This window comes from Pseudomonas baetica (assembly GCF_019733355.1).
GTDB lineage: Bacteria > Pseudomonadota > Gammaproteobacteria > Pseudomonadales > Pseudomonadaceae > Aquipseudomonas > Aquipseudomonas baetica_A.
In genome coordinates this window covers 1-105,558 of the sequence record NZ_JAIHLQ010000025.1, presented here as the reverse complement: position 1 = coordinate 105,558, position 105,558 = coordinate 1, and the positions used below count along the sequence as shown (strand labels likewise).

Sequence of the window (105,558 nt, the reverse complement as noted above, 5' to 3'; positions counted from 1 at the left end):
CCTGACCGACCACGCCAACCCGACGTGGAACGACCTGTGGCTGCTCACTGAAATCCTCCACGAAGGCAAGCAGCCGCAAGTGCTGGAAGAGTCGGTGACCAGCGACACCACGGACAACAAGGACGATTTCCACCAAGGCTATCGCAACCGCTTCAGCGCCATCCCGTGGGACGTACCCTACCGTCCGCCGCTCGATCACCCGAAACCGAAAGTCCTCGGCACCCAGAGCGCCGTGGTCTGCGGCCCGGAAGGCGAAGAGATCTACTGCGACCAGTACGGCCGGGTGAAGGTGCAGTTCTTCTGGGACCGCGAAGGCAAGCACGACGACATGACCAGTTGCTGGATGCGCGTCGCGTCGAGTTGGGCAGCGGAAACCTTTGGTTCGATCAACATTCCACGCGTTGGCATGGAAGTGCTGATCACCTTCCTCGAAGGCGATCCCGACCAGCCGCTGATCACCGGTTGCCTGTACCACGGCGCGAATCTGCCGCCGTATAAACTGCCGGATTTCAAGACCCTTGCCACGGTCAAGAGCAAGGAATACAAGGGCAGCCGCGCCAACGAACTGAGGATCGATGACACCACTAGCGAGATCAGCATCGCGTTGCGCAGTGATCACGGCGCGAGTGCGATCAACCTCGGCTACCTGACGCATCCGCGCCCAAGCGGTGGTCAGCCGCGCGGCGAAGGATTCGAATTGCGCACCGACCGCCACGGCGCCGTGCGTGCCGGGGCCGGTCTGCTGATCACCACCGAGCCACGTCCGAACGAATCGAAACACCACAAGGATCTGCCGGAAACCGCCGAACGCCTCGCCACCGCCAGCGATCAGCAAGACGGTTTTGCGGTGCAGGCCAAAGAGCTGCAAGCACAGGAAGCGGGCGATCAGGACGACGTGGCCAAAGCCTTGCACGCCCAGCATCAAGGCGTGCTCGGCAGTGGCCCGGCGAACATGACCGCCAATGAGTTCCCGGAATTCACTGAACCGCATCTGGTACTGGCCAGTCCCGCCGGCATTGCGTTAACCACGCCGCGCTCCAGCCACATCGCCACTGGCGAACACCTGGCATTGAGCAGCACCGGCCACACCAGTCTCTCCATCGGCAAACGCCTGCTGGCCAGTGCCAGTCGCGGCATGCGCCTGTTCGTGCAAAGCATGGGTTGGCGTCTGGTGGCCGCGTCCGGTGACATTGACGTGCGTGCGCTCAAGGACAGCATCAATTTGTTGGCCAAACTCAACATCACCGCCAATGCCGACCGCATCACCATCACCGCCAAGACCGAACTGGTGATCCAGGGCGGTGGCAGCGCCACGACCTACAACGCCGGCGGCATCACCCACGCCACCAGCGGGCCGTACACCGCGCACGCGGCGAACTTCGCCTACACCGGCGCGAAAAGTCTGGCCGGGGTGTTCCCGGAACCACCAAAACCCGGCAAGGGCAACCTCGAACTGTTCAACCAATACGCCGGGCGCCAAGGCATCAAGGAAGGTGATTACGAAGTCATTGATGCGCTGGGCAAAAGCATCAAGGGCAAGCTCGATGGCAAAGGTTTTGCCAGTGTCGCCGGCGCTGCGCCGGGACCGGCGCGCGTGCTGTTCGGTAAGGATCCGGCAGACACCTGGAGCGATGGCAGCTACATCGGCAAGCCGGAATGGCCGTTGAATCCGCCGGGCGCGGAAGACGTGCCGAGTCAGGTGCAAGCAATGGTCGCTCAAGTGTTGCCGAGCAAGAACTGGGACATGCTGGAGAAGGGTAAGGACATGGCACAAACAGGGATGAGTGCGATGCAGACCGCGCAGGGCGCAATGCAAACGGCGCAGCAGGTCAAAGGCGCCGTGCAGGGCGGAGTGGCCGGATTGCCGAAACTGGCGAGTGCCGCCATGCCGAGTGCGTCGAGCATCCTCGGCGCCGCGAGCAAGGGCGGACAGCTACCGACGCTTCCCGCGCCAACGCTTCCAAAACCTTCCTTGAAAACCCCAGGCCTGTTGGCGGGTGAGATGCTGTCATGACCACTGAAAATGCTGTTGTAAAACGTGAATCCGTAGCCACTGTTGTCCCGCTTAATGAGATTCAAGTCGCAGATGTCGGACGCGACGCCGCCAAATTTGATGCCTGGTTGCAGGAGGTCAGTGGTGGCTACGTAACCCTCGACCGAATCAAGAATGTCGCCGGGGCCTTACCGGTGGTTGGCAACATCATGGCATTGGTGGATGTCCTGAACGACATCGCCGTCCTATCAAAGAGCGAGACGCGTGATCCGCTCGACTGGGTGAGCCTGGGCATCGACCTGATTGGCGTGATTCCTTATCCGCCGAATATGGCTGCTGCTCGCATGAGTTTGCGTCCGACTCTCTATCTGGTACGGCAGGAAATGAAGGTCGCCGGCAAGACGTTGCTGGGCGATGCCTTGATCAACGTGATTGTCGGGCACCTGAATGCGACCATCGTGGGCGACATTGACGATTTTGTGAAAACGGCAAAAGCCACACTGCCCGATATTCTTGAAAAATCAGCACAAAAGGGCGAAGAGATTCTTAACGACATCGCCATGGGTTTGAACGCGGTGGTCGATGCTGATCTCAATGCGACGGAGAGTCTCAATCAGGCCGAGAAAAAAATAAGTGGACTCGGAGGGCAGTTGCTGCATGACCCGACGAAGGGGGTCAGCAATATCTATGGCGCCCTGTGTGATGTCTACAAGGCGGCCGGCAAGGGCGTGATCAACAGCGCCGCGAAATATTTGCTGCCTGAAGAAGCCAAGAAACTGGTTCATGAGCAGACAAGCAAACTGGTTGCAATGGGGCCGGAGCTGCGCACTCAACTGAAAAAACTAAGTGATCCCAGAGTACCCTTTTCCATCGGCGCCTTGTTGGCTGTATTGACCAAGGCAGTCGAGGCGTGGAATCTGCGCAACGGTCGTGGGATTGCCGGCCACGTCAAGTTTGGTGGAACCAGCCAGGCCAAGCATCGATTGGGGGAGGGCAGGACGGAAGTCAGAAAGACCGAAGAGCCTGCGAAAAAGAAACCTAATGCAGAAAAGAATGGTACCTGCCCAGGTACTTGCGACAGTATCAGCTTTGCAATGGGATCGGAGAGTGTCGCGCACACCGATTTCAGTCTGGCTGGCTCATTTCCAATTGAGTGGATTCGTACCTACAGTTCCGATATGAAGGCCTATGATCACGATGTGCTGGGCGCACGCTGGATCACTGCTTTCACTACTCGATTCGACCTCGTCGAAGACGCTTTGCTTTTCCACGACGCAGATGGTCGCAGCCATGACTATCCGTTGCCCAAAGTCGATCTGTTTCATTACGACGCCATTGAAAATCTCACTGTGGTACGGGTGAGTGACGACAAATTACTGCTCTGTCGTGGTTTTGAACGCAAGGAAACCTATGTACGTCGTGGCCAGCAGTTTTTGCTGGCCGGTGTGGAGTTGCGAAGCGGCGCTGGCATAATGCTGCATTACGAACACCGCCACGGTAATCAGTCGGTTCTGTCCGACCTGATTACCTATGAGGGGGATCTGAGCAAAGTACATCTGCATCTCGGGACAATGATTGATGAACAAGGACGTTTGACCGGTCTCTGGGAAATTCGTGACGGGGAGCCTCTGCGTCAGCTGTGTTCCTATGTCTACGATTCGGCGGGCGATCTGGTACAGGCACAAGATGAAAATGGCGCTGCTTGGAGTTATCAGTATCAACATCACCTGATCACCCGTTACACCGACCGCACTGGCCGAGGTATGAATTTGCAATGGCAAGGTTACGGTGCCGACGCCAAGGCTGTTCGCGAGTGGGCTGACGACGGCAGTTTCGATACGCGTCTGGAATGGGATGAAAACATTCGCTTGGTGTATGTCACTGACGCGCTCGGTCACGAAACTTGGCACTATTTTGACAGCCTTGGTTATACCTACCGCATCCGGCACGCAGATGATCGCTCCGATTGGCTCTTCCGTGATGACGCCAAGAACGTGATCCGTCACGTTCGGGCCGATGGTCGCTCGGATCGCTACAGCTATGACGAACGAAGCAACCTTCTCGAGCATATCCGTACCGATGACACGGTAGTGCACTTTGCCTACGACGATCACGATCAACTGATCAAGATCAGCGATGCCGAGGGGGGACAGTGGACAAGAGCCTATGACGACTCAGGCAATCTTGTTGAGAGCGTCGATCCACTGGGTAACAAGACTGAATACGCTTACAACCCGGCCGGGATGCCAACCGCAGTCAAAGATGCCAACGGCAATGAAAAGAAACTTTCCTATAACACTTCCGGGCAACTGGTGGAGTACGTCGACTGTTCAGGCAAGACCAGTGCCTGGGAGTACAACGATCGCGGGCAAATGGTTTGCTTCACAGATGCCGCCGGTCAGAGCACCGAGTACGAGTACAAAGCCGGGCAACTGATACTGATCAAGCATCCGGACAAGACCGAAGAGCGTTTTGAGCGCGATGCGGAAGGCCGTTTGCTGGCTCATGTCGATGGTCTAGATCGTTGCACGACATGGAAGTACAACGTGGCAGGATTGATTGCCGAACGGGTCGATGCTCTGGAGCATGCCGTTCGTTATCGCTGGGACAAACTCGGTCGTCTGGTTACGTTGGAAAACGAGAATGAGCGACGCGCCCACTTCAACTATGATCCGGTCGGCCGCTTGCTGGAAGAAACAGCCTTTGATGGGCGCTCAACGCGTTACTTGTATGAACCCGAAACCGGTCGACTTGCGAAAATCTACAACGGAGAGCATTGCGTCGAGGTTCGCTTTGACTCAATGAATCGTTTGGTTGAACGTCGAGCCATTTTGGGTGAACAGCAGCAGAGCGAAACTTTCAATTACGACGGCAATAGCAAGCTGATCATGGCTTGCAATGCCGACAGCCGCTTGCAGTGGTTTCATGATCCGGCGGGCAACATACTGCGCGAACACCAACATTATCTGGGCCTGGAAAGCCCGATGGTCGCCGTATGGCAGCACGAGTACGATGCACTCAATCAAAGGGTTGCCACTGTTCGCCCCGATGGACATCGTGTCAGCTGGCTGACTTACGGTAGCGGACACTTACTGGGCTTGCGTCTGGACGATCATGAGTTGGCCGGTTTCGAGCGCGATGACTTACATCGTGAAGTCGCCCGTCACCAGGGTAACCGCCTGCTGCAAACTCAGAAATGGGATCCCGCCGGACGACTGCAAGAGCAGATGCTGGTACATAGCGATGACAAGTCCGTGCTGCTCAAGCGCGACTACAAATACGATGCAGCCGGTCAACTGACGGATATCAATGATAGTCGTCGAGGCCCACTGTCCTATCGCTATGATCCTGTAGGTCGTTTAATCAGTGCTGTCACGCGGCTTGGAGTCGAAACCTTTGCTTTCGATCCAGCCGGCAACCTTCTGGACGCAAAAGCCTTTGATATCCGCAGGCCCCTGGATCAGGAGCCCGTGCGCAGCAAACTTCTCGATAACTTGTTACGTGAGTACGCAGGCACGCACTATGAGTACGACGAGCGCGGAAATCAGGTCAAGCGTTTGAGTAATGGCAGTGTGTGCGAGATGCGATGGGATCTGTTCGATCGCCTGGTGCATTTCGAAGATGACCGTCTGGCAGTTGATTATGCCTACGACCCACTAGGTCGTCGCCTGCACAAAAACTCCCGAGCGCACTATAAGCATCGTCCAGAGGCCGGATCTCTGTGGAATCGCAATGAACATGCACGCAAACAACGTGAGTATGGTTGCGGCTTCACGATGTTCGGTTGGGACGGTGACAATCTGGCGTGGGAGAGCAGTCCCGCTCAGCTGGATGGTGATACCGGACGCACTGTTCATTACGTTTTTGAGCCCGGTACATTCAATCCAGTGGTACAGGCGCTAAGTCACCAGCCTATTCGTTTAGTGCCTCAACCCATTTACGGTGATGTTTATACACCGGACGAGGATCCGCTGTGGAGTCACGCGCCTGTTCCTCAGCCGTTTGATGCGATTGCGTGGTATCAGTGCGATCACCTCGGCACGCCACAAGAACTTACCGACCAGCAGGGTGAAATGGTATGGAGCGCGCAATACAGGGTGTGGGGACAAGCAATTGAACAACGCTCATCCTCGGCCCAGCGACAAGGGTTGAATAACCCGATCCGCTTCCAAGGCCAGTATCACGATCATGAGACTGGGCTGCATTACAACCGCCATCGGTACTACGACCCTGGCGTCGGTCGCTTCGTGTCTCGCGATCCAATCGGATACGCTGGCGGTATCAACTTCTATCAGTATGCGATCAGCCCGACCCAGTGGGTCGATCCGAGTGGACTGTGCAGTAGCACGCTCAATCGGGCATTGGGCGGCACAGCCCATGACAAAATGCAGGCGCATCACCTCATCCCCGAGGAAGTATGGGGGCGGCAAGCCAGCTTCTTCTCGGATATCGGGATGGGCGGAGAACGGGATAAAAAGGAAAACGGCCTGTTGATGCCTGACAGTGCGGATCAGGCTAAGAAAACCAAGCGTGTTTTTTACCATTGCGGATCGCATGGTAAGGTCTATAGCCCGATGGTTAATAACATGGTGACGACCGTCAGGAGCAAATATGAGGCTGGTGTCATCGACGAAGCGCAGGCGCGAGTTCAGATCTCCGCGATACAGACAAGATTAAGAACAAGCCTTTCGGTGCCCGGCACAACCCAACGCCGACTTAGATAAGGATGGATAGTTTTTTATGGAATATTACGTGCTTTCTCAAAAGGAAGAACGGGGCTGCCCGGCTGGCTTCTTGCAGGCAGATCTTTACGATAAATTTTACTCAGACACCAAAAATGTCGAGTATGGATTTTTCTCATGGTATGCGGAGAAAATCCATTACAAAACGCACACTCCCTATCCAGAAGGTATGGTGTTAATTTCTAAAGATGATTTTTATGATTTTGATATAAGAAGCATCGCTCGATTCTACATAGTCAGTGATGATTTCATGTCTGTTTGCAGGGGGCTGAACGTAAACATTACTGATGCTGTGCCAATCCAGGTAGTTTCCAAAGGAGGGGAAAAAATTTCATCGAAAAGCTACAATGCCGTACTTTTTGAAGAACTGGATGCGCGCTCGGAGACCGATCCGGCTTCTACTTTCATAGAAGAGGATGGGTTGATTTTCAGGTTCAAGAAATTGGTTTTACCTCCCGACTTCAAGCGCGATCTGTTCAAATTCAAGGGTTTGATTTCAGGAAGTAATACGCTTATCTGCTCTCATGAATTCAAAGAGTTTGCAAAAGAAATTAAAGGAGTAAATTTCACGCCTTTGGAGAACGTGCTTTGGTCGGCCGTCAAGCCAATTTGAGTGTGAAGGCTCGGCTTTTTTTCAATCACCAGTGGATCCCAGTTGGTTTGCTTGCGATTGCGAGCCTACTGTGATTACGAAGCACTTCAACACTATTTCGGGATTTCTACTGCAGTGTTCATTCACAGCGGTGAATGTCTACTAGCACTGATTTTTAACAGCCGATTCAGGTTCATCCTCTGGGTGAAATGCTGCCGCCCTTATCAAGCATCTATGGCTGCCAACAAGCGCGAAGTTCATTATCGAGATCCAAGGGTGCGACTAAGAATGGATTGTCGAATAACTCGGTCAAAGGAGTGACAACATGAAGGACGCAATCCGCCTCGGCGACTCCACCACACACGGTGGCAAGGTGCTCGAAGCCTTCTCCCAGACCGACCTCAACGGCAAACCGATCGCTGGGGTTGGTCACAAGGTCAGTTGCCCGTTGTGCAAGGGGGTATTCCCGATTGCCGAGGGCAGTAGCACCTACACCGTCGATGGCGTGCCCATCGCGCTCGACGGCATGAAAACCGCTTGTGGTGCTGCGCTGATTGCCAGTGGCCCAAAAGGGGCGGTTGTCAGCTGAGTCCACATTTTGTGCATTGATTGCCTATCTCCATGGCGCGGGCTCCCGTCGTCCGTTCCATGGCTGAAGCGCGAATGAAGTCGTTCTTTCGGCATTGTCTGAATGTAGATGCTTACTACCCAATCATGAGCTTTATATGCTGAATTCGAATTATGTTTTTAAGCGCCTGTGGATTGCATGTGTCGCAGGTGTTTGCTTCTGTAGCACGAACGTAGCCCACGCGCAGCCAGTTGAGGCCTATCAGAAATTGGATACTGCTGTGCTTCAATACGCGTATTCAAAAGAACAGAAAGACCTGGATAGCGTAAACAAACTGCTTGCAAACGGCGCGAAGCCTGACGCGCTTATTCTATGGCATGCAGCTTATTACAGGAGCCCAGTGCTGGTAGATCGGCTTCTCGAGTTTCCTATCGATGTCAATCAACCAATCAGCGATAACGGTGAAACAATATTGTTATCCGTATTGGGGCATATGGGTGATCCAGAAGACATGAAGGACTCAATGCCCATTGTGCAGAGCCTGATCAAAGCGGGTGCCGACATCAATGTGATTGCTCAAGGCGGAACTAATACCCCGCTTATTGCGGCCGTGGGCATAGAAAATTCGTCGTCGGTCGAAGTGACTAGGTTACTTCTGCAGGCAGGTGCCGACGCCCGGATGCTGACGCCTCAGGGGTTTTCCCCATTGATCGGCAAAGGTGCGAACAATCTGGAATTGATCAAGCTATTGATCGCTGCCGGTACCGATCCCTATGGGGTCAGCAAGGTGGGTTCTACACCTTTGCATTACGTTTGCGTGCGAGCCTATGCTTTGAACGATCAACCTGATCCGCAAGCTGCACAGCGGATTGCCCTGCTGCACAAGGCTGGCACTTCCGTTGATGCCTTTGCACCTCAACAGCAGGCATGGCCTGTTGGCACTCCATTGCTGGAAAGTGCAATTCGTAGCAACCCGGATTGCACAAATGCTTTGCTGGCTGCCGGCGCCGATAAAGATGCACCGGCTTTCCCCCCGGAATATGTGGCACAAGACCCAAAGGTGAAAGGTCAGACTGTCCGTCAAAACATACTCAAATCAGTAAAAAAAGTACCGGATTTGTATTCCGAATCCATTATCAAGTTGTTCCAGTAAAAAAAATCAAGTCAAACAGAGCTCAATGCTCTCTGAAATTTAAAGGAATAAATATGAAGATCGCTTCTTTGATTCTCGCCATGGCAGCAGCTTTCGGCACCTGCAATATCGCTCACGCCGACGGAAAAGATGCTGCCACTCTGAAAGGGATATACGACACTAGCCGCAATATGTCAGGCCTGGTCAAAAATTGTGTCGACAAAGGGTTCCTGAAAGCAGACAGCGTTGAGAGCGCCAACAAGATGGTTGTCTTTGTTGACAATATGCCTGGTGATTTCGACAAACATGACGGCGACAAGAACGAACAGTCTGGTCGTAAGGGCGAAGTGTTGGCTAACGGGGAATACAAGAACCTGGAAAGCAACCTGCCGCCGAATCTGACTCTGAAGCAGTGGTGCGAGCAGGCGGATCAAGGCATGCGCCAAGGATTGAAGCGTGTCGGTCTGTAATCCCGGCTGAAATGATGCTAGGGACTCGAAGGACGCTCGCAGATCGCGAGCGTTTTTCATGTCATCGACCGTGCAGAGTGTCCCTGAAACTGCCTACGCGCATCACGCTAACAGCTCGGCAATCCATTGAGCCTGCTGCGTAACCTCTTGCACCTTCGCTTCGGGCAAAGCCTGCTGCGCACGTGCGAAGTGAGTCAGCGTCTTTTGCTTCTGACGCAGCTTGCGTTGCCACTTGATCAGGAACGCTGGGCTGCGTGCCTGCATCTGTAGAGGGCCGAAGTACAGCTCCTGATCGGTGTACGCCACTGTCTCGGCGCGTTCGGCAACGATGATTTCGTAGTCGAAGCGGTTCTCCTGCAGCACTTCCTCGCTCAGGATGCGGTAGCCATTGTTCATCAGCCACTGGCGCAGTGGCTGCTCGCCGCCGTTGGGTTGCAGGATCAGGCGTTCCGCGCCGCTTAAGCGTGACTTGCCGCTCTCGAGAATGTCGCGGATGGTTTCGCCACCCATGCCGCAGACAGTGATGGCGGTGATCGCGTCTTCCAGTTCGATCGCCGCCAGTCCATTGGCCAGGCGCACGGTGATGCGAGGGTGCAGGTCGTTTTCACGCACGGTACGTTCGGCCGATTGAAAAGGCGTCAACGCCACTTCGCCAGCGACCGCTTTTTCAATGATGCCTCGGCGCATCAGCGCCACCGGGAGATAGCCGTGATCCGAGCCAATATCGGCCAGCCTTGCGCCGGTTGGCACATGCGCGGCCACGCGCTCAGGCGCGCGGACAATGTCTGTTCGTTCAACGGTAACCCCTGTTCAGCACAAACCTGCGGTGTCTATGGCCGCAAAAGGGGTGCGACTCTGGCGAGCAATGCGTTACGTGTCAAATTCCGGCGACAAGGGTCACGCCGTGACCGCTCTGCGTTAGGCCGCACTGGCAATGGATCAGGCGCCTAGATCGGCGCATCCGGCGTCGGAAAGTTACAGGTGCCGATCATGCCGTCGCGGTAGTGCATCGCTGTGCAATGCTTGCCTGATTCATTGAGCCTTTGTGACGTTTGGCGGACAGACGCTTGCGGTGTTTACGGGTAATCTGCCGGTTCGCTGACTAAAACAAGATAAAAGCAGGAGTCATTGATGCAACCGATCCGTCTCGGCCTGGTGGGCTACGGCAAAATTGCGCAGGATCAACACGTTCCAGCGATCAACGCCCATCCTGGATTCCAGTTGGTGGCAGTCGCCACACAAGGCAAGCCTTGCCCCGGTGTAGAGAATTTTCAGTCCTTGAGCGAGTTGCTCGAAAACGGCCCGCCGGTTGATGCGATTGCGTTCTGTACGCCGCCGCAAGGGCGTTTTGCTCTAGTGCAACACGCATTGACTGCCGGCAAACATGTGCTGGTAGAGAAACCGCCCTGCGCCACGTTGGGTGAAGCGTTGGCGTTGGTGACTCTGGCCGAGCAGCAAGGCGTCAGCGCGTTGTTCGCCTGGCATTCGCGCTACGCGCCCGGCATTGCCGCGGCCCGCGACTGGCTCGCGACGCGCACCCTGCAAAGCGTGCAGATCGACTGGAAGGAAGACGTGCGCAAGTGGCACCCCGGTCAGACCTGGATCTGGCAGCCGGGCGGCCTGGGCGTCTTCGATCCGGGCATCAATGCCTTGTCGATCGTGACTCACCTGCTGGCTCTGCCGTTGTTTGTCGAATCCGCCGAACTGCGCGTGCCGAGCAACTGCCAGTCGCCGATTGCCGCGTCCATCAAAATGTCTGATGCGTGCCACCTCGATGTGCGCGCCGAGTTCGATTTCGACCATGGTCATGATGAGCTCTGGAGCATCGAAGTTCGCTGCGCCGAAGGTGTGCTGCGCCTGGATAACGGTGGCGCGCTGTTGAGCATTGACGGCGTGCGCCAAGCCGTGTCGGAGGAGGGTGAGTACGCAGCGGTGTATCGGCATTTTCAGCAGTTGATTGGCGACAAGGTCAGTGATCTGGATCTGCAGCCGTTGCGGTTGGTGGCGGACAGCTTTTTTGTCGGCAGTCGTGTGGCGGTTGCGCCATTCTTCGACGAGGGAGCGCCCCCGCACCCCTAGACGACATCGCCTCTGTCGCTGACGAAGGCTGCGATCTATTGATCTGCAAAGTCAAAAGATCGCAGCCTCGTCTCAGTCGACAGCCCGCATCAGAATCGCGACTGACTCTGCCGTTTCATGCTTGGCCCTCAGCCCGAGCGGCCTGCAAACCATCGACCGAAGCCTGCACCAACGCCCGCGCTGATTCGAGCATCTGCTTGCTTGCCCAGTGCAGCGAGGCGCTGTGTTCCGGGCGTGTGGCGGTGGGGGCTTGATGGGCGAGCGCTTCGGCGCAGTTGAGGTAAACCGTAGCGTGCTCGAGAGCGTCGAGCAGTGGGATGTCGGATTGGACGGCGAAGAGGTGGTGATCGACGTGGTCACAGCGGGAGAAGGGGGTGGATTTTGTAGTGGGATCGGTCATCGGTGTAGCCTCTTGGAAGTCAGAGAACTGCCACTTCATCGCCGTCAAACGAATAGGTGGCAACTGTGTGCAGGTTGACGGACCGGTCCAAGACACCCGGCGCACCCGAAGATGCCCCGCACACAGTCACCATTGAACTGTGCGTCGGGCACACGAGTGCACGCACACATTGGAGAGCAATGTGCGTCTTGGACTTTTCGAGCCGTCAAACCCGGTCACGAATGAGTCGTGACAGGCGCGAGGATAGGCAGTGAGGGCAGGGCCGTCAACCGCCATAAACCGGGCAGAACAGAGCCAAACCCCTGTGGGCGCTAGCCTGCTAGCGATAGGCGAAACCGATCGATATCACAGACTCGGGCCAAATCATCCAGGTCTGTGTTCATCGTTCGCGAAGACCCAACCACCGCCCGATTACGCATGCTCTACATCGACGCCCGTGCGCAGGGCCTGGGCATCGGCGGTCGTAGAGGCAACGTCTTGAACGTAAGCTCATCCATTAAGGATCCAGCAGTTCGCGATACCGCGATTTACTTTTACCGCCCGCATAATCTGTTGCTGCAGCGAGCTAACGCTGCTTGTATCCTTGCCAGCGCGAGGACAAACGGCGGCAGGCATCGCCATGGCCGATAGTGGCTGGAACGCAAAAAATGGACTTTCCATAAGGTAGTGACGTGAAGCGTGATACCCACCTGGTGGTGCTTTTACTGTTGGTGATTGGCTGTTCTCTGGCGTCGCTGACGGTCTGGAAAGTATTAGCTTCTCGAGAGCGTGCACTGGCAGAAGTGGACGTACATGGGTTGAACCTCACCCAGGCGCTCGCCACCTATTCCGAAGGCATTGTCCGGCAAAGCTCGTTGCTCTTGCTCGGGCTCGTCGAGCGCCTGGAAACGGAAGGCAGCGGCCCGGCACAGATCGAACGGCTCAGTGCCTTGATCAGCCGGCAGGAGCCCCTGATGCCACAGCTCAGTGGCATCACGGTCTACGATAATCAGGGCCGCTGGTTGATGTCCTCCAATGGGCCGATTCCCTTCGGGGCGAACAGCCGTGATCGGGCCTATTTCATTCATCACCGCGACGATCCATCCCCAGAAACCTTCATCGGCCCGCCCATCCAGAGCCGCTCTAATCAAGAGTGGGTGATCACCGTCAGCCGGCGCTTCAATGATGCGCATGGAGCGTTTGCCGGCGTGGTGGCGGTCACCTTGGGCATTGAAAACTTCCTTCGGTTGTTTGGAACGATCGATGTGGGGCAGGACGGTGCCATCGGCTTGTCCTATACCGATGGTACGTTGCTGGTTCGTTATCCCTTTCGCGAGCAGGACATGGGGCGCAACTTTTCCAAGTCGCCCATCTATGCCAAGTATCTCGTCGATCGTTCAGTCGGCACTGCCTCGTTTACTTCCAGTCTGGACGGTGTGGAGCGGCTCTACGCCTTCCGCAAAAGTGACCGGCTGCCCCTGATCACGACTATTGCGCTCGGTAAACACGAAGCCCTCGCCGCCTGGCGAACGGAGGCGTTGCTGTCAGGGGTGGTGGTGACGGGGCTGCTGGGACTTACCGGTCTGATCGGTTGGTTTTTGATCGTGGATATCCGCCGGCGAACCAAGGCCGAAGACCAGTTGCGCGAGACTCAACAGCAGTTGCTCTCATCGAATCGGCAACTTGAGTTGCTCGCAATGAAGGACGCCCTGACCGGGTTGGCAAATCGGCGCTGCTTTGATCAAAGCCTTGCCATGGAAGCACGGCGCGCTCGGCGTGAGCGCACGACGTTGGCATTGCTGATGATTGATATCGACTACTTCAAACTGTTCAACGATTCGTTCGGCCATGTCGCCGGCGATGTGTGCCTGCAGAGCGTCGGCAGAATTATCGAGGAGTGCGTAAGACGACCCTCGGATCTCGCTGCACGTTATGGTGGGGAGGAGGTGGGCGTCATTATGCCGACCACCGATGTAGAGGGCGCTGCGGTGGTCGCGCAACTCATTCTCGACCGCTTGACGCAGGAGAACATCCCGCACAGCGCCAGCCCGTTTGGACGCGTGAGTGTGAGCATCGGGATCGCCATGGCTAATGGCCCGGAACTGGATCACTTGCAGGGTTTGATCGAAGTGGCAGATAAGGCGCTGTATGACGCCAAGGCGCTGGGGCGTAATCAGTGGGTGGTCGGCGTTTAAAATCGGTCTTGCTGTTGATAGAGGCTCGAGGCATTTTTGTCCCGATGGGCTACCGGACACGAACGACTGATATCAAACAAATACCGATGTTTACACCTGTGTACGTAACCAAGAGCGATTCAGGCTCAAGAAACTCCGAATGACCATCCTCTTTAATAAAGCGGCCAGTAGCCACTAGACAGCTGATGCATAGCCTCGTACCTTCAGTCCAACGCCCCACGAAGCCTTTTTACGCCTCATTTGCTGTTCTGAGGCAGTCAACCTGAAAACCGGATTTATACCCGGACATTGAGGTAGCCGGTTCGATGCAAGGGACACACTCGCAAAACCCACCCAGGCACGACGCTCGGCCAGAATTTTGGCAGCTTTCCATGCGTTGCTGCCAGTTGGCAGGCAGCGTAGATGTTGCCTTTTTTTTCATTTTTCTGATTCTTGGCTCTCCCATTTTGGCCTGGATAAACGTGGTCAGCGTGGCCATGTATGTCTACGCCTATCGCGCGTTCAAGCAGCGACGAAATCGCTTGGCTGTTCTGCTCATACGCATTGAAGTGCTCGTGCACGCCGGGCTGGGGACGGTTCTAGTTGGCTGGGGAAGTGGTTTTCACTATTTCTTGCTGATGTTTATTCCGGCCCTGTTCGTTAGCATGCGGGCCCGTAGCGCCTGGATATACGCCGGTTGGTTGTGGGTTTACTACGTAAGCCTGGATGTACTGATGTGGTTCGTAAGCCCTCTGCAACCGATCTCCTCCAATGCCCTGTTGGGTGTGCATATTTTCAACCTGACAGTCGTGTTCTGCATGTTCAGTTATCTTGCGCTGTTCTATGTGGTCACGGTCACCCGTGCGCACAAGAGTCTTGGGCGTATGGCAACGACGGACTCATTAACCGGCCTGTTCAACCGTCGTCACATGATTGCGCTAACCGAGAAAATTTTGGCACGGCATCATAGACGACCTAGCAATCTCACCTTGATGTTGATGGATATAGATCACTTCAAGCAGGTCAATGATCTATACGGTCACGATACCGGTGATCGTGTACTCGAAGCAGTGAGCCAATTGTTCAAATGTTCAATGCGTGAGCAAGATTTTATCGGCCGCTGGGGAGGCGAAGAGTTTCTTTTCATATTGCCGGACACGGATTTTAGCCATGCAACTGATAGCGCGGAGCGCATACGCAAGGCGGTCCAGGCATTGGAGATTTACAGTAATGGCCAAAAGGTCAGCATTACTCTGTCCATCGGCATCACTCAATACCGCGCTGAGGAGGCGCTCAGCGACGCCATTGCACGGGCCGATTGCGCGCTCTATGAAGGCAAGTCAGCTGGACGCAACAGGGTAGAGGTTGCAGAGGCTTAGCTAACACACTCGAACACTGTTTTGAGTGAGCGACGAACGATAGAACCCGCTGTCCAGGTGCACAAACCGGCGGTTCCTGGCGTAGTCGGAGGTTACGGCGCTAGGTTTTGTAGCCTTGATGGCGTACGGGGAGAGTCTTTTTTAGCATCGGCGCCGTTAGTGTTAAACGGGGGCTTTCAGGGTGGGTTCTGCTGGACAGTTCACTAGCGGTAGCGTCACTACAAACTTGCTCCCCTTTCCATCCCCTTTGCTAAAGGCCGTTACGGTGCCACCGTGAACTTCGACTAACTCCCGTACCACCGTCAAGCCGATACCGAGACCGGCCCCGTTGAACCCGATGGCGTGAACGTCCTGAACAAAGGGTTCGAAGATAAAAGGCAGTGACTTGGCGCAAATGCCGATCCCTGTATCGCAGATACAAAGTCGCATTAGATTATCTTCGGCCGTGACTGAGAGTGTGACGTTGCCACCGGCTGGTGTGTACTTGGCAGCATTGCCTAGCAGGTTGCCGAGAATCTGAGAAAGCCGCGCCGGATCGCCATCGACCATCAACGCGTATTCAGGTAACTGCGCGCTGAAATGCAACTCGTTAGCGAGCATGACCGGGCGACAGATTTCAATGGCCTCATGGATGGTCTGAATCATATCGACACTGCAGCGATCAAGACGAAACTTCCCGGTACTAGCGCGTGAGACGTCGAGCAAGTCTTCTACCAATCGAGACATATGCTGCACCTGACCTTCGATCAGCGCCTGCATCCGCGGCAACTCCTCACTCGGCACCCTCACCAATCGACCGGCGATCATACTGATGGGGGTGAGCGGATTACGCAGTTCATGCGCCACCAGCGTGAGGGTGTTGCGTTGCTGGGCCAAGCTTTGTTCGGCCGAGGCTTGCAGGTGTTGCGCGCTGAGGACGGCGAGCACCAACTGTTCGTTGGCTTCGCGCATTTCCAGATAGCGCTGTTGTTCTTCGGCGGTGTGCTGGGGTTTTTCCGCATCCGACTGTGCCGTAAGAATGGCCAGAACCAATTGTTGATTGGCCTCGATCAGTTGCTCGATTTGCCGACTATCGGCACGCTGGGTATTGGCTTCGCTCAATTCTTTGTTCAGCGCCGCCAGCACTGCTCGTGCTTCGACGGTTTTCTGGCCGAGCAGGAACAGTTCGCGAGCCGCCGTGCCCAACGCTTGTTCGTTCTTGCCGTTGGCCTCGTACATGATAGTTCGCTCATCCCTCGTCTTTGCCAAGACGCTGACGGGTTGGCCGGCCTCCAAGCAGGCCTTCCTGATCTGGCAGCTTGGCGCCGATGTGCAAGCCGTTATCGTCGATCTGATACTGGCGCAGTTCATCGGAGTGTGCACTGGCCCTGACCTTGACCACGGCCATGATGCGCAGCAAGCGACTCTCAACTTCAATGTAGCGCTGGACGATGATCGCGTCGGTGAGAAATGCCGTGCCGTAAGGGCTGAAACGCAGGTCGGTGTAGCGGTCTTCCAGTTCTGAAGTCAGCAACACGCTGACCCCGACGCTGGTCAGCGCAGTGACCATGCGCGAGAGCGACTCGCGAAAGTCCTCGCGGAAGGTCGGTGCGAGTGCCAGTTCGAAACCCGACAGCGAGTCGATGACCACGCGGGACGCCTTCAGTCGACTGATCTCACTCAACAACAAGTGCACGATTTCGTCGATGGACAGGTCCGGGGCGCGGCTGTCCACCAGGCCGACTTTTCCATTGCGGATCAGGTCCACAAGAGTGGCGTTCTGGGAGTGGTTGGGCCGTTGTTCGAACACTGCGATCACGCCGGTTTCGCCATTACGCGCGCCTTCAGCGAGGAAAGTCCCGGCCAGAATGCTTTTGCCCGAGCCCGATGGCCCGGCGACCAGCAACGAGTAGCCACGGGGCAGGCCGCCACCTAACATCTCGTCGAGCGCCGGAACGCCCATTTTCAGGCGCTTGATCGGAAACTCCAGTGGCGCCTCAACCGGGTTGAGTGCCGCAGGTGCGAAGACCTTGATCCCCGACGTTGCGATGCGAAACGTGTGCAACCCGGGCAATGTCGGTTGGCCGCGCATCTTCATGATTTCCATCTTGCGCACCATGGAGTTGCGCTGAACGCTTTGGCGCAGCCAGATCAGCCCATCGGCTACGGTAAAAATCGGGTTGGTATCGGTTTCGGTGAAGTATTCGCCGATCAGGAAGGTCGTCGCCTGCCAGGTGGTCATCAACATGCCCAATTGCTGAACGAACTGCGGCAAGTTGTTGTTCGGGTTGTCCTGAGTCTGGCTGGCCAGCACCACGGAGCGAAACGAGTCGACGAACACCAGCGCCGGGGAGTGGGTTTGCACCTCGCTGACGATGCGCCGCAGCACTTCATCCAGATTGCCGGCCAGGGTGTCATCGGCCAGGTTGACGTAACGAATCGAGTGGTTAATCGCTTCGTTGTCAAAAAAATCGAATTGCTGCTGATAACGCAGCATTTTCAGCGGCGGTTCGCCGAGCACCGTAAAGAACAGCGCCGGGCGTTCGGGGGTCGCCAAGGCAAACATCATCTGGTGCGCCAGCGTGGTCTTGCCGCATCCCGGCGGGCCGGCGATCAGGTTGAACGAAAACTCCGGCAAACCTCCGCCCAGCACCTCGTCCAGTCCTGGCACACCGGTGGCCAGGCGGTTGATAGTCACTTTGGTGCTCATGGAGAATTTTCCTGCGAAGGGATGTCGCTCAAAGAAGGTTCCCACACGCCACGAAGCAATCGTGCGGTGAGCGAAGGCCCGATCAACGTGGTCAGCAGCGCGTGAAAGGTCGTCAGCAACACTTCACCAAAAAACAGTGCATCGGCTTGCGTTTGCTCGACAAGTACGGCCTTGAGGGCTGTCAGGTCCATGGTCTGCACACTGTCGTAGGTGCCGGCCAGACACGAATGGGTGGAGATACTCAGATGGAGGCTGCGGCGATAAAGCGCAATTACCCCTTGCTGGCCGATGATGGGCGTGAGGGCCGCGTCCATATCCCGCAAGGTCAATGTGATCGTATGGGCGATCTGTGCAATGTCAGCGTTGGGACCAACGCGGTGCGTCAGAGAAGCTACGATCTGACGGCTCTCTTCGCTAAGCGTGGACATGGATAACTGATATCTGATGAATAGATTCTGATAGTACACCCTAAAGCAGACAGCCGACGCTCTATCGAAACGGCATTCCAAACTGGCGCGAAGGTACGAAGGCTCTAGGAGGGTGTTTGCAAGCCATCCGGCTGTCCGCTTCCTGCCAATGAGAGAACCGCCAGCAGTGGCAAGCTGTAAACCCACAGGTCGGCGGCACCCCATTTGACGCCAGTGCCACCGGCTACCAGCCTGCATGCAGGATTTGTAAGCCATGAGTGAAGCGCTCGATATTGAACGGCTGCGAATTTTTCACGCGATTGTGCAATTTTCAACCGTTAAACGTCTCGCGCAGTGCATTGGAAACCAGCGCAAATGCCGGGGAGGGCCGGCGTCGGCTGGGGTAATACAAATAGTAGCCCGCGAAAGGGGTGCACCAGTCTTCCAGGACGCGCATGAGTCGGCCTTCCTGAAGATGGGGCTCAAATTCCTCCTCGGGCAGGTAGGCAATGCCAAGTCCCGCCAATGCTGCCTCTACGATGTGGACCGACGTATTGAACGTGAGCTGTCCGTTTACGCGCAGGTTCTCCGGTAGCTGCACCCAATCTGCATTCCCGACAGGAATGCAGCACATAAAATTAACGAATTTTTCTTAGTCGGGTTCAAGGCGTACCTTGCCCCAAAGACAAGGAGAATCGTCCGTTGAACCCATCAGCTCCCACCCCCACCGAGAAATTCGACACCTCTCGCGCCAACGAATACGCCAAGCAAAGTCGAATCGCGCTGGCCGGCTACGACGCCTGCCACGATTTGGCGGCATGCATGTTGGCAGCGAGTCTTGGTCATTCACACGCGGCAAACGTATTGGTCGTAGGCGCTGGCGGTACGGCGCAGGAAATCATTGCGATGGCTGCGCTGGAGCCGCACTGGCGTTTCATGGCGGTTGATCCTTCCGAACCAATGCTCGAAGCCGCGATGCAGCATTTGCAGGCCAACGATTTGCTGCACAGAACGCAAGTGCATCTCGGGCATGTCGATGACTTGCCGGCCGATCAGTTGTTCGACGCGGCGACGTTGATTGGCGTGCTTCATCATCTGAAGGGCGATGAGCCAAAGAGAGCAATCCTGCGATCAATTGAAGCTCGCTTGAAACCGGGCGCGCCACTGATCGTGGCGGGCAACTATTACGCCTACGCCAGCCAACCTCTATTACTGGCGGCATGGGAGCAGCGTTGGCGGCAGCAGGGTGCCAGCGCGGAGGAGGTGAGGGCCAAGCTTGGCAAGATTCTTCAGGGGGCAGACCCGCCGCATTCCGAGGCGGCGGTTCAGGCACTGCTGCATGAGACCGGGTTTGGCGAGGCTACGCGGTTTTTCAGCAGTCTGTTCTGGGGAGCGTGGTTGACGGGTAAAGCTGGCTGAACACAGGGTATCGATGGGTCGCTAAACGCTGTGATGATGGCGCCCATCTATTGAGGTGCCATCTCTCGTCGGGCAAACTCCGCTTGCCTCATTGGCCGATAAAAGGAGTTTACGGATGCCATTTCCACTGACGGAACATAATGCCTTGCTGGCCCTTAAGGGCGTGGGGCCGACCGTTATTGCTCGCCTTGAGCAGATGGGCATTGACTCGCTGGCGGCGCTCAGCAAAGCCAATGTTTGTGACATCGTCGCTCAGGCATCGGCAGCAACGGGATCGACTTGCTGGAAGAACAGCCCTCAAGCCCGGGCCGCCATCAAGGCAGCTATTGAGCTTGCGCAGGGTACTCAGTCGAGCACACCTGATGCGTAAAGCTGATCGCTTGTTTCAATGGGTCAATCTGATTCGTGTCCCTAGGTGCTTTGGACCTGGAGCCTGGGTCAACCCTCAGAGGAAATCAACGAGTCAGAACCCGCTTCAGTCTCCAGCTTCGCCCGGTCAGCCTTACTGATGTATTTCGGCTTTTTCGGGGCTAATTTGGCGCTGGCCTTTTTGGCCTTTTCCTTGAACAACTGCTTCAGTTTTTTCTGACGATTCATGTTTTTACTCGGGTTGTTAGTTCTGCAAGACAGTCGTCTGCCTACGATTCAGGTGTTTGCGTTCCATGACACATATGACATCGGCCCAGCGGATGCCCGCCGGGCCGATCGGTTTAGCTAGTCGCCGACGCAGTCGGGTAGGGTGACGGTTTGGATCATCCCAATGTCAGCGGTGCCATCAAGTATGCTCAACGCTTTTGCCGACCAGCAAGCCGAGGACGATCATTATGAGTCGGGCTTGCCTGCTCATACCAGCCGCATCCCCATCTCGACGGCGCGTTGCTCGAATCCGAACTCGGCGTACATACGCGCAGCGCGCTCATTGAACGGCCAAACCGTCAGTCGCAAATCCTGAGCGTCATGCTCAACGGCCCAGTCCTTGACGAGTTGCATCAGCGCACGACCAATCCCTTTGCCCGAAAACGGCTCGGCTACGCACACCGAGCCGATACGGACTACATTCTGTCGCTGCATCAGCGGCCCGGAGCTGGCCGACAGATTGGCCGTAATGAACGCCGCGGCCTGATCACCCACATGGGCGATGAAGGCTGCATGATCCGGTTTCTCGAAAACCCCTGACCAGTGCGGCAGGTCGCGGGAAAAATCGTCGGTGGCCGCCGCATATATGTCGGGGCGCCCAGCGTGGTGCACGGCGTTAAGCAATTGGCCCAACTCGCACAGGGTCAACGCATCGTCGGCAGTTGCGGTTCGATAGGTGATGGTTTCATCCATGATGGGTGAGGCTCCTGATCAAAATCGTTAGACAAATATCACTGGTCGGTCTTCAAACGCTGTGCCCACGCCTCAATTCTCAACTGAGGAGGTGGATTGATGCACCGACCAATGCGCCATCTCTTCGGCAATGAAGTGATTCACCAGATCGCTGTACATTTTCTCGATGGCGTCCGGATTCAGACCTTCGGTCTGCGCCCACTCTCGGCGCGTTGCGAGCATGGCTTTGAAGCGATCCGGCGCACGCACGGATGTTGCTGAAGTCTTGAATTTCGAGGCTGCCAGCACGTACTGGAAACGCTTGCCCAACAGCTTGATTACGGCGTGGTCCAGACTGTCGATCTCGCGTCGAATGTCCAGCATGTCGGCACATTCGATGGGTTGTAATTGATTGATGACTTCCATGTGGATGACTCCGTGTACTCAGCAATGGCTTCTTAGCAATAAGCGACCATGTTACTCGCGGCCACATCTCTTTTGCAGCTCACCCTCAACGCTCTCATACAGGTCTCATGGCACGACAAATGCGACGTGTTTGTATTGAAAACGTCAACGCGAAGAACTTTACGGGTTTATGCCGGCCGACCGGCCATCCACCGCATCAACTCGGTCTGGCCGATTAAAACTATAAAAGGTAAGTGCGATGAGCTGTCTTGTGTGTGCAGGCGCCGCCGAGCGGATTCACTGTCACGGCCCATGGGAAGAAAGAGATTGCCCCGAATGCGGGCGATATCGAGTGGCCGACGAGCTCTTGTTGGCGTTGATTGAACAGGGGCAGATTTTTGATGTGGTTAGAACCAGAGGCTGGCTCGATAGCCAGCGTGTACAGATAGCTGTCCCCGTCATCAATGTCCATGAAGCCTTGCTGGTGAGCTGAGTGGGTAATTGCACGGACTTGCCCAGCCATTTGCATTCGACCTGAGCAGCCACTCACAACCTTGGGCGCTTGTTGCGCCAGATTGTGAGGCAGAAGGTTGCGCTGCTTTTGCGTTCAGATGTTTGCGAGGTTTTTCCGAACCCAATGCTCGGCAGTCGTTACCTCAATCGACTGCTGCTCGTTGAAAGTGCCCGCTTTCGGCCAAGCCACACCTCTGCCTTGGGCAAACACAGCGCGGTACTTCTTGATGTGGTGAGTCGGATCTTTCTCCAATTCCCGGATCAGGTACGGAACAGTCCACACGTTACGTTTGAACGGGCGCCCCAGTACACGTTCAAGGAGGCTCGCAACCTCTGCGTACGTCACCGTGTCTCCCGATAGATACACGATCTGGTTGCGCAAGTGAGGTTCGAAGAAAACGATTGCCGCTGTCAGCGCACCAATGTCGTATGGCGTCGTGAGCGTCACGCTGTTCTCAAGACTGCCTAGCGCGTTCACGGTATCGTTTTCGAAGTCAACCACTTCGAATACAGGCTCAAAAAGGAAGCTGGTGAACATGCCTGTCGAGATGATTACCCATTCAGTTTTGTCCTGGGCGCGAAGCAATTCGCGTACATCAAGCTGAGCATCGAACAGATCCTGAGGACTGCCCCTACCGATTACCTCGAAGTCGACACCAAACTGCCATGGGAAGTAGCGTTTTACACCGGACTTGAGCGCTGCTGTAGCCAGCTTCATCGGGGTTTCCCGGCCCGCAACCATGCCTGCGCACCCTATGACGGTATCGAAGCGTGCGAACACTTCAGCCAGCTGATCGATCGAATCGTTCACCAAGTCTGCGGCCACCATCTGGATGCCGAGTCCCCGAAGTCCATCGATTTCGCCCTTTTTCTCGGGCGCCTGAGTGTTGATGGTCGAGCCCCTAAGCAGGACGCTAATTGTGGAACCGGGCGCGCGCTTTGCTACTCGCGCAAGATTGCGCAAAACCGGAAGCCCGAGCTCTCCGGCGCCTAGAACGAGAATGGATTGGGGGGGAAGACGAGTCATTTCGGTCATGATTTCTCCAGAAACCTGTTGCCTGTAAGATCGGCAAATGCTTGCACGATTCGGCAGCGCTCGTAAGAAGGCACACCTGTGATACCAGACAAAGAAATGACCGATCAGGAAGCTCTCAGCCAGGCAGAAGCAATCTGCCGAACGCTCAGAGAAGACGATGATGGGGTGAGGCGAGAAGTGCTTGCTCATGCAGGCAGCCGCTGGTCGTTGGGTATTCTTCATGCCCTGGGGGTATACGGCACGATGCGCCATGCCGAGATAAAAAGGCAGATGACTGGTGTAACTCAGCGGATGTTGACGAAGACGCTACGCTCCATGGAGCGCGATGGACTACTGGTTCGGCGGGAGTTCGGTGAAATTCCCCCACGCGTCGAGTACGAGCTGACGCCACTGGGGATGGGACTGCTGATCCGTATGTCCCCCATCTGGACGTGGGTCGTCGAGAACGTTGAGGACTTCCGCAAGGCGCGACGTATTTTCGACAGTCAGGACGGCAGAAAACCTTCATGGCAAATCCCGACGGCCATTCCAGTCGATTCAGAAGAGCCTCAATAATCGTCTGCAAGGATGATGCTAAAGGCTACATCACGTCATAGATGGACTTCAGAGCCAGGTTTAGCCGACGTTTCCGATCTCCTGATCGTGGAGGCCGCTTCTGACTGTTCTCTGCCGACCATGGTTTCAACGCGTGTTGGTCGAACCCGGTGCAATTGCTGGTCAGAGCGAATACAAACGGGTGGTCAAGTGGAGCGCATTTTCGCAGCTGAGCGTTAACGCTACTGACCCGCACAGTACCGATTGCCAGGCGCCCGAGAAACGCCTGGCGGAATTTGACGGTATCGGCCTGAAGACCGCGAAGTTTTTAAACGCGAAGCCGGCACAGTGCTTTTTAGCGACCGGGATGTGACGCGGTGTCCTGGCTGATATGTTTGGGGCCTGCGATCGCCCAGGCAATCAGCCCGAACAGCGGCACAAATACGATCAGCACAATCCATACCCCCTTGTTATTCGACTTCCCCTCGCTTTTGCGTACCCGGTTGATGGCCCAAAGCTCGATGAGCAGAAGAACTGCCGCCAGTACGATCCATACGATTTCATTTTGCATTGGCTACCTCCTGATGGTCTTTGTTAGGGGGCGTGTGGCGTGGGGGGTTCATTTAATTTGCGACCTCACCGCAGAGATCTGCTTGCTGACGGGCCAGCGCCCTGGATTTGTTGATTGGCCTGCTGACGCTCGGCGCTATATTCTTCCCGCCGTTAGATGAGCCTCCGTCAGTGGCTCAATACAACCTGTCAGTTAGGGAAGAATTGAATGCCGTTCAGGGTGATGGTGGTGGGGGGCTACGGCAACTTCGGTAGCATCGTTTGCAAGCATCTGGCGCTGATGCAGGGCGTCGAGCTGGTGCTTTCGGGGCGTGATCAGCACAAGTTGCAGCGCAAGGTCGATGAGTTGAACCGCCAGTCGGATAATGTCTGCGAAGGCTGGTGCGGCGATGCCATGGGCAGCGCGTTCAGTGCGGCGTTGCGCTCGATGAACATCCAGTTGGTCGTCCACACAGGAGGCCCGTTTCAAGGGCAACCCTATGCGGTCGCCGAGAGCTGTATTGCGGCTGGGGTGAGTTACTGCGACCTTGCGGACTGTCGGACTTTCGTCAATGGCGTGGGCGTCCTTGATGCGCGGGCGAAAGCGGCGGGCGTGGCTGTTCTTAGCGGCTGCAGTTCGGTGCCGACGTTGTCGTCGGCGATCATTGATCAGCAGCGCCATCACTTCTCACGCATCGACTCGATTGAACATGGCATCTCGTCGTCGGCGAAGATGCCGGGGCTGTCGACGATCGAAGGTGTGCTGGCCTACGCCGGCAAACCCATCAAGCAACTCAAGAACGGCAAGGTGCATGAGGTGCCGGGCTGGCAGGATCTGACCCTGCGTAAAATGCCGCCACTGGGCACTCGCTTACTGGCCAATGTCGATGTGCCGGACATGGATATTTTCGCCAGCCGCTATGGCGCGCACACCCTGAGTTTCAAGGCCGGCGCGGGGTTGAAGCTCGGCGGTATCGCCAACGGTCTGCTGGCGCAGGCGCTGAAGATCGGGCTGGTTCGCGACCACGTTCGCTGGGCTGCGCGCTTGCACCGTCTGGGCGTGCGATTCGAACGTTTCGGCGACGGCAAAAGCGCGATGTACATCGACGTTCACGGGCTCGATGTTGATGGCTTGCCGCTGGCGATGACCGCGCAACTGACTGCCCTGAATGACAAAGGCCCGCAAATCCCCAGCTGCGCAGCGGTGGCACTGGCCGTGAAAATGGCCCAAGGCTATGTACCGCGACCTGGTGCCCGGCCTTGCGTCGGCGAAATCAGCGTCGACGAATACATGGCGGCCATCAACGATCCGGGTAATCTGAGCCTGGCCGTGAACTTCTCCAAAGGGCCGCACTGAGCATGCTCTATCTGGGCCTGAAGTACCTGCACGTCATCGCGGCGATTTTCCTGTTCGGGTTCGGCATGGGTTCCTACCTGTATTTGATCGCTGCCAGCCGTACGGCCAACCCGTTGGTGATCGCACACGTCGCCCGCATGGTGGTGCGCTTCGACACCTGGATCACCACGCCGGCCGGTTTGGTGCAAATCATCACAGGCTTTTTTCTGATGAAACTCTCGGGCCTGCCCATGACCACGGAGTGGGTGGCGACTTCGTTGATCATCTTCTTTTGCGTCGGGGCGCTTTGGTTGCCGGTTTTGCTCTTGCAGAAAAGGCTTTGCGCGATGGCGTCGAGCGCGGGGGAGGCCGGGAAGGGGCTCGATGAAAACTACCGAGCCGTTTACAGAAAGTGGTTCTGGATGGGCGTTGCCGGTTTTGCCGGGATGTTCGTGATTGTGCTGATGATGGTGACGAAGCTGACACCGGTTCAACTGATCAGTTTTCTGGTTTAGCCGCAGGCGGCGTCGTCATTTTCACAAAACGTGCTTCGTGATCCGGGTTCGGCACAAGGCATGTATCGTATTTGCCAAACAACCGATAACGATTCAATGCAATGCGGTCGTAAACCCAGTCCCGCAGCCCGCGTGGGAAGACGTGCAGCAGTTTTAGCGGTTGCCAACGGGCGGGCAATTGGCCAATGACTTCGAAAAACGCATCGGAGCGCTCCCAGTAATGTCGGTCACGAATCACCGCCATGCTGTCGAACTGGTCCACCGGCAAACCTGCCCACGCGAGCAGCGCCTGCCCTTCGGGCGACTGCACGGCCGCCAGGCGCACACGGCGTTGATGATCATGCCGAATCAAGAACCGCGCCCAGCCATTGCACAACTTGCACACTCCGTCGAACAGCACCACCGTTTCGTCGGGTTTGAGCAGTGGTGCGGGGGAAGGGCGGGTTTGCGAGGTTGGCATAAACGTAGTTCCATCGGGGGTGGGAGGGGGCGCTACCGGGCGATTCGCATGCTGCGCCTCACCCAACGCCTCAAGAAATATCGATCTGGTACCTGAAGCCTTCCGCCGCCGCCCGGGAAATTCGGTATTCGAGTGGGCTGCGGTCATACCCCAATGCGGTGCGTTCGATGGTGACGACCGGGGAGCCTTCCTTGATCGAGAGGATTGTGGCCATGGCCGGGTCGGCTTCCCCCACCGTCAGCGTCTCGCTCGCCGAGGCGATGCATTGGCCGCACTGGGTTTCATACAAAGGGTAGAGCAGCTCGCCGAAACTTTCGGAATCCATGCTCAGCAATGCGCCAAAACGTGTGGCGGGTAGCCAGATGTCCTCGTGAAACAGTGTGCGGCCTTCGACCATCCGAAGGCGTTCCATGCTCACGACGTGCTCGCCGTCTTGCAGCTTTAGCGCATTGGCCACGGCTAGCGATGGTTTTTGCAGCGTTTTGGCAAGGATGCGACTGGTGGGTATTTCGCGTCCGCCGCTGGCATTCACCTGCCGAAAGAAGCGCGCCAGCGAGGCGTCGAAATTAGGTCGGCGCACGAAGGTGCCGCGGCCCTGGCTACGCAGGAGCAGGCCTTCATTGACCAGCGTTTCCACAGCCTTGCGCACCGTGCCGATCGCGACACCGTAGTGTTTGGTCAACTCTGCTTCGGTGGGAATGGGCGCCCCTGGCGTCCATTCGCCAGAGGCGATCTTGGCGAGCATTTCTTCTCGCAGGCGCTGATAAAGCGGCAAGCGCTCGTCGTATCCGAGTGTCGAGGCGTTCATTTTTGGGGCAGTCCATTCCGGCAGGCGCCGCTACTTTATCACCAACAAGTCGTTTGACAGATATCTAGCGCTGAATATATGGTGGTGTGGTCATATATATGAATAGATGTATTTATATGAATCTGCCGCCAACCGTCGCTTGGGCCTCATCGCCCGATCTCACGAACGCTGCAGATCGTTAGCCATAACAACAATCGCTCAGGGTTATCTGTTTATGACCAGTCTTCATACGCCTGCCCTCAGTGGTGTGGACACCCACGCCCACATCTTCCGCCAAGACCTGGCGATGGTTGCCAGCCGTCGCTACAGCCCGCATTACGATGCTTTGGTTGAGCAGTATCTGGACCATCTTGATCGCAATGGCTTGTCACACGGCGTGTTGATTCAGCCCAGCTTTTTGGGCACCGACAATCACTTCATGCTTGACGCGTTACGCCGCTATCCAAAACGCCTGCGTGCGGTGGCGGTCGTCGACGCTGATGTCAGCGAAAGTCGATTGGATGAATTGGCCGAGGCCGGTGTGGTGGGCATCCGTTTGAACCTGATTGGCAAGACACTGGCCGACTACAGCAGTCCCGCTTGGGTTGCGCTGTTCGTGCGTTTGGCACGGCGCGGCTGGCAGGTGGAGGTTCAGCGGGGCATCGATGATCTGGCACTGATCGTGCCCGTCATCAGGGCGTGCGGCGTGACGGTTGTGATTGACCACTTTGGCCTGCCGACAGGTGGCATCGATCTTGAGAATCCCGCTCATACGGCTTTTCTCGCACTGCTGGCAGACACGCACGTATGGCTCAAGTTGTCCGCTCCCTACCGTAGCCAATCCGATCTGGCCCAGGCAACGCAAGTGCTGGCACTGCTGCGCGAGGCGAGCGGTGGCATCCAGCGACTCCTCTGGGGCAGCGACTGGCCCAACACCCAGTTCGAAGATCAAACGAGCTATGACCAGCAGGTGGCCTTCATCGAAAGGTTGCTGCCGGATGCGGGCGAGCGCGCCCAAGTGTTGAAGGAAAATCCGGCAACGCTGTTCGGATTCAACGTTTCCCGCTAAACAATCAATAACAACAATAGGACTTCCATCATGATGAGCCTGCTCGTCGTCGCGGCAATCGTTGTCGCCGTCGCCCTTGGTTACAAAACCAAGATCAATATCGGTCTGTTCGCCATCGCGTTTGCCTACCTGATCGGCTGTTACGGCATGGGCCTCAGCCCGTCGGAAGTCATCGGCATGTGGCCGCTGAAGATTTTCTTCATTATCTTCTCGGTTTGCCTGTTCTACAGCTTCGCCACGGTCAACGGCACCCTTGAAAAACTCGCTGAGCATCTGATTTATCGCAGCCGGTCGATGCCGCAACTGTTGCCGTTTGCGGTCTTCTTCACCGCGACCGTCATTTCAGGGATGGGCGCGGGTTATTACACGGTGCTGGCATTCATGGCGCCGATCACGTTGCTGCTCTGCGAACGCACGGGCATGAGCCTGATCATTGGCGGCATGGCGGTAAACTACGGCGCGTTGAGCGGGGCCAATTTCGTCTCTAGCCAGAGCGGCATCATCTTCCGTGGATTGATGGTCAACGCGGGGATTCCGGAAAATGACGCTTTCATCAACTCAGCAGCGATTTTCGCCAGCACGTTGGTGATACCTCTTCTGGTGATTTCAGCTTTGGTGTTCCTCACGGGCCACGGCAAGGCGATGAAAGCCAGCGCTTATGTGGTGACCGAGCCTACGCCGTTGAATCGCGATCAGAAAACCACGCTTTGGCTGACGCTGGCGATGATGGCGATCGTACTGGCCGCGCCCATCGCGCATATCGTCTTCCCGGCCAACGCTACGGTGAGCTTTATCAATTCGAAGATGGACATCGGGCTGATCGCCAGTCTGTTCTCGGTGATTGCGCTGCTGCTCAAACTGGGCGACGAGCGCAAAGTCATGGCGACCGTACCTTGGGGTACGTTGATCATGATTTGCGGCGTGGGCATGCTGATTTCGGTTGCGATCAAGGCCGGGACCATCGACGTGCTGGCCTCGTGGATGGGCAGTAGCATCCCGCCGATCATGGTGCCGATCGTCTTCGGCATCGTGGCGGCTTTCATGTCGCTGTTCTCCAGCACGCTGGGGGTCGTGACGCCTGCGCTGTTCCCGATGGTGCCGCCGATTGCTTCGACGTTGGGGCTCGATCCGATGATCCTGTTTGTTGCCATTGTCGTGGGCGCCCAAGCCACCTCTATCTCACCGTTCTCCTCGGGTGGCAGCCTGATCCTCGGCTCGTGCCCTACGGAGCAGAGCCGCGCCTCGCTGTTTCAGCAACTCCTGTTTCGCGCGGCACCTCTGGGCTTTGTCGCGGCTTTGGTGTTCAACGCACTGATGACGTTTGTCTTTTAAAAACGCCACTGGCCCGACGCAAAGGCGTCGGGCCTCATTTGAGTCGATTGCGAACAACGATGACAGCGTGAGACTGGACCTCAGGCGCGCTTGGGCAGTTTCCAGTTCGGACGAATGAAGTGGCAGGTGTAGCCATTCGGGATGCGCTCCAGATAATCCTGGTGCTCCGGTTCCGCTTCCCAGAACGGTCCCGCCGGTTCGATTTCGGTCACCACTCGGCCAGGCCATAGCTGTGAGGCGTCGACGTCGGCAGCGGTGTCCTCGGCGATGTCGCGTTGCTCTTCGCTGAGGTAATAGATCGCTGAACGATAGCTGGGGCCGCGATCGTTGCCTTGACGGTTGGGCGTGCTGGGGTCGTGTATCTGAAAGAAAAACTCAAGGATCTGCCGGTAGCTGATCATCGCGGGATCGAAAACGATTTCGATGGCTTCGGCGTGATTGCCATGATTGCGATAAGTGGCGTTCGGCACATCGCCGCCGGTGTAGCCAACCCGCGTTTGCAACACACCCGGATAGCGCCGCAGCAAATCTTGCATGCCCCAGAAGCAGCCGCCGGCGAGGATGGCGGTTTCGGTTTGACTGGTCATGGTCTGTCCTTCCCTTTGGGGATGTTGGGTATAGCGACTGTTATGAGGGCGCGTTGGCCGATTCCAAGGTTGAACGGCGCGAATAACGCAGACGGTATTCGGCAATCAAGAAGGCGAGGTAAGCACAGTGCACGCATTAACTTGTCCCGTGATCCACCCACGGCTGTACGCCAGCACGCTGTTGGCAATCGCGGTCGGAAAGTGAATAAAACCATGGGGTGAAGAGGGCAGTTGGTACACCTCGACAGGTGCTGACGTCCTCCAGCGCTCGGCGATTTCGAGGGTATCGTCGCGCAGCGGGTCCAGTTCGCCGGCAAACATCAGCGCCGGCGGGAAGCCGCTGAAGTCGCCATACAACGGTGACAACGGCGGTTGCCGGCGTTGCTCATCATTCAGATCCGGCGTGAGCATGCGCAGCGCCGCCACCATGCCGGGGCCGTCCAGCACCAGCGTGTCCGGTGGTGCTGCGCGCACGCTCGGGGTGCCGGTCAGATCGTAGACGCCGTAATACAACAGCACGCCGCTGATCTTTGGCAGTAAACCCGGCGACTGTTTCAGCGCCAACAAGGTTGCCACCGCCAGATGAGCCCCGGCCGATTCGCCAACGACAATCACCGGCAGGCCGGCAAACTCGCGTTCACCCAATAACCAGCGAGTCGCGGCAACGCAGTCTTCCATGATGCCCTCAATCGGCGTCGAGACCGCCAGCCGATAGTCCACCGAGACCACTGTCACGTCGCACGCCTTGACGATGGCGATGTTGAAATTGTCATTCATCTGCGCGTTGCCGATCACCCAGCCGCCGCCATGAAAATCCAGTACGACGCCTTTGGCTCGGCCGCGTGGCCTGATGATCCGCACGGCCACCGGCACGCCGTCCGTCTCGATCACTTTTCTTTCAGCCTTGAGGCCGTGCTTGAGCACCTGGCTCGCGCCACCGATCTGACTGGCGCGCAGCAGTGCTTGAATCATCCGTGGCAGGACGCGATTGCGAATCTTAAAGCGCGGTAACCAGGCGAGCTTCTTGTTGAAGTCACGCACTTGCGCCAATTCCCGCTCGCTCTGTGGCCAAGGCGTCTTGCTGCGTGGGTTAGTCATCCGCGATTCTTGATCAAGATGGAAAAATTCAACGCAGCGGCGACACACAACCAAGCCAGATAGGGAAACAGGATCAGGCCGGTGACCAGATCAAGCTGCAACGCCATCACCACCATGGCCGCGACGACCAGCCAGAGCAGCGTCAGGATCACCATGGCGGCGAAAACGTTGTGGGCGCCAAAGAAGACCGGCGTCCACAGGGTATTGAGCGCGATCTGCGCCGCCCATAACGCCATCACCGTTTGGCTGCCGGGGATCAGGCTCAGTCGGTATCCGGCCCAGGCCAGCAACAGATAGATCACCGTCCAGGCCACCGGAAACGCCCAGTTGGGCGGTGTGAAGCCAGGTTTGGTCAGCGATGCATACCAGGGGCCCGGTTTGAAAATGACGCCTGTGCTCGCGGCAGCCGCGCAGGCCAGAAGAAAAATGAAGAAGGTCATCGCCAGTCCTTAGCTGTGCTCAGCTTTTGGGGGAGTGTAAGGAAAGGACGCCCGGCGCGGCGAAAAGTTTGGATTGAGCGCCAAGATTTATCTGTTTACCGCCAGTAAGTCGCAGTCGCCATGCCGTTGAACTAATAACTGACCGGTGCGTCAGGATAATCAGTGGCTTCTTCCTTCAAACGCGGGTGACACCATGCACAACTACCTTTTGCAATACCGTTTCAACGACGAGCCTCGTACTCATCTGTTCCAACTCAAACCGCCACAACTGGCCGAACACGAGGCTGCGATGCATCTGCTGGAACTGCATCTGGGCGATGCGGAAAATGGCCTGGTCATGCCCACGGCGGACTCGACACCCCAAGAGATAATTGCGCAGGCTGAACGGGTGGGGATTACGCGGATTGAGATCATCACGCCAATCGACAATTAACCACGGCTCACCTGTTGGAGCGGGCTTGCTCGCGAAAGCGGTGTGTCAACTGAGGTGATAGTGGCTGATACGACCCCTTCGCGAACATGCTGCTCAGGCTTTACGAAAGCCTGGGCTCAACGACGGTGGGACAACCGCCAAGCGTGCTGTGCAGCCAGTCCTTGGCCAGCCGGTGTCCGGGCACTCGATCTCGGCGTGCGCACGTTTCACCGTGATATCGGGCTGATACATCATTCTCGCCGAAGCTTTACCGAACCTGTGCGGATGCTGGCTGAACTGGTCAGTGATCAATTCAACAGTGGCTTGAGCTAACGGCGAGCGTCGATTTTTTTCACAGCCTGGGTCAAAAGGAGATATCCGACTGCGAGTACTTGTATATTCCCGAAAAGGAAAACCGCGACGACTGCGCAGAAACTGGAAAATACTGGCATGGACCGGAAAAAAGGCCAACCGAGCACCTCTGACTGGGTTATTCGCAGCACTCAACCCGGTAGCATCGAGCGTATCGAAGCCTGGTTCGGCAGCCACGGCTACGACCCACACCGTCACGACACCTACTCGATAGGTCGCACGCTGGCGGGCGTGCAAAGTTTTCACTACAAGGGTTCGCTACGCCACGGGGTGCAGGGCAACACGCTCGTGCTTCACCCCGATGAACTTCATGACGGCATGGCCGGCACGCAAGCAGGTTTTCATTACCGTATGGCTTACGTTGATCCAGCATTGATCCAGACAATCTTGGGGGGCGAACCTTTGCCCTTTATCGCCGGTGGGCTTTCGAACGATCCGCGCCTTTACCATGCCAGCGAAGCATTTGTGCAAGCGATGGATAACCCTATGGAGACGCTGGAGGAACAGGACGCCCTGTATGACCTGGCAATGGCGTTGCGTGCCGTCGCGGGTAAGTCGCGTGGCCGTAAGCGTCTGGATTATCTCTCTGCCGAACGCGCCAGAGCATTCATCCTGGAAAATATGCACTTGGGCATTACGTTGGAAATGCTCGAGCAGGCTAGCGGGAGAGAGCGCTGGAGCCTGTCACGCGACTTCAGAACGCTCTATGGCACCAGCCCCTACCGCTTTGTCACACTACGACGTCTTGACCGCTTTCGCCGTCTTGTCCTCGACCGTTTCACATTGGTGGACGCCGCCCTCGCCGCAGGCTTTCACGATCAGAGTCACATGACCCGACATTTCACACGCTGCTATGGCGTCCCACCCATGCGTTGGCTGGAACGCTTGCGGCCCGCACGCTGACTTGCAGGATCGTACAAGCGCGATGCATTCATTGTTCGATAGGCTGACGACCTCAACTACAGAGGATCTGTCATGCCTGAGTCCCATCACCCACAAACATCGCTCCCCATAAACCTGGCGCAAAAGGTTTCGCTGATCGATCAGCAATGGAGCCCTCGGGTCGTCGCTGAAATGAACGACTACCAGTTCAAGGTTGTGCGAATCGAAGGCGAATTCATCTGGCACTCACACCCTGAGACCGACGAAGCATTTATTGTGCTCGAAGGCACCTTGCGCATCGACCTGCCAGAGGGATGCGTCCATGTGAATCCTGGGGAGTTATATGTGGTGCCGCGCGGGGTAGTGCACAGGACGGCGGCGCAAAGTGAAGCGAAACTGATGATGATCGAACCACGAGGTATTTTGAACACGGGCCATGAACAGGGTGAGCGAACTGCCTTGAGTGACGTCTGGATATAGGTTCAGCGTCCAAACGGCCAAGCATGCGTAATTACAGTTCACTTGACCACCGGCTTGCCTTGCCACTGACCAGTCAATTGCATCCGAGCTGACTCTTACTGCCCGTCGCGAGAGGCAGAAAGCGATCCAAAGCAGCCTTTGGTTGAGGGCAGCTGTCGGCCAATTGCTGCCGTTCGCGACCGTCGGCTTTCGGCCAAAAGCGGTCATCCACGGGAGGCAGCTATCGACCCATAGCTGCCGGTCAGCACCGGCAGTAAACGGCCAGAAGCAGACAAAACCGTGGCAAATGGATGGCATGGGCCGCTATGCTGAGTCCTCGCAAAGTACTGAGCTTGCCGTCACCAATAAGAATGTCAGTAATCAGGATAGTCACATGCATCACATCATCGGTTTATACACCTCGAAAAAAACAGAGCAATTGTGGCGGCTAGAGTCTCAAGACCAAATTGTTTTCAGATCTGATTGCTTTCATTCCCTTGGTTATTTTTACCTGATAGCTCCTGCTTTTGAACAATATGCTCAAAGAGATGCAAGGGTAAGCATTACGTCAATGAACGTAAAATTTTGCCTCAGAAGTGACGATCTAAATAACGCGGTGGAAATTTTGAATAATTTCGAAATGGCGCTATATCAGCGACCCACAAGCTGGCGGGAATATCTAGGTGAAATTCAGTACCCCAGGCAACCACGGCGGCCAATTCAACCGCTGTTATTCAGGGAGCGACTATCTCGACTCGTCCACAAGCTGCGAGCGTTAGTGTTTAAAGCTCAAGCCTTGGATGCGGGCCTTGTGTATGGGAACGGGGTCTGTTACCGCTCTCTGCGCGGTATAAAATTGCCGCCCGGTACTGTTGTGTATTCTTAGATCCTGGTTAACGGTACAAACCTTTCTTTTTGCTCGGGACATGATAGAGCTCGCCCTTCAATCAAACCAGAATATTTACTACGAAAAATTGTATGAAAAAGCTAAGTAACGATTTCAGTGGGGCACTCCGAACATTTGCATACTTCATGGCAAGTGGAACCCACTACATGCTAAAAAACGTGGAGTACTTAGACGTTTATGGCTCAGAACCAAGTGCAATTGAGATGGTGTTCGCAATATTTGCGAACGTGATAGAAATGGACAGTGAAGGGAATGTGCTCAATTTCACCCACGCCCAAAAGAGAGCGACTGACTACCTAAGGTCCTACTGCGACTCATCTTTCAAAGTGACGCCACCTCTTGAAGACTGGGAAACCGAACTTTATGGGCCGCCCCCACTCGGACGCTAAGAGCGGGCTTTAATCTGTTGCGAAAAAAACACATATTGGAAATTTCTCCCTCTTTACTGAACGACCGCTTCTGGCCGATGTCTGCCCGTCGCGAAGGGCAGACATCGACCCAGGCTGTGTGAAAACGCATGCACCGTTGTGAAGTCTGCGTTGCTACGTAAAATCTGCCAACGTTTGGTTGGTCAGCAGACCTGAAATTTGTGTAGGAACGCGATTTTCGTTGCGGTTCTGACGTTCAAACTAGCTCTAAAACGTTTTCACACAGCCTGGACCCATAGCGGACGCTGACCAACGAGTAAACTAAGGGGGGGGCGGCGCGCCGTCCCAGCGAATGAAATGAGCGATTTCAGCGCCTTGTTAGGCATAGCTGATATACGGCTCACCGAATACATCCTTGAATCTGAAAATATCTTTACCCACTATAAATATCCGAAATCTTGGGTCGTTTTGTGCTTGGTATGCAGGTATGTCATTGCGCACAAATCGGATTCCAAGGTTAGAAAGCTTAGATTCCATGGCTTCTACCAAGTTGTTGTCCTTGTAAAAGCCTACGAGGTGCCAATGCTCCATTTTCATAACGTGGTCATAGAAAAATTTACAAGCTTCTTCTTCGGATATCGAGCTGAATATTGGAGGGTGATCTATCCCGCGCTCCGTATAAAAAACTGACCAAAAACCATTTGTATTGCATAGGCAATACACGTCACTTCCAATGCTGTTGATTGCGAAGTTTTGAGTGCTGCAGCCTTCGGCAATTAACTTTTCATTCGTTTCGAAGGTATTCATGGCTATGCCTGACTATAAGTAGACGACACAAGTGGCATAATATTTTCCGCTGTTTGCGTCTGATAACGTTCCTTGTCCATGTGTAACCCTTGTTCGGCTTGAGTGTCGCGCCAGAAACGCAACAGATGTGAGGTAACGCGACATGATTTGGGCACACATTACTGGCGCATTAGCAGCGTGTCCATGGTCTGCTTTTGGCCGACCTCTGCCGGTCAAGGCCACGAATCGTGCAGGTCAAATACGACGCAAGCAACAGATCAAGTCGAGTGCAAAAGTGTGGTCAAATCCATGCAATGACACAGAGCACTCTGTCGGCATTGAGCCGCTTTCGACCCAACGAGTCCAATGGACAAGAGCTTCACAGAGAGATAGCGTCGTCCCATTCGACTCAGGGGCTGCGCCATGGATGTTATTGCCAACTACTCAAACGAACACCATCGCCTCTGCGTCATGGCGCTATGGGAAGCCGTTTTCGGCTACGAAACCGCGCATAACACCCCCAGCCTTGCCATAGACAAAAAACTGGCCGTTACGGATGGGCTCTTTTTTGTGGCGTTGGCAGGGGATGAGGTTGTCGGTACCGTTCTTGCGGGGTACGACGGCCATCGTGGGTGGTTGTATGCGGTTGCGGTGCATCCGGTCCATCGTAGAAAAGGCTTGGGCGCAAAACTTGTACATCATGCTGAGAACGCCTTGATCCTGCGTGGCTGTATGAAAATCAATCTACAGATCGTCAGCACAAATGAACGCGTCAAAAGCTTCTACGAGTCTCTGGGCTACTCGACCGAACCGCGCATCAGTATGGGGAAGAAGATCGAGTCGAATATCACGATACCCAGGGAGTAAATTACGCTCTGCCAAAGCCGAAGAGCGAGGAACAGTGCGTAAAGACGGGACGCTTTAGTGTCTTTGGCGGTTCTCGGAAAGCAATGATCGCTGTGATCTGCATAATATATTGCTAGATGTTGCTGAGGCGGCTGATTGTTGTTAGATTGCGCGCCTTAAAAATTAACAGGGACACGTTATGTTTCTTATCTGGCAAGGCTGGGGCATCCTTTCTATTCTTTTTCCTTTGGTGGGCTTGATATCTTTCGCCGGGCTTCCCAATGGTCTTGGTGTCGGTATCGGTTTACTGGTTGCGGCCGCCGCCAATGCTTATATTGGCCACAAGCTGAATAATGCACCCGGCAAAACCTATATTGATCCAGCCACCGGTGGCGAAGTGGTTTTTCGCAAAAAGCACACGTTGTTTTTTGTGCCCATGCAGTACCTCTCGGTACTCATGGTAATCGTCGGACTGTTTGCATTGCTTAATCTGCACTAAACAAGGAGGCGCGTGGTTTCTCATGACTCGCACGCGCTCTTTTTTATCAAGGCCCGCTTAAGTTTTCCTGATTGCTTAATCACTTTGATTTTGCTTGAAAACTTATTTTTACAACGGCTGGTTGGGCAGTTTTTATTTCGAGCAAAGTGTGTATTACATTCTATGGATACCAAGCCTGAATGCGCTAAGGCTTACGGGATCTGAAATACGCTGCCAATTACCTTTAGCGCCTGTTTGCCGTCAGTATTGTAAAGCCGGTGCAAAAGCGTCTGATCGGTAATTCGATGCAAGCGGAAGTGGTTATAGAAAGCCTGGCCAAAACGCTGGCCCTCGCACTCGCCGAGATCCCAAAGACGGAGGAAGTTGTCATAGGCGGCGCGCTCGATGTCCAGTTTTGATTGGCGCTCCATCCGCACCTCACTCATCAGTCCGCTGATTGGCTTCAGAGCAAACTCCACGAAACCCCGACATAAACCCCCATCCCTTCACCCGGCGTCGACCGCGCAGCATCCAGCCCTTTGTCGTCAAACCCCGGCGTGACCGTCGCCGCATAGCGCTTGTTGGTCAGATTGCGCATATCCACCCAAGTCTGCCAGTCACCCTTCGGCGCGTTGTAACCCACAGTCGCGCCAAACAGCGCATACGGATCGGCGTAGTAGCTGTTGGCGTAATCCACCGCTACTTTTGACACCAGTTGCGTATTCACAGCAGCGAAGAACCCCTGCGGCCAGTCGTAACGCAACGCCCCTTGGTAGTAGTGCATCGGCAGCCCCGGCAAGCGGTTGTCGCCAAAACGATCATCATCGCGATAGTGGAAGTCGCTGAAGGTGTACGCCTGACGCAGGCTCAACTGTCGGCCATCGGCGGCTGACCAGAGTTTGCTGTCAAGGCTGGCTTCGACGCCTTGGTGGATGGTCGGGCTGGCATTGAGTTCGTAAGGCGTTACCGCGTTGGCGTCCGGCAGCACCGACAGCAATTCGTGGCGCACTTGCGCGTAGTACCAAGCCAGGCTCCATTCGCCGAGGACGCTGTCGCCGCGTCCGCCGAGTTCCAGGGTGGTGGCGGTCTGGTTTTGCAGTTTGATCGGGTCTTTCTGGGTGCCGGTGGCGGCGCCGTTACCCGCCGGGAAGCGCACGTTGGAGCTGTAGATCAGCGACCACGGGTGCGGCGCCTCGACTGAGCGACTGAGGTTGCCGAACACTTGCACCTCAGGCGTGATCTGGTAACGCAGCCCGAGGCGCGGGGCGTAGTCCCAGTCGTTCATGCTGGTTTTGCCACCCCCTTCGGGGTAGGTGACGGCACTTTCGCGACGGGTGTAGATGGCGGCGAGGCCGGTGGTCAGCCACAGGTCGTCGGCGATTTCCAGGTCGTTGCCAACATGCAGAACGGTGTCCGAACCCTGATAAGTGAAGTTGCGCATGCGCGTGCCGGGCACGTAGTGGGCCGTATTACCGGTGGGGATTCGTACAAATTCACTGGCGCCGTCGTTGGGCAGGTGTTTGGTCACGCGCAGGCCAACGTTGCTGCGGCTTTCCATGCCAAACAGGGTGTCGCGGCGCTTGTAGTCGAAGGTGCCGCTGACGTCGGTGTAGGCGACCTTCAGGCGGTTGGGGCCTTCGCGCAGGTCCATTGGGTAATCGTGGTAGACGAGACCGGTCTGGATGCTCGAATCGTCGTCGATGTAGAACGTGGTTTTGTTGCCGATGAAGGTGCTGCCCGGCTGCTTGCGGCTGTCGTCGCGGGACACGTAAGCCGGGTTGGCCGAGCGTGGATCGTGTTCGATGGCGTGCTTGGTCACGCGCCCGGCGAGGTCGTTGTCGGTCTCGCGGTAGCGGATGTAGAACCGCGTTTCCAGGTTCGGGTTGAAGCGATAACCGACGTTGGCGATCACGCCTTTGCTCTCGCTGGCGGTGTGATCCTGATAGCCGTCGGCGTTTGAGTCGGTCAGCGACAGGTAGTAATCGAAGTCGCCCAGCACTTGTCCGGAACTGACCTGACGCTGCTGATAGCCATGGCTACCGGTGGCGTAACGCACTTGCAGTGTCGGCGCGTCGTAGCCGGTGTGGCTGACGTAATCGATGGCACCGCCCAGCGCCAGCGAACCACGATCAAAACCGTTGGCCCCGCGCAGCACTTGCACATGGTCGACCCACAACGGTTCGAGCAATTCGTACGGTGTGCCGCCGGGGCCGGTGAGTGGCAGGCCGTCGAGCATCGTGTACAGCCCCGACGCATGGGCGCCCGGTGCGCGGTTAATGCCCGAGCCACGGATGGAAATTTTCACGCCTTCATTGCCCGCCGACTGCGCGTAAACCCCCGGCTGATAAGCCAGCACATCCTGATTGCTCGCCACACGACCTTGCAACGGTTGACGCATGTCGACCACGTTGGTGCCGCCGGGCACCTGCTCCAAGCGGGCCTTGGCGTCTTCAACAGAAGCGTGCGTAGCGCTGCGATCCTCTGCCGAAATCAGTACCTGTCCCAACTCGATGCCTTGAGTCTCGGCCATGGCCGGGCAGGCGAGGGCCAGGCTCAGCAGGGCAGTGGGCAGGGATTTAGGCGAGGGCATCGAGAGGACTCCAGCAAAGAGAAACGGGCAATGAACAGTGCGACGCAAGAAAGAACGAAGGAAACACATGGCGATTCGGTTTTTGCCCAGGCCGCCGCCCGTCGACTGCGCTGAACCGGCGGATGTCCCTTGTTTCTATCTAGGAAGTCCCAAACGAGATCACCCAATGTTCGAGCAGCGAAAGAAAGAATTACTGTCAGCATGGCGCGAACTGGCGACTCAGGCGAACTCGCAGATGGACCCGGAGCAGCAGTACGACGAGCTGCTCAAGGCCGCCGATAAGATGGAGGCACAAGGACTGATCAGCAGCACCGAGTGGCGGCAGTTGGTTCGGGATGCGGGCAGCGTATTCACCAAGGGCATAGGCCGGGCACAAGGCCAATAGACTGGGTGGCACCACCCAGCGGCCACTCCCGAAAGCACAAGACTTCCCGCTCAAAAACCGGATAATGGCCGCCATTCGTTTAGCCGTATTCTGGTAATCCCGCATGGAAATCAAGGTCAACTTTCTCGACAACCTTCGACTTGAAGCCAAGTTCGACGACTTCACGGTGATCGCCGATCAGCCCATTCGCTACAAGGGCGATGGCTCGGCACCGGGGCCGTTTGACTACTTCCTCGCGTCGTCGGCCCTGTGCGCGGCTTACTTTGTGAAGTTGTACTGCGACACCCGCAACATTCCTACCGATAACATTCGCCTGTCGCAGAACAACATCGTCGACCCCGAAAACCGCTACAACCAGATCTTCAAGATCCAGGTTGAATTGCCGGCGGACATCTCCGACAAGGATCGCCAGGGCATCCTGCGCTCGATCGACCGTTGCACGGTGAAGAAAGTCGTACAGACCGGTCCCGAGTTCATCATCGAAGAGGTCGAAAGCCTCGATGCCGATGCTCAGGCATTGCTGATGCCGATGTCGGATTCGCAGGCAGGCACTTACATTGCCGGCAAGGACCTGCCGCTGGAGCAGACCATCGCCAACATGTCGGGGATCCTCGCCGACCTGGGCATGAAGATTGAAATCGCTTCGTGGCGCAACATCGTTCCCAACGTCTGGTCGCTGCACATTCGCGATGCACAGTCACCGATGTGTTTCACCAATGGCAAGGGCGCGACCAAAGAAGGCGCACTGGCCTCGGCACTGGGCGAGTTCATCGAACGCCTGAACTGCAACTTCTTCTACAACGATCAGTTCTGGGGCGAAGAAATCGCCAATGCGCCATTTGTGCATTACCCGGACGAACGCTGGTTCAAGCCTGGCCCGAAAGACGAACTGCCGAGTGAAATCCTCGACCCCTACTGCCTCGAGATCTACAACCGCGATGGCGAGTTGCGTGGTTCGAACCTGATCGACACAAACTCCGGCAACACTCAGCGCGGCATATGCTCGCTGCCGTTTGTACGCCAGTCGGACAATGAAGTGGTGTACTTCCCGTCCAACCTGATTGAAAACCTGTTCCTCAGCAACGGCATGAGCGCCGGCAACACCTTGGCTGAAGCGCAAGTGCAGTGCCTGTCGGAAATCTTTGAGCGCGCCGTCAAGCGCGAAATCCTCGAAGGCGAAATGGCGCTGCCGGATGTACCGCAGGACGTGCTGGAGAAATACCCAAGCATTCTGGCCGGTATCAAGGCACTGGAAGAGCAGGGTTTCCCGGTGCTGGTCAAGGATGCGTCGCTGGGCGGTGAATTCCCGGTGATGTGCGTCACCCTGATGAACCCGCGCACCGGCGGCGTGTTCGCTTCGTTTGGCGCGCACCCGAGCCTTGAAATCGCGCTGGAGCGCAGCCTGACCGAATTGCTGCAAGGGCGCAGCTTCGAAGGCCTGAACGACCTGCCGCAGCCGACCTTCTCGGGTCAGGCCGTGACGGAGCCGAACAACTTCGTCGAGCATTTCATTGACTCAAGCGGTGTGGTGTCGTGGCGGTTTTTCAGCGCCAAACCGGACTTCGAATTCGTCGAGTGGGACTTCTGCGGCCAAGGTGAAGACTCCAATGGCGAAGAAGCCGCCACACTGTTCGGCATCCTCCAAGACATGGGCAAAGAAGCCTACATGGCGGTCTACGAGCACATTGGCGCCAAGGCCTGCCGCATCCTGGTGCCGGGCTACTCGGAAATCTATCCGGTCGAAGACCTGATCTGGGATAACACCAACAAAGCGCTGCAATTTCGCGCCGATATCCTCAACTTGCACAACCTGAGCAAAGTCGGTCTGCGAAACCTGGCGACGGGCCTGGAAAAAAGCGAGCTGGACGACTACACCGATATCACCACGCTGATCGGCATCGAGTTCGACGACAACACGCCGTGGGGCAAGCTGACGATTCTTGAACTGCGCCTGCTGATCTACCTCGCCTTGCAGAAGTTTGATCAGGCCAAAGATCTGGTCGAAGCCTTCCTGCAATACAACGACAACACCGTTGAGCGCGGCCTGTTTTATCAAGCCGTGAACGTGGTGCTGGAAATGGAACTCGACGAAGACCTGGAACTGGCCGATTACGAAGCCAACTTCCGCCGTATGTTCGGTAACGAGCGGATGGACGCGGCGATCGGTTCGGTAAACGGCAGCGTGCGCTTTTATGGTCTGACGCCAACCAGTATGAAACTGGAAGGCCTGGATCGGCATTTGCGCCTGATCGAGAGCTACAGGAAGCTGCATTCGGCGCGGGCAAATGTGAAGGGTTGATCCTGTAAATCGTGGCCGTGATGACCTGTGGCGAGGGAGCAAGCTTCCTTGCCACAGGTTGACGGTCTGATCAGGTCACTTTAATTCAAGGTCGCCACCGCCGATTGCGCGCAGGAAAAGGTTCACTTGCGCTTTCATACGCATCGGCACTTCTTTCAGCCGCCAATACTTAGCGACCATGTGCTGCGTCGGCCAGTTGCCCCGTATCAACCCGCACAAACACCGAGTCACCCACCGCTGTCAGCACCTCCCCCGCAAACACCTCGCAGATCACCCGGGTCTTGCGCCCGACTTCGCCTTCGACTTTTGCCCGTAAGGTCAGCGCGATGCCCATCGGCGTCGGTTTGATGAACTTGATGCCGAGATTGCCGGTCACGCAGTCAATGCGGGGCAGGGTGCCGGGCTCGCGGTTTTCCGCACGGTAGTGATAGGCCATTGCCGTCCAGTTGGAATGGCAGTCGACCAGCATCGCGATCAAACCGCCGTAGACCAGGTCCGGCCAACCACAGTATTTGGCGTCCGGTACATGCTCGGCGAGGACATGCACGCCGTCTTCATGCCAGTGGCTTTTGATGTGCAACCCGTGCGGATTGCGGCCGCCGCAGCCGTAGCAAACGCCTTCAGGCGCGGCGCTGTCTTGCAGGGAGGTGTCGAGGCTGGACATGGGGTTGGTCATCCTGGCGTGGTGAGTCCGGTCAGACGCAGGCATTTCTTGCAAGGCCTGTCAGATGGGCGATTGTAAGCGTTAGGGCCGTTTTCGCCGAACGCGTATTGATGTGCAGCGCATCGGCACCGGAGGTCATTGCTCGGGAGCGAGCCACGTATCGACAATCCGTCGATCCAGTTCTTCCCAATCCGCCATGCCCAATACCCGTGTGGTGTTCAGGCCGCGCAGGTAACCGCGCAACTGATGGGCGGTATCGCGGATGTACTGCTGATCGGAGATGGTTCTATCCAGCAATACGGTTTCGTACTGGACCAGGTATTCGGCCACTCGCTCGCGAAAGTCGTGTAGAACGGCGTCGCGGATCAGGTCAAACGTTCTCAAGGAGGACTCCTCATTCATGTTTTTCTATTTGTATTGAGTGTGTATCAGTCTGCAAGGTGCGCAACTATTGCTAGAAGTAATAGTGACCATCAAGAAACGCAAGTTCTGCTTTGTCGGCAATGCGCGGAAAATCGCCTCCATCGAACACGCAGCTCAAGGAATTTGCGCGATGAACACGTTGACCCGACTGGTACTGGCCGCCCTGCTGCTGAGCGCTGCCGCTGCACCGACCTACGCAGACGATGCCCGGTCGTGTCACTTTCAATCGATTACCGGCAGCAGTGCCACGTTGCAGCGCTCGCAAACCGTCGGTGTGCTGTACAGCGAAAACACTCGGGACAACCTGCAATACCTTGAGCGTTACCACGCCATGGCGGTCAACGGCGCGAAAGATGCGCTCGATTCGCGGATTCGCGAAGCTTTCGTCGAAAGCTCTGATCCGGAACTGGCCATCGACTGGTTGATGAGCTCGTTGCAACAACAGTTTCTGTCGGTAACCGTTTACGACAGCCTCGATGCCTTGGTACAGGCCCGTCCGGATGTCGTGGTCAAACTCGACACGTTCAACCGCTTGTTGACCCAACGCAACAGTCTGGTCGAAGCGCGTTTCACTGCACGTTTCTACGATGCCGACCTGCAATACATCGGCAAAGCTGAAGGCGCTGTGGAAAAACAGCTGCCCTCAGCCTGGGTACACAACCAGGCGCCGCCGCAAATTGCCGCGCAGATCGAGAAACAACGTGACTTGCAACTCAGCGCGTTGAAGCAGTTCGACAACTCGCTCAAGGCCTTGGTGTCCGCGAGCTGAGCACCTAAAACATCATTGGCAACGGCGACGCCGTCAAGCGGGACCGTTGCCGGTTGAACCGAACTTTTATTTTCAGGATGACACCGATGCGTTCTTTATTCGTGCCAGCCATGGCCTTCGCCTCCTTGCTGCTCGGTGGTTGCGTCAGCGCGCCGAACGACCCGACCCTGACCTTGCAGACCAGCAAGACGCCCGCACAGTACGCCGATTGCGTCGTACCGAAACTGAAGGGCAGTGCGTTGAACCCGACCGTCTCGCAGACCCAGCGCAGCTACCGGATCGTGGTGCCGAGCAAGGTGGCGGCCGATAACGTACTGGAAGCCTACAAGGCCGGCAGTGGCGGCAAGGTGTTTCTTTATGAGCGCCACTTGCTGGCCTCGAACTTCATGCCATCGACTTTTGAACGGGCCGCTCAGGACTGCATCTGATTTCGCCCGGTAGCCGTATGTAAAAGAGCTCCTTTGGTTGGCCGCAACCAACCAATTCTTTGCCCCGCACCTTCATTCGGTCGCGGGGCTTTTTTTGTTTGCGTTTTGTGCTGTCGATCAGGCGCCCGCTGAGGATGAATACAAACCGCAAGGTTTGAAGCGTTCGCGGGTGTCCATCCGGACGGCTCGCAGGCTCAAGGTTTGCAGATGCGACGCATACAACGACTCCGAACGGAAGCTGATCAGAACGCTACGCCGGCGTGCCCCGCTGAGGTTCAGGCTGCCTGCGTGCACCAGATCCGCATCAAACACCAGAATGTCACCGGCGTAGCCTGAAAGTTGCACAGAGCGCGATTCATCATTGAAGTCGAAGGGCGACGGCTCCGACTCAGGTCGGTGGCTGCCGGGGACGATACGCGTCGCGCCATTTTCGGGGCCGTAGTCGTCGAAAAAAGCCAGGGCGTTGACCATGTCGCCCGGCCGTTGCGCCGACAAGTCGCGATGCAAGGGTTGATACCCGCTACCCCCAAGCGGTTCGCGACCTTCCACTTGCGCGAGGAAAAATCGTTCTGCGATCAGCTCGCCTGCCACGGCCAGCAACGGCGGCAAGCGACACACAGCCTGAATCGTTGCATCAAGGTCTAAAAGTGAATGGCGCCACTGAGCGCCTCGCGGGGTTGGCCACTGATCTGAGGGCATCACGTTCGCATCGAACACGCTGCGAAGCTCATTCAGCCATTCGGTGGGGATGGCTTGTCGGAGCAGGGCATAGCCATCGCGATGGAGTTGTTCGCAGTCAGTCATGGTTTCCTCGGCAGGACGTAGCAGCACAGAAGGTATAGCCATTGACTGATTCGAGCGCCAGATCGCTCGGCGGCGGCGCTGTTGCCGCTGTTTATCGATCAGGGGGCTGCGATCCTGACGATGCGCCGGCAGACGACGTAAGCGCCTGGCGCCTGGTCAAGCCCATTTGAACTGAGCCGGGAATCTCGCCACAAAACGTGTTCCCGATTCAAGATCCGAGGTAACGCTCAAGGTGCCGTTGTGCGCCGACGCAATCTGCGATGCGATATAGAGCCCTAGACCCAAACCTTCGTAGCGCTGCCCGGCTTCGGATCGTGAAAAGGGCTCGAACAACAGCGGCATCAACTCATCGGGAATCGGCGTGCCCTGATTGGTCAGCGCAATGACAATGTCGTTGTTCTCTGAATAGGCGTTGAGGATGATCGGTGCAGTGGTTGAGCCATGAGTGACTGCATTGCCGAGCAGATTGGAGAGCAATTGACTGACGCGCAACGCGTCGCAATAAACCCCTGTCGGCACGTCCAGCGCATGAATGAGCGTTGCGTGCGGATGGGACGCCTGGACCTCTTCTAGCGTCAGCAGCAGTGTCTGCTGCAAGTCATCTACCACTTTTCGCTGGACGGGAATCCCGCCACCCAACCGCCCCCGGGCGAAATCGAGGATGTTTTCGATCAGTACGCCCATGCGAAGAGAGCTTTTGCGGATCGCCGAAAGCAATTTCAGTGAGCGCTTGTCTTCGGTTTTGGTTTCCAGCAGATCGGCGCTCATTCGAATGGCGCTCAGCGGTGTTCGCAGGTCGTGCCCCAATACGGCGATGAACTGCTCACGCAACCTGCCCAGCTCATTGGCAGTGTCCAAGGCGGTTTTGGTGGCTTGAAGGTGACGTTGGCTGTCGAGGTTCATGGCAATCAACTGGGCGAACAGCGTGAGCGTCTGGGCAATGGCCGGTTCCTCGACATTGGCCGCAAGTGAGTCGATGGCACACAGCGTCCCGAAAAAATCGCCATTGCTCTTAACGATCGGAATGGAAATGTAGCTCTCCAGTCCATAGGTTTTCGGTGTGTGATGCAGCGAAAACACCGGGTGCTCACTGGCCTTGCCGAAGATGACCGGCTGCTTGTGTTGTCGGATTTCATGGCAGATGGTCGATTCGAGTACCAGTTCGCCGCCAGGCTGCAGACCGAAATCAATCGAATCGTCGACAGCGCACGCCACCCAATGACTTTCAGTCACGCGAGCAACTGCCGCGAAGCGCATGCCGGTCAGGTGTTTGACCATGCGGAGGATCACGGGCACCGCGTCAATGCTGCGGATGGCTTCAATGTCGGGTGAAAACTCGGGATTGGTCATGGGGTGACGCTTCAAGGATGTGGGCCAAAGACTATCTTTTATTGCTGCTCATGGCGAATGGGCGCGTTGGCCGACTGAGTGTGAGGTTTTTGCAATTCAGCTCAGTGCCTTCGCTTCATATGGCGGTGGATGGGCCTGTTTGCCATGGCCCAAGGCTGGAGCGAACTTCATCGGTCGGTGCATGGAATCACGCGTTTGACCAGTTTGCCTATGGACATGCCCTGGACCAGGATCGAAAACACCACGACCGAATAGGTCAGCGATACCACGACATCACGAGCCTCTCCCGGCGGCAGTGTCAAAGCCAACGCCACCGAAATGCCGCCGCGCAGGCCGCCCCACGTCATCACGCTCCATGAGCCCTTTGGTAGCCGAAAACGTTCGCCCAGAACTGCAATCGGAACCCCAACCGTCATTAGCCGCGATAATAAAGTCAGCACGATCACCATCAGTCCCGTGGCAATCAGAGGATTGGAGAACTGGATCAGAACGACTTCCAGACCAATGAGTACAAACAGCACCGCGTTCAGAATTTCATCAATCAGCTCCCAGAACATATCCACGTTTTTTTCGGTTTTTTCAGACATCGCGTAGGTGCGTCCCTGGTTCCCCACAATCAATCCCATCACCACCATCGCCAATGGCCCCGAAACATGCAAAGACGTGGCGAGGGCATAGCCGCCGAGCACAGCAGCCAGCGTGATGAGAACCTCTTCCTGATAGCTGTCGATACTCTTGAGCATCCGGTATGTGACGTACCCGACCGTCGCCCCTAAAAGCGCGCCGCCGCCCGCTTCCCTCAGCAAAACCAGCGATGCACCGCTGACAGAGGGCGTTTCACCGCTCGCAATCATTGCCAGTATCAGCGAAAACAGCACAACGCTGACGCCATCGTTAAATAGCGACTCACCCGAAATCACCACCTCAACACTGCGGGGGGCACCTGCTGATTCCAGGATGCCCATGACCGCAATCGGGTCGGTTGGCGAAATCAGCGCGCCGAACACCAGGCAGTATGCAAGGGGTAACTCAAGGTTGGTCAGGGACAGCAGTTCCCAGAGCCCAAAACCGATGATCAGCGTCGATAGGGTTGTACCAACGACGGCCAGGCATGCAATTTGCCATTTGTAGGAGCGCAGCTCCGACAAGTTGACATGCAATGCACCTGCAAATAACAGCAAGGACAACATGCCTTGCATCAGCAACTCGGAAAAGTCGATGGACTCGATCAATGATTGTTCGATGGTGTGCAACGTGTGAAAGCCCAGCGCATCAGAGGCCATGTTCAATAGCGAGAGGCCCAAAGCAATGCCCATCACGCCGATAGCCGGGGGCAGCCCCACATAACGACGATTGAGGTAGGCGAGGGTCGCGGTGATGCAGAGAAATATTGCGATGATGTCCAGCATGGGTTTGATGTCTCCCAGGCGCACCGGTTGGGGGTTGGACACTCGCACCTTCTGCGTTCAGCGTGATGCCATATAGGCACCCGCAAATGCCACTCATGAAAGATGCGAATAAATGTTTGCTTGGGCGGCCGATCAAATGAGTTTTTGATCGGCCGCCATTAACGAGAGCAGTGTTACGCCGGTGGCTTAATTCAAATCGCCAGCCTGATGCCGCTCGGGCACCTGGCTCGCTTCATCGCCCCACGTCCGATTGACGCGCTGCCCACGAATGACCGCTGGCCGCTTGGCGATATCCTCTGCCCAGCGCTGCAAATGAGTGTATTCGTGAGCGGCCAGAAATTCCGCCGCCGAGTAGACATTGTTGCGCACCAGTTGCCCGTACCACGGCCAGACCGCGATGTCGGCGATGGTGTAGCTGTCGCCGGCCAGGTAAGGGCTTTGCGCAAGACGCCGATCCAGTACATCCAGTTGCCGCTTGGCTTCCATGGTAAAGCGGTTGATCGGGTACTCCATTTTCTCCGGCGCATAGGCGTAGAAATGCCCGAATCCGCCACCCAGATAAGGCGCTGCGCCCATCTGCCAGAACAGCCAGTTGAGCGTCTCGGTGCGTCCTGCCGGGTCTTTGGGCAGGAAGGCGCCGAATTTTTCTGCGAGGTAGAGCAGGATCGCGCCCGACTCGAACACCCTAATCGGCGGCTCGACACTGCGATCCAGCAGGGCAGGAATTTTCGAGTTCGGATTGATCTCGACAAAACCGCTGGAGAACTGATCGCCTTCGCCAATGCGGATCAGCCACGCATCGTATTCGGCAGCGGTATGCCCTAGCGCCAGTAACTCCTCTAGCAGAATCGTTACCTTCACGCCGTTGGGCGTGGCAAGCGAGTAGAGCTGCAACGGATGTTTGCCCACGGGCAACGTCTTCTCATGCGTCGGCCCGGCAATCGGGCGGTTGATGCTGGCGAACTGGCCGCCGGATGGCGCTTCGTTTTTCCAGACCTGGGGCGGAACGTAGGGCGTTTTACTCATGACATTGGCCTCGTCGATTGTTGGCTGAGAACAGAGGGACACCGTAGCGTGTTTGTCGCTTACGCCACAAAAAAATTCCGCATTTCTTGAGCTGATGCCTGCGTGAAAGAACGCTTCTGCCGGGCATCTGAACTCAATACCGCTATGACACTGATGCTTTGCGGCTGTATCGGGGGTATCAGTTTCAACACTGGAGTCGGGCTCGCGGGCCCAACAATAAGCGGACAGTGTCGAGACCTCGCGCGAATGTGGCGGTGTAACGCTTTGGGCCATAGTGGTGCCGAGCTGCTTTTCTCGAAATGTTCAACGGGTGTCCGTTCCCGAATGGCGGGCCAGTATGTTTCTGATGAGAGTTTCTTCACTAAATGAAATATTGGCGATTTCACACGCGTCAGGGACTTGTTGCCATTCGCTTGAGGCGTATCCGATCTGGCGCACAAGCCATTGCTGCGGGCCAGTCCAGGACAGCTCGAGGTAAGGGCCGGCCAGTTCTTTATTGGCGATCAGCAAGCCGACTTCATCCGCCGGTCCCGGGCACATGCCGCCGACCGCAAAAGGTACCCGCTCGAGGATGAGGGCGTTGAGTATGGCCAGCAACTCTGCATGCGAAGCGAAGGAAACGTGGCGCTGGCCGGCAACAGCGCCGGCAAAAACCAGGTCGCCGGTTTGTGAGTCTGCAGCGTTGATCGATGCCAGGTGCGCTGGCGCTTGGCCAGAGCCTTTGGCATAGCGTGGTTTAATCACGGTAATCACTCAACTCAACAGGTCGAAGACCCGCGATGCAGAAGGGCGAGCATGAGCGCACAGATCCCTGCGCTCATGCTCGGAGAGAGGCCAGGATGGTGAGGTAGATCCACCTGATACGGCGAAAAAATCAATTCCCGTCCGCTACCTTGCGTTCAATCTCATCGGTTTTGCGCTTTAACGCCTCCGCGTCCTGCTCTTTGACCCGGGTCGAGGTCGGTGTGATCACCTCATCCACGGCCCTGGTGTCACCGTCCTTGTCTTCAAGATCACGTTCGACCACATTCACCGGTTTCCCGGAAGCGTCGGTGGGCTGGGCATTCATGGTTTTGTCGTCATTGCTGTTCATATCGCAGACCTCCATGGGTGTAATCGTTGGAGGGGCGGTTTGAGGCTAGCGTTCGATATTTCTTTGATTGGCTGAACGAACGGTGGGGGAAGCCTGCGGTTGCCTAACGACTTAATCTGATAAAACCGGGTGATGACTACCAGCAGGACAGTCGCTGTGCAGCCGCAATCCCCTGTTACTGCGACCATGACTAGTGCCACCGTCGGCGGGAAACCGCCTAGCCAACCGTTGCCGATGTGATAGGGCAGCGACATCGAGAACACCGTGCCGAGCGAAAAGACGAAGATGACCTTGTGCTACTCCTCAGTGATGCATCGGTGTTTACGCCTTCACCCAGCGCTGGCGGCTCCACGCACTCAACCAGTCCACCGCAAACACCAGCACCAGCATCGCCAGAATCACCGTGCTGGCCTGCGCTTCCTGAAACAGGCTCAGGCTTACATACAGCATCTGCCCGAGCCCGCCAGCGCCGACAAAACCCAGCACGCTGGCCATGCGGATGTTGTTCTCCCAGCGATACAGGCAGTAGGCGAGCAGTTGCGGCGCGAGGTTAGGCAAGGTGCCGTAGCAGAAGGCGAGGATTGGGTTGCCGCCCTGCAAACGGATCGCTTCGGCGGGTTGCGGCGGGGTGTTTTCCAGGGCTTCGGCGAACAATCGGCCGAGCACGCCAGTGGTGTGCAGGGCAAGGGCGAGGGTGCCAGCGTTTGGGCCCAGGCCGGCGGCGAGCACCATCAGCGCGGCCCAGACCAGCTCGGGAATCGCCCGCAGGCCGTTGAGCAACAGGCGCGAAACGCTTTGCAGCGGCCAGCCGAAACGCCCGGCAGCGGGCAGGGCGAGGAGGATGCCGAACAACGCCGCGAGCAGGGTTCCAATAGCTGACATGGCCAACGTTTCCATCGAGCCTTTGAAAATGGCTTTCAGGTAATCCGCACTCAGATCCGGGCTGAAAAAGCGCTGCACATACGCCGCCATTTGTTTCAGGCTGGTGGCGCTGCCCAGTTCGCTGATGTCGAGGCTCAGGTAAGTGAAAGAAGCGATGACGGCCACACCGATACCCGCGATCAGCAACAGATTGATCAGGCGATTCATGCCAGTCTCCAGCGCAGCAAGCGGCTAAGTTGATCGGCCGCGAGCACCAGCAGCAGGAAGGTCAGCAGAATACTGGCGACCTCACCGCCAGCGAACATGCGGATCGACAGGTCGATTTGCTGGCCGAGCCCTCCGGCACCGACAAAGCCCATCACCACCGAAGCGCGGATCGCGCACTCCCATCGATACACCGTGTACGACAATAATTCCGCCGCCACATTGGGCAGAATACCGTAGGCAAAAGCAGCCAGTCGGCCACTGCCAGCCTGCAACAACGCGTGTGCCGGCCGCTGACTGGTGGACTCGAAAATCTCCGCGTAAACCTTGCCGAGCATGCCGCTGTAGGTGATGGCGATTGCCAGCACACCCGCCGCCGGTCCTAACCCGACGGCGCGCACGAACAGCAGCGCCCAGACGATTTCTGGCACGCTGCGCAAAAAGATCAGCAAGCCGCGAATCGGCCAGCGCAGCAAACGCCCCAGCCGACTTGGAACACCGCCCCTCGAGGCCGCGGACAGCGATAGGGCGCGACTGGCGATCAGGCTGGCCGGTATCGCCAATACCAGCGCCAGCGCCATGCCGGCTGTGGCGATGGCCAGAGTTTGTAAGGTGGCTTTGAGCAGTAACTGCACAAACGCTTCGTCGTGCGCCGGTGGCCAGAATTGCGCGACAAACCGGCCCATTTCATTCTGGCTGTCGGGTAGCAGCACGCCCAGATTCAGTTCACTGAGCTGGATCCCCGGCCACAACAAGGCAATCGCCAACACGGTCAACAGCAGCCGTGGCCATGCCGCGGGATCCCGTGAATCAGCGCTCAGCATCGTGGAATCTGCACAGTCAAAGGCGCCACCGCAGCCGTTGGCGATTGCATTTTTTCGTTGGCGTACAGTGCTTCGAGCATCTCGGGGCTGACTTGATCGCAAGGACTGTCGAACAGAATCTGCCCTTCTCGCAAACCGATGACGCGTGGAAAGTGCGAGAGCGCCAGATCCACCGCGTGCAGGCTCGCCACCAGCGTAACGTTGTGCTCGCGGGCATGCCGAGACAGGATCGACAGCGTGTGCCCGGCCATGACCGGGTCCATCGCCGAAACCGGCTCGTCGGCCAACAAAATCTCCGGCGCCTGATACAGCACCCGAGCGATGCCGACGCGCTGCAATTGGCCCCCCGACAATTGCTGGCAATGGGCGAACAGCTTATCGCCCAGATCCAGACGCGCCAACGCCGCGCGGGCGCCGGGCACGTCCAGCGGATGGAGTAGATTCAACAAACTTTTGCCCAGACTCCACTGCCCGAGTTTGCCGGCCAGCACCGCCGTGACCACCCGTTGACGCGGCGGCAGGGGCGGTGCCTGGTGCACCAGACCGATACGCGCGCGCAGGCGCTGCCGTTGGTGCGCAGACAAATGCCAGGCGCGCTCGCCTAGCACTTGGATCTCACCGCTGCTGGGCCGCAGAGCGGTGGCCAGCAGGTTGAGCAAACTCGATTTACCAGCGCCGGACGGGCCGATGATGGCGACCTGTTCGCCGACGCCAATCTGCAAGTCGATGCTGCGAAGCGCGTCGACTCCATTGGCGTGACGCAGGCTACCTTGGGTGAGGCGTAAGGTCATTTCAGCAGATCGGCAGCGCGGGCGGCTTCCTCGATGCCCTTGTAGTTCTCAGGCTTGGTATCGATGAAGCGGCTGGCCGCCTGCAGATCAAGAATCTTCTTCTGCTCAGGGTTGGCCGGGTCCAGATCAAGGAAAGCTTTTTTGATCTTCGCCGCCAGTGCCGGGTCGAGCGTGCCGCGCACGGTCCAGTTGTAATCGAAGTAGGGCGGGGTGGTGGCGAAGACTTTCACTTTTGTGGTGTCGACCTTGCCGGCATCCACCAGTTTCTGCCAGACACTGGCGTTCAACACACCCGCGTCGACCTTGCCGGCCTGCACCCAGGCCACGGTGGCGTCGTGGGCGCCGGAGTAGGCGACGCGGCTGAAATACGCTTCCGGCTTGATGCCGTCATTTTTCAGCATGAAGTAACGCGGCATCAGGCTGCCGGAAGTGGACGACACGGAACCGAAGGCGAAGGTCTTGCCTTTCAGGTCGGCCAGGCTCTTGACGTTCGGGTCAGCCGTGATGAATTTGCTGGTGAACTGCGCGTCCTGTTCGCGCTGCACCAATGGAATCACCGGAGTGGTGGCGTCGGTCTTCAAGCGCGCCTGAACAAAGGTGAAGCCGCCCAGCCAGGCCATGTCGAGACGGTCGGTGGCGAGTGCTTCTACTACCGCCGGGTAATCGGCCACCGGCACGAACTGCACCTTCATGCCCAGTTGTTGTTCCAGATAAGCGCCCAGTGGCTCGAATTTGCGCAGCAGCTCGGTCGGGGCCTCATCGGGAATGGCGCTGACCTTCAGCACATCGGCGGCGTGCGCCACCAGAGCGGAAAAGGACAGGGCCAGACCGGCCGTCAATGCCAGGGTTCGCTTGAGCATGGGAATCTCCGTTTCGTAAGCGTCAATGTCGGTGCGCCTGCAACTGGGCGCAAAGTCAGGTTAGACGAAACGGCGAGGTTATACGCATTCGACGATCCAAAGGCCAGTGCTGGCAGTTCGTTGTATCGCCGCAGGGGTGATTGACTCTGGCGCGGATCAGGCCAACTATCGGCGGATAACAACATCACCGATGGACCCGACCTTGATCGAACGACGCCAATTCAGCGGGGGAATGAAGGGGAAAAACCTCCGCTATCTTAATGAGCAATCTGCTGAAACTCGCATCACGCGCACCGGTTTTCTGCTGCTCGAACACTTTTCGCTGCCGGCCTTCACTCAGGCGTTGGACACGATCATCACCGCCAATCTGTTGCGTGCGGAGCTGTTTGCTTCTCGTACGTTTGGCTTGGGTGAAGGTGAGGTGATCAGTGACTTGGGCCTGGTCATTCGCCCGGATGCGCGGATTGATCTGGCGGCTCTTCAAGAGCTTGATCTGCTGGTGGTGTGCGGTGGTTATCGCACCGAGCTGAAGGCGGCCGATGAGTTGATCAGTCTGTTGCGTGCAGCAGCGGAGCGGGGTATCAGTCTGGCCGGGTTGTGGAATGGCGCGTGGTTTCTTGGCCGCGCCGGATTGCTCGACAGTTACCGCTGCGCGATCCACCCGGAGCATCGTCCGGCACTCACCGAAATTGCCAAGTCCACCCAAGTCAGCAGCGAGCCCTACGTGATCGATCGTGACCGGCTCACAGCGTCGAGCCCGTCCGGGGCTTTTCATATGGCGCTGGACTGGATCAAGGGTTTGCACGGTAAGGCGTTGGTCGAGGGCATCGAGGATATTCTGGCGTTCGAGGAGTCGCGTTATCGGCGGATCAAACCGGACGAGAATATCTGCGTCAGCGCGCCGTTGCGCGAAGTGGTGAAGCTGATGGATGCCAACCTCGAAGAGCCGCTGGAGCTGGAGCAACTGGCGGTTTACGCCGGTCGATCCCGTCGTCAGTTAGAGCGTCTGTTCAAAGAACAACTCGGCACCACACCGCAGCGCTATTACCTGGAGCTGCGCATCACCGAAGCGCGGCGCTTGCTGCAACACACTGAACTGTCGCAGGTAGAAGTGCTGGTGGCCTGTGGCTTCGTCTCGCCGAGCCATTTCAGCAAGTGCTACAGCGCGTATTTCGGTTATCGCCCGTCGAAGGAAAAGCGGCTGGTCAAATAGCGCTTGGTGGTGCGTCCACAGTCTGATAATTGACCGCCAAATGGACGTGACAGGGCCACGATTGTGGCCAAAATAATAAGTCGCTGTTTTAAAACAAAAAATAATTCATTTCGTACTTCACAAACGAAAGGAATGTTGGTAAATTGCGCCCCGTTCTCGCAGTGATCCTCACGGAGCCGCTGACAAGAGCTGTAGGGGCGTCGCCAAGCGGTAAGGCAGCAGGTTTTGATCCTGCCATGCGTTGGTTCGAATCCAGCCGCCCCTGCCATCTATTGAAAAACGCCAACTTCGCAAGAAGTTGGCGTTTTTTTATGCCTGCGATTTGGCCCGGCGGAGCGGGGCAGGCGTGCGCGGCGCCGAAGCACCGCGCACTCAGCCACTCAGTGCGGTGCGCGCGGGATGGTTTTCATCAGGTCTTCGGGGCTGATGTGGCCGACCACACTGCCCGGTTGTGGCAGGTTGAGGATGTGGCCCTTCATCTTGCCGATGATGTGCATCTCGCACGGTTTGCAATCGAACTTCAGCGTCAACACTTCATCGCCGTGGATCAACTGCATCGGTGCGACCTTGGTGCGCACGCCGGTCACGCCTTTGGCCTGTTTCGGGCACAGGTTGAAGGAGAAACGCAGGCAGTGCTTGGTGATCATCACCGGCACTTCGCCTGGCTCTTCGTGAGCCTCGTACGCGGCGTCAATCAGCTTCACGCCGTGACGGTGGTAGAAGTCACGCGCTTTCTGGTTGTAGACGTTGGCGAGGAACGTCAGGTGCGAGTCCGGGTACACCGGCGGCGGGCTGGTTTCGGCCTTGCGGCTGCCACGCGGGTGCGCGGCGACACGGGCGGCGGTCAGCGCTTCGATCACTTCACGACGCAGGGACTTGAGCTGCGAGTTCGGGATGAAGAACGCCTGTGGCGCATCCAGCTTGATGTCGGTGGCGTGGTACTGCGTGGTGCCGAGCTGGCCGAGCAGATCGCGCAATTGCTCCAGCGCTTGCTCAGGCTTGTTGGCAGCGCCGAACGGGCCGTTAAGCGTGACGCTGGCGCTGATGCCCTCTTCGCTGGTGGCGGTGATGTCAAGCTGCTCTTCACGCAGGCGTGCGAGCCAGCTCAGGGCCACGCGACGCTCCGAAGAAGTCTTCTGCAGCGCCTGTTGCCAGTTGTGATCGAGGTTGCGATTCAACGGGTGGTTCGGGCGCAGCTTGAACAGCCCTTCGGGCATTTCGTTCGGCTCGACGCGGTAGCGGTAGCGCTTCTCGCCGTCTTCTTCGAACTCGCCTTTGGCTTCGGCGATGTTGGCGCGGAAACCGACTACTTCGCGCTTCACCAGTACGTTCAAGCCATCACCGTTGGACAGCGGCTCGTGAGTCACGACCTGCATGTCACGCTTGGCAACTTTTTCGACGATGCCCACCGGCAGACCGGTGAAGGTCGGCGAGTCGAAAGCGCCGATGTCGATCTTGCGATCGGTGACGAAGTAGTCGGTGCTGCCACGGTGGAAGGTTTTTTCCGGGTCAGGCAGGAAAAAGTGCGCGGTGCGGCCGCTGGAGGCACGGGCCAGGTCCGGGCGATCTTCGAGTACGTCGTCGAGGCGCTGGCGGTAATAGGCGGTGATGTTCTTCACATAGCCCATGTCTTTGTAGCGACCTTCGATCTTGAACGAACGCACACCGGCCTCGACCAACGCGCGGATGTTGGCGCTCTGGTTGTTGTCTTTCATCGACAGCAGGTGTTTTTCGTAGGCAATCACGCCACCCTTTTCATCTTTGAGGGTGTACGGCAAGCGGCAGGCCTGGGAGCAGTCACCACGGTTGGCGCTGCGGCCTGTCTGCGCGTGGGAAATGTTGCATTGGCCGGAGAACGCCACGCACAGCGCACCATGAATGAAGAACTCGATCGCAGCGTCGGTTTCGTCGGCGATTGCGCGGATTTCTTGCAGGTTCAGTTCGCGGGCCAGTACCAGTTGCGAGAAGCCGGCCTGATCGAGGAACTTTGCCCGTTCCAGCGTGCGGATGTCGGTTTGGGTCGAGGCGTGCAGTTCGATCGGCGGAATGTCCAGCTCCATCACGCCCAGATCCTGAACGATCAGCGCATCGACGCCGGCGTCGTATAGCTGATGGATCAGCTTGCGTGCTGGTTCCAGTTCATTGTCGTGCAAGATCGTGTTGATGGTGGTGAAGATGCGCGCGTGATATTTGCGGGCGAATTCCACCAGTTCGGCGATCTCGCTGACTTCGTTGCAGGCGTTGTGGCGCGCGCCGAAGCTCGGGCCGCCGATGTACACGGCGTCGGCGCCGTGCAGGATCGCCTCACGAGCGATGGCCACATCGCGGGCAGGGCTGAGCAATTCCAGATGATGCTTTGGCAAGGACATAGTTTTTTTAGTCAGGCTGTCACGGTTAGGCGCGCATTCTACCCGTGAAACGACATGTCGGCACCTATGTACCGATGGTCTGCAAATCGCGCTAGCCACGTTTCGCGGATTCGCGCAACTGTCAGAGTTGTCAGTTGTTGTGCAGAAGGAAGTTCGAAATAGTAATGAAGTCATTCGCCAAACATTCATTACGAAAAGGACATGTTGTCATGAGCGATAAAGATTATTTTCGTTATTTAGGCATCAACAAAAATAATTTGAACCGAAAGACCCGCGCGCCAGAAACCTACTACAAAGCAGTGATTGTTCCCGTCCATCCGCAACTTGACGGGCCGATATTTCAGGCGACCGAAGAAGGCAGAGCTTTGTACTTCGGTTCCGCCGAGACCTTTAGTCTGATCGCGCACCATCGAAAAGAAGAAAGCAATATTTTCGAAATAATGTCGTTCGTTATTGATAACGAGTTGCCGGATGGAGAACACGACATAGGGGGGCGGGGTAGTAGTGTTCAAGGGCTTATCACGATCACCCCGCATATCATCTATGCCAAGGCAGGAAAAATTAACTTTCAGAGAAATGACGCGAACAGTTCGATAACCGCCAGTTTCCACTTCGACTTTGAGCTTGAGGTCGACGGCCAAGTAAAAAAATACAGCGTGAAGGAAGGAAAGTTATCGCTTGTCGCAACAGGACCACTCGAAGCCCGGAAACGATCCTGAAAAAGACGCGAGCCAGCCTTCAGAGGCTTGGCTCGGATTTTAAGCTTCTATGAGTCGGCGGCTGATGACCTGAAAGGAGCGGAGCTCAAGCCTGGGCCGCCATGGCAGTCACTTCTACGCGCATGCCCTCAACCGCCAGCGAGGCGACACCGACTGCGGCACGCACTGGCCACGGCTTGGCGAAAAAGCGCTGGTAAACCTCGTTGAACGCAGCGCGATCAGCCATGTCGGTGAGGTAGATGGTCAGGTGCATGACCCGATCCATTGAACTGCCGGCACGTTCCAGGGCAACTTTCAGCGCTTGCAGTGTGCATTCGCTTTGCTCGGTAATGCCACCCAGTTCCAGGCTGCCATCGGCGCGGGTCGGAATTTGGGTGGAGACCATGATCCCACCGAACGTCGCGACGTCGGAGGAAATGGAGTCGGCGTCCGGATCGGGAGTGAAGGTGATGTTTTGGTTGGCCATGGGGGTCCTTGTCTGAGCGAGTGAATATCGCGGCAGTTTACAGATTCCCTCCGGACATGGCCCCTTCAGAGAAAACGAACTGACAATCCGGATCACACAGGCAGCGTCGCCGCCTCTGCCGCGATGGCTGACAGGACACTGGGTCGTGCAGCGACACGGCGACTATAACTGGCGAGGGCCGGCCAGTTTTCTATGTCGATATTGAAGGTTGGTAGCCATGTGAGCACGGTGAACAGATAGGCATCGGCAACCGTGAACGTGCCCATCAGATAGTCCTGTTCCGAAAGGCTGCCGCTCAGGTAATCCAGACGTTTGACGAGCTTTTGCTTGAAAACGGTTTTGATCGCTTCCGGGAACTCAGCACTGAACAGCGGGGCGCTGCCACCATGGATTTCGGCGCTGATGAAGTTCAGATGTTCCTGCAACCGCGAGCGCTCCCAGGTGCCGTTGGCCGCAGCCATTGCGTGGTCCGGCGCCTGATCCGCCAGATATTGAAGAATTGCCGGCCCCTCCGTTAGTACCTCGCCGTTATCCAGTTCCAGCGCTGCAACGTACCCCTTGGGGTTGATCTTGCGAAAGTCGCGCCCGTCGGCGGTGCATTTGCTCTGGTTATTGACGCGAATCAGTTCGAACGGCAAGCCCAATTCCCGCAGCACAATGTGCGGGGAGAGAGAGCAGGTCATGGGCGCGAAATACAGTTTCATGGCGCTTCCTGGCTGAAAGAAGGCGTCAGGATCACTCCTCGTCTCAGGCTTCGCAAAGGTCATTTCGAGTGTTAGCGTATGACAAAATCTCATGGTCATTGAGCTTCATATGTTTGCCAGGCTTCCCTCTCTCAACGGCTTGAAAACCTTCGAATCCGCCGCTAGACACATGAGTTTCACTAAGGCAGCCGAAGAGCTTAACGTCACGCAAACCGCCATCAGTCATCAGATTCGCCGGCTCGAGGAGGCGTTGGGTGTGTCTTTGTTTCTGCGCCTCAAAGACGGTTTGGCACTCACTGAGCATGGCCAGGCTTATTTGCCCGGTATCCGCTCGGCATTCCAAGGGCTGCGCTATTCGACCGAACAATTACTGGCATCGCGCAACAACAGTGTGTTGACCATCAGTACCTTGGTATCGGTGGCGTCGAAGTGGTTATTGCCACGTCTGCCGTCGTTTCAGCAGGCGTATCCCCATATTGATGTGCGGGTCAGTGCCTCCACCGATCTGGTAGATTTTCGCAAGGGCGGCATTGACGCAGCGATTCGTTATGGTCGGGGCGACTGGAAGGGTTTGCGCGCCGACTTCTTGATGTCTGATGAAATATTCCCGGTATGCAGTCCCGCATTGCCTGGCGGGGCGAAGGCCTTGAGCACACCCGCCGATCTTGCGAACCACACGATGCTGCAAGTCAGTGGCATGACCGCCGGAGACTGGAACACCTGGCTCAGTGCCGCCGGTCAGCCAGCGCAACTGGCAGAAGGGCCAAGGTTGACGTTTGATCTGGCGATGATGGCGGTGCAGGCCGCTGTGGACGGGCAAGGCGTATGCATGGGGCGTTCGACCTATGTCGCCGATGATCTGCGAGCAGGGCGACTGGTGTCGCCATTTGCTCTGCGCTTGAAAGATGATCTGGGGTTCTATCTGGTGGCGCCTCATGAAACGGCTGATTCGGAGAAAATAGTGGCCCTCAGGACATGGCTACTGGCGTCGCTGGACAATAGCGTGAGCGGTTCAATGGAGTGTGACCACCCTGCGACTTTCTCCAATCCTGATTCTGTCGAGTGCCCTGTTTAGCGCATCAAGCGCGTCGAGAAGGGCTTTGGCCTCCGCTTCTCGACTGTCCCCCCAGAGGCGTTCCGCCATTTTGTTCAACGCCTGGATGGCGCGCTCGATGTCTGCGGCTGTTGCGGCCTCTTGAACGACCGGCTGTTTCTTCGGCATTGCGGCATCCTCGGCAAGTGCGTGCTATGGAAGCGAGATAAAAGGGTTCGATTGCTAAAGGGTATAACGTGTCGAGCACGAAGGCGTACGCTGATCATGTCATTGCTGCGCCAGGTGTTATGGGTGATGGCACCACAATCAATCCAGTAAAGCGCGAGTGCCTTGGCTGGCTCCTGCTCAAAGGGGTCGACATGCTGTCAAACCTTGAACTGCGCCACATCATCGAATCGGCTTTTTTGCCGCTTTCATGCAAATGTCAGATTGAGCCGCAGGGTTATCTTCAGGCGCAGATCTATGACCCTCTATCGGGGCGGATAGAGTTGATGGTCACAGGCATTTCCATCACGTGTCTGACAGGAAACCAGGCAATAACTGCACTCATCGATGAAGTTCGCGCAGAGCTCAGCCTTGCTCATGAAATGAGAGCGTGGCCGCGTGAAAGGGCGGCGAATTGAATGCTGTGGCTTCAGACTGACCAGTGCTCTAAACGAACCTAAACAGTTGACCCGACCATCAGGCGCGTCAATGCGTGGCGCTTCGCTGCCGATTCTTGCGCTGCAACAGGGGGTTCTCAAGCTGTTGCTGAGCCGTTTGGGAGGTGCGCACATCAAACGCGACGCCATGCAAGATAATTTCGGCATGGTCTCTCAAGCCTCGAGAGTCCATGGCAGGCATTGGCGTGTCGACTGAACGGGCAAATTCCTCCCACTCGGACGCCTGAACAGAGCTACAGCAAGGCGAAGGGCGTTACGTTGCAAGTGCAAGCAAGCGAGGAGGGCGCCAATCTGCTCGAGTCGCCGCGCGTACCGGCCGGCGTCTTCATCTCAGGCGTAAAACGGATAGTCGATGTAGCCGCGCTGATCGCCACCAAAAAAGCTGCTCGGGTCCGGGGTGTTGAGCGGTAAGCCCTCGTGAATCCGTCGCGGCAGGTCAGGGTTGGCCAGAAAAGGTCTACCGAACGCGATGATGTCGGCGCGACCTGAGATCAGTGCTCGCTCGGCGGACTCGGCGTCATACCCGCCGGCCAGAATCAGAACGCCTTTCCAGGCTTGGCGAAGCTGGGCGATGATCGCGTCCCAGCGCGGGTCGAAGTTTTCGTCCTTGACCGTCCCGACCATCGCAGGCTCCACCAGATGCAGGTAGGCCAGATTCCATTGGTTGAGCATCTCGACGAGATGACCGAACGTAGTCTCGGGTGTGTCATCGCCCATGCCCATGAATCGTCCCATCGGCGTCAGACGCACACCGACCCGTTCAGCACCTACTTCTTCAGCGACCGCCGCTACCACCTCCAGCAGAAAGCGTGCGCGATTCTCAACGCTGCCGCCGTAATCGTCTTCGCGCTGGTTACTGTTGCTGTTAAGGAATTGATCGAGCAGATAACCATTTCCGGCATGGATTTCCACGCCGTCCATGCCGGCATCCAGCGCGTTGCGCGCCGCCCGGCGATAGTCGGTGATGATGCCGGCGATTTCCGAGGTTTCCAGGGCGCGCGGCAGAGGCACGTCGCTCCAGATACCGTTACCCTTTTGATCGACGATAAAAGTTTTGCCGGGCACTGGTAAGGCGCTGGGCGCGACCGGCAGACCGGCGTCGGGTTGGAAGCTTGGGTGCGAAACCCGCCCGACGTGCCACAGTTGCATGAAGATCAAGCCGCTGGCGTCATGCACCGCCGTGCTGACTTCGCGCCAGGCCCGGACTTGATCATGGGTGTAGATGCCCGGTGTCCAGGCATAACCCTGACCTTGCCGCGAGATCTGCGTGGCTTCAGTGATGATGAGCGCGGCGCTCGCGCGTTGACGGTAATACTCGGCATTCATGGCGGTCGGGGCATCGCCCGGCTGGCCGGCGCGCGAACGCGTCAACGGTGCCATCGCTACACGATGCGCAAGCGTATAGGGGCCCAGTGCGACGGGTTGGAACAAGTGGCGGGCCATGGGAGGCTCCAGCTTCATTCATTGGATATAAGTGCGGCAGACGCGAGGTTCCGCACGCAGTGGAGCTAACTTAACCGGGCACGCCGGGGGTGATAATCCGTGTCGGGCGATACGCTGTTTTGCGTGCAACGCAACAGCCCCCGCGTCAATCGTGGATGCCCGCTGGAGAGACTCATGAAGGTTGTGCCGAACGGCTCAGCGGCAGATTCAGCCAGCGCCGGCCGGTTGCGCTTGCGACGGCATCGCTCATGCGCCGGTAATGCACGTAAGGGAACGCCGGATACAGAAAGTGACCATCGCGGGCAATGCCCTCACGCATCGCCCGTTCGAATGCCGGCAATGGCCATTGACCGATGCCTGTCTGCGCATCCGGGGTGATGTTGGTGCTGAACAAGGTACCGAATGGCGTCACCAACGGCAGCCCACCGGCCAGGTATTCACCGTACGGGCGGGTATGGCAGATCGCATAGTCGCCGGCCTCGACGACTCGCGCACCGCGCTGCAACTGCGCGGCATCGAACGTTTTGGGGCGTTCAATCGGGGCAATCGCCGGGCGCCACATCAGCATGTTGCGCCAAGAGCAACACCCGCGCCGTTGCGCACGACGCATCACTGCGTTGCCCGCAAGGCGGATTCTCAGAGTGTCAGCGTGACCGTAGCCTTGGCTCAACTTTCCCCAACTCAACGAGGTGTCATCATGCTCACGGGCAATCCCGCCGCAGCCGCCAAGGCCGAGCAGCCAGCTTCACTTTCCGGCCTGATGGTCGCGTTCCTGGCGTTCTGCTGTGGCGCGGTCGTGGCCAACCTTTATTACGCGCAGCCCATCGTCGAATTGATCGCGCCGCAAATCGGCCTGTCCAACGCCAATGCCAGTCTGATCGTTTCGCTTACGCAATTTGGTTATGCCTTGGGCCTGTTGTTGTTGGTGCCGCTGGCCGACTTGATGGAAAACCGGCGTCTGGTGGTGGGCTTCACACTGGCGGCGAGTGTCACGTTGTTGTGCGCCGGGCTGACCCATTCGCCCTCGATGTTCTTGGTGTTTTCCTTGCTGATCGGTCTCACCTCGGTCGCCGTGCAAATCCTCGTGCCACTGGCGGCGCACCTGGCGCCTGAGGCCACGCGGGGCCGTGTGGTCGGCAACATCATGAGCGGCCTGCTGCTGGGGATTCTGTTGTCGCGACCACTGTCGAGCCTGTTGGTTGAAGTGTGTGGCTGGCGTGGGGTGTTTTACAGCGCGGCGACACTGATGGCGATCATCGCCCTTATTACCGCCGTTGCCTTGCCACGTCGCGTACCCACCCACAAAGCGACTTATGTCGCGTTGATCGGTTCGGTGTTCGCGCTGGCTCGGCGTCATCCGGTGCTGCGTCAACGCTCGTTGTATCAAGGCTTGCTGTTCGCCAGTTTTAGCCTGTTCTGGACGCTGGCGCCGATTGAGTTGATGCGTCATCACGGCTTCACGCAAGTGCATGTGGCGATTTTTGCTCTGGTCGGGGCGGTCGGGGCAGTGGCGGCGCCAATTGCCGGACGCCTGGCCGATGCCGGACATGGCCGTCGCGCAACATTGGTGGCGCTGCTGCTGGCACCGGTTTCGCTGCTGATCGCCGCGCTGCCTAGTAGTGGATATGTCTGGTTGGTCGTGTGTGCGGTGCTACTGGATTTTGCCGTGCAACTGAACATGGTGTTGGGTCAGCGCGAAGTCTATGCCATCGATCCGCACAGTCGCGCACGCCTGAATGCGGTGTACATGACCAGCATTTTTGTCGGCGGGGCTTTGGGATCACTGGTTGCCAGCCCACTCTATGAGCATTTCGGCTGGAACCTGTCGGCCGTCGCAATGGCGATTCTTCCGGCATTGGCGCTGGCGCTGTTCCTGGGTCGAAAGGGCAATGGCTGAACAGGCGACGGGTGCCCAGAAGCACGGTGATACAAGACGATTGGCGAACGGTGATGCACAATCATCGCCGTTCCTTCTCGACCGGACCCCGCTTATGGACAAGTTGCTGGCACTGAAGATGTTTGTTGAAACGGTGCGCTGTGGAGGCTACTCCTCGGCAGCACGCAAACTCGGAGTGTCGACGTCTTCAGTGACACGGCAGGTGGCGGGGCTGGAAAACGAGCTAGGCGCAAGCCTGCTCAATCGCACCACGCGCAACACCAGCGTGACCATCGCCGGCCAAACCTATTTCGAAAAAGCCGTGGCGATTCTCGATGCTATCGAAGAGGCCGACGCGGTGGTCGCTGACCGTGGCAGCGAAGTGCAAGGACGACTGCGAATCAGCGTGCCGGTGGAGTTCGGCCGACGCCTCATCGCGCCGCACCTGAACCGCTTGCTCGAGCGGCATCCGGGGCTGGAAATCAGTCTGTCGCTGAGTGACAAAGTCAGCGATCTGCTGAGCGAGCAGATTGACGTGTCGGTGCGCTTGGGCTCATCGGTGGTCAGTGACGACATTGTCAGCAAGCGCGTGGGGCAGTTTCAGCGTTGGGTGGTGGCCAGTCCGGATTACCTGAGGCGTAGCGCAGCGCTGAGTCATCCGCGCGATTTGCTCGTGCACCAATGCCTGCGATTTGATTACGGCGGTACGCATCATCACTGGACGTTTCTGGGGGATGACGAAGCCATTCAACTCAGCGTCCACGGGCGTCTGCAGAGCAACAACGCCGACATCCTGCGCGAAGCCGCCATTGGCGCAGGCGGGGTGACGCTGCTGGCTGACTGGCTGGTGCGCGACGACGTGGCCGCCGGTCGGCTGACACGATTGCTGGAGCATTACGAGGTCAATCCAGGCAGTGCCAGCAGTTGCATCAACGCGTTGTATTTGCCCAATCATCGTGGATCGAGCCGCATCAATGTGTTTATCGACTTTCTCGTGGAAATCCTCAATCCTGACGCCCCGTCCATAACCAACGCTTGACCGGCTCTATGCGCGAGTGATTATTTTGTCTGGAGCTATTTTATTTGAGCGGGACGAGGTGGTGTTGGAGTGCAGGGCTGCGGAAATGACTGAATAGGTGCTCAAACGGTTCAGAAAGACCGGCTTGACAGTTGCGAATCCCAGAAACGGCAAAACCCTGAATAATCGGGGCTTTGTCGTATAAAGATGGCGGAGGCGAAGGGGTTCGAACGCATGGAACTGTTACCGTCGACGGTTTTCAAGTTCGAATATTAATAGATTAGAAGATATTTGTTTCTGTTTTGCGGTATTCGGTGATGTTCTGGAGGACCTCAGGAATCAACGGGCGGGCGTTCATTTGCGGAAGCGAATTTGGCCGATTTTTTTGGTGTTCTGGTGGGCTCTTGATGAACTAAATTTTATAGCTGCAACCGAGAGACTGCGCTTGATGGAACGCGACTTTCATCTGAAGTGGGATTTTTGGAGCCGAGCCGGTCGGTCGTGACAGGCAGAAAACGGCCAAAAGCGGACTGCCGTTAAGAGTAGCCACTTCTACGTAGACGACGTGATGGCTTTTCGCTTACCTTCGTGCCCATTCGCGTTCGATCAACAAGGACAAACGGACATGCTGTTGACATCTGTAAAGGTTGGCCCTTTCCGCTCAATCAATGAGCAGCAGACAACTGAGATCGACCCCCAGGTCACTGTCTTGGTGGGGATGAATGAAGCCGGAAAGACGGTCTTTCTCAGAGCTTTACATAAAGCCAAGGATGCGCTGGACAAAGAGAAATTCGACATCACCGAAGACTATCCACGCAAAGACCTGCTGACATATAAGCGACGCCACGAGGAGTCGCCTGAAGACCCCGTCATTCTAACCTACGTAATCGACGACGCTGAGGCATCTGAAATCAACGCCAAAATCGGTTGTGACATAAAGGCCGGATTCAGATTCACAGTGTCACGTAACTACAAAAATGCTAGTTCAATTGGGTTGAGCATTCCCGAAGCGCCAATACTAAAAAACTTGGCAACTACCGTAGGGCTGAGCGAAGGTGCAGTAGCCGTCCTCAGCAAAGCCACTTCGCTGAGAGAAGCACTATTAGGCCTGAAAGGCATCAGCCTGACGAACGAGGCTGACACAGAATTCGTCCAAGGGCTCGAAACCCGTGTGAGCGGTGCCCGTGCGGACTGGTCGTCAGTATGTACCTACGAAGCTTGGCAGTTGCTATCACCCCAGATTCCTAGCTTTCTTTATTTCAGCGACTACGACCTTCTGCCTGGAAAACTCAATCTTAAAGATCTTGCGAATCGCTTAGCCGCCGTAAGCAAAGATCCGGCTAATGCCCACAAGCAGATCGAGCCAAAGCATCAAGCAGTGATCGCCCTACTACGCATGGCGGGAGTTGAACTGGACGACTTCTCGAATGGCACCTCCTATGAAGAACTGAAGGCACAGATCGAATCGGTATCGATCAACCTAACTGATCAGATTCTGGAATTCTGGAAGCAGAACGAAGACCTCGAAGTCGAGATCGATATTCGGCCTGATGCGTCAGATGCCGCCCCATTTAACGACGGGCCTAACCTCTACCTGCGGATCAAAAACAAAAGACATCGTGGAGTTACCACCCCATTCGATCAGCGCAGCCGAGGCTTCATCTGGTTCTTTAGCTTTTTAGTGTGGTTTGACAGCGTCCAGCAGCAACTCAGCGTGGTCGGCAGTACAACCAGTAAAAATCTTGTGCTGCTTCTGGACGAGCCGGCCCTGGCTCTGCATGCCCTCGCTCAGTCTGATTTTTTGCGTTACATCGACGATCTTGCTGAGACCCACCAGGTCATCTACACGACTCACTCACCGTTCATGGTGAATTCAGATCGCCTGTACCAAGTGAGGGTAGTGGAAGACAAGCCACGCCAAGGGACAGTGATTTCTTCTAACCTTTGCGGGTCGGATTCCAAGACAATTTTCCCACTGCAGGCCGCCCTAGGTTGGAATATTGCTCAAAACCTATTCATCGCCGAGCGAAACTTGCTGGTCGAGGGCATTTCGGAACTCACTGTACTCCAAGCGATGTCTAGAGTCGTCGAAGAGACTGGAGGAGTAGGACTTGATCCCCAAATCACGATCGTCCCCGTGGGGGGCTTGAGCAACGTAGCGACCTTCGTTTCACTCCTGGGAGGTAATGGGTTAGCATTTGCTGTTCTGCATGACTACAGCGGCAAGAGTGATCAGAAGCTCGACGCCATGGTGCAGCAAAAATTGCTAAATCAAAAACAAGTCTTTAATTTCTCACAATTCAAAAACCTAGGAGCGGACGAAGCGGTCGCTGTTGCCACCGACCTCGAGGATCTCCTAGACCCCAAAGCGTATCTCGAACATTTCAACGAGGTCTATTCCAAAGCTCTTGCTGGAACAGTCTTAAAACTGGAGGATCTGCCGCAAGCAGATCGGATCGTACAAAGGATTGAGAAGCAGCTGATAAGCAGTCAGGTCAGCGTTCGACCAACTCCTGGATACAATCATTTTGCAGTGGCTGCTGCTTATGTGGCGGTACCGCCTAAGAAGATCAGTAAAGACGTAATTCAGCGATTCTCGAAGCTTTTCGAGACGATCAACCAAGCATTGCGCTGATTTTTTTGGTCGCCAACCTAAAGCATAAACCTTGCTGTTCCGGCCTCATGCCATGTGAGCTATCAGGCCATGGTCACTTGCAGTAGGTTGCCCAAAGCTCATTAACTCCGGTAGCGAAGCTTTGGCTCATCATAGTGATAAACGAGGGAAATCAGATGTCCGCTTTGGGTCGTTTTCTGCCGTCTCGCGAGGGGCAGTAATCGGCCAAAAACGGCCTGTCGATAACGCTTGATCAGAACGCCGTCTTCACAACCCTACGCTTTTAGACGGCGAGCAAGTGTACCGCCTTCAGTTTGTCATTGATGCTGCGTTTCACGTACAAACTCGATGAGCGCCTGTAGCGCCGGCGGTACGTGATGCCGGTTGGAATACTGGATAAAAAACCTGCTTGGCAGGGCTTTCCAGTCTTCAAGAATTTCCACCCGTTGCCCCTGCGCTATGAACTCCCTTGCCAACTCGTCATACACGTACGCGATCCCGGTACCGTCCTTCGCGGCCTGGATCATCATGGTGTCATCTTCCAGTATCAACGGCCCCGTCACGGCCAGGCGCATGGGCAGGCCTTCGGCAAGACATTCCCATTTGTACAGTTTGCCGCTGGGAAAGCGTCTGCCAATGCAAGCGTGTTCAAGCAGCCTCTGTGGCGTTTCCGGTGTCCCGCGCCCCACGAGATAACCGGAGGCAGCAACTGTGACAAATCACCTGGGGTGAGCCCACCGGAACAGCGACCATGTCACCAGCGAGGATTTCGCCGAAGTGCACGCCTGCATCGAACCCTTTGTCGATGATGTCGCTCAACCCATCGTCAGTCACCAGTTCCACATTGATGCGTGGGTATCGCCTCCCTTCAACCGCCGTATTCAGCCTTGATGCGCGATATCGAGGATCAAATCCTGCCTTATTGTGCAACGGCGCAGGTTGGAGTGATTGCCTACTCGACTTTACAATCTGGCCTACTGACCGCAAGCCTGACCCGTGAGCGGATTGCACAGTTGTCCGACGACGACTGGCGAAAATCGCGTAGCGCCGACTTCCAGGAACCACCTGGCAGCAACAAACAGTCGAGCCACGAAGATAGCCAGTTGATTCAATAGCTCGCGTCTAGCGGTCTGTAGTTGTTCACACATGACGCTTAAATCTACGTTGGGTACTTCTTCAAAAACCACAAGTACATCCTGAAGGTTGGCATCAATTAGACCTGTGGTCACCGGCTCAAAATACTCGCGAATTCAGAGTGGGCCGCAACTCCTGCGCGAGTTCAATTAACGCGCGCAGTCGCGCCGGCACGAAGCGATGGCCCGAGTAGTAGAGCCTCAACCCACCAAACGACGGGCACCATGGGATCAATACCGGCACCAGGGCGCCGCTTGCCAGTTCATCCTGGATGAACCACTCGGAAATGAAACCAATGCCAAGGCTCAATAACACGGCCTGTTTGATTGCCAGCATTTCGTTGGAGGCGAAGCACACTGGCAGATCCATCTGTACTTTCTGGCCATCGCGCTCCAATTCCCACTGGTAGAGGCCACCATGGGCCATGCGCATACCGATACTCCGGTGGGTGAGTAGATCTCGCGGGTGCTCGGGCACGCCGTGGCGTTCGAGGTACTCGGGCGTTGCTACCACGAGCATCCGGACGTCACCCGACAGTGCCACGGCAATCATGTCTTGCGGCACAGACTCTGCCAGGCGAATCCCGGCGTCGAAGCCACCGGCGATGATGTCGACCATGCTTGATTCGCTGACGATGTCGATGCGTACTTCGGGATAGCGCTGCGCGTACTGCTTCAATAACGGCTCCAGCAACAAGTAGGCCGCGCCATGCGGTGCATTGATGCGCAATGTGCCGCTGGGTTCATCGGGGCCGACGCTGGCCTCTTCGCCGGCACTTTTGATCTGTGCCAACGCAGGTGCGATGCGTGCCACATAGCGTTGGCCGATGTCCGTGAGGGCAACACTGCGCGTCGAGCGATTGAACAGACGTACCTTCAGGCGTGCTTCCAGACCAGCCACCGCGCTGCTCACGGCGGTAGTGGACATGCCCAATTCCTGTGCAGCGCCGCGAAAACTGCTGCGGCGCGAAACGGCCAGTACGACTTCCAGTTCGGTCATTCCTGATCTGTGCATGGATTGTCCTGAATATAAGGATGGTTCATATGCCAAAGGATGGCTTATCGGATTAATGAACCCTTCATAGACTTCATCACAATGGCTCGATTCAGGCGAGTCATTTTGAGCGAGGAGTCATCATGCAGCGCATTGAACACATCTACATCAACGGCGAGTTCGTCACGCCACACGGCCAGGAATGGTTCGACCTTCATAACCCGAGCACCGAGGAAGTCATTGGTCAGGTTCGGTTGGGCGATGCATTGGACGCACAGCGTGCCATCGCAGCAGCCAAGGCGGCGTTCCCGGCGTGGGCTCGTACAAGCCGGGAAGAACGCATTTCGGTATTGCAACGCATGCACCAGGCCGTGGCGGCAAAGGAGGAAGAACTGCTGGAAGCCATCCTCGTGGAATACGGCGCACCTGCGAATCGCGCGCGCTCGATGGCGACTTACCCGGCCGATGTGATCGCGCAAGCAATCGATGCACTGGAGGCGTTCGATTTTGAGGAGCAGGTCGGTATGGCCAGGGTCATTCTGACGCCCGTGGGCGTTGCCGGTCTGATCACGCCCTGGAACAGCAATGCGGGTTTCATCTGCAACAAGCTGGCCACCGCGCTGGCAGCAGGCTGCACGGCCGTCATCAAGCCAAGCGAGATGAGCGCGTTACAGACGCAGGTCGTGGTCAGTGCGTTGCACGAAGCGGGGCTGCCACCGGGTGTATTCAATATCGTCAACGGGCGAGGCGATGTAGTAGGTGAGGAAATCGCCTGTAATCCCGATGTTGCCAAGATCTCGTTCACGGGGTCGTCCGCTATCGGGCGACATCTGGTAAAAACCGGTGCTGACACCATGAAGCGTGTGACGCTCGAACTTGGCGGCAAGTCGCCCACCGTGGTGCTTGACGATGCGGATTTCCACGCAGTGATGCCGTTAGTAATGCAGGCCGGATTTCTCAACAGCGGCCAGGCTTGTATCGCGGGCACTCGCATCCTCGTGCCACGCAGCCGGTTGGCAGAGTTCGAGCGGATTGCGAAGGAGGGTGTCTCACAGATTCAATCGGCTGATCCGCGAAACGCCAACACCGACATAGGCCCGATGGTGAGCCTGAAACAATGGGAGCGGGTGCAGCGCTACATCCGCACTGGCCAGGAAGAAGGCGCGAGGTTGTTGGCAGGTGGCGAAGGTCGCCCGGAAGGCTTGCATGCCGGATGGTTCGTGAAGCCCACGATCTTCACTGATGCCAACAATCGGATGTGCATCGCACGTGAGGAAATCTTCGGCCCCGTGCTGACGATCATTCCCTACGAGGATGACGCTGATGCGATCAGCATCGCCAACGATTCGAACTATGGGCTGAGCGCCCTGGTGCTGGGAAAAAGCTCCGAACGTTGTATGAACGTCGCCCGTCAGATCGATTCGGGACGCGTGCTCATCAACACCCTGGCCCACGAACCGCGTGCCCCCTTCGGTGGATTCAAGCAATCAGGGCTTGGGCGCGAAATGGGCAGGTGGGGGATGAGCGCGTATCTGGAGCCCAAGACATTACTCAGGTACGACCCGTTGGAATGACTGGGCCAGCGGGGGCCGAAAGGCAGGGGTGCGCAAATGGCAGAAAAGATGCGGAAACGATCCGTGTAGGTCGAAGCAGAAGTCTCAAACCCCAGAAACGACAAAGCCCTGAATAATCAGGGCTTTGTCGTACTTAAGATGGCGGAGGCGATGGGATTCGAACTCATGGACCTGTTACAGTCGACGGTTTTCAAGACCGTTGCCTTAAACCACTCGGCCACACCTCCGTTGCGTTGCGGGCGCCATAATACCTGAATGAAACACACTGTCAAACTCTCTGCATGGCTTGTTACAGAGCGTCTGTTATGATCTTTGCGACTGAACGTTTCAAACCAACAGGAGTGTCGCCATGCGCGAACAGGATTACGCAGTTAATAACAGCGTGCAGGCTGAGCAGCTAGAGGTTAGCCGCGTCCTGCGCAACACTTATGGCCTACTGGCTCTCACCCTCGCATTCAGCGGTGTGATGGCTTTCGTTGCCCAGCAGATGCGCGTTGGCTACCCGAACATTTTCGTGGTGCTGATCGGCTTCTACGGGCTGTTCTTCCTCACCAACAAACTCCGTGATTCCGCTTGGGGCCTGGTGTCCGCGTTTGCGCTCACCGGTTTCATGGGTTTCCTGCTCGGCCCGATCCTCAACCGTTACTTGGGTATGCAGGGCGGCGCTGAAGTGGTCAGCTCGGCGTTCGCGATGACTGCACTGGTGTTCGGTGGTCTGTCGGCTTACGTGCTGATCACCCGCAAGGACATGAGCTTCCTCGGTGGTTTCATCACCGCTGGGTTCTTCGTGTTGCTGGGCGCAACGCTGGCCAGTTTTTTCTTCCAGATCAGCGGCCTGCAACTGGCGATCAGCGCAGGTTTCGTACTGTTCTCGTCTGTCTGCATCCTGTTCCAGACCAGCGCCATCATTCACGGCGGCGAGCGTAACTACATCATGGCAACCATCAGCCTGTATGTATCGATCTACAACCTGTTCATCAGCTTGTTGCAGATCTTCGGCATCATGAGCCGCGATGACTGATCGCAGCCCGCTTCAACAGAAAACCCGCTTCGGCGGGTTTTTTGTTGCCTGAGAAAAAGGATTGTGGCTATTGACTCTCGAAATGCCGGAAAAAGGCTGGCGTCTTCTGAAATGACCTACAGCTGTGAGCATGGAAGAACGGCTGCCAATACTCAGGCTCGCTTTCTGAAGCTCTGACACAAGCTGCGCCAGTGATACTAGAGGCTGTGGCAGCATTGCGGTTCGTTAGCGGCCAGACCTACGCCGTAGGTATCTACAGCGACATCGGCGCTTGCACCATCGGCCAAGTCTGGAAAGATCCCAGCAATTGCTCCCCATGCCTGCAACAACTGCTCGAATAAACCGCTAAAGCCTCCGGATGTCTTGGCGTCCGGAGGTTTCAATCAGTTGACCACGATGCTGCCGTCGGCCTGTTGTTTGTAAATCGTATAGGGCAACAGCAAAGTGTCGAGGATCCCCGAGGCGGCCGCATCGACTAACAGGCCGAACGAGGCGTTGTCGTAGTTGAACGCATCGACGTCTTCCGGCTTTTCTGCGTGCAGCATGCAGAAGTCGTAGGTCACGCCGCTGTAGATTCGGGGAACGGCGCCGCAGTAGGTTTTCTTGGTTTTGAGCTGCTCGGTAGAACTCTTATCGCTCAAAACAACGGTCTGTACCGTGCCACACCCGGTCAGCAACATCGCTGCCAGCATCAAGGCCTGAATTTTCATACCGCCAATCCTTGCCGGAAAAACCTCAATCTACCCCGATCTTGCGCCCAATGCACTCAAGCCATCGGTGGTAAACGACGCTTGACCGGGGTCTTCTTGACGATTGCCGTATTGGTTTCGGCCAGGGTATTGAGGCGATCGAGCAGGGTGTCGAGTTGCTCCATCGAGCGCACATGCAGGCGGGCGATAAAGCAGTCCTCGCCCGTCACCTTGTCGCACTCGGTGAATTCTGGAATCGACATGATCTGCCGCTCGACCTCTTGAAGCTGCCCCGGCAGCGGACGGACACGCACGATGGCCTGTAATTGATAACCGAAGCACTTCGGATCGATCTCCACGGTATAGCCCTTGAGCACGCCGCGCTCTTCCAGACGCCGCAAGCGCTCGGCCACGCTGGGCGAGGACAGGCCACTGATCTGCGCCAGCGCCTTGAGCGAGCGCCGCGAATCTTCCATCAGTGCGCTGATGAGTATCCGGTCGATATCGTCGGTCATGAATTCAACTCCAGTATTAGGCTGTTTGCGTAAATAACCCGCGATAAGAAAGGCAGAAATCGAGTTTAGCCTGTTTATTACGCTGGAGCGGCCGCGTGCCTGCTTGGCATACTTTTGCCACGCTTTCGTCCAACGCAAAGGAGATTTGATGATGGGCAACACACTTCGTCGCGGCTCAATCGAGATGACCGCTGCCATGCTGATATCCGGGACAATCGGCTGGTTCGTGCTGATGTCCGGGCAACCGGTGCTCGACGTGGTGTTCTGGCGCTGCCTGTTCGGTGCCGTCACCTTGCTGTTGATTTGCGCTGTGTTCGGCTTTCTGCGCCCAAGCATTCTGACCCGCACCACGTTCTTGCTGGCGGTACTCAGCGGCGTGGCGATTGTCGGTAACTGGGTGCTGTTGTTCGCCTCGTATTCTCGGGCTTCGATTGCCATCGCCACGGCGGTTTACAACGTGCAGCCGTTTATGTTGGTCGGATTGGCAGCATTGTTTCTCGGCGAGAAAATCACCTTGCAGAAGCTGTTCTGGCTGGGGATTTCATTTGTAGGGATGTTGGCGATTGTCAGTGCCCACGGTCAGCAAGGCGAGGGCGGTGATGACTATCTGATGGGCATTGCCTTGGCTTTGGGCGCGGCGTTTCTCTATGCCATCGCTGCGTTGGTCATCAAACGCCTGACTGGCACGCCGCCGCACCTGATCGCACTGATTCAGGTGTGCACCGGGGTACTGCTGCTCGCGCCGTTCGCGCATTTTTCCGCACTGGCGCAAGCGCCGGTTGCGTGGGCCAGTCTGTTGGCGCTGGGCATCGTCCACACCGGTCTGATGTACGTGCTGTTGTACGGCGCGATTCAGAAGTTGCCAACCGCACTGACCGGCGCACTGTCCTTCATCTACCCGATTGCCGCGATTTTCGTCGACTGGTTCGCCTTCGGCCATCGTCTGGAAATTCTCCAGTGGCTCGGTGTGGCGGCGATTCTGCTGGCGGCCGCCGGTATGCAGCGGGGCTGGGGTTTCAAGAGCGGGCAGTTGGCGACGCGGTAGTCTTCAGATGTTCCAGCGCAGTGCGGTTTTCGCCAAGCGCTGGCGCATCTCTGCGACGTTCGCGGCGAGTTGCCGGGTCAACAATCGATAGCCATCCAACGCACTATAGACCGGCGCGTCCAGGCTGGCATACGGCAACTCCAACGACCGATCCAGTCGCTGCGTTGCGCCGGTTTTCAGGGCGCGGGCCATGCCGATCAATTGCACGCGAATCTGCCGGTGCTCGGCCTGCAACGCTGATTGCAGATGCGCCATGGCGTCCGGGTCGTTGGCGTCCGGACGGGTGTTGCCGAGGATCTCCAGCGTGCTGATGCACATGCGCAGGTTGCGCTGAATCGCATCGAGCTCTGTCATCGAGACTTTCACTTCCTTGGACACCGACGGCATCAGTGAGCGCAGTTGCACCATTACACCGTTCAAGCGGCCCATCAGTTTCAAATGCTCATCAGCGCTGACCGCTTGGCCGCTGATGATCCGCCCATACACCGTGGCGCAGTCGCGCAAGGCGTCGGCCAGTGTGTAGCGCCAGGAATACACCGCGTACAGCGGCAGGGCGAAGGAGAACGCCAGGGCCAGCGCAATGCCGATCAGAATATCGACCCCACGCCACAACCCGTCAGTGATCGGATTGTCGCCGTGCCCGGCGACAATGAAAACGGTAATCGCCGAAAGCAGAGCGGTGTAGCCGCCCTTGCCGATGGCGTGATAGGAGAAGAACCCGCAGACCACCGCCATGGCGAAGTACGTCAGCCACGGCATCCCGAGCCACGCTTGTTGAGCCACCAGCAGCAAGCCCACGCCGGCACCGATCAAGGTGCCGGTGGCGCGTTCGGCGGCTTTCTTGCCGATGTTGCCGTGGTGCTGCAAACCGCCGATCACCACCAGCATGGTCACGGACGCCCACTCGCCGTGGGGCAGGTTGATGCCGGTGGTTAGCACAATGGTCGCCAACAACCCCAGTGCCACCCGCACCGCGTGGATCAGTCGGGCGTGTCGGTAGCGCCGATACGGGTCCAGTAACGGACGCAGGATTCGGCGCAACAGCGGTGGCAGTCGGTGGTTGCTGAACGTACTCAGTGCATGGCCCTCGTCAGAAGATGTAATCGGTGGTCAGGAAACTCGAATCGCGTCCGCGAATGATTTCGCTGATCAGATCCTTGTTGCTGTCCTGGTACTTGGTCGCCACCAGTGTGCGGATCGAAAACACCCGCAGTGCATCGTGTACCGACAACGTACCTTCGGCGGAGTTCTTGCGACCGTTGAACGGATAGGTGTCCGGGCCGCGCTGGCATTGGGCGTTGAGGTTAATCCGTCCGACCTGATTGGCGAAGGTGTCGACCAGTCGCCCGACCGCTACGGGGTTGGTGCCAAAGATACTCAGTTGCTGGCCGAAATCCGATTCCAGCACGTAATCGATCACGGTATCGAGATGGCGGTACGGCACGATCGGCACCACCGGGCCGAACTGCTCCTCCTGATAGATGCGCATCTGCGGATTCACCGGGTACAGCACCGCCGGGTAGAAGAACGACTCGCGGGATTCACCGCCATTGGGGTTGACCACCTCGGCGCCCTTGCTGCGCGCATCCGCCACCAGAGCATGCAGATAATCGACCTTGCCCGACTCTGGCAGTGGCGTCAGCGACACGCCGCTGTCCCACGGCATGCCGGGTTTGAGCGTAGCCAGTTTGGCGTTGAATTTCTCGATGAAGCTATCCACGACATCCTCATGGACAAACAGGATCTTCAGCGCCGTGCAGCGTTGGCCGTTGAACGACAGCGAGCCGGTGACGGCTTCGCTGACCGCGTTGTCCAGATCGACTTCCGGCAGGACGATACCGGGGTTCTTCGCATCCAGCCCCAACGCGGCACGCAAACGGTGAGGTTTGGGGTGCAGTTTTTTCAGATCGCTGGCGGCTTTGTTGGTGCCGATGAACGCGAAAATATCGATTTTGCCACTGGCCATCAGCGCACTGACGGTTTCACGGCCGCTGCCGTAGATCACGTTGATCACGCCCGTGGGGAAGCTGTCGCGAAACGCCTCGAGCAACGGACGAATCAGCAGGACGCCGAGCTTGGCCGGTTTGAACACCACGGTGTTGCCCATGATCAGTGCCGGGATCAGCGTGGTGAAGGTCTCGTTCAGCGGATAGTTGTAAGGCCCCATGCACAGGGCCACGCCAAGCGGCACGCGACGGATCTGGCCGAGTGTGTCCTGCTCCAGCTCGAAACGGCTGGAGCGGCGGTCGAGTTCTTTCAGGGCATTGATGGTGTCGACGATGTAGTCGCAGGTGCGGTCGAACTCTTTTTCCGAATCCTTGAGGTTCTTGCCGATCTCCCACATCAGCAGTTTGACCACGGCATCACGCTGCTGACGCATCCGGCCGAGGAAGGCTTCGACGTGCTGGATACGTTCGGCCACACGCAGGGTCGGCCACAAGCCCTGGCCCCGGTCATAAGCGCGAACGGCGGCGTCGAGGGCGGTGAGGGCGGTGTCGGCGTCGAGCAGTGGCGTGCTGCCGAGGATCACTTGTTCGTCGCCGTTCTCGCCGTGATTCAAGTACACCGGGCTGCGCACGGTGGCGAGTGGGCCATCCCAGCGACGCAGTTCGCCGTCGACCAGGTATTCGCGTTGCTCGACCTGACCGTCGAGGCGGTATTTTTCCGGGATGTCGCTGACAGAAGGGAACAGGTTGCCAAGGATATTTGCTGTGGTCATGTCGCTACCCCGTGTTGGATGTCCGTGTGCAATTGGAAAAGTCTGTACAGGTTATACGCCTGAATGCGCCGAAATTTAAACCTGCAAATGTCACCTGAATGTCACGCAGAGGCGCGGAACAGAGCTTTAAGGCTGATATGTGCTGGTGCTGTCGATGGCACCGAACGTTTGCGGCAATACCTCGCACTGGCGAAGGAATTGGGCACGCGGATGCGCATCAACATCGAACTCGACGTCGGCTTGCATCGAGGCCCCTCCCTGATTAAAAGTTTCCTCTGCTGTCTTCCCACCCAATCTCAACATTTGAAATGAAGCTTTTATGACAAAAGTTCGGTAGCACATCGCCAGTCCGGTCATGCCTATGTAACGCGCTTGAGGGGCCTTTCGGGGCGCATTTCACAAGCCGAGGCGGGACGCCGGGAGTGAGGCAATGGGGACTATGGAACGCTACTCGAAAGTGGGCATGCAGGAGCTCGATCAGCGCTTGTCGAAGATCGTCGAAGCCGCGCGCAAGAAGCCGGTTTCGGTGTATCGCTACGGCGCGCCGTGGGTCTGGATCGTCTCGCAGGATGACTGGCAGGGCGCCTTGAAAGAGGTGTCCAGTTACATTCCGCCGGGCCATTCGCTGGTCTTGCTGCGCCCACAGATCGATGACTTGCTCGACGCCCACCGCAACATCCTCCATGACCTCGACGCCGAACCCGGCATGTTGATCCCCGCGCAAACGGTCATGCACATCCTGCTGCTGCAGTTGCTGTACTCGGTACCCAGCGAGCAGCAACTCTATGAGCAGCTCAATTACAACCTGTTGTTCCGCTGGTTCGTCGGCCTGGGCCTGAACCAGAAAGTCTGGAGCTTCAACATCCTCAGTCGCGACATCGCCACGCTGCTCAACAACTCGCGTGCGGTGCAGCTCATTCAAAAAATCATCGGCGAAGTGTTCTGCGGTGCCTTGCTGCAAATGCCTGAGTTCTCCTTGAACTTCGCGCTTCTGCACACCTGGCTCGGCAAGCACGCCTGCGCCTCAACAGCCAGCAATTGACGCAACACAGAGGGCGCTGAGGCGCCAACAGGTCATCGCGAATTCAGGGGGTAGTGTGGAACAGATTTTCACGTCACGGCTGGCGCTGTGGGGCTCGCTGTTAGTGGCGGTTGGCGCGCAGTCGGCACTGGCCGAAGAAACCACCAAAAGTGCAGCGGCGCAGCGTCTGGTCGACGTCAACGAATACTTCGTGCGCGGTAACACGGTGCTTGATGCGCGGGCCATCGAAGAGGCGGTGTACCCGTTCCTCGGTCCGCAAAAAGCGCTGAGCGACATCGAAGGTGCGCGCGACGCGTTGCAGAAGGTCTATCAGGAACGCGGCTATCAATCGGTGTTCGTCGAATTGCCGGAGCAAGCGGTGGCGGACGGCATCGTTTATCTGCAAGTCAGCGAAACCAAGGTCGGCCGGGTGCGCGTGGTCGGCGCCAAGCACTATTCGCCGCTGGACATCCGTGACGAAGTGCCAGCGCTCAAGGAGGGTGAGGTACCGGACTTCGCCAAGGTTCAGGGTGAACTGGCGCAACTGAACAAGACGCCCGGCCGGCAGGTCATGCCGCTGGTTCGCGAGGGCCAGCGCCCCGGCACCATGGACGTCGATTTACAGGTTGAAGATCAGAACCCGTGGACGGCCAGCGTCGGTCTGAACAACGACTACAGCGCCGACACCGAAAAGCTGCGCACTGTCGCCAGCCTTGGCTACAACAACCTCTGGCAGCTCGGCCACAGCATTTCCCTGACCTACTTCACCGCGCCGCAAGACACCGACAACGCCAAGGTCTGGTCGGGCGCTTATACCGCCCCGCTGACCGATCGCTGGAGCGTGCAGTTGTCCGGTTACCAGTCCGACAGCAACGTCGCCACCATTGGCGGCAGCAACGTGCTGGGCAAGGGCCATTCCTACGGGGTGTCGGCGATCTACACGCTGCCATCCAGCGGCAGTTGGTCGAACTCGTTGTCGGCGGGCGTCGACTTCAAGGACTTCGAAGAACGCCTGACCCTCTCCGGCGAGAGCGACAAGGTGCCACTGAAATACGCACCGTTCACCTTCGCCTACAACGGCTATCGCTACACCGAAAAGAGTCAGCTCGGCCTCGGTTTGAGTCTGGTCGCGGCCACCCGCAGCCTTTTTGGCTATGGCAGTTCCGACGAAGACTTCGACTACAAACGCTACCGCGCCAAGCCGAGTTTCGCCGTGCTCAAGGGCGACACCAGTTACACCTGGACCTTCGACAGCGACTGGCAAAGCGCGAGCAAAGCCGCGTTTCAACTAGCTTCGGGGCCACTGGTTTCCAACGAACAATTTTCTGCCGGTGGCGCGACGTCGGTGCGCGGCTATCTGGCCGCCGAGCGCACGGGCGATGACGGTTATCTGCTGAGCCAGGAACTGCGCACGCCCTCGCTGGCCAAGTTCGCCGGCACCTGGATGCAGGACTGGCGTTTCTATGCCTTCGCCGAAGGCGCGCAACTGTACCTGCGCGACGAACTGCCTGATCAGGACGCCAATTACGCCCTGGCCAGTGTCGGCCTCGGCACCCGCGCCAGCCTGAGCAAATGGCTGTCGGGCAGCCTCGACTGGGGTTATCCGCTACTCGAAGGGCCGAACACCTCGAAACAGGAATCGCGCCTGCACTTCAACCTTCAAGCCACTTTCTAAAGGAGCACGTTCATGCAGCGCCTCTTTCTTTCGTTGTTGATCTGCCTGGGCTTCGTGCTCCCGGCCACGGCTCAGGCCTGGTGGCAGGACGACTGGCATTACCGCAAACAAATTGCCGTCGACACCACGCCGCAAGGGGCGGCGATCAATCAACCGCTCGGCCGCACCGCGCTACTGGTGCGCCTGCACACCGGCAACTTCACCTTCGACGGTGTGAAGGAGGACGGCTCGGACCTGCGCTTCGTCGCCGCCGATGACAAAACCGTACTCAACCATCAGATCGAAAGCTTCGACGCGCTGATGGGCATGGCGTTGATCTGGGTCGATGTGCCGAATGTCGAGGGCGGTCAGCGTCAGGACATCTGGATGTACTACGGCAATCAAAAGGCCCCGGCCACCGGCAACGGCCAACTGACCTTCGATCCGAATTACACCGCGCTGTATCACTTCGACGGCGCCACCGGCACCCCGGCCAAAGACACCACGGCCTACGGCAACACCGCGCAAAGTGCGACCGGCGCGGCGATTGACGGCGTCGTCGGGCGGGCCTTGCAGTTCAGCGGTCAGCCGTTGTTAATGCCGGCCAGCCCTTCGTTGCAGCACAACGCTGGCAGTGCGTTCACCTTCAGCGCTTGGCTGCGACTGGATCAGGCCGATGGCGAGCAACTGATTCTGGCCCGCCGAGAAGGTGCCAACAGTTTGCTGGTGGGGGTGAATCAGGGCGTGCCGTTCGTGGAAATCGACGGCCAGCGCGCCGTTGCCACGCAGCCGCTCAACCCCGGCCAATGGCAACACGTCGCGCTGACGGCCGAAGGTGCCAAAGTCACCCTGTACATCAACGGTCGTGAAGGTGCTGCACTGGCCCTGGCCATGCCAGCGTTCAATTCGGTCATGGCCATCGGCGCTGATCTGCAAGAAGGCCCTTATCTGCCGTTCGTAGGCGCCATCGACGAACTGCGCCTGTCGAAAGTCGCCCGCCCGGCGCCGTTGCTGCTCGCCGATGCCACCTCGCAGGGCGCCGAGTCGAAACTGGTCGCCTACGGGGTTGATGAAGAACAGTCGGGCTTCGGGTTCGGCAGCCTCGGTTTCCTGCTCAACGCAGTACCGGTGGACGCCTGGGTGATCATCGCCGTGCTGGTGCTGATGATGTTCCAGTCGTGGATCATCATGCTGCGCAAGAACCGCACGCTCGGCCGCGTGACGTCAGCCAACGAAGATTTCCGCGTGCAGTTCGCCAAGGTCGGCACGCGCCTGGAGATGTTTGCCGACGACACGCAACTTGCCCAGCGCCTGGAACATTCGTCGCTGTGGCGCCTGTATCTGGTGGCCGTGAAAGAAATTCGTACCCGCCGTGAGCAGGGCGCCGACACCTCCTCGGTTTCGGCGGCGACCATCGAAGCCATTCGTTGCTCGATGGACGGTGTGCGCACCCGCGAAAACCAACAGCTGAGTTCGAAGCTTTCGACCCTGTCCAACGCCATCGCCGGTGGCCCGTATATCGGCCTGCTCGGCACCGTGCTGGGGATCATGGTGGTGTTCCTCGGTACCGCCATGGCCGGCGACGTCAACATCAACGCCATCGCGCCCGGCATGGCCGCTGCCTTGCTGGCGACGGCGATGGGTCTGTTCGTCGCGATCCCGGCGCTGTTCGGCTACAACCGCCTGATCACGCGCAACAAGGAAGTCAGTGCCGACATGCGCGTGTTCGTCGACGAGTTCATCACACGTTTGGCGGAGATGCATGGCGAAAGCCAGTTCAGTGAGGCGTCGCACTCGCGCGGCCATCACGCCAACCACTCCGTACCGGCCTGAGGAGCACTGACATGGCGTCCGTAAATGCCTCCCACGACGATGACGAAGATTCAGCCGTCGACAGCATCAACATCACGCCGCTGGTGGACGTGCTGATGGTGGTGCTGGTGATGTTCATCCTCACCGCCACTGCGCAGGTGTCGGGAATCCAGATCAACCTGCCCAAGGCCAGCGCTTCGGTGTCGCTGTCCGAAGCCAAGACCAAGGCCATTTCGGTTAACGACGGCGGCCAGGTGTTCCTTGATGCCTACCCGGTGACCCTGGCCGAACTGGAAGAACGCCTGCGCATCGAGAAAGCGCAGAGCCCGGACTTCCCGGTGATCGTGCGCGGTGACGCGACGGTGCAATACCAGAAAGTCATTGAAGTGCTGGATCTGTTGCGCCGGCTCGAACTGTCCCAAGTCGGTCTCGTGACCGGCAAACCGACGCAGGGTTGAGTCATGACCGCACAACTCCCGATCGAGCCACTGCCGGTAAAGCAGTCGCCACTGCGCTTTGTGAAGTGGGGCGCCGGGCTGTTGGTCGGCGCACTGGCAGCGTGGTTTCTGTGGCAGTGGGCCAACGACATGAGCGGCATCCGCCGCGAAGCGCCAAAGGTGCCGACGATCATTCCACTGCCGCCACCACCACCTGCGCCGCCTGAAAAACCGCCGGAACCGGAGACATCAGTGGAAGAAAAAATCGTCGAGCCCGAGCCAACGCCAGAGCCGCAAGAGGTCAAGCCCGAAGAAGAGGCGCCGCCATCACCGGCGGACGATCTGGCCAACCCGATGCAAATGGATGGCGATGCGCAGTCCGGCAACGACGCCTTCAACATCGGCGCGGGCAAGGGCGGCGGGATGGCGGGCGCCGGAGGCGGGCAGTTGGGTAACGGCACTTACAGCCAGTTCCTCGCGTTCACGTTCCAGAAGCTGCTGCGCGAGAACCCTGAACTGCGCAACCTCGCGTTCACCTTGCAGGCCGATGTGTGGCTGAGCAGCGTCGGCGAGATCACCCGGGTCGAGCTGATCAAGTCCAGCGGCAACCCTGAAATCGATAAGCAGGTTTTGGCGGCGCTGCGCAATGCGCCGCACTTAAGCGAACGGCCACCGGCCTCCATGACTTTGCCCGTGCGCCTGTCCCTGCAAGGGCGGCGTCCGGGTTAACCGAATTCTTACAGTTTTGCCAAAAGGAGTTGTGTGCAGATGATTTCCAACGTGAATCGATTGTCCCTGGCGGTCGGCATGGTCATCGCGACCCTGGTCGGTCAGGCCGCAGCAGCGCCTGCGCCTTCGGAAAACGCCACGATCAATCTGATCCGCTTGCTGGTCGAGCAGGGCATTTTGAAGCAGGACAAGGCCGACGCGCTGATCGCTCAGGCGCAGAACGAGGCCGTCCAAGCCAAGCAGGCTGCTGCCTCCACCGCCGTGGTGGCAGGCCCCGTCGCCGCGCCTGGCGATGTGCGTGTGCAGTACGTGCCGGCGGCGGTGCGTGATCAGATCCGCGATCAGGTCAAAGCCGAAGTCATGGCCACCGCCAAGCAGGAAAACTGGGCCGCGCCCAACACTTTCCCGGACTGGGCATCGCGCATCAGCTTCGACGGCGACATTCGTTTGCGTGACGAATCGCGCTACTACTCGGACAGCAACAGCAACGAAATCGTCGACTTCGCCAAGCTCAACAACAACGGCCCGTATGACGTGAACCCCAACAGCAGCACCAGTCTGCCGCCGCTGCTCAATACCCGCGAAGATCGCACCAACCAGTTCCGCATTCGCGCACGTCTGGGCATGAAAGCGGTGATCTCGCCAGAGTGGACCGCCGGCATCCGCATCGGCACCGGCTCGGACAACAATCCGGTATCGACCACGCAAAGCCTCGGCGGTGGCTTCGCCAAAAAAGACATCTGGCTCGACCAGGGTTATCTGACCTGGAAACCGTCGGATGAGCTGACGCTCACCGGTGGCCGTTTTGCCAACCCGTTCATGTCCACCGACATGCTCTATTCCAACGACCTCAACTTCGACGGTGTGGCGGCGATTTTCGACCACAAACTCAATCGTGATTGGGGCGTGTTCGGTACCGTCGGCGCGTTCCCGGTGGACTACACAAACGACACCACCAGCAGCAACGGTTTCGACAAGGAAGAGAGCGACAACAAATGGCTGTACGGCGCGCAAATCGGCGCCAAATGGGCGGTCAACAGCAACAACCGCTTGAAGGGTGCGCTGGCTTATTACCGCTTCGACGACATCGAAGGCCAGCGCTCCAGCCCTTGCGAACCGTGGGCCGGCGCACCGGGTTGCGACAGCGACGGCAGCCGCGCAGCGTTCATGCAGAAGGGCAACAGCGTGTTCCTGCTGCGTGACATCACGCCGAACCCGCTCAACCCGACGACCACGCCGCAACCGCAATACGTCGGCCTCGCGTCCGAGTTCAACCTGCTCGATCTGAACCTGGTGTGGGACGCTGATCTGCCGCAAGACTTCAAGCTGCGCAGCCAGGGCAACTACATCCATAACCTCAGCTACGACGAAGGCGACATGCGCAAGCGTTCGGCCGGGCAAATCGTCAACAACCTCGACAGCAATGGCGATATCGAAAGCGGTGCCAATGCGTGGATGGTGCAATTCACCCTCGGCAACGCCCTGGACCTGAAGAAGCAGGGCGACTGGAATATGTTCGCCGGCTACAAGTACATCCAGCCGGACGCCTTGCCGGACGGCTTTAACGACTCGTCTTTCCACCTCGGTGGCACCAACGCCAAGGGTTATTTCATCGGCGGCAACTACGGTCTGGCGAAGAACGTTTTTGCGACCGGCCGCTGGTTGAGCACAGAAGCGGTATACGGCGCGCCGTTCGATATCGATGTCTTGCAGCTTGAGATCAACACGCGCTTCTAAGGCGCCGGGAGACGGTTATGAACACGCGATTGTTGTTGCTGGGCCTTGGAATGTTGGTTGCCACCGGCGCCAGTGCCGAGGGCATGGAGGAGCGCTTGCGTACGCAATTGCGTAGCACCACCCAGCAGTTGCAAGCCTTGCAAAGTCAGCAGGCTCAGGCCAGCGCTGCGCAACTGGCAGCGCAAAACGAGGCTAAGGCTGCGCAGGCGCAAATCAAGCAATTGACCGCTGAACTGGCCAAGGTCAAAGGCGTCGCCGAGCAACTGGCGGGGCAGCAACAGAGCCTGCACAGCCAGGCGCAGGCGCAAGTGGCGGCCAGCGTTGAGCAGACCGGCAAGTACAAGAAGGCCTATGACGAGTTATTGGTCATGGCCCGCGCCAAAGAAACCGAGCGTTCCAGGCTTCAAGCGCAATTGACTGAACGTGACACACAAGTGCAGCAATGTTCAGTCAAGAATCAGCAGATGTACGGCGTCGCCAAGCAGATCCTCAGCGCCTACGAAAACATCGATGTGGCCGAAGTGATGAAGATCCGCCAGCCCTTCGCGGGCAGCGCCCGGGTCAAGTTCGATGAACTGGCCCAGGGGTTCGGCGACGAGCTCTACAAGACTCAATTCGACGCGCCGCAAGCTGCGCTCTTGCACTGATTAAAAAGCCTGATAAACAAGGAAGAAGCAATGACTCAATTGATCAGCCACGTTTCCCCGCAATCGTTGACCGACGTCCTGCAAGCCGCCGGTTATCGCGTCAACCAGACCGAACAGAACGGCATCGTCCAATTGCTCAGTGCCAGTCAGGGCATTGGCTACGCCGTGCGTTTCGGCAACCCGGCGGTGGAGCAGGGCCGCTACGTCGACTTCACGTTCAGTTGTGCGCTTCGCGTGCAGGGTGAGTTGCCCCAGGGTGTGGCCGAGCAGTGGAACGCTTCGCGACGTTTTGCACGCTTGTCGTTGCAGGGCGAGTTCCTGGTGATGGAAATGGACGTGGTGCTCGCCGCCGGCGTCAGCAGCGATCACCTGCGCGGCAATCTGGAGCTGTGGGATCGCTTGCTGCAGGAATTCATTGTTTATCTGCGTGACTTCAGCCAGACAACTCAAGCCTCGACGGCAAAAGTTGCCGTTGCCGAGCAAGAGGAAGTCGCGCTGTGAAAAAGCCTGCCATGGTGATCGGCGCTGGAGCCGTGGTGCTGTTGGTGGTGGCCGTGGCGCTGGTGGTGCGGCCGGGCAGTGACCCGGTCGCCGCCCAGCAGTCGGCACCAGTGTCGACGGCGGTAACGGGGCCGGCGGTCGCGCGGTTGGGTAATCAGCAGGTTTCGCCTGATGAATTGCAGGCGCTGCTGGCGACAGTCCCGCCAGAGACCCGCGAACAACTGCGCGGTAATCGTGAAGCGCTGGAGCGCTGGATTCGCACGCGACTGGCCGAGAAAGCCGTGTTGGAGCAGGCCGAGGCGCAGGGTTGGGCGCAGCGCCCGGACGTCGCGCGACAGACTCGGGCAGCGACTGAGCAGATCGTCTTTCGCGATTACCTGCGTTCGGTCAGTGAGGTGCCGGCGGATTACCCGAGTGAGGCCGAGTTGCACAAAGCCTATGACGCCGGCAAGGCGAACTGGCAGACCCCGCCGTTGTACCGGGTCAGCCAGATTTTTCTTGAGGTGAATGAGCCGCAGACTCTTGAAACCGTGCGCAAGCAGGCGCTCGATCTGAGCAAAAAAGCGCAGGCGACCCCGGCGGAGTTTGCCGCGCTGGCGACTCAGTATTCGCAGGATCGCGTCACCGCTGAGCGTGGTGGTGATACCGGTTTGCAACCGTTGCAGCAACTCGTTCCTGAGGTGCGTGGCGCCGTGGCGCGGCTCAAGGTTGGCGCCGTTTCCGATCCTGTTCAGAGCGCCGCCGGGTTCCATGTGATCAAACTCACCGAACAACAACCGGCGCGCACCGCGACACTGGATGAACTGCGCGATCAACTGACCCAGGCCTTGCGTGCCCAGCGTCAGGAGCAGATTGCGCAGGCGTATCTGGACGGGATGCTCAACACGGCGACGCTGAGTATCGACGGGGCGCAACTCAATAAAGTCCTCGAGGAAAAACACTGATTTTTTATCCGATACAAAAACTGTGGGAGTTGGATTGAGAATTTTTCACAGTGCACAAAGCCAATAAAATACAAAGATCGACAGGGAGTCATCGATGTCATTCAACGAACCCGCAGGACGACAGGGCAGCGCCGATTACCGTTGGGCAGAGAATAAAAGCGAACCCTGGTTGTCACACGCCGCGACTATCGACGCCGACGTCGCGCAGTACTTTCTGGTCAGCGCCCGTTGCGGTTGCTTCATGCAAGCGGCGCGCAGCCTCAACGTGCGTTCGACCTTGCTGCGCAAACAACTGGCCCAGCTTGAGCAGGAGCTCCAACATACATTGTTCAGTTTTCAGGGCAGCGCACTGAGCCTGACCCGCGAAGGCCAGCAACTTCAGGCCAAACTGGTCGCCCTGGCCAACGAGCGCAAACTGCCGATGGTTGAACAGCCGCTGATTCGCCTGGCCGTCGCCGAGTCCATCCTGCACGACATCCTCGGTCGCGATCTCATCGCACTGCTGCGCCGCAATGCCAGCGTACGCTTGGAAATCATCGCGCTGGACAGCGAACTGTCGCTGCGGGCCGTCAGCGCTGATGTCGTCCTGTGGCTGGCCCATGGCGAAACCTCGAACCCCGGCCCGACCTTCGCCACCCACCCACCGCAGCGCCTGGCGAGCCTGGACTACCTTCCCCACATCGCCAAACGCTACTCCCGCGTCACCGCACGCCCGGCGAGTGTCGATGACCTTGCCGATTTCATGCTGGTGCAATGGCAGCACGACCGGCAGATCGACAGCTTTCGCCCATGGAATGATCTGGTCGAACAACGTCTGGCTGGTGTGGTGCAGATGCAGTCTTATGAATTGATGCTGGAGATGATTCGCTGCAGTGCCTGCATCGGTTTGTTGCCGGCTTACATGAGCCGGTTTGATCGCGGATTGGTGGCGTTGCCCGGATTGTTCGATGAGCCGATGCGATTGCAAGCGTGGCTGGCGGTGAATGCCGAATCACAAGACATCGCCGAAGTACAAACCCTGATCGAACTCATCCACAACACCTTCAACGAGCGCCACGAATGGTTCCAGACTTAACCCCAACCCCCTGTGGTAGCGGGCTTGCTCGCGAAAGCGGCCGAACAATCAACAATAGCTTTGAATGACACACCGCATTCGCGAGCCGGTCGAATCGTCGCCACGCCGCTCTCACCGTTTTGCACCTCGCCAAATTGATAACCGCCGGTTTAGAGTGATCGGCCACACATCGATCCAGGAAGGATCCGCCATGCCCGAGCACAGCCCCTCGATACATCTCGAACGCTTCAACGAGTCCCACGTTGAGAGCGTTACCGCGCTCTATAACGATCCAGCCGTTGCTCGCCAGGTGTTGCAGATGCCGTTTCAATCCGCCGAGATCTGGCGGCAACGACTGATGGCGGAAAACGAGCGAACGGTGAAACTGGTGGCGCTGCATCAGGGCGCGGTCATCGGCCATCTGGGGCTGGAAAACTACTCGCGGATTCGCCGCAGCCACGCCGGCAGTCTCGGCATGGGCGTAGCGCTAGCCTGGCAGGGCAAAGGCGTGGGTTCGAAACTGTTGGCAGCGGCGCTCGAGGTTGCCGACAACTGGATGAACCTGCACCGCGTCGAACTTTCGGTGTTCGCCGATAACGAGGCGGCTATTGGTCTCTACCGCAAGTTCGGTTTCGAGACCGAAGGCCTGTTTCGCGATTACGCGGTGCGCGACGGGCAATGGGTCGACACCCTGAGCATGGCCCGCCTGCGTAGCTCATCGAAGGTTTGAGTCAGTCGCCCAAGGCGAACGCCACCGCCGACTGCGCGTGGAGTTCGGTGGTGTCGAGCAAGGGCACGGCGCTGTGCTCGGCTTTGACCAGCAGGCCGATTTCCGTGCAGCCAAGGATGATTGCCTGAGCGCCGCGTGCGGTCAGCGATTCGATCACCCGTTGATAGATTTGCCGCGACTCGTCACTGATCACGCCGACACACAACTCGTCGTAGATAATCCGGTGCACCTCCTTGCGCTCAGCGTCGTCCGGCACCCATACCGTCAGGCCTTGGGCGATCAGGCGTTGCTTGAGAAAGTCCTGTTCCATGGTGAACGCTGTGCCGAGCAACCCGACGGTGCGCGCATCAATCGCCAAAGCCGCCTGCGCCGCCGGTTCGGCGATGTGCAGGAACGGAATGTTGATCGCCGCCTGAATGTGATCGGCCACCTTGTGCATGGTGTTGGTACACAGCACCACGCATTCAGCTCCACCCGCTTGGAGCCTGCGCGCCGCATCCACCAGAATCGCCGCCGCGTCATCCCAGCGCCCGGCATGCTGTGCCTGTTCGACCGGGCCGAAGTCGACGCTGTACATCAGCACTTGCGCCGACCGTAATGGACCAAGGCGATCACGCACCTGCTGATTGATGAGTCGATAATATTCGGCGCTGGACTCCCAGCTCATGCCGCCGATCAGGCCGATGGTGCGCATTGAATGTCCTCGGGCAATGGCCCGTAGCGAAGGTCGGGCCCCGGCAGAGTGTCCATTTGTTCAGAGGTGTATGCCAGTGCAAAGCAACTGTACCGCTGATCCATTTGCAAAGTGTCACGGTGGCGGCATTTGAGGTTAAACGTACGCCAGCGCTTCGATCTGTCACTATCGGCTATCGCAGGCTCTCTGCCGAGGAACGCACCGATGAACGATGTACAGCAACTGGGCGAGATGCTTCGTCACTACGCCGAAAGTGAAGCGCACAAGAAGCAACTGTTCACAACGCAGTCGGAGGCATGGGCGACGCGAATCACTGAATTGTTCGGCAATATTCAGCAATGGCTGCAACCGGTGCAGGCACCGAATCTGCTGGAGGTTAACCGCGAAGCCTATGTTGCCTTCGGACCGAGCACTCCGGTCGAGACCTCGACCTTCAAGACAGAGAAGCTGACGATCGTGATTGCTGGCAAACCAGTGGAGTTCGTGCCCGATGTGATGGGCAGCGCCGGGCAGATTTCACTGGCGGTGATGGGCTTGACGGCGGCGCGTTACGGCAGTATTTCGCTGGTGGGGTTGCCGGGCGGAGAGTGGCAATGGCGCAAGACCAATGGATTGAAGGATCCGGATACGTTTTTGTTTGATGCGGATTTTCTGGCGTTGCAACTGCAGAGCCTGATCCCGCGTGATCGCGCGTAGTTTCAAGGACTCACACCTTCCCCCTGTGGGAGCCGGCCAGCCCGCTCCCACAGGAAGTAAGGGGTAACTCTACATATCCAGATTGATCCAACCCGGTTTCGCCGTTTCCGGGGCCACCGCTTTCACGGTTTTGCCTGTTGCCAGCTCAACTCGCCGAGCCACCTGCGGATCATCAGCAAAAGGCACCATGCTCGCATCGTCCAGACTTTGCGCGGTCTCATGCCGCAAGCAGTACTCCACCGCCAGCCACAAAAACACCACCCCCAGCACATTCAAGAAAATATCGAACATCACAGGCTCCCTGCCTCAGGCGATCTGCGCTTCACTGCGCGCCAGCGCAACATCCGCTACTCGCACCGTGCGCCAGACGTTGTAGGCCATCAATAACATGCCGCTGAGGAAGAACACCCCACCGGCAAAGCGCACGATGAATCCCGGGTGACTGGCTTGCAGTGCCTCGACGAATGAATACGTCAGCGTGCCGTCTTCGTTGATCGCCCGCCACATCAGGCCTTGAGTAATGCCGTTGACCCACATCGAGGCGATGTACAACACCGTGCCGATGGTCGCCAGCCAAAAGTGCAAGTTGATCAGCGGCGTGCTGTACATCTGCTCGCGGCCGAATACTTTCGGCACCATGTGATACGTCGCGCCGAAGGTGATCATTGCCACCCAGCCCAGAGCGCCCGCGTGTACGTGGCCGATGGTCCAGTCGGTGTAGTGGGAGAGGGCGTTCACTGTCTTGATCGCCATCATCGGCCCTTCGAACGTCGACATGCCGTAGAACGCCAGCGACAGCACCAGGAAGCGCAAAATCGGGTCGGTGCGCAACTTATGCCAAGCGCCCGAGAGCGTCATCATGCCGTTGATCATCCCGCCCCAGCTCGGCGCCAGCAGGATCAGCGACATGGCCATGCCCAGCGACTGCGCCCAGTCCGGCAGCGCGGTGTAGTGCAAATGGTGCGGGCCGGCCCAGATGTAAAGGGTGATCAGCGCCCAGAAGTGCACGATCGACAATCGATACGAGTACACCGGCCGGTTGACCTGTTTCGGCACGAAGTAATACATCATCCCCAGGAACCCGGTGGTCAGGAAGAACCCCACTGCGTTGTGCCCGTACCACCACTGCACCATGGCGTCGGTGGCGCCGGAATACACCGGATAAGACTTGAACCAGTCCACCGGAATCGACAAGTGATTGACCACATGCAGCATGGCGATCACCAGAATGAACGCACCAAAAAACCAGTTGCCGACGTAGATGTGCTTGGTTTTGCGCTGCACCACGGTGGTGAAGAAGACCACGGCGTAGGCGACCCAGACCACGGCCATCCACACGGCGCCTGAGAATTCGATCTCGGCATATTCCTTGGTGGTGGTGTAGCCCATCGGCAGGGTGATCAGCATGATCACGATCACCGATTGCCAACCCCAGAAGGTGAACGCGGCGAGTTTGTCCGAATACAGCCGCACCTGGCAGGTACGCTGCACGGCGTAGTAACTGGCGGCGAACTGCGCGCTGCCGGCGAAACCGAAAATCACCAGGCTGGTGTGCAGCGGTCGCAAGCGGCCGAAGCTTGTCCACGGCAGGTCCAGATTCATCTCTGGCCAAACCAGTTGCGAGGCGATCCATACCCCCATCGCCATCCCGACGACACCCCAGAAAACCGTCGCGATAACGAATTGGCGGACGACCTTGTAGTTATATGCCTGTCCGATTGTTGCTGTGCTCATGGTCAGTTCATCCACGGTTGCAAAGTCTTGCCAGGCCACCCGGTCTGGCACGAGCTGCACTGTAGAAACCTCGTCAAAAACAAAACAGGCTCAGGAATCTTTCATTTATGCGGATCAGATTAGGCTGCTGCCTGCGGCGATCTGCCGCGCCCTGATACGGTTTTTATACGTTCAGGTGAATCTGTAACGTGCTGCGCTGTAACGGCATAGTGCCTATCTCTGGCAGATCTGCTGTGGGAGCGTGCCCGCTCCCACAGTTCTGATATTCGTTCAACCTGATGAGGTAGCCGCTGCATGTATCAATACGACGATTACGACCGCGCACTGGTGTTCGAGCGCGTTGCGCAATTTCGCGATCAGGTCGAACGGTTCATGGCGGGAGAATTGAGTGAAGAGGAGTTCCTGCCGCTGCGTCTGCAAAACGGCCTGTACATGCAAAAACACGCGTACATGCTGCGCGTGGCGATTCCTTACGGGACGCTGAGCGCGGAGCAGATGCGCACGTTGGCGAGCATTGCCAGTGATTACGACCGAGGTTACGGCCACTTCACCACGCGGCAGAACATGCAGTTCAACTGGATCGAACTGGCCCAGGTGCCGGACATCCTTGAACGTTTGGCGCAAGTGAACATGCATGCGATCCAGACCTCCGGCAACTGCGTGCGCAACATCACCACCGAAGCGTTCGCCGGGGTCGCAGCGGACGAGATGATCGACCCGCGACCCTTAGCGGAGATCCTGCGCCAATGGTCGACGATCAACCCGGAATTCCTGTTCTTGCCGCGCAAATTCAAGATCGCCATCTGCTCGGCGAAGCAAGATCGCGCGGCGATCATGATGCACGACATCGGTCTGTATCTTTATCCCGGCCGCGACGGGCAAATGCTGTTGCGAGTGATCGTCGGCGGCGGGTTAGGGCGCACGCCGATCCTTGGTTTGCAGATCCGCGAAGGTTTGCCGTGGCAGCATTTGTTGTCCTACGTCGAGGCGGTGCTGCGCGTCTACAACCGCCACGGGCGGCGCGACAACAAGTACAAGGCGCGGATCAAGATTCTGGTCAAGGCGCTGGGCATCGAGGCGTTCGCCAAAGAAGTCGAAGAGGAATGGCAGCACCTCAAGGACGGCCCGGCGCAGTTGACCGACGCCGAGTATCAACGGGTCGCCAGCGCTTTTGTACCACCGACCTATCGCACGCTGGCCGACACCGATCTGGACTTCGGCACGCGACTGGCCGAAAGCCCGGCGTTCGCCCGCTGGGTCGCGCGTAACGTGAAGCCGCACAAAGTGGCGGGTTACACCAGCGTCGTGCTGTCGACCAAACCGGGCCTGGCGGCGCCGCCGGGAGACGTGACCGGATTGCAGATGCTCGCGGTGGCCGATTGGTCGCAACGCTTCGGTTTTGGCGAGATTCGCATCGCCCATGAGCAGAACATCGTCCTGCCGGATGTGCCGAAAGCGGATTTGTACGCCCTGTGGCAACTGGCGTGTGAGCAACGTCTAGGCAGTGCCAACGTGGGCCTGCTGACCGACATCATCGCCTGCCCGGGCGGTGATTTCTGCGCGCTGGCCAACGCCAAGTCGATCCCGATTGCCCAGGCGATTCAGTCGCGTTTCGATAACCTCGATTACCTGCACGACCTGGGCGATATCAGCCTGAACATCTCCGGCTGCATCAACGCTTGCGGCCATCACCACATCGGCAATATCGGCATCCTCGGCGTCGATAAGAACGGCAGCGAGTGGTACCAGATCACCCTCGGTGGCGCCCAGGGCAAGAACAGCGCGTTGGGCAAAGTCATCGGCCCGTCGTTCAGCGCCGCCGAGGTGCCGCAAGTGATCGAACGGATTATCGGCACGTTTGTGCGCTATCGCGAAAGCGAGGAGTTGTTCGTCGATACGTTGGCGCGTATCGGGCTGGAGCCATTCAAGGAGCGTGTGTATCCGAAGGCGCTGGAAGTGTCGGCATGAACAATCTGTTGCGACTTGAGCAGGGAGTGGCGCGGATTGAGCTGAATGATCCGTGGAGGCTGGTGCGCGAGCCTTCGACACCAAGGCCCGCAGGGTTGTTGATTCTGCCGCTGGCCCATTGGCTGGAGTCACCGTCCACCCACGCGGTGTGGCTGGGGCCGGACGATGACGTCGAAAGCCTGGTCCCGTGGCTGGCGTCGCTGCCGCTAATCGCGTTGGACTTCCCAAGCTTTCGCGACGGCCGCGCCTACAGTCAGGCGTATCTGCTGCGCAGTCGTTTCGGCTGGGCAGGGGAGTTGCGCGCAATTGGCGATGTGCTGCGTGATCAACTCAGCCATATGCGCCAATGCGGGTTCGACAGTTTTGCCGTGCGCGAAGACAAATCGGCTGAAGATGCGCTCAAAGGGCTGGCGGGGATGAGCGTGTTGTATGGCCGTTCGGTGATTGAGCCGCGGCCGTTATTCCGCCGCCGCTAACCCTTTGCCGGTACAGGGGAAACCCTTAGAGCGCTGACGTTTCGGGCTTTTTTTCTTGGGTCGATGGTGGCCTTTTGGTAGAGTTGCCGTCGCCAGCGGGTTTTCGGCTGGCCGATGGGACCGAAGAAGGGAGTCTGTTCAGTGAGTCCGGGCAAGAAAATCCTGAGCCTCACCGCGTCGCTTTTGATGCTGACGCTGTGGGCCAGTTACTTTTATGTATTCAAGGAAAACCGCGACGGCCAACTCGGCGGTGCCGGTGAAAGTACCGCGTGGTGCGGCACACCGCCGACCAACGAGGCGGCGTTGCTGGGCAAGGACCAACTGACCTTGCGCGTCACCAACAACCTGCGCGGCGAATTCATGCTCAGCGGTTCTGTGGTGGTGTCCGAACGCACGTTCAACCGTTACGACCTGGGCCGCAACGAACTGCGCCTGCGTCTGGAACCTTTGCAGTGGTCCTACGGCGTCACGCCGATCTTCCTGGAGCAGGTCAAGGTTCAGCCACTGAGCCGCAATCTCTCGTCCTCCAACAAAAGTGCCTACGCTGAACTTGAGCCTCGCCCGATCGGCGTTCAGGGTCAGGTCACCGAGTTCCCGTTCGATACCTACCGTTACGGCTATAAACCGGTGCTCTATTACCTCAAGGGGAGCGAACGCATTGACTTGCGTTTCAAGAACATCACCACGCTGATGGCGATGTCCAACACCTTCACACCGATCCAGAAGTACAACCGCGTCGATTACATCAACGAGAAAAACTCGATGATCCGCGACGAAGACTACAAGGCCTACGGCCCGCATGAATGCGCGTTCAGCGTCGAACGCAAAGGCTCGTTCAAGGTCGTGGTGCTGTTGATGCTGCTGGTGCTGTGCCTGCCGTTGATGCTGGTGTTCTATCGCGATGAGCCGGGGATCGACTTCCTTGCCACGCTAGCAGGCATTGCGGTGGTGCGGGTGCTGCTGATCGGACCGGTGCAAGACTTCCAGCTGTACAACATCGACTTCCTGTTTGGCGCCGCGATTTTGTTGGTAGGTACGGTGTCGCTGATCAAGGCGATGCGCGCCAACAGTCGGCGTGAGATGGCGTTGAGAAGTGGCGAGACGTCGTCCTGGTGAATAGTCGCAGGGGGCAAAAGCCCCCTCATTCGGCGGCAGTGCAATTTTCCGGACTTTAGCTATACCTGTAATTCCCCCTGACGCAATACATTCAGGCCTTGTTGAAAGGAGTTACAGCATGAAGCCAGCCGTAATGATGGGCACCTTGTGCATTGCCACCCTCACAGTGCTCGGGTGCTCCAGCAAAACCGTTGCTCCCGATGAATACTCCGGGTTTCTCAAGGACTACAGCCTGCTCAAAGAGGCCAAGTCACCGTCCGGTGCCGAAGTGATGCGTTGGATCGACCCCAAAGCCGACATCAACAAGTTCACCAGCGTTTACATCGAACCAACCCAGCTCTATCCCCAACCCCAGCCAACCGCCAAGATCCCGCAACAGACGCTCAACGGTATCACCCGCTATTACGATCAGGCACTCAAACGCGAAATCGGCAAGTCCTTGCCATTGGCCACCGGTCCAGGCCCGGGCGTGATGGTGGTGCGAGCGGCGATCACCGCCGTCAGCAGCAAGACCGAAGGTCTCAAACCTTATGAAGTGATCCCAATTGCGCTGGTAGCCGCGGCTGTCAGCACGGCGAGCGGTATCCGTGATCAGGAAACCACCCTGGCCACCGAAGCGGTGTTCCTGGATGGCGCTAACAACAAAGTGGTTGCTCAGGTGGTACGCAAGGGCACCGGCAAGCCGCTGGCAAACGAATCGCAGGTCATGAAGGCTGATGACGTGAAAAGCGTAATCGATGGCTGGGCGTCGGATCTTAACCAGTCTTATCTCAAGCTCAAATCCAAATAAGCCGACGCTTTCAGGCATTGCCTCAGGCGTGATCTGAGGCAATGCCTAAGGGCTTGGGGGCCGAGTTCTCAAGTACCGACGCCACAGCTGACAAACGCAATCGCCGGCAAAAGAGCCGCCGCCAATAGCCATGCATGCCTTCTCATTTTCTTCGCCATGAATTCCGACTCTCTGATGAACACTGTCGATGCAGGCACGCCTGTGCCGCTAATTTAGTAATCCTGCTTTACCAAGCGTTCAGGACACCTGCGATTGAAGCTAGCAGGTAATCGCGGCTAGGCCAGCGGCGGGCGGGTGAGACTGTGGATATTTACACCCTGTCAGGTTTGACAGTTGTCGGAATGGAGATATGGGTTTTTGATGGTTGGGTGCCGCGCAAAATTATCGGCTTGCGCGTAAATGAAAGAAGGAAGGCAAATATGGCTACGGGAACGGTGAAGTTTTTTAACGAGGCGAAGGGTTTTGGCTATATCACGTCGGATGAGGACGGGAATGATCTTTTTGTGCATTTCTCTGAGGTTCAAAGTGCGGGTTTAAAATCGCTTCAAGAGGGTCAAAGAGTTTCGTTTGATGTAAAGGTAGACAAAAAAGGCAAACAAGCTTCAAACATACAGCCCATCTGAACAGCAACGATCTTGATATCTGCCGAAGACTGCGATTTTTTGATCTTGGTCTTTAGAAGCAAGATCAAAAGATCGCAGCCTCGTTTGACTCGACAGCTCCTAAAGTTAATCGAGCGCGAGGTGGCAGGGGCGGTCAGGGCTTCTTCGCCTGTTCGCGAATGCGCAATTCCTGCTCGCGCAGTTGCGGGGTGAATTCGGCGCCGAAATCCTCGGCGGAGAATATCTGGCGAATCTCGATATCTGAGTCGGTGCCCGGCATCGGGTTGGGGCAACGCTTGACCCATTCGATGGCTTCTGCTTTCGACTTCACGTCCCAGATCCAGTAGCCGGCTACCAGCTCTTTGGTTTCGTTGAAGGGGCCGTCAATGACCGTGCGTTTATCTCCCGAGAATTGCACCCGAATACCTTTGCTGCTCGGGTGCAGGCCATCGGCCGCTACCAGGATGCCGGCCTTGGCCAGTGCTTCGTTGAAATTGCCCATGGCGCTAAGCAGTTCTTCGCTGGGCATGATGCCGGCCTCGGAATCGGCGCTGGCTTTTACGAGGATCATGAATCGCATAGTGGTGACTCCGTGGAGTGTGGGGGATTCACGGCTTAGTCGAATGGGAACGCCGCGAATCGACACGCGGGATAAATAACGATGCAGCAACCGCCAGTGTAGGAGTTGCCGAGTTACTGGTTCTGGATATCTAACAACCAGTCCGGCGTCCCGCTCAATCCGCTGGGCAGGGTTTCAAAGGCGCGCTCAATGTAACCCTGCCGCTTTGCAGGCATCGACGAAGTTGACGCCTTTTTTATCCATCGCAGTTTTGACCTGTGCATTGGCCTTTTGCAGGGCTGGGCTGGGTTTGGCCCATTGTTCCGGGGGCAGGGGTTGCGACCAGGCTTGCACGTTTTCCGGCAGGGTCGGGCGGCCTTTGCGGTGGGCCCATTCGGCGATCAGGTAGGGCATTTTCCAGAAGGTCAGGATGCGGCGCACGTACCACCAGCGCAGGGGCCATCTCGTGGGTTGGGGATATCCATAGCGCTTGCGATAGTCATCATCCATGCCGTCATCGAGATCGCCCATAAATCGGGCGTCGAGCCGTTCGATTTCGAAGGTATGCAGCCCTTCATACGGTTTAAGTTCATCTTCGCTCAACGTGATGCTTAACGCGGCGAGCATGGGGCTTGGCGTATCCACCAATTCCCCTTCTTCCATGTAATTGCGAATCGACGTCCACATGCCCAGTGCATGCACATCGCTGGGTTGGGCCGACAGGATAAATTGCACGGTGTCGTGCTCTTCGTCCTCCAGCCCCATGCCGAAAGTGTAATCGCGCATGGCGCCGTAACTGGTGACGCCCTGACTGCGGGCGACCCAGGCCACCACGCTTTCCCACGGCACGATGAGTACGCGATGGGTGGTGTCGTCGATGTAGCAGACTTCGCGGCGTTGGCGGTTGAAGCGCACGGGGTAACTTTTGGAGAGGGTGCGGACGTTGGAGAGCATGCCGTAGATGAAGGCGCCAAGGGGGATCATGGATACAAGGCAAACCACGACGCCAACTTGAAAAAAAGTCAGTATTTCATGCAAAGGGTTCCTGAAGTTTTCTGGATAAAAGAGCACCCCATAGATGATGAGCAGGCTCGGTGCAATAAAGGCGATAAACAATACGAGCCAGATTTGAATCGCCAATCTCTTCCCTAGCTCAACCATCCCGAAGTTGCTACCGCCCAACTCAAGATAGGTTTCGTTCATTGCTGAAAAATTACGCCGAGATACTTGTGCCTGTCCGGTGTAAACCGGCAACGGCGCCAGAAATAAGGTCTCATTCAAACCCTTCACCCGTCGCTCCCCGGCACTTGGCCGTTGGCTGCGAATGTCCGGTGCCGAGTCTTTGGCTTCAGGCTTTTTTTTGCGCTTGAACAGTTTGCTAAACATCGACAGTCGCCATTTCGTCGCGGGTGAACAACCAGTACGGGGCCTTGCTCAATGCAACCCTGCCGCTTTACAGGCATCGACGAAGTTCGCGCCTTTTTTATCCATCGCAGTTTTGACCAGTGCGTTGGCTTTTTGCAGCGCAGGGCTGGGTTTGGCCCATTGCTCGGGGGGCAGGGGTTGCGACCAGGCTTGCACGTTTTCCGGCAGGGTCGGGCGGCCCTTGCGGTGCGCCCATTCGGCGATCAGGTAGGGCATTTTCCAGAACGTGAGTACACGGCGCACGTACCACCAGCGCAGGGGCCATGGCGAACGTTTGGAGTAACCCCAACGCTTTCGTTCTTCGGCAGTGAGGTGACCGCCACCATCGTCCAATCGACCCAGTGCTCTGGCGTCAAGGCGTTCGACTTCAAACGTGTGCAGCCCTTCATAGGGTTTGAGTTCGTCCTCACTCAAGGTGATACCCAATGCGGCGAGCATGGGGCTTGGCGTATCCACCAATTCCCCTTCTTCCATGTAATTGCGAATCGACGTCCACATACCCAGTGCATGCACATCGCTGGGTTGGGCCGACAGGATGAATTGCACGGTGTCGTGTTCTTCGTCCTCCAGCCCCATGCCGAAGGTGTAATCGCGCATGGCGCCGTAACTGGTCACGCCCTGACTGCCGGCGACCCAGGCCACCACGCTTTCCCACGGCACGATGAGTACGCGATGGGTGGTGTCGTCGATGTAGCAGACTTCGCGGCGTTGGCGGTTGAAGCGCACGGGGTAACTTTTGGAGAGGGTGCGGACGTTGGAGAGCATGCCGTAGACGTAGCCGCCAATTGGAATAATGGATAGAAGCGATCCCGTGGCGAATACGTACAATCCATCCCAAATAAGCTCTAAGAATTTCCGATTGAATTCTGACGGGCTAAAAAATACCAACCAGACTGAGATCAGCACTGGCATTAAAAAGGCGAGGAATAAAACCATCCATATTCCAGCAGCCAATATTTTCGCTTGCTCAACTGTGCCCCGGTTATTCCCCCCCAACTCTAGGTAGATCTCGTTCATCTCCGAAAAGTTACGCCGAGACACTTGTGCCTGCCCGGTGTAAACCGGTAATGGCGCCAGAAACAGCGTTTCGTTCAAGCCCCTGACCCGCAGTTCACCGGCACTAGGCCGCTGGCTTCGAATGTCCGGTGCCGAGTCTTTGGCTTCAGGCTTTTTTTTGCGCTTGAACAGTTTGCTAAACATCGACAGTCGCCATTTCATCGCGGGTGAATAACCAGTACGGGGCCTTGCTCAATCCAGTGGGCAAGGTTTCCACAGGGTCGAGTGTAAATCGGCCTTGGGCCGGCAACCGTACACCACGTTCACTTGCAATGCGCAGATCGCGCAGGACAAAACAGGTGCGATGGATCAAATCGCGTTCGGCTTCCAATTGGTAGCCAATGTTCAGGGCCAGGGCGAAATCGGATGTTTGCAGGACATCGGGGATCGGCAGGTCCAAGGTCAGTGCCTCGTCTTCCTGGCTGACGACTACGGCCACCGCGGCCCACGCGGCGCTGCATTCCTGCCAGCGCCGGGGCGGCAACTGGCTGTTGTAGGGGCCGGGGATCGGTACCGCGCGGGTTTGCTGATAGGCCAGCAGTTGCAGCCGGCGGCTGTCCATTTCCCGTGTGCGGACGCCGGGCAGTCTGAGCAGCAAATAGGTTCGTTTGCCCTCGCGGATCAGCTCGCAGGTCGGTTGTTGCACCACCGTTGCCAATGCGCTCCAGTCCTCTGGCAGGCTGCGTTGCAGGTTGGCGGTACCCCATGCGCTGGCCTGCAACCACTTTTGTAAGGCATCCAGATTGAAATAGTTGTGGAGGCCTTCGCCCAGCAGTTGCAGGGCTGTGCCGATCAGACCTACGAGGTTGGCTTGCGCAGCGATGCCCAGCAGCCGGGGACTGGCTTCGGCCCAGGCAATAGCTCGGAGTTCGGCGGGTTTTCTCAGAACCTGACTGATGATCGACGTCGTGTGTTTGGCGCCCCAAGTGTTGGTGCCTACGAGGGTAGCGTCGCCGGCGATTTGTATAGTCGTGGCGGCCAAGGCTTGGTGGTTGCCTTCGGTCATTGCTTTAGTCCACTGGACGGAGTGCTTGCCTGAGTCGGTTATCGCAGCCACGCCACCGAATATGAATGCTCCGAATCCTGATCCAGCCATCCAGCGTCCCAAACGGCTCATGGTATTGAGTTTTCCGGCGGCGCTGTCCATTTGCTCGATATGCGCTTGAAGGATCGTCACCGACAGACCTTGTACCGCTGCAAAACCCGCAGCCAACATTCCAATCGATGATTCAAAGAGTGTCCCCCAGTCAGATAAAGACGACTTTTCCTTTGAATCAAACGCACTCAACGCTTCCAAAAACTTCTGCCCCTGATAAACAAACAGCAACAACGCAATCCCGTCACCCTTGGATTTCAGCGCACTGACAATAGGTTTGCCAAACGTCCCCGTCGCGCGGAAATCACGTACGGTTCTATGCATCTCCTCTCGCAACGCCGGGGCCATGCCATCGATCACCGTGCCGATTTGCCCCGGCCCGCTTGAGCCGACGGTCAGGGCGCGGCTGAGATTATCCTCCAGCGGTAGCAACGCAGCCCTGAGCTGATTGATGCGCTGGTTATGCACCTGCTCGCTACCGGATGGGGCCAGGCCGTGGATCTGCCGCGACAACTCGCGGTGGCGCAATTTGTAGCTGTCCTTGAGTTGGCGGCGCAGGTCGAGCGCGGTATCGCGGGTCTTGTTGAAGGCCTGGAATTCGGACGCTGACGCGGCCCGCAGGGTCAGTCCACTTCGGGAAAACTCGCGCAGCAGTTGCAGGCAAGTTGAGATGCCGAGGCCACGGATGAAGCTATTTGGATCGACGGTTTGCCGTTGTTTGAATGCTTTATAAGCAGTGTCTAGCTCGTCCGAAATACTGAGTTGCCGCGCCGGGTTATACGCCCCATCCAACAAACTCTGCAGCCCACTAAACCGCGTATTCAAATCCGCAAAGTTCGGTAACCGCTCATTCATCAAACTTCTGAACTGATTGGTCAGCACGTCCACCGCATCAAGGCTTTCCTGCGCCGCCGCGACCTTGATCGAGAAGTTGCTCAGGTCCATGAGCTTTTTACTCACCTCCATCTGATCGGCCAAGGTCAACGTGTCCAGCCCCGGCACCACGGTCAGCAGGTTGCTGTCGAGGAAGGTCGCCAGTTTTTCGGTGGCTTCGCGGTTCCAGCACAGGGCGGCCACGCAAAGGAATTCGGTTTCCAGCCGATGGCGGATCTGCTCGTCGTTGCGCAAGTCGTAGTACCAAGCCGCCCGGTGAAAATGACCATCAACGATCATGTTCAAGCGATCTTCACGAATGGCCTGCAAGCGCTTGTGCCAATGGCTCAGCAGCGTCTGCTGCCGGCTGACGAACGCTTGCATGTCGCTACGGTTGATCAGGTGATCGATGCCGCGTTGGCCGATCTCTTTTCCGTGCAGCGCCTCCCAGGTTTGCAAGTGAAGTGCCGTGATCGTGCCTTGGTGTTTTTGCCAAAGCACTTCACCCAATGCGTCCTGCAAATTGACGGCGGCGCGTGCGTAAGGATTGCTCAGCGCCGCTTTTCGCCAATGAGCCTCGTCGCCAAAGATTGACGGTCCGGCGTTGTCACGTTTCGCCCGCAAGTAGTCGTCAACGGCCGCTTGTTGCTCGGCGTTGGTGTCGTCCTTCAGGGCTTTGACGGCGGGGTCGGTGCTGGCCAGTGCATCAAGGCGTGCCGGGGTCACTTCGTACAACGACTGAATGTAGGCGCCGGTCAGGTACTGGCGCTGGGCGGCATCATCGCGGCTCCATTGATCGAGCCAGTGCGCGACATTCAGTTGGGCGCTGGCCAGATCGCGCATCACGCCGAAGTCGTCGCGCAAGACCAGAAACAGGTAATCGTTCTGATAGGCCCCCAGCACTTGGCTGGTGAGGGTTTCAATCGACGTGTTCTTGAACAGTGACGTGTCTTCCCAGGCGTAAGACTGGCGCTCTTGCGGGTTGGCGCCCTCGGGCAGATCGATTGGCGCGGATTTTTCGGCGACCTCGGCCAGCCAGGTATTCGCCTGCCGTTGGCTCAACAAGTGCGCACCGCCCTTGTCCGGACAAGCACTCGCCGGTTCGATGCGTTGCATCAGACGTTCACGCTCTGTGGCGTCCTTGAGCACTTGCGAACATTTGTAGGCCGTCCACTGGATTTCCGAATAGCCAGCGAACAGCGTGTGCTGCCGGGTGAAGATCAGTTGCGGCTCACCGACCGATGCTGTGCGCGTGTCGCTGGCCACTTCCTGGCCTTTCCAGACCAGTTTGCTGATCTGGCCTTGCTCAATGCGGTATTCGTGCAAGTAACCGGTGCCGTTATCGATGATGTACAGGTAGCCGTCACGCAACAGCCGAATGCCCAGCGGTTGGCTGCTCAGGCTCAGCGGCATGCTCAATTCAGAAGAAGGATCAAGCTGTTCGACCAGGCCATAGCGCAGCGGTAACAGCTGCACTTTTTCGCTCATCAAGTGACACATTTCCAGAGGGGAACGGGTGTCCTGGGCGCTCTTGGCCATGGCGGCAATATTGGCGTCGGCTGTCATGGCAAGTCGCTCGGTGAATGGGTGGTGCGCTCATGCGCCAATTGGGCGGCGCGTCGCACGCGGCTCAAGGGAGATTGTTGGGAGGGCACTGTCAGCAGTTGTGCAATGTCCGGGTGGGCGCTCAGTGGTTGTTCGCCCAGATAGCCGAAAACGTTGGCGTAGAGGGTGATTTCCTGTTCCGAGGTAAAGCCTTGTTGATAGGCCTGCTGTGCTGTTTTCTCGGCAAATCGAAGTCGTTCCCAGGCTGAACAGGCCGCCATGAATCCGGGGAAATATCGCTGCAAGTGATTGTTGAGGCTGAGCACCGACTGATGAAACTGCGCTTCTCCCAGAGCGGTGAGTTCCTGTTCGGTCAACTGATAGATATCGGTGGTGTCGGGCGCAGCAGCGTCCGCACGTTGATGTTGTTGCCAGACGGCGTGTAGCCCATCGGGCAGGCACAGGTGCTGAACCGGGCCAAACCAGCGCGCGCTATTGGCTTGCTGTGCAAGGTTCAGCAATGGATGCATGACGGCTGGATCGGCGATGCGCAGCATGACCTCAATCGAACTCGGGTGCTTGACGGTGAGCAGGCGACGCCAGTGTTTGCAGAGCGTTGGCGCATCGGCCTTGCTGAACAGCAAGAAGCCCCATTCCTGCGTGGCGTTTTCCTGAAAGTACGTGAGCAGCGGATCGTCTGCGCCTTTGAGAGTGATCAGGTACGGCGAAATATCCGCCAGCTCCTGCCAGCGTGTGCCTTGGTAGAGGCAGTAAGCCAGATTGTCCCAGCGGCGCAGGCATTGCGGCAGGTTGGGGACACTTACACCATCCATCAGCAAATAGGCCTGCACGGACCATGGCAAGTCATCGGGTAAGGACGGTAATTCAAGCATCGGCTTCTCCACGCTGCTGTTTGGCGGCTTCGCAAACAGCGCAGATCGGCCTCTTGGCCATCAGGGTCAGACGCTGCGTTTGAATTAATACGGGGGCTTGAAGGGCGATCTCGGCTGATGGGATAGCAGATAACGCCGCCACTCCAACCACTGGCGCGCCGCCCTCGACGATGGCCACGCTGCTGAAGATCCCACCCGAATTGATCACGATGTGATGGCCGCCCGCCGTCAGCGTCAGGCTTGTCCCGGCATCAATCACCACTTGGCTCGCGGTAACCCGCGCATGCGGCCCGGCCTGAATCACCAGCGTTCCATCAGCCATGGTGCTGCTGTTGCCGCTGATGCTGAGCAGGTCGTCGCTGCCGATGACGGTGTTGCGCGTACCGTCGGTGGTGTGGCGTTCGTCAGCCTTGATCAGGCTGGTGCTGTGGTTGTCGACCTGTTCGAAACGGTCGCGGCGGGTCAGGCTATGGCTGTCGTTGAGGATCAGTTGTTCAAAGTCACGCTCGGCGCGCAGGTAGATTTTTTCCTGGCCGGCGCGGTCTTCGATCATCAGTTCGTTGTAGCCGCCGGTGTGCGGTGAACTGTGGCTGCGCAGCACGGTGCGGGTCTTGTGCTCGGGCAAGGCGTAGGGCGGG

105 protein-coding genes, 2 tRNA genes and 9 pseudogenes are annotated in these 105,558 nt (G+C 57.5%); 62 read left to right on the top strand and 54 right to left on the bottom strand.

The annotated features are described in order from the left end of the window. The 6 genes from tssI to K5E40_RS22190 form a co-directional block, all read left to right on the top strand. Positions 1 to 2,014: type VI secretion system Vgr family protein (gene tssI, locus K5E40_RS22215; protein ID WP_221732612.1), on the top strand; the 2,014-nt coding region annotated here is incomplete at its 5' end. Continuing rightward, positions 2,011 to 6,717 (top strand): RHS repeat-associated core domain-containing protein, encoded by a 4,707-nt coding sequence (locus K5E40_RS22210; protein ID WP_221732611.1) that lies wholly within the window; start codon positions 2,011 to 2,013, stop codon positions 6,715 to 6,717. The genes tssI and K5E40_RS22210, both read left to right, overlap by 4 nt. A 16-nt stretch (positions 6,718 to 6,733) precedes the next feature. Continuing rightward, the gene (locus K5E40_RS22205; RefSeq protein ID WP_221732610.1) at positions 6,734 to 7,348 is read left to right on the top strand and encodes an Imm43 family immunity protein; all 615 of its coding nucleotides are present in this window, start codon (positions 6,734 to 6,736) and stop codon (positions 7,346 to 7,348) included. Positions 7,349 to 7,652: 304 nt separating this feature from the next. Next, positions 7,653 to 7,916: a PAAR domain-containing protein gene (locus K5E40_RS22200; protein ID WP_221732609.1), complete on the top strand. Its 264-nt coding sequence runs from the start codon at positions 7,653 to 7,655 to the stop codon at positions 7,914 to 7,916. A 136-nt stretch (positions 7,917 to 8,052) separates the two neighbouring features. Continuing rightward, a complete protein-coding gene (locus tag K5E40_RS22195) occupies positions 8,053 to 9,048 on the top strand; it encodes an ankyrin repeat domain-containing protein (RefSeq protein WP_221732608.1) in 996 nt (331 codons plus the stop codon). A gap of 53 nt (positions 9,049 to 9,101) precedes the next feature. Then, entirely contained in the window at positions 9,102 to 9,497 is a 396-nt protein-coding gene (locus K5E40_RS22190; RefSeq protein WP_221732607.1) for a hypothetical protein, read from the top strand. Between the two features lie 102 nt (positions 9,498 to 9,599). Here K5E40_RS22190 and K5E40_RS22185 read toward each other — a convergent pair. Further along, positions 9,600 to 10,294, bottom strand: a pseudogene (locus tag K5E40_RS22185) (tRNA (adenine(22)-N(1))-methyltransferase). 334 nt (positions 10,295 to 10,628) lie between these two features. Between K5E40_RS22185 and K5E40_RS22180 the strand changes: the two are divergent. Further along, a complete protein-coding gene (locus K5E40_RS22180; RefSeq protein ID WP_221732605.1) occupies positions 10,629 to 11,576 on the top strand; it encodes a Gfo/Idh/MocA family protein in 948 nt (315 codons plus the stop codon). Positions 11,577 to 11,691: 115 nt separating this feature from the next. Here K5E40_RS22180 and K5E40_RS22175 read toward each other — a convergent pair whose 3' ends face one another. Next, entirely contained in the window at positions 11,692 to 11,976 is a 285-nt protein-coding gene (locus K5E40_RS22175) for a DUF3077 domain-containing protein (RefSeq protein ID WP_221732604.1), read from the bottom strand. 369 nt (positions 11,977 to 12,345) lie between these two features. Between K5E40_RS22175 and K5E40_RS35105 the strand changes: the two are divergent. The 3 genes and pseudogenes from K5E40_RS35105 to K5E40_RS22165 all read left to right on the top strand — a co-directional run. Continuing rightward, a pseudogene (locus K5E40_RS35105) lies at positions 12,346 to 12,441 on the top strand (MarR family transcriptional regulator); the annotation flags it as partial. A gap of 206 nt (positions 12,442 to 12,647) precedes the next feature. Continuing rightward, a complete protein-coding gene (locus K5E40_RS22170) occupies positions 12,648 to 14,150 on the top strand; it encodes a sensor domain-containing diguanylate cyclase (RefSeq protein WP_221732603.1) in 1,503 nt (500 codons plus the stop codon). 305 nt (positions 14,151 to 14,455) lie between these two features. After that, on the top strand, positions 14,456 to 15,508 hold the full coding sequence (locus K5E40_RS22165) for a GGDEF domain-containing protein (protein ID WP_221732602.1): 1,053 nt from the start codon (positions 14,456 to 14,458) through the stop codon (positions 15,506 to 15,508). Positions 15,509 to 15,670: 162 nt separating this feature from the next. Here K5E40_RS22165 and K5E40_RS22160 read toward each other — a convergent pair whose 3' ends face one another. From K5E40_RS22160 to K5E40_RS22145, 4 genes and pseudogenes are all read right to left on the bottom strand, one after another. Further along, entirely contained in the window at positions 15,671 to 16,726 is a 1,056-nt protein-coding gene (locus K5E40_RS22160) for a cell wall metabolism sensor histidine kinase WalK (RefSeq protein WP_221732601.1), read from the bottom strand. 10 nt (positions 16,727 to 16,736) lie between these two features. Continuing rightward, entirely contained in the window at positions 16,737 to 18,197 is a 1,461-nt protein-coding gene (locus K5E40_RS22155) for an ATPase domain-containing protein (protein ID WP_221732600.1), read from the bottom strand. Continuing rightward, positions 18,194 to 18,625, bottom strand: coding sequence for a hypothetical protein (locus tag K5E40_RS22150; RefSeq protein WP_260455923.1), 432 nt, complete (start codon positions 18,623 to 18,625; stop codon positions 18,194 to 18,196). Before K5E40_RS22150 ends, K5E40_RS22155 begins: the two co-directional genes overlap by 4 nt. Positions 18,626 to 18,935: 310 nt before the next feature. Beyond that, positions 18,936 to 19,190: pseudogene (locus tag K5E40_RS22145) on the bottom strand (LysR substrate-binding domain-containing protein); the annotation flags it as partial. Between the two features lie 116 nt (positions 19,191 to 19,306). Between K5E40_RS22145 and K5E40_RS22140 the strand changes: the two are divergent. Together K5E40_RS22140 and K5E40_RS22135 are read left to right on the top strand one after the other, a co-directional pair. Next, a complete protein-coding gene (locus tag K5E40_RS22140) occupies positions 19,307 to 20,023 on the top strand; it encodes a class I SAM-dependent methyltransferase (protein ID WP_221732599.1) in 717 nt (238 codons plus the stop codon). Positions 20,024 to 20,138: 115 nt separating this feature from the next. Further along, a complete protein-coding gene (locus K5E40_RS22135) occupies positions 20,139 to 20,393 on the top strand; it encodes a helix-hairpin-helix domain-containing protein (protein WP_221732598.1) in 255 nt (84 codons plus the stop codon). A gap of 68 nt (positions 20,394 to 20,461) precedes the next feature. Here the strand turns inward: K5E40_RS22135 and K5E40_RS22130 are convergent, their stop codons facing one another. The 3 genes from K5E40_RS22130 to K5E40_RS22120 form a co-directional block, all read right to left on the bottom strand. Further along, positions 20,462 to 20,620, bottom strand: a complete 159-nt coding sequence (locus tag K5E40_RS22130) for a DUF2986 domain-containing protein (protein WP_221732597.1) — start codon at positions 20,618 to 20,620, stop codon at positions 20,462 to 20,464. A gap of 246 nt (positions 20,621 to 20,866) precedes the next feature. Beyond that, positions 20,867 to 21,352 (bottom strand): GNAT family N-acetyltransferase, encoded by a 486-nt coding sequence (locus K5E40_RS22125; RefSeq protein ID WP_221732596.1) that lies wholly within the window; start codon positions 21,350 to 21,352, stop codon positions 20,867 to 20,869. A 72-nt stretch (positions 21,353 to 21,424) separates the two neighbouring features. Continuing rightward, positions 21,425 to 21,757, bottom strand: coding sequence for an isochorismate lyase (locus tag K5E40_RS22120; protein ID WP_221732595.1), 333 nt, complete (start codon positions 21,755 to 21,757; stop codon positions 21,425 to 21,427). Positions 21,758 to 22,088: 331 nt separating this feature from the next. Between K5E40_RS22120 and K5E40_RS35100 the strand changes: the two genes are divergently transcribed. Beyond that, positions 22,089 to 22,229 carry a hypothetical protein gene (locus K5E40_RS35100; protein WP_260455929.1) on the top strand — a complete coding sequence of 47 codons (141 nt, stop codon included), beginning with the start codon at positions 22,089 to 22,091 and terminating at the stop codon, positions 22,227 to 22,229. A 114-nt stretch (positions 22,230 to 22,343) separates the two neighbouring features. On the opposite strand, the gene K5E40_RS22110 is transcribed toward K5E40_RS35100, so the two are convergent. Further along, positions 22,344 to 23,285 (bottom strand): aromatic alcohol reductase, encoded by a 942-nt coding sequence (locus K5E40_RS22110; protein ID WP_221732593.1) that lies wholly within the window; start codon positions 23,283 to 23,285, stop codon positions 22,344 to 22,346. A gap of 96 nt (positions 23,286 to 23,381) precedes the next feature. Here K5E40_RS22110 and K5E40_RS22105 point away from each other — a divergent pair, with 96 nt between their 5' ends. Together K5E40_RS22105 and K5E40_RS22100 are read left to right on the top strand one after the other, a co-directional pair. Beyond that, entirely contained in the window at positions 23,382 to 23,840 is a 459-nt protein-coding gene (locus K5E40_RS22105) for a helix-turn-helix domain-containing protein (RefSeq protein ID WP_221732592.1), read from the top strand. A gap of 133 nt (positions 23,841 to 23,973) precedes the next feature. Beyond that, positions 23,974 to 24,192 (top strand): hypothetical protein, encoded by a 219-nt coding sequence (locus K5E40_RS22100; RefSeq protein WP_221732591.1) that lies wholly within the window; start codon positions 23,974 to 23,976, stop codon positions 24,190 to 24,192. Here the strand turns inward: K5E40_RS22100 and K5E40_RS22095 are convergent. Further along, complete coding sequence (locus K5E40_RS22095) at positions 24,175 to 24,390, bottom strand: PLD nuclease N-terminal domain-containing protein (RefSeq protein ID WP_221732590.1); 216 nt, start codon at positions 24,388 to 24,390, stop codon at positions 24,175 to 24,177. The genes K5E40_RS22100 and K5E40_RS22095 overlap by 18 nt on opposite strands. A 207-nt stretch (positions 24,391 to 24,597) precedes the next feature. On the opposite strand from K5E40_RS22095, the gene K5E40_RS22090 reads away from it, so the two are divergent. Then, positions 24,598 to 25,725 carry a saccharopine dehydrogenase family protein gene (locus K5E40_RS22090; RefSeq protein WP_221732589.1) on the top strand — a complete coding sequence of 376 codons (1,128 nt, stop codon included), beginning with the start codon at positions 24,598 to 24,600 and terminating at the stop codon, positions 25,723 to 25,725. Between the two features lie 2 nt (positions 25,726 to 25,727). Next, on the top strand, positions 25,728 to 26,219 hold the full coding sequence (locus tag K5E40_RS22085; RefSeq protein ID WP_221732588.1) for a DUF2269 domain-containing protein: 492 nt from the start codon (positions 25,728 to 25,730) through the stop codon (positions 26,217 to 26,219). On the opposite strand, the gene K5E40_RS22080 is transcribed toward K5E40_RS22085, so the two are convergent. Then, the gene (locus K5E40_RS22080; protein ID WP_221732587.1) at positions 26,203 to 26,679 is read right to left on the bottom strand and encodes a thiol-disulfide oxidoreductase DCC family protein; all 477 of its coding nucleotides are present in this window, start codon (positions 26,677 to 26,679) and stop codon (positions 26,203 to 26,205) included. The genes K5E40_RS22085 and K5E40_RS22080 overlap by 17 nt on opposite strands. 70 nt (positions 26,680 to 26,749) lie before the next feature. Continuing rightward, entirely contained in the window at positions 26,750 to 27,487 is a 738-nt protein-coding gene (locus K5E40_RS22075) for a GntR family transcriptional regulator (RefSeq protein ID WP_221732586.1), read from the bottom strand. Positions 27,488 to 27,701: 214 nt separating this feature from the next. On the opposite strand from K5E40_RS22075, the gene K5E40_RS22070 reads away from it, so the two are divergent. Both K5E40_RS22070 and K5E40_RS22065 read left to right on the top strand, forming a co-directional pair. Beyond that, positions 27,702 to 28,535: an amidohydrolase gene (locus K5E40_RS22070; RefSeq protein ID WP_221732624.1), complete on the top strand. Its 834-nt coding sequence runs from the start codon at positions 27,702 to 27,704 to the stop codon at positions 28,533 to 28,535. Positions 28,536 to 28,565: 30 nt separating this feature from the next. After that, positions 28,566 to 29,867 carry an SLC13 family permease gene (locus tag K5E40_RS22065; RefSeq protein WP_260455922.1) on the top strand — a complete coding sequence of 434 codons (1,302 nt, stop codon included), beginning with the start codon at positions 28,566 to 28,568 and terminating at the stop codon, positions 29,865 to 29,867. 80 nt (positions 29,868 to 29,947) lie between these two features. Here K5E40_RS22065 and msrA read toward each other — a convergent pair whose 3' ends face one another. From msrA to tspO, 3 genes are all read right to left on the bottom strand, one after another. Next, positions 29,948 to 30,454, bottom strand: a complete 507-nt coding sequence (msrA, locus tag K5E40_RS22060) for a peptide-methionine (S)-S-oxide reductase MsrA (RefSeq protein WP_221732585.1) — start codon at positions 30,452 to 30,454, stop codon at positions 29,948 to 29,950. A gap of 105 nt (positions 30,455 to 30,559) precedes the next feature. Next, a complete protein-coding gene (locus K5E40_RS22055; RefSeq protein WP_221732584.1) occupies positions 30,560 to 31,552 on the bottom strand; it encodes an alpha/beta hydrolase in 993 nt (330 codons plus the stop codon). After that, entirely contained in the window at positions 31,549 to 31,992 is a 444-nt protein-coding gene (tspO, locus tag K5E40_RS22050) for a tryptophan-rich sensory protein TspO (RefSeq protein WP_221732583.1), read from the bottom strand. The genes K5E40_RS22055 and tspO overlap by 4 nt, the downstream gene beginning before the upstream one ends. A 193-nt stretch (positions 31,993 to 32,185) precedes the next feature. Between tspO and K5E40_RS22045 the strand changes: the two genes are divergently transcribed. The 6 genes and pseudogenes from K5E40_RS22045 to K5E40_RS22025 all read left to right on the top strand — a co-directional run bounded on the left by K5E40_RS22045 (position 32,186) and on the right by K5E40_RS22025 (position 35,413). Further along, on the top strand, positions 32,186 to 32,425 hold the full coding sequence (locus K5E40_RS22045) for a hypothetical protein (protein WP_221732582.1): 240 nt from the start codon (positions 32,186 to 32,188) through the stop codon (positions 32,423 to 32,425). Positions 32,426 to 32,587: 162 nt separating this feature from the next. Further along, positions 32,588 to 32,737, top strand: a pseudogene (locus tag K5E40_RS35095) (LysR family transcriptional regulator); the annotation flags it as partial. 117 nt (positions 32,738 to 32,854) lie between these two features. After that, on the top strand, positions 32,855 to 33,679 hold the full coding sequence (locus tag K5E40_RS22040) for an AraC family transcriptional regulator (RefSeq protein WP_221732581.1): 825 nt from the start codon (positions 32,855 to 32,857) through the stop codon (positions 33,677 to 33,679). A gap of 72 nt (positions 33,680 to 33,751) precedes the next feature. Further along, the gene (locus tag K5E40_RS22035; RefSeq protein ID WP_221732580.1) at positions 33,752 to 34,138 is read left to right on the top strand and encodes a cupin domain-containing protein; all 387 of its coding nucleotides are present in this window, start codon (positions 33,752 to 33,754) and stop codon (positions 34,136 to 34,138) included. Between the two features lie 373 nt (positions 34,139 to 34,511). Continuing rightward, positions 34,512 to 35,003 (top strand): hypothetical protein, encoded by a 492-nt coding sequence (locus tag K5E40_RS22030; protein ID WP_221732579.1) that lies wholly within the window; start codon positions 34,512 to 34,514, stop codon positions 35,001 to 35,003. 92 nt (positions 35,004 to 35,095) lie between these two features. After that, on the top strand, positions 35,096 to 35,413 hold the full coding sequence (locus tag K5E40_RS22025; RefSeq protein ID WP_073638595.1) for a hypothetical protein: 318 nt from the start codon (positions 35,096 to 35,098) through the stop codon (positions 35,411 to 35,413). Between the two features lie 357 nt (positions 35,414 to 35,770). Here K5E40_RS22025 and K5E40_RS22020 read toward each other — a convergent pair whose 3' ends face one another. After that, positions 35,771 to 36,199 carry an SPOR domain-containing protein gene (locus K5E40_RS22020; protein WP_221732578.1) on the bottom strand — a complete coding sequence of 143 codons (429 nt, stop codon included), beginning with the start codon at positions 36,197 to 36,199 and terminating at the stop codon, positions 35,771 to 35,773. Between the two features lie 402 nt (positions 36,200 to 36,601). On the opposite strand from K5E40_RS22020, the gene K5E40_RS22015 reads away from it, so the two are divergent. Further along, entirely contained in the window at positions 36,602 to 37,045 is a 444-nt protein-coding gene (locus K5E40_RS22015) for a GNAT family acetyltransferase (protein WP_221732577.1), read from the top strand. Positions 37,046 to 37,223: 178 nt separating this feature from the next. Further along, entirely contained in the window at positions 37,224 to 37,523 is a 300-nt protein-coding gene (locus K5E40_RS22010) for a hypothetical protein (RefSeq protein ID WP_221732576.1), read from the top strand. A gap of 191 nt (positions 37,524 to 37,714) precedes the next feature. Here the strand turns inward: K5E40_RS22010 and K5E40_RS22005 are convergent, their stop codons facing one another. Continuing rightward, positions 37,715 to 37,981, bottom strand: coding sequence for a hypothetical protein (locus tag K5E40_RS22005; RefSeq protein ID WP_311775970.1), 267 nt, complete (start codon positions 37,979 to 37,981; stop codon positions 37,715 to 37,717). Continuing rightward, on the bottom strand, positions 37,966 to 40,092 hold the full coding sequence (locus tag K5E40_RS22000) for a TonB-dependent receptor domain-containing protein (protein ID WP_221732575.1): 2,127 nt from the start codon (positions 40,090 to 40,092) through the stop codon (positions 37,966 to 37,968). Before K5E40_RS22000 ends, K5E40_RS22005 begins: the two co-directional genes overlap by 16 nt. 166 nt (positions 40,093 to 40,258) lie before the next feature. Here K5E40_RS22000 and K5E40_RS21995 point away from each other — a divergent pair, with 166 nt between their 5' ends. Beyond that, positions 40,259 to 40,477, top strand: a complete 219-nt coding sequence (locus K5E40_RS21995; protein WP_221732574.1) for a hypothetical protein — start codon at positions 40,259 to 40,261, stop codon at positions 40,475 to 40,477. A 103-nt stretch (positions 40,478 to 40,580) separates the two neighbouring features. Further along, positions 40,581 to 42,776 (top strand): OsmC domain/YcaO domain-containing protein, encoded by a 2,196-nt coding sequence (locus tag K5E40_RS21990; protein ID WP_221732573.1) that lies wholly within the window; start codon positions 40,581 to 40,583, stop codon positions 42,774 to 42,776. A gap of 169 nt (positions 42,777 to 42,945) precedes the next feature. Here K5E40_RS21990 and K5E40_RS21985 read toward each other — a convergent pair whose 3' ends face one another. Both K5E40_RS21985 and K5E40_RS21980 read right to left on the bottom strand, forming a co-directional pair. Continuing rightward, positions 42,946 to 43,440, bottom strand: coding sequence for a PaaI family thioesterase (locus tag K5E40_RS21985; RefSeq protein ID WP_221732572.1), 495 nt, complete (start codon positions 43,438 to 43,440; stop codon positions 42,946 to 42,948). Positions 43,441 to 43,575: 135 nt separating this feature from the next. Then, complete coding sequence (locus tag K5E40_RS21980) at positions 43,576 to 43,824, bottom strand: hypothetical protein (protein WP_221732571.1); 249 nt, start codon at positions 43,822 to 43,824, stop codon at positions 43,576 to 43,578. A gap of 169 nt (positions 43,825 to 43,993) precedes the next feature. Here K5E40_RS21980 and K5E40_RS21975 point away from each other — a divergent pair, with 169 nt between their 5' ends. Both K5E40_RS21975 and K5E40_RS21970 read left to right on the top strand, forming a co-directional pair. Beyond that, a complete protein-coding gene (locus K5E40_RS21975; protein ID WP_221732570.1) occupies positions 43,994 to 44,632 on the top strand; it encodes an ATPase in 639 nt (212 codons plus the stop codon). 86 nt (positions 44,633 to 44,718) lie between these two features. Further along, positions 44,719 to 45,060, top strand: a complete 342-nt coding sequence (locus K5E40_RS21970; RefSeq protein ID WP_221732569.1) for a hypothetical protein — start codon at positions 44,719 to 44,721, stop codon at positions 45,058 to 45,060. A gap of 117 nt (positions 45,061 to 45,177) precedes the next feature. On the opposite strand, the gene K5E40_RS21965 is transcribed toward K5E40_RS21970, so the two are convergent. From K5E40_RS21965 to K5E40_RS21920, 11 genes and pseudogenes are all read right to left on the bottom strand, one after another. Further along, positions 45,178 to 45,864 carry a phytanoyl-CoA dioxygenase family protein gene (locus K5E40_RS21965; protein ID WP_221732621.1) on the bottom strand — a complete coding sequence of 229 codons (687 nt, stop codon included), beginning with the start codon at positions 45,862 to 45,864 and terminating at the stop codon, positions 45,178 to 45,180. Positions 45,865 to 46,020: 156 nt separating this feature from the next. Next, positions 46,021 to 47,214, bottom strand: coding sequence for a GAF domain-containing sensor histidine kinase (locus tag K5E40_RS21960; RefSeq protein WP_221732568.1), 1,194 nt, complete (start codon positions 47,212 to 47,214; stop codon positions 46,021 to 46,023). 167 nt (positions 47,215 to 47,381) lie between these two features. Continuing rightward, positions 47,382 to 48,623 carry a sodium:proton antiporter gene (locus K5E40_RS21955; protein ID WP_221732567.1) on the bottom strand — a complete coding sequence of 414 codons (1,242 nt, stop codon included), beginning with the start codon at positions 48,621 to 48,623 and terminating at the stop codon, positions 47,382 to 47,384. A 186-nt stretch (positions 48,624 to 48,809) separates the two neighbouring features. Continuing rightward, entirely contained in the window at positions 48,810 to 49,649 is an 840-nt protein-coding gene (gene yghU / locus K5E40_RS21950; RefSeq protein WP_221732566.1) for a glutathione-dependent disulfide-bond oxidoreductase, read from the bottom strand. 303 nt (positions 49,650 to 49,952) lie between these two features. Further along, positions 49,953 to 50,393, bottom strand: a complete 441-nt coding sequence (locus K5E40_RS21945; protein ID WP_311775969.1) for a hypothetical protein — start codon at positions 50,391 to 50,393, stop codon at positions 49,953 to 49,955. A gap of 130 nt (positions 50,394 to 50,523) precedes the next feature. Continuing rightward, positions 50,524 to 50,742, bottom strand: coding sequence for a hypothetical protein (locus K5E40_RS21940; RefSeq protein ID WP_221732565.1), 219 nt, complete (start codon positions 50,740 to 50,742; stop codon positions 50,524 to 50,526). A 128-nt stretch (positions 50,743 to 50,870) separates the two neighbouring features. Then, positions 50,871 to 50,999 (bottom strand): annotated as a pseudogene (locus tag K5E40_RS35675) (hypothetical protein); the annotation flags it as partial. 64 nt (positions 51,000 to 51,063) lie between these two features. After that, on the bottom strand, positions 51,064 to 51,831 hold the full coding sequence (gene phnE, locus K5E40_RS21935; protein WP_221732564.1) for a phosphonate ABC transporter, permease protein PhnE: 768 nt from the start codon (positions 51,829 to 51,831) through the stop codon (positions 51,064 to 51,066). Then, positions 51,828 to 52,652 carry an ABC transporter permease gene (locus K5E40_RS21930; RefSeq protein ID WP_221732563.1) on the bottom strand — a complete coding sequence of 275 codons (825 nt, stop codon included), beginning with the start codon at positions 52,650 to 52,652 and terminating at the stop codon, positions 51,828 to 51,830. Before K5E40_RS21930 ends, phnE begins: the two co-directional genes overlap by 4 nt. Further along, on the bottom strand, positions 52,646 to 53,443 hold the full coding sequence (locus K5E40_RS21925) for a phosphonate ABC transporter ATP-binding protein (protein ID WP_221732562.1): 798 nt from the start codon (positions 53,441 to 53,443) through the stop codon (positions 52,646 to 52,648). The genes K5E40_RS21930 and K5E40_RS21925 overlap by 7 nt, the downstream gene beginning before the upstream one ends. Then, on the bottom strand, positions 53,440 to 54,303 hold the full coding sequence (locus K5E40_RS21920; RefSeq protein WP_221732561.1) for a putative selenate ABC transporter substrate-binding protein: 864 nt from the start codon (positions 54,301 to 54,303) through the stop codon (positions 53,440 to 53,442). The genes K5E40_RS21925 and K5E40_RS21920 overlap by 4 nt, the downstream gene beginning before the upstream one ends. 190 nt (positions 54,304 to 54,493) lie before the next feature. On the opposite strand from K5E40_RS21920, the gene K5E40_RS21915 reads away from it, so the two are divergent. Then, positions 54,494 to 55,516 carry a GlxA family transcriptional regulator gene (locus K5E40_RS21915; protein WP_221732619.1) on the top strand — a complete coding sequence of 341 codons (1,023 nt, stop codon included), beginning with the start codon at positions 54,494 to 54,496 and terminating at the stop codon, positions 55,514 to 55,516. 193 nt (positions 55,517 to 55,709) lie between these two features. Continuing rightward, a tRNA-Gln gene (locus K5E40_RS21910) sits at positions 55,710 to 55,784 on the top strand. A 112-nt stretch (positions 55,785 to 55,896) separates the two neighbouring features. Here K5E40_RS21910 and K5E40_RS21905 read toward each other — a convergent pair. Next, complete coding sequence (locus K5E40_RS21905; RefSeq protein WP_221732560.1) at positions 55,897 to 57,885, bottom strand: U32 family peptidase; 1,989 nt, start codon at positions 57,883 to 57,885, stop codon at positions 55,897 to 55,899. A gap of 209 nt (positions 57,886 to 58,094) precedes the next feature. Here K5E40_RS21905 and K5E40_RS21900 point away from each other — a divergent pair, with 209 nt between their 5' ends. Next, a complete protein-coding gene (locus K5E40_RS21900; RefSeq protein ID WP_221732559.1) occupies positions 58,095 to 58,604 on the top strand; it encodes a hypothetical protein in 510 nt (169 codons plus the stop codon). An 85-nt stretch (positions 58,605 to 58,689) separates the two neighbouring features. On the opposite strand, the gene K5E40_RS21895 is transcribed toward K5E40_RS21900, so the two are convergent. Together K5E40_RS21895 and gstA are read right to left on the bottom strand one after the other, a co-directional pair. Beyond that, positions 58,690 to 59,070 (bottom strand): RidA family protein, encoded by a 381-nt coding sequence (locus K5E40_RS21895; RefSeq protein ID WP_221732558.1) that lies wholly within the window; start codon positions 59,068 to 59,070, stop codon positions 58,690 to 58,692. Between the two features lie 92 nt (positions 59,071 to 59,162). Beyond that, the gene (gene gstA / locus K5E40_RS21890; protein WP_221732557.1) at positions 59,163 to 59,774 is read right to left on the bottom strand and encodes a glutathione transferase GstA; all 612 of its coding nucleotides are present in this window, start codon (positions 59,772 to 59,774) and stop codon (positions 59,163 to 59,165) included. Positions 59,775 to 59,883: 109 nt separating this feature from the next. Here gstA and K5E40_RS21885 point away from each other — a divergent pair, with 109 nt between their 5' ends. After that, entirely contained in the window at positions 59,884 to 60,849 is a 966-nt protein-coding gene (locus tag K5E40_RS21885; RefSeq protein ID WP_221732556.1) for a transcriptional regulator GcvA, read from the top strand. On the opposite strand, the gene K5E40_RS35090 is transcribed toward K5E40_RS21885, so the two are convergent. Next, positions 60,787 to 60,996, bottom strand: coding sequence for a hypothetical protein (locus K5E40_RS35090; RefSeq protein ID WP_260455921.1), 210 nt, complete (start codon positions 60,994 to 60,996; stop codon positions 60,787 to 60,789). The genes K5E40_RS21885 and K5E40_RS35090 overlap by 63 nt on opposite strands. 68 nt (positions 60,997 to 61,064) lie before the next feature. Here K5E40_RS35090 and K5E40_RS21880 point away from each other — a divergent pair, with 68 nt between their 5' ends. Then, entirely contained in the window at positions 61,065 to 61,451 is a 387-nt protein-coding gene (locus K5E40_RS21880) for a DUF1652 domain-containing protein (protein ID WP_311775968.1), read from the top strand. Positions 61,452 to 61,820: 369 nt separating this feature from the next. On the opposite strand, the gene K5E40_RS21875 is transcribed toward K5E40_RS21880, so the two are convergent. Both K5E40_RS21875 and K5E40_RS21870 read right to left on the bottom strand, forming a co-directional pair. Further along, on the bottom strand, positions 61,821 to 62,933 hold the full coding sequence (locus K5E40_RS21875; protein ID WP_221732555.1) for an alkene reductase: 1,113 nt from the start codon (positions 62,931 to 62,933) through the stop codon (positions 61,821 to 61,823). Between the two features lie 241 nt (positions 62,934 to 63,174). Beyond that, a pseudogene (locus tag K5E40_RS21870) lies at positions 63,175 to 63,498 on the bottom strand (cytochrome c); the annotation flags it as partial. 132 nt (positions 63,499 to 63,630) lie between these two features. Here K5E40_RS21870 and K5E40_RS21865 point away from each other — a divergent pair. The 3 genes from K5E40_RS21865 (at position 63,631) to K5E40_RS21855 (ending at position 68,462) form a co-directional block, all read left to right on the top strand. Beyond that, positions 63,631 to 64,830, top strand: a complete 1,200-nt coding sequence (locus K5E40_RS21865; protein ID WP_221732554.1) for an MFS transporter — start codon at positions 63,631 to 63,633, stop codon at positions 64,828 to 64,830. Positions 64,831 to 64,924: 94 nt separating this feature from the next. After that, positions 64,925 to 65,848, top strand: a complete 924-nt coding sequence (locus K5E40_RS21860) for a LysR family transcriptional regulator (RefSeq protein WP_221732553.1) — start codon at positions 64,925 to 64,927, stop codon at positions 65,846 to 65,848. A gap of 604 nt (positions 65,849 to 66,452) precedes the next feature. After that, positions 66,453 to 68,462: an AAA family ATPase gene (locus K5E40_RS21855; RefSeq protein ID WP_221732552.1), complete on the top strand. Its 2,010-nt coding sequence runs from the start codon at positions 66,453 to 66,455 to the stop codon at positions 68,460 to 68,462. Between the two features lie 296 nt (positions 68,463 to 68,758). On the opposite strand, the pseudogene K5E40_RS21850 reads toward K5E40_RS21855, so the two are convergent. Continuing rightward, positions 68,759 to 69,302, bottom strand: a pseudogene (locus tag K5E40_RS21850) (LysR substrate-binding domain-containing protein); the annotation flags it as partial. Here K5E40_RS21850 and K5E40_RS21845 point away from each other — a divergent pair. Beyond that, a pseudogene (locus K5E40_RS21845) lies at positions 69,299 to 69,505 on the top strand (aldo/keto reductase); the annotation flags it as partial. The pseudogenes K5E40_RS21850 and K5E40_RS21845 overlap by 4 nt on opposite strands. 169 nt (positions 69,506 to 69,674) lie before the next feature. Here K5E40_RS21845 and K5E40_RS21840 read toward each other — a convergent pair. Beyond that, a complete protein-coding gene (locus K5E40_RS21840; protein ID WP_260455919.1) occupies positions 69,675 to 70,589 on the bottom strand; it encodes a LysR family transcriptional regulator in 915 nt (304 codons plus the stop codon). A gap of 122 nt (positions 70,590 to 70,711) precedes the next feature. Between K5E40_RS21840 and K5E40_RS21835 the strand changes: the two genes are divergently transcribed. Continuing rightward, on the top strand, positions 70,712 to 72,142 hold the full coding sequence (locus K5E40_RS21835; protein WP_221732551.1) for an aldehyde dehydrogenase family protein: 1,431 nt from the start codon (positions 70,712 to 70,714) through the stop codon (positions 72,140 to 72,142). A 139-nt stretch (positions 72,143 to 72,281) separates the two neighbouring features. Here the strand turns inward: K5E40_RS21835 and K5E40_RS21830 are convergent. Next, a tRNA-Ser gene (locus tag K5E40_RS21830) sits at positions 72,282 to 72,369 on the bottom strand. A 122-nt stretch (positions 72,370 to 72,491) separates the two neighbouring features. Here K5E40_RS21830 and K5E40_RS21825 point away from each other — a divergent pair. Both K5E40_RS21825 and K5E40_RS35085 read left to right on the top strand, forming a co-directional pair. Beyond that, positions 72,492 to 73,163, top strand: a complete 672-nt coding sequence (locus tag K5E40_RS21825; protein WP_008081508.1) for a Bax inhibitor-1/YccA family protein — start codon at positions 72,492 to 72,494, stop codon at positions 73,161 to 73,163. A 215-nt stretch (positions 73,164 to 73,378) separates the two neighbouring features. After that, positions 73,379 to 73,504: a hypothetical protein gene (locus K5E40_RS35085; RefSeq protein WP_260455918.1), complete on the top strand. Its 126-nt coding sequence runs from the start codon at positions 73,379 to 73,381 to the stop codon at positions 73,502 to 73,504. A gap of 42 nt (positions 73,505 to 73,546) precedes the next feature. Here the strand turns inward: K5E40_RS35085 and K5E40_RS21820 are convergent, their stop codons facing one another. Next, entirely contained in the window at positions 73,547 to 73,873 is a 327-nt protein-coding gene (locus tag K5E40_RS21820; RefSeq protein ID WP_221732550.1) for a YceK/YidQ family lipoprotein, read from the bottom strand. Between the two features lie 56 nt (positions 73,874 to 73,929). Continuing rightward, a complete protein-coding gene (locus K5E40_RS21815; RefSeq protein WP_221732549.1) occupies positions 73,930 to 74,367 on the bottom strand; it encodes an Lrp/AsnC family transcriptional regulator in 438 nt (145 codons plus the stop codon). 151 nt (positions 74,368 to 74,518) lie between these two features. Between K5E40_RS21815 and K5E40_RS21810 the strand changes: the two genes are divergently transcribed. After that, on the top strand, positions 74,519 to 75,412 hold the full coding sequence (locus K5E40_RS21810; RefSeq protein ID WP_221732548.1) for a DMT family transporter: 894 nt from the start codon (positions 74,519 to 74,521) through the stop codon (positions 75,410 to 75,412). A 3-nt stretch (positions 75,413 to 75,415) separates the two neighbouring features. Here K5E40_RS21810 and K5E40_RS21805 read toward each other — a convergent pair whose 3' ends face one another. Together K5E40_RS21805 and K5E40_RS21800 are read right to left on the bottom strand one after the other, a co-directional pair. Further along, a complete protein-coding gene (locus K5E40_RS21805; protein WP_221732616.1) occupies positions 75,416 to 76,456 on the bottom strand; it encodes an FUSC family protein in 1,041 nt (346 codons plus the stop codon). Positions 76,457 to 76,502: 46 nt separating this feature from the next. Next, positions 76,503 to 78,131: an NADP-dependent glyceraldehyde-3-phosphate dehydrogenase gene (locus K5E40_RS21800; RefSeq protein ID WP_221732547.1), complete on the bottom strand. Its 1,629-nt coding sequence runs from the start codon at positions 78,129 to 78,131 to the stop codon at positions 76,503 to 76,505. 150 nt (positions 78,132 to 78,281) lie between these two features. Here K5E40_RS21800 and K5E40_RS35080 point away from each other — a divergent pair. From K5E40_RS35080 to K5E40_RS21745, 12 genes and pseudogenes are all read left to right on the top strand, one after another. Then, positions 78,282 to 78,383, top strand: a pseudogene (locus K5E40_RS35080) (hypothetical protein); the annotation flags it as partial. A 178-nt stretch (positions 78,384 to 78,561) separates the two neighbouring features. Further along, positions 78,562 to 79,173 carry a transposase gene (locus K5E40_RS21795; protein ID WP_221732546.1) on the top strand — a complete coding sequence of 204 codons (612 nt, stop codon included), beginning with the start codon at positions 78,562 to 78,564 and terminating at the stop codon, positions 79,171 to 79,173. A 55-nt stretch (positions 79,174 to 79,228) separates the two neighbouring features. Next, positions 79,229 to 80,827 carry a ShlB/FhaC/HecB family hemolysin secretion/activation protein gene (locus K5E40_RS21790; protein WP_221732545.1) on the top strand — a complete coding sequence of 533 codons (1,599 nt, stop codon included), beginning with the start codon at positions 79,229 to 79,231 and terminating at the stop codon, positions 80,825 to 80,827. Between the two features lie 12 nt (positions 80,828 to 80,839). After that, positions 80,840 to 82,639, top strand: coding sequence for a DUF2341 domain-containing protein (locus K5E40_RS21785; protein ID WP_221732544.1), 1,800 nt, complete (start codon positions 80,840 to 80,842; stop codon positions 82,637 to 82,639). Positions 82,640 to 82,650: 11 nt separating this feature from the next. Further along, on the top strand, positions 82,651 to 83,076 hold the full coding sequence (locus K5E40_RS21780) for a biopolymer transporter ExbD (RefSeq protein ID WP_221732543.1): 426 nt from the start codon (positions 82,651 to 82,653) through the stop codon (positions 83,074 to 83,076). A 3-nt stretch (positions 83,077 to 83,079) separates the two neighbouring features. Continuing rightward, a complete protein-coding gene (locus K5E40_RS21775) occupies positions 83,080 to 83,784 on the top strand; it encodes an energy transducer TonB (protein WP_221732542.1) in 705 nt (234 codons plus the stop codon). A gap of 39 nt (positions 83,785 to 83,823) precedes the next feature. Continuing rightward, entirely contained in the window at positions 83,824 to 85,521 is a 1,698-nt protein-coding gene (locus K5E40_RS21770) for a putative porin (RefSeq protein ID WP_221732541.1), read from the top strand. A gap of 17 nt (positions 85,522 to 85,538) precedes the next feature. Next, complete coding sequence (locus K5E40_RS21765; RefSeq protein ID WP_221732540.1) at positions 85,539 to 86,168, top strand: DNA repair protein; 630 nt, start codon at positions 85,539 to 85,541, stop codon at positions 86,166 to 86,168. Between the two features lie 30 nt (positions 86,169 to 86,198). Beyond that, on the top strand, positions 86,199 to 86,669 hold the full coding sequence (locus K5E40_RS21760; RefSeq protein ID WP_221732539.1) for a YbjN domain-containing protein: 471 nt from the start codon (positions 86,199 to 86,201) through the stop codon (positions 86,667 to 86,669). Continuing rightward, the gene (locus K5E40_RS21755) at positions 86,666 to 87,613 is read left to right on the top strand and encodes a peptidylprolyl isomerase (RefSeq protein WP_221732538.1); all 948 of its coding nucleotides are present in this window, start codon (positions 86,666 to 86,668) and stop codon (positions 87,611 to 87,613) included. Before K5E40_RS21760 ends, K5E40_RS21755 begins: the two co-directional genes overlap by 4 nt. Positions 87,614 to 87,707: 94 nt before the next feature. After that, positions 87,708 to 88,688, top strand: a complete 981-nt coding sequence (locus tag K5E40_RS21750; protein WP_221732537.1) for a LysR family transcriptional regulator — start codon at positions 87,708 to 87,710, stop codon at positions 88,686 to 88,688. Positions 88,689 to 88,878: 190 nt separating this feature from the next. Next, complete coding sequence (locus K5E40_RS21745) at positions 88,879 to 89,397, top strand: GNAT family N-acetyltransferase (RefSeq protein WP_221732536.1); 519 nt, start codon at positions 88,879 to 88,881, stop codon at positions 89,395 to 89,397. A gap of 1 nt (position 89,398) precedes the next feature. Here the strand turns inward: K5E40_RS21745 and K5E40_RS21740 are convergent, their stop codons facing one another. Further along, on the bottom strand, positions 89,399 to 90,091 hold the full coding sequence (locus K5E40_RS21740; protein ID WP_221732535.1) for an aspartate/glutamate racemase family protein: 693 nt from the start codon (positions 90,089 to 90,091) through the stop codon (positions 89,399 to 89,401). 204 nt (positions 90,092 to 90,295) lie between these two features. Between K5E40_RS21740 and K5E40_RS21735 the strand changes: the two genes are divergently transcribed. Further along, positions 90,296 to 90,787, top strand: coding sequence for a hypothetical protein (locus K5E40_RS21735; RefSeq protein ID WP_221732534.1), 492 nt, complete (start codon positions 90,296 to 90,298; stop codon positions 90,785 to 90,787). A 69-nt stretch (positions 90,788 to 90,856) separates the two neighbouring features. On the opposite strand, the gene K5E40_RS21730 is transcribed toward K5E40_RS21735, so the two are convergent. Next, positions 90,857 to 91,078: a cbb3-type cytochrome c oxidase subunit 3 gene (locus K5E40_RS21730; RefSeq protein WP_221732533.1), complete on the bottom strand. Its 222-nt coding sequence runs from the start codon at positions 91,076 to 91,078 to the stop codon at positions 90,857 to 90,859. Positions 91,079 to 91,093: 15 nt separating this feature from the next. Beyond that, positions 91,094 to 92,521 carry a cytochrome-c oxidase, cbb3-type subunit I gene (gene ccoN, locus K5E40_RS21725; protein ID WP_221732532.1) on the bottom strand — a complete coding sequence of 476 codons (1,428 nt, stop codon included), beginning with the start codon at positions 92,519 to 92,521 and terminating at the stop codon, positions 91,094 to 91,096. 294 nt (positions 92,522 to 92,815) lie between these two features. On the opposite strand from ccoN, the gene K5E40_RS21720 reads away from it, so the two are divergent. From K5E40_RS21720 to K5E40_RS21700, 5 genes are all read left to right on the top strand, one after another. After that, complete coding sequence (locus tag K5E40_RS21720) at positions 92,816 to 94,489, top strand: nitrite/sulfite reductase (protein WP_221732531.1); 1,674 nt, start codon at positions 92,816 to 92,818, stop codon at positions 94,487 to 94,489. After that, complete coding sequence (locus K5E40_RS21715; protein WP_221732530.1) at positions 94,486 to 94,965, top strand: DUF934 domain-containing protein; 480 nt, start codon at positions 94,486 to 94,488, stop codon at positions 94,963 to 94,965. Before K5E40_RS21720 ends, K5E40_RS21715 begins: the two co-directional genes overlap by 4 nt. Positions 94,966 to 95,106: 141 nt before the next feature. Beyond that, positions 95,107 to 96,081, top strand: a complete 975-nt coding sequence (locus K5E40_RS21710; protein WP_221732529.1) for a hypothetical protein — start codon at positions 95,107 to 95,109, stop codon at positions 96,079 to 96,081. A gap of 118 nt (positions 96,082 to 96,199) precedes the next feature. Further along, the gene (locus K5E40_RS21705) at positions 96,200 to 96,871 is read left to right on the top strand and encodes a DUF3313 domain-containing protein (RefSeq protein WP_221732528.1); all 672 of its coding nucleotides are present in this window, start codon (positions 96,200 to 96,202) and stop codon (positions 96,869 to 96,871) included. Between the two features lie 419 nt (positions 96,872 to 97,290). Further along, positions 97,291 to 97,494 carry a cold-shock protein gene (locus tag K5E40_RS21700; RefSeq protein WP_221732615.1) on the top strand — a complete coding sequence of 68 codons (204 nt, stop codon included), beginning with the start codon at positions 97,291 to 97,293 and terminating at the stop codon, positions 97,492 to 97,494. Between the two features lie 133 nt (positions 97,495 to 97,627). Here K5E40_RS21700 and K5E40_RS21695 read toward each other — a convergent pair whose 3' ends face one another. From K5E40_RS21695 to K5E40_RS21670, 6 genes are all read right to left on the bottom strand, one after another. Further along, positions 97,628 to 98,053, bottom strand: a complete 426-nt coding sequence (locus K5E40_RS21695; RefSeq protein ID WP_221732527.1) for a YciI family protein — start codon at positions 98,051 to 98,053, stop codon at positions 97,628 to 97,630. A 186-nt stretch (positions 98,054 to 98,239) separates the two neighbouring features. Then, on the bottom strand, positions 98,240 to 99,418 hold the full coding sequence (locus K5E40_RS21690) for a DUF6708 domain-containing protein (RefSeq protein WP_260455916.1): 1,179 nt from the start codon (positions 99,416 to 99,418) through the stop codon (positions 98,240 to 98,242). Positions 99,419 to 99,466: 48 nt separating this feature from the next. Continuing rightward, positions 99,467 to 100,222, bottom strand: coding sequence for a DUF6708 domain-containing protein (locus K5E40_RS21685; RefSeq protein ID WP_260455915.1), 756 nt, complete (start codon positions 100,220 to 100,222; stop codon positions 99,467 to 99,469). 427 nt (positions 100,223 to 100,649) lie between these two features. After that, complete coding sequence (locus tag K5E40_RS21680) at positions 100,650 to 104,048, bottom strand: toxin VasX (RefSeq protein WP_221732526.1); 3,399 nt, start codon at positions 104,046 to 104,048, stop codon at positions 100,650 to 100,652. After that, complete coding sequence (locus K5E40_RS21675) at positions 104,045 to 104,920, bottom strand: DUF4123 domain-containing protein (protein ID WP_221732525.1); 876 nt, start codon at positions 104,918 to 104,920, stop codon at positions 104,045 to 104,047. The genes K5E40_RS21680 and K5E40_RS21675 overlap by 4 nt, the downstream gene beginning before the upstream one ends. Beyond that, a partial coding sequence (locus K5E40_RS21670) for a bacteriophage T4 gp5 trimerisation domain-containing protein (protein ID WP_409339142.1) occupies positions 104,913 to 105,558 on the bottom strand: 646 nt, incomplete at its 5' end. The genes K5E40_RS21675 and K5E40_RS21670, both read right to left, overlap by 8 nt.

Excerpts from the sequence above, each read along its gene's own strand:
- K5E40_RS22210 (WP_221732611.1), top strand. The coding sequence starts at position 2,011 with ATGACCACTGAAAATGCTGTTGTAAAACGTGAATCCGTAGCCACTGTT.
- K5E40_RS22205 (WP_221732610.1), top strand. The coding sequence starts at position 6,734 with ATGGAATATTACGTGCTTTCTCAAAAGGAAGAACGGGGCTGCCCGGCT.
- K5E40_RS22200 (WP_221732609.1), top strand. The coding sequence starts at position 7,653 with ATGAAGGACGCAATCCGCCTCGGCGACTCCACCACACACGGTGGCAAG.
- K5E40_RS22195 (WP_221732608.1), top strand. The coding sequence starts at position 8,053 with ATGCTGAATTCGAATTATGTTTTTAAGCGCCTGTGGATTGCATGTGTC.
- K5E40_RS22190 (WP_221732607.1), top strand. The coding sequence starts at position 9,102 with ATGAAGATCGCTTCTTTGATTCTCGCCATGGCAGCAGCTTTCGGCACC.
- K5E40_RS22180 (WP_221732605.1), top strand. The coding sequence starts at position 10,629 with ATGCAACCGATCCGTCTCGGCCTGGTGGGCTACGGCAAAATTGCGCAG.
- K5E40_RS22175 (WP_221732604.1), bottom strand. The coding sequence starts at position 11,976 with ATGACCGATCCCACTACAAAATCCACCCCCTTCTCCCGCTGTGACCAC.
- K5E40_RS22165 (WP_221732602.1), top strand. The coding sequence starts at position 14,456 with ATGCAAGGGACACACTCGCAAAACCCACCCAGGCACGACGCTCGGCCA.
- K5E40_RS22160 (WP_221732601.1), bottom strand. The coding sequence starts at position 16,726 with ATGTACGAGGCCAACGGCAAGAACGAACAAGCGTTGGGCACGGCGGCT.
- K5E40_RS22155 (WP_221732600.1), bottom strand. The coding sequence starts at position 18,197 with ATGAGCACCAAAGTGACTATCAACCGCCTGGCCACCGGTGTGCCAGGA.
- K5E40_RS22150 (WP_260455923.1), bottom strand. The coding sequence starts at position 18,625 with ATGTCCACGCTTAGCGAAGAGAGCCGTCAGATCGTAGCTTCTCTGACG.
- K5E40_RS22135 (WP_221732598.1), top strand. The coding sequence starts at position 20,139 with ATGCCATTTCCACTGACGGAACATAATGCCTTGCTGGCCCTTAAGGGC.
- K5E40_RS22130 (WP_221732597.1), bottom strand. The coding sequence starts at position 20,620 with ATGAATCGTCAGAAAAAACTGAAGCAGTTGTTCAAGGAAAAGGCCAAA.
- K5E40_RS22125 (WP_221732596.1), bottom strand. The coding sequence starts at position 21,352 with ATGGATGAAACCATCACCTATCGAACCGCAACTGCCGACGATGCGTTG.
- K5E40_RS22120 (WP_221732595.1), bottom strand. The coding sequence starts at position 21,757 with ATGGAAGTCATCAATCAATTACAACCCATCGAATGTGCCGACATGCTG.
- K5E40_RS22110 (WP_221732593.1), bottom strand. The coding sequence starts at position 23,285 with ATGACCGAAATGACTCGTCTTCCCCCCCAATCCATTCTCGTTCTAGGC.
- K5E40_RS22105 (WP_221732592.1), top strand. The coding sequence starts at position 23,382 with ATGACCGATCAGGAAGCTCTCAGCCAGGCAGAAGCAATCTGCCGAACG.
- K5E40_RS22095 (WP_221732590.1), bottom strand. The coding sequence starts at position 24,390 with ATGCAAAATGAAATCGTATGGATCGTACTGGCGGCAGTTCTTCTGCTC.
- K5E40_RS22090 (WP_221732589.1), top strand. The coding sequence starts at position 24,598 with ATGCCGTTCAGGGTGATGGTGGTGGGGGGCTACGGCAACTTCGGTAGC.
- K5E40_RS22085 (WP_221732588.1), top strand. The coding sequence starts at position 25,728 with ATGCTCTATCTGGGCCTGAAGTACCTGCACGTCATCGCGGCGATTTTC.
- K5E40_RS22080 (WP_221732587.1), bottom strand. The coding sequence starts at position 26,679 with ATGCCAACCTCGCAAACCCGCCCTTCCCCCGCACCACTGCTCAAACCC.
- K5E40_RS22075 (WP_221732586.1), bottom strand. The coding sequence starts at position 27,487 with ATGAACGCCTCGACACTCGGATACGACGAGCGCTTGCCGCTTTATCAG.
- K5E40_RS22070 (WP_221732624.1), top strand. The coding sequence starts at position 27,702 with ATGACCAGTCTTCATACGCCTGCCCTCAGTGGTGTGGACACCCACGCC.
- K5E40_RS22065 (WP_260455922.1), top strand. The coding sequence starts at position 28,566 with ATGATGAGCCTGCTCGTCGTCGCGGCAATCGTTGTCGCCGTCGCCCTT.
- msrA (WP_221732585.1), bottom strand. The coding sequence starts at position 30,454 with ATGACCAGTCAAACCGAAACCGCCATCCTCGCCGGCGGCTGCTTCTGG.
- K5E40_RS22055 (WP_221732584.1), bottom strand. The coding sequence starts at position 31,552 with ATGACTAACCCACGCAGCAAGACGCCTTGGCCACAGAGCGAGCGGGAA.
- tspO (WP_221732583.1), bottom strand. The coding sequence starts at position 31,992 with ATGACCTTCTTCATTTTTCTTCTGGCCTGCGCGGCTGCCGCGAGCACA.
- K5E40_RS22045 (WP_221732582.1), top strand. The coding sequence starts at position 32,186 with ATGCACAACTACCTTTTGCAATACCGTTTCAACGACGAGCCTCGTACT.
- K5E40_RS22040 (WP_221732581.1), top strand. The coding sequence starts at position 32,855 with ATGGACCGGAAAAAAGGCCAACCGAGCACCTCTGACTGGGTTATTCGC.
- K5E40_RS22035 (WP_221732580.1), top strand. The coding sequence starts at position 33,752 with ATGCCTGAGTCCCATCACCCACAAACATCGCTCCCCATAAACCTGGCG.
- K5E40_RS22030 (WP_221732579.1), top strand. The coding sequence starts at position 34,512 with ATGCATCACATCATCGGTTTATACACCTCGAAAAAAACAGAGCAATTG.
- K5E40_RS22025 (WP_073638595.1), top strand. The coding sequence starts at position 35,096 with ATGAAAAAGCTAAGTAACGATTTCAGTGGGGCACTCCGAACATTTGCA.
- K5E40_RS22020 (WP_221732578.1), bottom strand. The coding sequence starts at position 36,199 with ATGAATACCTTCGAAACGAATGAAAAGTTAATTGCCGAAGGCTGCAGC.
- K5E40_RS22015 (WP_221732577.1), top strand. The coding sequence starts at position 36,602 with ATGGATGTTATTGCCAACTACTCAAACGAACACCATCGCCTCTGCGTC.
- K5E40_RS22010 (WP_221732576.1), top strand. The coding sequence starts at position 37,224 with ATGTTTCTTATCTGGCAAGGCTGGGGCATCCTTTCTATTCTTTTTCCT.
- K5E40_RS22000 (WP_221732575.1), bottom strand. The coding sequence starts at position 40,092 with ATGCCCTCGCCTAAATCCCTGCCCACTGCCCTGCTGAGCCTGGCCCTC.
- K5E40_RS21995 (WP_221732574.1), top strand. The coding sequence starts at position 40,259 with ATGTTCGAGCAGCGAAAGAAAGAATTACTGTCAGCATGGCGCGAACTG.
- K5E40_RS21990 (WP_221732573.1), top strand. The coding sequence starts at position 40,581 with ATGGAAATCAAGGTCAACTTTCTCGACAACCTTCGACTTGAAGCCAAG.
- K5E40_RS21985 (WP_221732572.1), bottom strand. The coding sequence starts at position 43,440 with ATGTCCAGCCTCGACACCTCCCTGCAAGACAGCGCCGCGCCTGAAGGC.
- K5E40_RS21975 (WP_221732570.1), top strand. The coding sequence starts at position 43,994 with ATGAACACGTTGACCCGACTGGTACTGGCCGCCCTGCTGCTGAGCGCT.
- K5E40_RS21970 (WP_221732569.1), top strand. The coding sequence starts at position 44,719 with ATGCGTTCTTTATTCGTGCCAGCCATGGCCTTCGCCTCCTTGCTGCTC.
- K5E40_RS21965 (WP_221732621.1), bottom strand. The coding sequence starts at position 45,864 with ATGACTGACTGCGAACAACTCCATCGCGATGGCTATGCCCTGCTCCGA.
- K5E40_RS21960 (WP_221732568.1), bottom strand. The coding sequence starts at position 47,214 with ATGACCAATCCCGAGTTTTCACCCGACATTGAAGCCATCCGCAGCATT.
- K5E40_RS21955 (WP_221732567.1), bottom strand. The coding sequence starts at position 48,623 with ATGCTGGACATCATCGCAATATTTCTCTGCATCACCGCGACCCTCGCC.
- yghU (WP_221732566.1), bottom strand. The coding sequence starts at position 49,649 with ATGAGTAAAACGCCCTACGTTCCGCCCCAGGTCTGGAAAAACGAAGCG.
- K5E40_RS21940 (WP_221732565.1), bottom strand. The coding sequence starts at position 50,742 with ATGAACAGCAATGACGACAAAACCATGAATGCCCAGCCCACCGACGCT.
- phnE (WP_221732564.1), bottom strand. The coding sequence starts at position 51,831 with ATGAATCGCCTGATCAATCTGTTGCTGATCGCGGGTATCGGTGTGGCC.
- K5E40_RS21930 (WP_221732563.1), bottom strand. The coding sequence starts at position 52,652 with ATGCTGAGCGCTGATTCACGGGATCCCGCGGCATGGCCACGGCTGCTG.
- K5E40_RS21925 (WP_221732562.1), bottom strand. The coding sequence starts at position 53,443 with ATGACCTTACGCCTCACCCAAGGTAGCCTGCGTCACGCCAATGGAGTC.
- K5E40_RS21920 (WP_221732561.1), bottom strand. The coding sequence starts at position 54,303 with ATGCTCAAGCGAACCCTGGCATTGACGGCCGGTCTGGCCCTGTCCTTT.
- K5E40_RS21915 (WP_221732619.1), top strand. The coding sequence starts at position 54,494 with ATGGACCCGACCTTGATCGAACGACGCCAATTCAGCGGGGGAATGAAG.
- K5E40_RS21905 (WP_221732560.1), bottom strand. The coding sequence starts at position 57,885 with ATGTCCTTGCCAAAGCATCATCTGGAATTGCTCAGCCCTGCCCGCGAT.
- K5E40_RS21900 (WP_221732559.1), top strand. The coding sequence starts at position 58,095 with ATGAGCGATAAAGATTATTTTCGTTATTTAGGCATCAACAAAAATAAT.
- K5E40_RS21895 (WP_221732558.1), bottom strand. The coding sequence starts at position 59,070 with ATGGCCAACCAAAACATCACCTTCACTCCCGATCCGGACGCCGACTCC.
- gstA (WP_221732557.1), bottom strand. The coding sequence starts at position 59,774 with ATGAAACTGTATTTCGCGCCCATGACCTGCTCTCTCTCCCCGCACATT.
- K5E40_RS21885 (WP_221732556.1), top strand. The coding sequence starts at position 59,884 with ATGTTTGCCAGGCTTCCCTCTCTCAACGGCTTGAAAACCTTCGAATCC.
- K5E40_RS35090 (WP_260455921.1), bottom strand. The coding sequence starts at position 60,996 with ATGCCGAAGAAACAGCCGGTCGTTCAAGAGGCCGCAACAGCCGCAGAC.
- K5E40_RS21875 (WP_221732555.1), bottom strand. The coding sequence starts at position 62,933 with ATGGCCCGCCACTTGTTCCAACCCGTCGCACTGGGCCCCTATACGCTT.
- K5E40_RS21865 (WP_221732554.1), top strand. The coding sequence starts at position 63,631 with ATGCTCACGGGCAATCCCGCCGCAGCCGCCAAGGCCGAGCAGCCAGCT.
- K5E40_RS21860 (WP_221732553.1), top strand. The coding sequence starts at position 64,925 with ATGGACAAGTTGCTGGCACTGAAGATGTTTGTTGAAACGGTGCGCTGT.
- K5E40_RS21855 (WP_221732552.1), top strand. The coding sequence starts at position 66,453 with ATGCTGTTGACATCTGTAAAGGTTGGCCCTTTCCGCTCAATCAATGAG.
- K5E40_RS21840 (WP_260455919.1), bottom strand. The coding sequence starts at position 70,589 with ATGCACAGATCAGGAATGACCGAACTGGAAGTCGTACTGGCCGTTTCG.
- K5E40_RS21835 (WP_221732551.1), top strand. The coding sequence starts at position 70,712 with ATGCAGCGCATTGAACACATCTACATCAACGGCGAGTTCGTCACGCCA.
- K5E40_RS21825 (WP_008081508.1), top strand. The coding sequence starts at position 72,492 with ATGCGCGAACAGGATTACGCAGTTAATAACAGCGTGCAGGCTGAGCAG.
- K5E40_RS21820 (WP_221732550.1), bottom strand. The coding sequence starts at position 73,873 with ATGAAAATTCAGGCCTTGATGCTGGCAGCGATGTTGCTGACCGGGTGT.
- K5E40_RS21815 (WP_221732549.1), bottom strand. The coding sequence starts at position 74,367 with ATGACCGACGATATCGACCGGATACTCATCAGCGCACTGATGGAAGAT.
- K5E40_RS21810 (WP_221732548.1), top strand. The coding sequence starts at position 74,519 with ATGGGCAACACACTTCGTCGCGGCTCAATCGAGATGACCGCTGCCATG.
- K5E40_RS21800 (WP_221732547.1), bottom strand. The coding sequence starts at position 78,131 with ATGACCACAGCAAATATCCTTGGCAACCTGTTCCCTTCTGTCAGCGAC.
- K5E40_RS21795 (WP_221732546.1), top strand. The coding sequence starts at position 78,562 with ATGGGGACTATGGAACGCTACTCGAAAGTGGGCATGCAGGAGCTCGAT.
- K5E40_RS21785 (WP_221732544.1), top strand. The coding sequence starts at position 80,840 with ATGCAGCGCCTCTTTCTTTCGTTGTTGATCTGCCTGGGCTTCGTGCTC.
- K5E40_RS21780 (WP_221732543.1), top strand. The coding sequence starts at position 82,651 with ATGGCGTCCGTAAATGCCTCCCACGACGATGACGAAGATTCAGCCGTC.
- K5E40_RS21775 (WP_221732542.1), top strand. The coding sequence starts at position 83,080 with ATGACCGCACAACTCCCGATCGAGCCACTGCCGGTAAAGCAGTCGCCA.
- K5E40_RS21770 (WP_221732541.1), top strand. The coding sequence starts at position 83,824 with ATGATTTCCAACGTGAATCGATTGTCCCTGGCGGTCGGCATGGTCATC.
- K5E40_RS21765 (WP_221732540.1), top strand. The coding sequence starts at position 85,539 with ATGAACACGCGATTGTTGTTGCTGGGCCTTGGAATGTTGGTTGCCACC.
- K5E40_RS21760 (WP_221732539.1), top strand. The coding sequence starts at position 86,199 with ATGACTCAATTGATCAGCCACGTTTCCCCGCAATCGTTGACCGACGTC.
- K5E40_RS21750 (WP_221732537.1), top strand. The coding sequence starts at position 87,708 with ATGTCATTCAACGAACCCGCAGGACGACAGGGCAGCGCCGATTACCGT.
- K5E40_RS21745 (WP_221732536.1), top strand. The coding sequence starts at position 88,879 with ATGCCCGAGCACAGCCCCTCGATACATCTCGAACGCTTCAACGAGTCC.
- K5E40_RS21740 (WP_221732535.1), bottom strand. The coding sequence starts at position 90,091 with ATGCGCACCATCGGCCTGATCGGCGGCATGAGCTGGGAGTCCAGCGCC.
- K5E40_RS21735 (WP_221732534.1), top strand. The coding sequence starts at position 90,296 with ATGAACGATGTACAGCAACTGGGCGAGATGCTTCGTCACTACGCCGAA.
- K5E40_RS21730 (WP_221732533.1), bottom strand. The coding sequence starts at position 91,078 with ATGTTCGATATTTTCTTGAATGTGCTGGGGGTGGTGTTTTTGTGGCTG.
- ccoN (WP_221732532.1), bottom strand. The coding sequence starts at position 92,521 with ATGAGCACAGCAACAATCGGACAGGCATATAACTACAAGGTCGTCCGC.
- K5E40_RS21720 (WP_221732531.1), top strand. The coding sequence starts at position 92,816 with ATGTATCAATACGACGATTACGACCGCGCACTGGTGTTCGAGCGCGTT.
- K5E40_RS21715 (WP_221732530.1), top strand. The coding sequence starts at position 94,486 with ATGAACAATCTGTTGCGACTTGAGCAGGGAGTGGCGCGGATTGAGCTG.
- K5E40_RS21705 (WP_221732528.1), top strand. The coding sequence starts at position 96,200 with ATGAAGCCAGCCGTAATGATGGGCACCTTGTGCATTGCCACCCTCACA.
- K5E40_RS21700 (WP_221732615.1), top strand. The coding sequence starts at position 97,291 with ATGGCTACGGGAACGGTGAAGTTTTTTAACGAGGCGAAGGGTTTTGGC.
- K5E40_RS21695 (WP_221732527.1), bottom strand. The coding sequence starts at position 98,053 with ATGCGATTCATGATCCTCGTAAAAGCCAGCGCCGATTCCGAGGCCGGC.
- K5E40_RS21690 (WP_260455916.1), bottom strand. The coding sequence starts at position 99,418 with ATGTTTAGCAAACTGTTCAAGCGCAAAAAAAAGCCTGAAGCCAAAGAC.
- K5E40_RS21685 (WP_260455915.1), bottom strand. The coding sequence starts at position 100,222 with ATGCTCTCCAACGTCCGCACCCTCTCCAAAAGTTACCCCGTGCGCTTC.
- K5E40_RS21680 (WP_221732526.1), bottom strand. The coding sequence starts at position 104,048 with ATGACAGCCGACGCCAATATTGCCGCCATGGCCAAGAGCGCCCAGGAC.
- K5E40_RS21675 (WP_221732525.1), bottom strand. The coding sequence starts at position 104,920 with ATGCTTGAATTACCGTCCTTACCCGATGACTTGCCATGGTCCGTGCAG.